The sequence below is a fragment of the Kordiimonas lipolytica genome (genome assembly GCF_001550065.1).
Window position 1 is genome coordinate 293969 of the sequence record NZ_LRUB01000002.1, and the last position, 114081, is coordinate 408049.

Here is a 114081-nt window from a genome sequence, read left to right on the forward strand (position 1 = left end):
GTCCGGGCGCACGGGGTATATGCCACCCGTGACGATACAGTACCGAAGGCCAAGTTGTGGGCTCACGACATTGATTGATTGCCCGCTTCCTGTGCTCGAAACCCTCACTGTCCCGCCGGTGTTGGTGCCCCCGGAAACGCCGGCCAGTGGGATGGTCGTATTGCCTGGGCCAGAAAACAGATTTACGTCGTCGCCAGGCTGCAGGCCGGTGTTTGGCTCGGCAAGCATGTTCTTGTCTGTCACTTTATGGGCGGTGGCGTCTTGCGCAGCGACTTCGACTTTGACTGGCTCACTTGGGTTTGGCGTAAAGAGAGCCTGATGGGTATGCGGTGGCATTTGGTCAACGGTTTGGTACACGCTTTCTGCGCCCCGCTGTTCGCCAAGAGTAATGTTTGTCAGGCCCGGGGCTTGCCCAACGCCTACGGGTGTCCTGCCGCGCAGGTCTGGCAGTCGGAAAGTGCGGACACCATCGCCGCCATAGGTATTTCCAAGCAGGGAATAGAGCGTCATATTTTCCTTGATTGGCAGTATTTGGCCGTCGGCTTCCAAAGTACCTCTGGGGCAATAGCTGGCCGCAGTCAGGCAAACCGATCCTGTGTAAGACTCCATATTGCAGCTGGCCCCGGCAGCGCTGGAGAGGGCAAGAGATGCAATCCCAAGCGTGAAGGCACTTAAGCGCATGTAGTGACGGTACTTTGGTGTGGTGTTCATCGAGTTTTCCTTGTTGCTGGACCTTGCATGATGTCGGCCATCAGAAAATGTTGCCGAAATTCGTGTCCGCCCTCTGCCGCACGCCTGCGTTCTGGGCGGCAAATGAAAATGTCTTATAGATTGTATTTTGGTGCAAATTATTTGCGCAAAAGTTGTTATGCGTGAGTTGTACAAGCATTGGCAGATGTCGGGCGTGTGCGCTCAGTTGGTCTAAACCTAAGATTAAAAAGGGTTTTACCCGGTGACGGCTTAGGCTTGCTGCGCTAGATTGCGGAGAAACTCAGGAGCAGTGAAACTTGACGGATTCCATGGTAGTAGATCCCAATTGGTGGCCGCACCGGTATGACCCGGCGCGCGGGCATGTGCATTTTATTCGCGCCTCCCGCGATGATCACCGGGAGGCTGTGTTCCTGACGGACGAGTATCTGAAGGATGCGGCAAACCCGAGGGCGACCGGTCTGGGGGTGGCAGCCCAAGCAGGCGATAGCGCTCCCCTCCATTTTATTTTTCATTCGGCCTATTGCTGTTCCACATTGCTGGCGCGCGCTTTCGACCTTCCGGGCGTTTCTATGGGGCTGAAGGAACCGCAGATACTCAATGATTTGTCGGGATGGAGGATGCGCGGGGCAAAGCCACAGGAGCTGGCGAGCGTGATGTCGGGCGTGCTGTCAGTTCTGGCGCGCCCCTTCGCTGATGGTGAAGCCGTTGTTGTGAAGCCGTCCAATTTGGTGAACGGCCTTGCCGGACTGATGCTGTACGTTAAGCCTGATTCAAACGCCGTATTCCTGTATGCGCCCCTTCGGGATTTCCTGGGCTCGATCGCTCGCAAGGGTATGTTTGGACGCCTATGGGTTCGCGAATTAATGGTCAAGCAGATGCGCGAGGGGCTGATAGACCTCGGGTTTCAGGGCGAAGACTACCTCCAGCTTACCGACCTGCAGGCTGCTGCTGTCGGGTGGCTGGCACAGCACGCCATGTTTGCCCAGATTGTGCAGAAGTTTGGTCCGTCAAGAATCCGGACACTCGACAGCACAAAGCTGATGGGCGCGCCGGGGGAGATGATGGCGGCTTTGCTTCGACACTTTGGCCTATCCATGGCGGATGACGAGCTTGAAGCGCTTGTTGATGGGCCTGTGTTCAGGCAGCACTCCAAAAACGATCAGGCCTTTGATGCCGACGCCCGCGATGCGGCCCGTCGGGAGGGCGAGAGGCTTTATGCCGATGAGATAGACAAGGTTCATGCCTGGGCTGAGGCTGTGGCGAAAAACGCCGGTGTACCCCTGGCTTTGCATGCGCCTCTTATTTGACCCCCTTTATTGATCCCCAAAGAAAAAGGCGGGCCAAAAGCCCGCCTTCCTTTTTTGCTATGTCACATCAACCTTAGAAGGTGATGCGTGCCTGGATGCTGAAGCGGCGACCCAGGGCGTCGAACGTGGACGGATATGTGTTACCGCTGTTGAAGCCTGTTGAGCCGATGAAGGAACCAGTCAGTGGTGGTTCTTTATCGAACAGGTTGGAAACCGTGCCGGTGAGGGTCACGTTTTCCAGAACGCGGTAGCGTACCGACATATCGAACAGGTTGTAGGCTGGTGTCTTGCCGAAAGTAGATTCTTTCGTCAGGCCCTCAGGAACACCTGTGAACGTTGGGTCGGTTGGGTCGTCGTAGAACTCATACTTGTTGCTGCTGATGTGGCGCCAGTTCAGGGACACATCAAACTTGTCGAACGACAACGTGTTCCGCCAGTTGAAGCTGAACTCAGGCTGGATCGAAGCACAGTTCGCGCTGTAGAGGCCTACACACTCACGGTCGAGCGATACGCCGGTTACAGCCTGGAACGTGGAGCTGTTGGTCCAGTTACCAGATACGCGGGAATCCCAGTCGATATCGTCAGTGATCGCCATACCGTAAGATACGGAGAAGTCAATACCGTCTGTCGCGATGTTACCGTTGTTCGACGTGAAGAGGTTCAGACCGGAAACAACAGCGCTGTCACCAGAAAGACCACCATCAATCGGCGAACGACCGATTTGCGAACAAGCTGGGTTGTCAGTGCTTGGGTTGTTGAAGCAAGCATCAATCACGTCGTTTGGTGCTGGTGCGTTGATCGCGCCGTCAACCTTGATGTTGTAGTAATCCGCAGTAACCGTAAGGCCTGGAATGGCTGCAGGCTGCAGAATAATACCGATCGTCCAGCTGTCAGATTTCTCTGGCTGCAGGTTGAGGTTACCACCAAAGGTACCGTTAGCTTGACCAGCTGCTGGCTGTGGAATGAAGCCAATCGCACCTGCTGGAGCACCCTGAGCGATACAAACATCGCGCAGTGCGCCAGTTGGAACATTGCCGCTGTTTACGCCCTGGTCGTTCACGCTTGCACATGGATCACTTTGCAGGTTGGTCAGACCAGTGTTCTGCGGAGCAAACAGCTCAGTGATGTTTGGTGCACGAACAGCGCGTGAGAACGTACCGCGGACGGTTACGTCATCAATCGGCGTCCAGCTCAGACCCAGTTTCCAGGTCGTCGTGTCATACTTTGGGCTGGTCTCGTCATCCACAGTATAGTTGGAATAACGAATGCCGGCTTCAAAAGTAAGTTCCTTGGCAAAATCGGCGTCCTGCACGATTGGCATAAGAACCTCAGCCACGGCTTCATAAACGCTGTAACCGCCGTAGGTGTTTGGCTGGGCACCGCCTGCACCACCAAGGTCGCCCGACTGCGACAGCAGATCGGATTCGATGGATGCGGAGTAAGTACGCCACTCGCCACCAACAGCGAAGTTCAGGCCATCGGAAGCCCATGGCGTTGTGAAGTCGAGCTCACCAGACAGGGAGCCGACAACCTGACCCATGTCGAACTTGGTAGTGATGTTACTTTCACCGCCAGCCAGGAAGGCATTCATTTCTTCAGTGATCGAACCTGTTGGGCCGAAGTAGTCAGCTGGTACACAACCGTTTGATGAGTCGTTACAGCCGTTCGGGCCTGCAAGCAGCGCCTGGCGGAAGCGGGACTTCATCCAGTAGCCTTTTTGAACCTGCGTCTGGTCACCTTGGCCATAGGATGCGTAAACATCCCAGTTCATAGTGTCGCCCAGCTCACCGCGGATACCAGCCTGGTAGTCGAAGTAAGTAGAGTTGAAGTCGCTGATCCGTGGGCCACCCTCTACGTTACGACGGCGAAGCTGAGTGTTCACGGTGCGGTAGTTCGGGTCAGTCGCATCAACAGCGGCACCTGCTGCGTCACACTCTGCCTGAGTGTAAAGTGGCGTATAGACGCCTGCTGTCGGGTCAGTATCGAACGCACAGAATGCGTTACGCTGAGCGTCGGACAGATATGGATGGTTCAGGGATACAACAACCGAATCACCAAATGCGCCGGATGGTGCAATCAATGTGCTTACAGTTTGTTTCGAGAAGATTGCCCGAGTGTAAACCTCAACGCCGTCAGCGATTTCATAGTTTGCGGACGCATAGATATTGTAACGATCAAATGGCGTCTGGAACACGTTGAACGGTGCGTAGTTGAATGGAGTGAAGGCCGCAGCGAATGTGCGGTCATCCTGAACGCCGCCCAGTGGCAGGTTGGCATTGTCTGCGCCTGTTGGGTTTACGTTACCGAAGCGGGTGTTGAAGGGGCCAAGGCCGGAACCGCCTGCAGTACCATCCCAATAGAAGAGCGTGTCTTCGGAGAAGTCACGGTCGCCCTGGAATACAGCGTCAGACTTCTGGTAACCGATGCTCAGCACTGCGTTGCCGCGACCGTCATCCAGGTCAGCACCAACAGTAATTTCGTAGCGCTTCGTGTCGCCATCGCCTTTTTCAGTGGTGCCGTATGCAACATTGGCTTCCACGCCGGTGAAGTTCTTTTTGGTGATGAAGTTGGTAACACCGCCAACGGCGTCAGCACCATATGTCGTGCTTGCGCCACCAGTCAGAACGTCAACGCGGTCAACGATTGCGAGTGGGATGTTGTTCAGGTCAGTACGGCCTTGAAGTTCGGATGGTGACATCCGACGACCGTCAAGAAGTACAACGTTCCGGTTGGAGCCGATACCGCGCAGGTTCACGTATGAGAAACCGCCGTTACCGTTGTTTACCTGGGCACCAATCGAAGGAACCATGCCAGGAATTTCACGGAGAAGTTCCTCAGCAACGCCAGCCTGCTGGTAGTCCATTTCGTCTGTAGAAACCACCGATACCGGTGCTGAGCGTGTCAGGTTTGGGTTTTTAATAAGGGAACCCGTTACCACGATTTCTTCAAGGTTGATGTCGTCCGTGTCGGCGTCAGCGTCCTGCGCATAGGCAGTGCTTGCACCCATTGCCATCAGCGCTAGCGCTGTGGCGGTGCCGCCGAGAAATTTGGATCGCGCCCCCTTAAGGCGATCCGGGCCAAATGTGTTTGCCATGAGTTTTCCTCCTCTGTGAAATGGCAGAACTATGTTCTGTGTCCGCCGCTCTTGCGGGCGGCGCGACATACAGGAGAAAAGACCCTCTTGTTCGATTGGTTTCAAATGAAATGAAGCTTTTTTACTTAATAAAAAGTTCTTAAATTTCAAATACGTAGTAAAAAAATCACATCAATATTTAGATTATATTTAGCGTTTATTTAATTGGTTTAGTTTAGTGTCGACATTAGCACCAAAGTATATTTTATTATACGTTAGTTGCTATTGTTGGTTAGGTAGCAAAAATAGGTTTATGCGGATAAGACAATTCGCTGGTCGCCATCCCTCCCGAAAAAAGAACTTTTGTGGAAAAAAGTTGGAGTCGTGGGTGTGAGAGGCCCGCATTCTGGTTTGTTTCATCGGGCGGTCGGGGTCGTCTGGTGCAAAGGAGGTTGGCGCATCCACCCTGGATGGGGGGCGCAGGGCAGATGCGCCGGAGAATGTGTTGCCTCGGCATGCCATTACAATTTCGGACACGACAGGGTAAAGGCAACCTTGGCAAACAGGCGGTCGAGTGGACATGGTGTTGGCCTCCGGCCGCCTGCCATGACTGTTACGTGTGTCTGACGGGGTGTCCTTCGTGCAAAAGTCGCCGGAAGTGCTATTTTCTGAGCAAGAACAAAATCCGTTGCTGGCCCTGGCTGCGGTCATCTATGACCTCAAGCTTGTCCGGAATATCAAGTGGCTCGTCGGAAGCCTGTTCGCACACAATCACGCCGTCTGCTGCCAGCCAGCCTTGCGCCAGGATAGCGTCGAGTGTTGGGCGGACGAGCCCTTTCCTGTATGGTGGGTCCATAAAAATGAAATCGCAGGGCTCTGTCGCAGTGGGCAACCTCGTTGCATCTTTGGACAGGACGGTGGTTTTTGGGGCCACGCCAAGCGTTGCGATGTTGGCGTTGATGCAGGCGATTGAAGGGCGGGCTTGTTCGACGAAAGTGACCTTGTCGGCACCTCTCGATAGCGCCTCAAGCCCAAGCGCGCCGGTTCCCGCGAAAATGTCCGCCACCACAGCGCCGGTCATATCCGGATACCGGGCATGCATCAGCATGGAAAACAGGCGCTCGCGCATACGGTCCGTGGTGGGGCGCACGTCGCGCCCTTTTGGCACTTCAAGCCGCCGTCCGCGAAACTGCCCGGCGACGATGCGTGTCATTTCTTAGGCTCTCGGTTCGGACGTCCCTTCGGTGCAGGGCCTTTGCCGCGTGCTTCAGGCTTGCCGGTTGGCCGTCCAGTTGGCATTCCTTTGTCTTTCCCCTGAGGCTTGCCGTCTGCTTTGGTGCGCGGTTTGCGCATGCCAGGCTTGGGAGCATCGGCATCTGCAATGCGGCTCTTGCGGCGGCGCTTGGCGCCGGGCTTCGGCTTGTCGTCTTTCTTTGCCTTGGCCCATTTGCTGGGGTCATGTTTCTTGATGGGCGCCGCTACGCTACCTGTCGCTTCGGCGAAGAAGCCTGACAAGGCATCGCGTAGCTGTTTGTCGGGAACCGCTGCGACCCCTTCAAGTGGTAGGTTGCCAAGGGCAAAGGGACCATAATGGGTGCGGATCAGGCGGTTAACCTCGAGCCCCAGATGTTCCATCACGCGCCGGACCTCGCGGTTCTTACCTTCACGAATGGCTACAGTGATCCAGGCGTTGGCGCCAGCCTGACGCTCCAGCTTGGCCTCAACCGCGCCATAATGGACGCCGTCTATGGTGACACCGTCCTTGAGGCTCGCTAATGCCTTTTCGTCTACGCGGCCATAGGCGCGCACCCGGTAGCGGCGCACCAGTGCCGTGGACGGCAGCTCCATCCAGCGGGCAAGTTCGCCATCGTTGGTGAGCAACAACAGGCCCTCTGTGTTCATGTCCAGTCGGCCGATGGCGATCACCCGGCCAACGTGGTTCGGCAGGTTGTCGAACACTGTCTGTCGGCCTTGCGGGTCCTTGTGGGTGGTCAGCGTGCCGCGGCGCTTGTGCATGCGCCAAAGCTTGGTTTCGCGCACGTCGCCGATAGGTTCGCCGTCAACCGTGATGCCTTTGAGGCTGGAGACCAATACGGCCGGGGTTTCCAGCTTCTTGCCGTCCAGCCAGACGCGGCCTTCACCGATCATGCGTTCCACGTCGCGGCGCGAGCCAACGCCAGCGCGCGCCAGTACTTTGGCGATGCGTTCAGCAGGCATGTCTGGGGCAGTCTCTTCTGTTTTATTTTCGTCGCTCATTATCAACCGCTTTCTGTTGCGCGGACCATAGGCGCAGCCAAGGCTGCTTGCAAGATATTCGTCTTCATGCGCTCAGGCAATCGACTTGACTTCTACGACTAATGTAGTAGAAAGCCACTGCTACATAGATAGCGAGAGAGCCCATAAGGGCCGAAATAAAAACGATAGCGAGTGAAAAATGAAAATATCCCAAAAGCTGGGCTGCTGCATTGCGGCCCTCAGTCTTTCCATTTCTGCGTCCGCCGATCAGGATGCTGCCCCGTACAATAGCAAGCTTGACGCCTTTCTGGCGGAGGCTGAGGCAAGCCCGCTGGCGCCGCCCAGCTACAGCTTGGCAATCGCAAATGGTGATAAACTGCTATACAGCCGACTGAAGGGGCCACGTATTCTTGGCCAGGATTCCCCGCTTGAGCTGGATTCCCCGCTTTATATTGCCTCTGTCACCAAAAGCTTTGTCGGTCTCCTGGCCGCCAGGCTGGACGCGGAAGGCGTGCTATCCCTTGATGCCACGCTTGCTGATGAATGGCCGAGCCTTGAGCTGCCCGCGCCCATCGATGCAGCGGGCATCACGATGCGCGACCTGCTGACCCACAATTTTGGATTTGAGAACGACCCGCTTGTGGTGCGCACTGCCTATGTGGGCGGCACGAGCCTTGCGGATTATGAGGCCATCCTTGAAGGCAGCAGCGTTTCCATAGAGCCGGGGTTTTCCTACGACAATCTTGGGTATCTGATCTATGCGGCGGTTCTGGAGCAAAAAACCGGTCGCAGTTGGCATGACTGGCTGGCAAGCGATATTTTCCAGCCGCTTGGTTTGGCAAGCGCCTCCACAAAGCCAAGTGAAATTTCATCAGATAAGATCGCGCTCGGGAACCACTATGATCCCAATGCCAAGGAGGGCTGGACACCGGCAAAAGCCAAAGCTGACGACCTGATGCATCCGGCAGGCGGCCTGTTTGTTTCCACCGGGGACGCAGTGCGCTGGCTTCAGGCCAATGTGACGCGCAAGGTGTTTGCGGACGCCATATATGAAGTCGCACAAACGCCGTATGTAAAACGTGAGAAGCCCAAGAAGTATGCCGACATGACGTGCACGGGATATGCGCTGGGCTGGCAAACCTGTGATTATGCTGGTCACCGTGTGCTCTACCACGGCGGGACCTATGACGGCATGATGATCTTTATGTTGTATCTGCCGGATGACGACCTTGTCGTCTCTTCCATCAACGGGGCACGTGCCTTCGGCTGGACATTTGGCTGGAACGCCGTGCAGCAGGGGCTTGATTATGCCCTTGGGCTTGAAGGCGCGGACGACAAGGCAATAGAACGCCTCGCGGGCCGGGTCGAAAGCCAGTTGGGGTATGCCAATTTTCGTGGCCGTATTCGCGAGCAGGCCCTCCGGGGCGCCACAATGGCAGGCGCTGCAAAGCTTCGGCAGGATCTGATCGGCCTCTATTCGTCTGATGCCTATGGTGAGGCCAGCTTGTGTGAGGCTGACGGTAAACTGACCTTCAAAATTGGCCGTTTCAGCGCGGAAGTCATCTCTGGGCCTGACGGTGTTGCCCGCATTATGGAGCGCGCGTACGGCGAACCAAGCAAGCTCAAGGTCGAGTATAGCGAAGCTGGCATGCCATCTTTTGAATGGGAAGGTGGTCAATTTGAGAAGCAGGCGGGCAAAGCTTGTGTTGGCGAGGTCGATCAATCGCGCTAAAGAATGGGCATGATTGATACATTCCCGCATATGCACCGGGCGCTTGACGAAGCCCGGAAGGCTGCCGACCGTGGTGAGGTTCCCATCGGTGCTGTCGTGGTGGGGCCGAACGGCCTCGTCCTCGCAGCCGCGGGCAATGATGTGGTGGGGGCCAAGGACCCCACCGGCCATGCGGAACTGATCGCGATCCGGCAGGCAGCGAAGCTTCTTGGGTCGGAACGGCTGGAGGGCTGCGATCTTTATGTCACGCTCGAGCCCTGCGCCATGTGCGCCCAGGCCATCGCCTTCGCGCGCATCCGCAGGCTTTATTATGGTGCTGACGATGAGAAGGGCGGCGGCATAACGGTGGGGGCGCGGATTTTCAGCCAGAAGACAACTCACCATAGGCCCGAGATTTATGGTGGAATTCTTGAGCGGGAAAGCGCTCAATTGCTTAGAGACTTTTTTAAAACAAGGCGTTAAACTCCTGTCATGGGAGAAGAACTCAAGGCACAGATTATCGCATTGTTGAGCGAAAGCTGGGTGTGGGCAAAGGCCAATGTGCTCGAGCCTGTCCGCCTCCTTGAGCTTGCCATCATAATTTTTTCGGTCCTGCTGTCGCGCTTTGCCTCGAGCCGCATCCATGGCGGATTGATGAAGGCCTTCGGCGAGCACAAATGGATGCTGAAGATCGAAGCCCGGCTACAGCCGATCCTGTCGACAGCGCTGGCGATCATGCTCTTGTGGACGGCGATCCTGGTCATGAGCCCTTGGGTGGCATCGCCCTATCTCCTGTCTATAGCGACAAGCCTGTTTTCTGCGTGGCTGGTGATCCGCCTGGCAGTCAGCCTGATTCAGAACCGGGAATTGGCGCGCCTGGTTGCTGGCATTGCCTGGTCTGTTGCGGCACTAAACATAGTTGGGCTTCTCAGCCCGATTGTGATTGTGCTGGACGATGCCCATCTGCCGCTCGGGGAAGCATCTATCAGCGTTCTCGATATCATCCAGGGCGTCTTCACCTTTGCGGTTGTCTTGTGGGTAGCTCTTGCACTGTCAGCACTGCTCGAGAAGCAGGTCAGGGGGCTATCCAGCGTGCCGCCCAGCGCACGCGTGCTGATGACCAAGTCAGGCAAGATCATCCTGGTATCTCTTGCTTTCCTGGTTTCCCTGAATGCCACGGGTATTGATCTGACGGCTCTAGCAGTCTTCGGTGGTGCGCTTGGTGTGGGTATCGGTTTCGGTCTGCAGAAGGTTGTAGGTAACTTTATCTCCGGCATCATCCTGTTGATGGATCGCTCCATCAAGCCTGGCGATGTGATTGAGACGCAAGGCACCTACGGCACCATCAACCGCCTTGCTGCGCGCTACACCAGTGTCATCACGCGTGACGGTACAGAATTCCTGATTCCGAATGAGGACATGATTACCCAGCCGGTGATCAACTGGTCGCATAGCCACCGTCTCGTGCGCCGCCGTGTGCCTGTGCAGGTATCCTATGACAGCGATATCAGGAAGGCGATGGACCTGATGGTGGAGGCCGCCGGCAGGGAACAGCGCGTTCTGAATAACCCGGCGCCCAGGACCTTGATCAAGGGGTTTGGCGCTGATGGCGTGGATCTTGAGCTACGGATGTGGATAGAGGACCCGCAGCATGGCGTTTCCAACATCGCCAGCGATGTGATGCTGCACATTTGGGACCTGTTCCACGAGAATGACATTGAATTTCCGTTCCCGCAACGTGTGGTACACTTGCGGCACGATGAAGGCCATACCGTTCACAAGGATGGCCTGGAGACTTTTGGGGATAAGCAAAAAAAGGGTGCTGAGTAACGACAGAAGGGGATAGATCATCCAACAGTTAGGGGAGGGACCGATGAATGTTGGAAAATTTATCCTGAATATAGTTGTTGCGTTTATTGCCTTTGGCATTCTCTACACAGTAGGGCCGATGATGTTTGCGGATGCCTTTGAAGCCAGCATGATGGCTTTGAAGCCACAAGAAGAAACAGTGGTACCAATAATGGGCTATCACCTTGTGCAGACAATCGCCTTCGTGTGGCTGTTCGGCAAGGCTGTCGGCAGTGCAGACCTGAAGGCTGGTGCCATGTTCGGGTTCATGGTGGGGCTTTACCTGCTGGCAACTGACAACATTTGGTACACCATGCTGAAGGATTTCCCGCAGGAGACACGCTTGCCGCTTGATATCATGCATCTGGTGTTTGGTGCCATTGTCGGCGCGCTGATGTCCTTCATGTGGGGCAAGGGCATGGGCTTTGGCGCAGGCGAGGCCGCTGCTGATTAGGTGCCCATGAAGGCCTTGTAGGCTTCAACCAACCGTTTGGCGACGGGGCCCGGGGTGCCGTCGCCAATCTTTTGCCCGTCAAGCGTGATGATCGGCATGGCGCAGCTGGTGCTGGATGTGAGGAACATCTCAGCGGCGCCCAGTGCTTCCTCCAGCGTGAAGGCGCGCTCTTCCACTTTCATCTGCAGGTCTTTGGCCACCTTCATCACGCTTGCCCGTGTAACGCCGGGCAGGATGTTGTCAGCCGTTGACCGTGTTACCAGCGTGCCGTCTTTCGTTACCATCCAGATATTGGTGCTGCTGCCCTCAGTCACATGGCCAGCCTGGTCATACATGACAGCCTCAAACGCGCCTGCCTCGCGCGCGGCCTGCTTGGCCAGGATATTCGGCAGAAGTGATGTGGATTTCACATCGCACCGGCCCCAGCGGATGTCCGGCTGACTTGATGCCGCGACGCCCTCTTTCAGCGCGCGCTCGGTAATCGCGTCGAAGTTCAGCCGTTTGGCTGTAACCACCATTGCGGGCCAGGGCGTCTGCGCTGGGAACGGATGGTCCCTTGGGGCAACGCCGCGTGTGATCTGGAGATAGAGGAATCCATCCTTGATGCGGTTCCGGCGCACTACTTCCTTAAGTACAAACCGCATGGGCCCACGGTCCATCGGGGCCATCATCTGAAGTTCTCCCAGCGATCGCCATAGCCGGTCGAGGTGAGGCTCGAGGTCGATCAATTTACCATGCCTGATGGATACGCCCTCATAAACACCGTCGGCAAACTGGTAGCCGCGGTCGTCAATATGAACATAGGCTTCCGACATGGGCACATAGGCACCATTTACATAGGCAATGCGGGACATGGGGGTTACTCCTGACCGGGCTCTAGGATCTCTTGTTCGCCTTCATCTTCAAGCGGCTTGATGGCGAGAATGAGAATAACCGCAGGGAAAATTATGGCAACCACGGTGATGGTCAGTGCCATCAGTCCCTTGAGGATAAAGGGGGCGACTATGGCTGTGCCAAGTGCCGCGATCCCGGTGGTCGCCAGGATGATGATGGCAGAGGCGCGCTCATCATCGCCGTGGCTGGCCGAAAGCGCCCGCACGAACCCTGCGCCGCCGCGGATGCCAAGGCCTGTATTCAATACCCAGAAGAGCGTGGCCAGGTCTGTCGGATCGTTTTTGCCTGTAACGGCATAGACAGCCAGAAGCAGTGTCCCCAGAAGGGACAGCCAGGTTCCGGCTGTGATGATGGCTTCAACGCCCCAGCGTTTGACAAAATTACCTGCAAGGTTTGCCGACAGGATGAAGCAGCTGACGCCGATGAACTGCATCAGGATAAAGTCGTCGATCGTGCCGTCCATTGTCTGGATGATTACTGCGGGCGCGGAGAAGACGAACGTCAGCAGGCCGCCTAGGATCAGCGCATGGCTCAGGCCATAGCGCAGGAATGTAGGGTTCGAGATTACTTTCATATAGCTTGAGGGGGCGTCGCCTATCTTGCGGCCGATATGCGGCAATAGGGAGGGGATGACAAAGACGATCAGGCAGATAATCAGGCACAAGACGCCTGTCAGATTGAACGACATCTGCCAGCCGTAAGCCTTGTGCATCCAGGCGCCGGCGATGGGGGCGAGGCCGGGCACCAGGGCTTCGATACTGCCCATAGCGCTGATGGCGCGCACAGCACCCAGTTCGGAAAACAGGCCCCGGATCAGGCCGGGAGCCAATACGGCTGAACCACTGGCCGCCGCCCCCTGCAGCAGCCTGAGCGCGTTAAGTGTCCAGATATCGGTAGCGAAACTTGCGGCCAATGAGACAAGAGCAAAAGCCGCAAGGGATGCGATAAACAGGCGTCTGCGCCCAAAATAGCTGGCAAGGGTGCCAAACAACAGAAGCCCAACCGTCGAACCTGCAACATAGGCTGCCAACACAAGCTGCGCATTTGCCTGGGTAGTGCCGAATATTTCCGGCATGAAAGGCACCGACGGCAGCACCAGATCAATCCCCGCGAGCCCCATCACTGTGCCTGCGACAATTGTCAGGAAGGCAAGGATTGCCCTTGTAGGCGGGTGCTTTTTATCTTTGGTGTGGCTTGTCATGCCCTTCTCCATCGCGCAATTTTCAGCGTCGTTGAATCGGGCTTATATCAGCATTTAAAATATAAAGAAATCTTTATATTATGATGTCCGAGCTGAGTGTTTGAGTGGCGTTGGCTGCACATAGCCGTTCCGTACAATGCAGTCCTGGAACTGATGCACCAGTTCCACGATGGTCTCTGGTGCTTCAATCTGCGGGAAATGACCAATGCCCGGTAGGCGCACAACTTTCATGCCGATCTCGCGCTCGATACCGTCCGCGGCGTGCGCACCGGACACAGGGTCAGCCAAGCCGTTGATCAGCATCATCGGCGCGATGGTTTGTTTGAGAGCGCCAACCCAGCGGTCAGCGTGCTCCTGCCGTTCATGCATGTAGCGGATGCGGCGGGCAAAAGCGCCGCGACCATTCACGCCGAGCATGGCGGGCCAGAATTCTTCCAGCATCTTGCCGCTTGGCCGGGTGTTGGGGCCAAAGACATCTGCAAAACCAGTAAGGAATTTCTTCTTGGATGCAGAGCGCGCGATCAGCGGCCCGGCCTTGCCGGCAAGCAGCGTCTGGACGGTGCGGGGACGGTGCAGGTGCGGCAGCATGCCACCATTCAGGAACAGTACGCTCTTGATCCGGAAGGAGAGCTTGCCCTCGTTTTGGCGCGCCAGCAGTTCCTGCGTTACGGTGTCGCCCACGTCGTGCGCTAGGATATGTGCTTCATTCACTTCCCTGTGCGCCATCAAGGCTTCAAGCATATCTGCCTGGTCCATGATGGTGCAGGTCTTCTTGCGGCTGTTGAGCGACCGGCCATAATCCATCAGGTCCGGTACGATCATATGGAAATCCTTGATCAGGTCTTTGGAAACCCAGGCCCAATCCCAACTGCAGGTGGGGAAACCATGCAGGGTCAACAGCACCTCGCCGCTACCGCCACGCTGGTAGTAGATATGGTGATCCTGCCACTCGAAATATTTGCCGCACTTGCCCCATTTTTCGAGCGTCATTGGCGCTTGTTGCATGTTTCCATCCAGCTTAGTTTCTTTTTCGCTGGCGGGGACATACCCTCTAACGGCGCCTTTTTCCACCCTTGGGCTTGGTCTTGCGGTAAAAATCGGCGGGTTTTCCCTTCAGCCACTCTATGAACAGGCTGATTTCCTCCGATTGCCGCAGAGCCTCAATGGTTGAGAAGCGTTTTGCCAGCTCTTTCTCGTTAAATAGGGCGTGAATCTTGCGGTGGCAAATCGGATGTAGCGGAATGGTTTCCCGGCCGCCCTGACTTTTCGGGATTAGGTGATGCATTTCAACGGCTTGGCCGAGCGGGCGATCACATAACGGACATGTGTTTTTCTCTTCCATCGCTCTATATGTATACCGTGTGAGAGAATTATAAAGTCCGGACGGGGGTCTCCCGGTTGCGCACTGGGAAGTCTGGATGTCAGTTGCCGCGTCGACTATGATGCGCGCAAGCAAATCAATTACAGGGGACAGGGATGATCAAAAATATCGTCAATCGTTTGGTTAGTCGGAGTGTCGGGGCCAGTGTCGCGGTAGTGCTCATGGCGACAGGCGCTTTCGCCGAACCGCTGGACTATTTCCTCATTGAAGGCACCGACTATGACCAGACTGTGGCCAAGCCAGCAGAAGTGTTTGGTCATGACATCGGTGACCAGCCAATCCGGCATGACCTGATGGTGGCCTATATTCGCGAGCTCGCGTCCGCCAGTCCGCGCATGGTGGTGGAAACCATTGGCTATAGCCATGAGCGTCGGCCGATCCTTTTCATCACCGTCTCCAGCCCGGAAAACCTCGCGCGTCTCGAAGAAATTCGCCAGAATCATCTGTTGCGCAGCAACCCTGAAACCGCATCGCAGGCCTCTGATGACCTGCCGGTCGTTACCTGGCTGAACTACGGTGTGCATGGCGCTGAATCCAGCGGTATGGATGCGGCGGTCCCGGCGCTTTATCATCTTGCGTCGGCTCGCGGCGACAAAATCAACGATACGCTTGAGAACAGCGTGATCCTGATTACCGCGATTTTCAACCCGGACGGTCACGCCCGCCGTGGTGCCTGGGTAACGCAGTATGGCTCTGACGTAAGAGCCACCGACCCGGAACACGAGGTGCATAAACAGATCTGGCCGGGTGGGCGCACCAACCACTATTGGTTTGACCTCAACCGCCAGTGGCTGTTGCAGACCCAGCCTGAAAGCCGCGCGTGGCTGACCCAGTGGCACAAGTGGAAGCCGCAGGTGTCGGCTGACTTCCACGAGATGGGCCCCAACAGTACCTATTATTTCCACCCAGGTGTGCCGACGCGGAAATACCCGCTGATCCCTACCAGGGGGCGGGAACTTCTTGTTGAGCTCGCGGACTATCACCAGCAAACGCTTGACCGCGAAAAGTCGCTCTATTTTTCCGAAGAGGGCTTCGACAACTATTATATCGGCAAGGGGTCGACCTACCCGCAGGTCAACGGCTCTCTCGGTGTTCTCTTTGAAGCCGGTGCCCAGATGGGTATTGCGCGCGAAAGCGACCAGGGCATCAAGACCTACGCCAACAACATCCGCAACCATCTTCTGACCAGTCTGTCGACTATTGAGGGTGCGGCTGCTATGCGGGCCAGCCTGCATGCATATCAGCGCGAGTTCTATGAGACCGCGATGGAAGCGGCCAAGCATGATGATGTAAGTGGTTATGTGTTTCAGGCGCCGGAAGACCCTGTTCGCCTGCACAAATTTATCGAGCTTTTGGGTCGCCATGACGTGAAAGCCTACGCGCTGAATGGTAGCTTGAGGGCAGATGGCCGTATTTTTGGCGAAGGAGCTTTTGTTGTGCCGATGAACCAGCGGCAATACCGCATGGCAAAAGCGCTCTTTAACCGCATCACGGAGTTTCCAGACAAGGTCTTCTATGACGTGTCGGGCTGGACGCTCCCGCTCGCCTACGGCCTTGATTATGCCGAATTGAAAGGCAGCCTGCGTGGCAAAATCGGCGATGAGGCACCTGATGCATACAAGGTGGCGGCCGAGCCGCAGGAAGCGCCTTACGCCTATGTGTTCCGTTGGTCTGACTATTACGCGCCGCGCGCTGTGTCGCGGCTTCTTGAAGCGGGCGTTATGGCGCGTGTTTCCAAGGAACCTATCCGCGTTCAGACAACCAGTGGCGTTATTTCGTTCGATCGGGGCGCCATCATTGTGCAGCGTGACTTGCAAACCGTTCCTGCCAACGACATTCATGCGCTGATGAAAGAGATCGCGGCTGATAACGATCTGATCATTCACGCCGCGACATCGGGCCATACGCTGGATGCCGGCGCAGACCTTGGCGGCCGCAATTCTGTGACTGACCTCAAGCCCATCAAGCCGCTTCTGGTAGTGGGCGGCAAGATGTCCCCCTATGACGCGGGCGAGGTATGGCACCTTCTGGATCACCGGATGAATATGCCGGTCACGCTTGTGCGCCAGGACCGCCTCAAAAGTATCGACATGCGCCGTTATACGCACCTCATTCTTGTTGGCGGTCGCGGCGACGTGTTGCCCAAAGATATGGCGGATGACCTCAAGGCGTGGGTGAAGGGCGGAGGCACAATTATAGCCTCCCGCCAGGGGGCTGACTGGGCCGCCAAATATATCACCGGAAACGGCAAGAAGGACGAGAAGGATGAGAACAAGGATGATGCAGTGCCTGCGCGCCTCGCCTACGCTGACAAAGGCCAGAAGGATGCAGAGCATGTCATTGGTGGCGCTCTTTTTGAGAGTGACCTGGACATAACGCACCCGATGGGCTTTGGTCTTGTGCGCCGCATGATGGCGTCCAACAAGAACACCGCCACTAAGCTTCCCGTGCCGAAAGACCCATACGCTCAGGTCGCCGTTTATACGGAGAGCCCGCTGTTGTCTGGCTATGCGTCTGAGCGGCGGATTTCAGAACTGAAGGGCACGCCGATGATGACGGCTGAGCGCATGGGGGAAGGGGCGATTATTCTGTTTGCAGACAACCCCAATTTCCGGGCCACCTATCTGGGTACGGAAAAGCTGTTCCTGAATGCGCTCTTCTTCTCGACAGCCTTTGACCGGTCATACGCTGACGAGGCAGATGAACAGGCCGTTGAAGAATAGTCACCAGCTATCAGTCTGGACCTTTCAAAAGCCGCGGTTCGCCGCGGCTTTTTTTGTGTGATCCATGCGGGCATTTCGCGACGTATGACGGGTAAGAAGGTTGAAAAATATCGCGGCCGAACGGCTGCCAACAAGACAGCGCGAGGTAGTTATGCTGAAATGCTTTCAGGCCGCATTGGTGGGGATTGTGGCGATCTTTTTGTCTGCCCCAGGTCAGGCTCAGGGCGGGCCTCCGAAATGGTCGGTGGGTGCAATAGGCATCTATGGAACTTCACCGTTCGCGGCGGAGGACGGCGAGTTTAACGCGTTCCCCTATATCTCTTATAACGGGGACCGGTTCTTCATTCAGGGGCTGCAAATGGGATATCATCTGCTGAAGCCCGCAGACGACGTGCCTCTTGCGTTCTCAATCGACCTCGTCGGTGCGGCACGGATGTTGCCCGGTTCCAGCCGTAACAAGGTGACAGCAGACGCCGGTGTTCGTTTCGGCCTTGAGGGTACTTTCGGTAAGCTGACAGTCTCGGGGCTTCATGACGCTACAGGGACGTCAGGCGGCATGGAGCTGCAGGCTGCCTATAGCTATACCTTCCGCTCCGACAAGCTCGATGTCACGCCTAGGGTTGGCGTCAGTTGGCAGGACCAGGACCTGACGAATTACCTTTGGGGCACGACGCCGGAGCAGCAGGCCAGAATGATTGAAAAAGAAAAGGCGGTTATCCTGCCGGTTTTCCAGCCGAACACCAAGGCTCTCAACCTGGAGGCTGGCGTTATGGCCATTTATAAGCTCAGTGGCAGCGTAAGCCTGATCAGCCTTGTCAATGCCATCTATCTGGACAAAGACATCCGCGTCAGCCCAGCCATTGACAAAGACTATCAGCTTTCTGTGGCGCTCGGGCTGTCCTACAGTTTTTAGGTGTCAGGCGTTGGATTCTTCCGGCAGCTTGCCAAATGGTAGTTTGCTGGGCAGGGAAGGTCGTTCGATGGGATTGTTTGAAACGCCGTAAACATCCAATGGTTCGATCTGCATGCTTGCGGCACTCTCATCAAAGAGGCGAGCCTCTTCCTCTGTATCAAACTCGAAAACAATACCAAGGCAAGTATGTGATTTGGCTCCGGGGTCAAGCCAAACATCAATGGTATTACTAGCCCTGTCGGCTAGGTTGGATGGATTGACAGTCTGCAGCCGGACGCGAGCAACATAGACCCCAGTGTCTTTGTTTCGGAACGTGGCCGAAACGAACCGCCGGTATGGCGTGTATTCGCTTGTGCCAAAGGCGCAGGCACTGAATTCGTCATGGACACGGATGTCGGAAAATTCGACCTGGGCAGCTTGTGAAACTGCATAGCCATTGGTGCAGTGGCCCTTGATCTGGCGGTCGCTGCGCCCTTGTGCGAGTTGCAAGCCCGCCTTGCGGCATGCCTGCCATCCGGTCAGTGTGCCTTCCATGCCGTCAGGGGTATAGAATCGGTTTGGGGTTTGCGCTTCGGGGAGCGCAAGCGGCATCAAGGCTTCGGCAATGCTGACGCCAATAATCAGCGTCAAAATGAAAAGTCCCTGAAGAATGGCTTTGGTCATGGCTCGACTCCCCTTTTTGTCGGGCTTCAGAGTGATGCCAAAATGTAAAAAAAGGTTGAATGTTGGCTCGATATTTCAACTTTTACGATGAAGGGCTTTACGCAGTGAAAACGCGGTCACGTCCCAGGCGCTTGGCTTCATACATGGCGGCGTCGGCGCGCTCGGCGAAGGATTTTGCGCCTTCGTCTGTCGCCAGTGTGACCACGCCCAGAGACATAGTGACGGACAGCTCTGTGGTCCCGTCAACCGTCACGGTCAATTCATGCATGACTTCCCGGAGTCGTTCGGCCAGTTGGGTGGCCTGCTCGAGCGATGTGTGCGGCAGGAGGACGGCAAACTCTTCCCCGCCGACCCTGGCCAAAAGCTCGTTCCGGCGCAGCACGCCTGAAACGCATTCTGCAACGGCCAAAAGCACCATATCGCCCGCGCCGTGGCCATAGGTATCATTGACCCGTTTAAAATGATCCAGGTCGAAAAACACCAGCGAAAGCGGCGTGCCCTGGCGGCGGGCATCAATGATTTCTGCATCAAGGCGATCGCGGAAGTGCCTCAGGTTATAGAGGCCCGTAAGCGTATCCCGGAGCGACCTTTGTTGCATCAGGCTTTCCTGTTTGCCGACATAGGACCCAAAAACAGCGAAGACAAGCATGGTGCCGAAGAGCATATAAAGATAGAGAGGCAGGTTTTCGGAAATGTCGGTTCGCAGGTTGATGCCGCGCAGCAGCTGAATGCAGGCCCAACCAAGGGGTGCGCCGCTGCCCATGATCATGCCTTGAAGCGTGCGCCATATGATCAGGCGGCGTGCTGTGCGGTTGGATAGTACCTGCCTGTAATGCATGGGCCCCTCATTTCCCCTTGCCCCCGTTGATGTTTTTTAGCGCGGTCCGGTTGTGATACCAACCTTTAGTTTCCTGTTCGAAGCGGCACAGCGATTACCCCAGGCATGGTCAGGTGGCTCTGCATGTCACCGTCCCTTATCATATCCTTGATAGCCTTTGTCAGGGCGGGGATCTTGTCTGCGTGGCGGGGCTGTAGCAGGTGATAGAAGGGTTCTGTGGCCCAACGGGTGCTGGTCAGTTTGTCTGCGTCTTCGCCAAAGGCAGCTATGACGTTGGGTTCATGGGCACTGCTGGTGGCGTAAACCTGGATGCGGCCATGCTCCAGAAGGGCTTTCACCTGGCTGCCACCAGTGATGGCGAAGGGCTTGCCACCCATGAGCGGAATATGGGTTTCAATCCAGCGGAATCCCGCCCGGTAGCCCACGGTAAGCCCCTTGAGGTCTGCGGGATTACCAGAAAAGCCACTTTTCTTCAGCCAGATCAGGCGCGCCTCAAGGCCAAAAATGGCCTGCTGTACAATCTGCTGCTCAAGCCCGCGTGTGGTTATATATTCCGATGGCCGAAACCAGTCGCCGTCCAGCTCACCGTTTGCCATCAGTTGCTCGATCCGCTTTGGCGACATGGCGATGGAGTTGGCGCACAGGCCGGCGCGGCTATAAAGGTCGGTCATGAGCTTTTCGAAAGCTGCATAATGGGCGCCGAGTGTCTCATCGGCACCCAATTTCAGGCAGAGTGGGCTGCTTGGAGAAGGCGTGGATTTTTCAGGTTGGGCAAATGCTGCACCCCCAAACACCAAACCGGCAAGCAGGCAATGCAGCATCTGTTTCATGGGCTTACTCCTCGATTGGCGCAGCCTGGTTCCCTGTCTCTGAACGGATCCAGTCGATAAAGTCCTGAACGCGTTCATTCTTCAGCTTATCTTCCGGGCAGACGATATAGTGCGCGAAATTGATCGGCACTGCCTCGCCAAACGGCTTAACCAGCCTTCCGGCCTTCAGGTCTTCCTCGGCAATGGCTGACCGTGCGAGCAGAACGCCGCGACCGGCAACAGCAGCCTCAATCGCTAAGGCGTGGTTGTTGAAGTGCAGCGCAGGCATGCCCTCTGGCACTTCAACGCCTGCAGCCTTCATCCACATGGCCCAGGTGGGGACGCTGTCGTCTTCGGCTGTGCTGTCATCATGGATCAGTGTGTGCTTTAAAATGGCGCATGGGCTTGATGCATCGGGTTGGCCCTCAAGCAGTTCCGGTGCGCAAACAGGGAAGACCGTTTCCCGAAGGATTTCCTCCTGGTAAAGGCCAGTATAGTTTCCAAGCCCATAGCGGATCGCGATATCAACATCCTCGGCCTTGAAGTCCGTGATTTGCATGGTGGCTGAGATTTTCACAATCGCATCCGGGCGACGCTCATAATAGCTTGCAAGCCTTGGCACCAGCCATTTGCTGGCGAAGGAGGGCGACACGCTGACCTTCAGTACATTAGAGGTTTTCGATTCCGTCAGGATATCGACGGCTTCTTCCATACGCTCGAAGCCTTCCTTGAGGGGCGCGAGCGACAGTTGCGCGGCCTCTGTAAGGACAAGCGAGCGGTTGGTGCGGCGGAATAGTTCCACACCCAGGAAGTCCTCCAGCGAGCGAATCTGCTGGCTGATCGCCGCTGGCGTTACCGAAAGGTCATCGGCGGCGAGCTTAAAGCTCATATGACGGGCAGCAGCATCGAAGGCACGTAAAGCATTCAGGGGTAACAGGGAGCGTTTCATAAACAAACCTGCGTTAGAAAAACTAATTCACTACATCATAGGCACTTGATGCGCGAGCGCAAAGATTTTCTTGATGAACTGGCGATTTTTTTGACCGAAAAATGGACTTTTCGGTCAGGTTAGCCCTTTGAAAGAATACGGCTATTCTCAGCCAAGCTTAAGTGAATGCCGCATTCGGTCTTGGTCTGACCGCGCCAGCGACCAGCCCGTTCGTCCTCGCCGTCCGATACTCGGTCGGTGCAGGGCATGCAGCCGATCGATGCGAAGCCTTCGGCTACCAGGGGGTGGTCTGGCAGGCTCACACGCTCTTTATAATCAAGCACGTCATCCTTGGTCCAGAAGGCCAGCGGGTTCACCTTTACCCGGCCATCGGATGCCTCAAAATGCGGCAGCAGGCTGCGGACGCCGCCCTGATAGCGCTTGCGGCCAGAGCCCCAACCCTCAAAACCCTCAAGAACACGGGCCATTGGTGCCACCTTACGGATATAGCAGCATTTGTTCGGGTTCTGGTTCCAGAGTGCGCCCTTTGGGTCGTCGCGTTGCACGTCATTGACGTCAGGCGAGATGGAGCGCACGTCCGTCAGGCCTAAAAGGTCGATCAACTGGTCGCGGTAGCGCTTGGTTTCGCCAAACAGCTTGCCGGTATCCAAGAACAGCACGGGGATGTCCTTTGATACTTGCGACGCGATGTGCAGGAGCACGGCCGATTCCGCCCCAAAGGAAGACACCAGAGCGAACCGGCGGCCGAAGTATTTGAGCGCCCCGTCGATTACTTCTTCCGGCTCTACGTTGGCGTAGCGCGCGTCGAGGTAATCCACAGCGGTGAGCGGATCAAAAAAGTCAGCTGTCTTCAGGGCGGGGGCGGCGGTCACGATGCTTTCCTCTCCTGATCTTTGCCGTGGCGGGCATGCGCCAGCGACACCTGACCGGTATAGTCGGTCTGGTAGAAGGCATCGAAACGCTTGAGCGCTGCCTTGAACGAGGCTTCGCGGGTGTCAGCCACTTCGACAGTGTCGAAGCCTGCGCGCAGAAGGAACAGCGCTTGATCGGGGATCACGGGGCCTGTGGCGCGGATTTCGCCCTTGAAGCCCAGGTCTTTCCGAAGCCGTACGGCCAGTGAAAAGCCGCGGCCATCACCAAATGCCGGGAAGTCGATCACGACAAAGGCGAGCTTGTTCATCAGTGGTGCAAGGTCTGTGTAATTGGTGTCCGTTGCCAGCACGGCACCCACGGGGCCCGCGACCTTGAAGAAGTCGTCACCTTCATCCTTGAGGCGCGAAAGCGGCACGGCAACAGCCGCTGCTTCGTATGGCGTCTGGTCTTCAGCGAGGACCGCAAAGTCCCCTGCTTGAATACCTGTCAGATTAACGAGTGCCATAAACAGCCTCCTTGAATACGTCTGGGCCCACTCGGCGGTATGTCGCCAGGAATTCTTCGCCCTCATTGCGTTCGCCAAGGTAAACGGCGACTACTTTTTCAACGGCATCGATGATGCCAATCTCGTCAAAGCCGGGGCCGAGGATCGCGGCTTTGGATGCGTCTTCCGCGCCCGAGCCACCGAGCAGAAGTTGGTAGTTTTCCTCGCCCTTGCGGTCGACACCCAGGATGCCGATGTGGCCGGCGTGGTGGTGCCCGCAAGAATTGATGCAGCCGGAAATCTTGATCTTCAGCGGGCCGATGTCCTGCAGGCGCTTGAAGTCGTCAAAGCGCTTGCCCAGTTCCTGCGCCAGCGGGATCGACCGGGCATTCGCAAGCGAGCAATAGTCCAGCCCCGGGCAGGCGATCATGTCGGTCAGCAGCCCGGCGTTTGGAATGCCCAGGCCAGCTTCGTCTAGGTCCGTCCAGATGGCGGGCAGGTCCTTTTTCGCCACATGGGGCAGGATCAGGTTCTGCTCGTGGCTGATCCGAAGCTCGCCTTGGCTATATTCGTCAGCCAGTGCTGCAACCAGGTCCATCTGCTCGGCTGTAGCGTCACCCGGGATGCCACCGTGCGGTTTCAGGCTGATCGTCACATTCACATGGCCGGGCACTTTGTGCTGATTGGTGTTGTTCTTGAGCCAGGCGTCAAAAAGGAAGTTCTTGCTTGCTAACTCGTCCACGGCAGGAACATTATCTGACAGCACCTGCAGCGGTGGAGGCGCGAAGAAGGCCTTGATGCGCGCGGCTTCCTCAGCCGGGAAGTCGATCGGCAGGTCTTTGATCTTCTGCCATTCTTCTTCCGTCTGACGGGCATACTCGTCTGCGCCTAGCGCATCCACGAGAATTTTGATCCGCGCCTTGTATTTATTGTCGCGGCGGCCCTGTTCGTTATAAACGCGCAGGATGGCTTCAAGGTAACTCAGCAGGTCGGCTTCCGGGAGGAAGTCGCGGATGGTTTTCGCAATCACCGGCGTCCGGCCCATGCCGCCGCCGACAAGCACTTCAAAGCCGATCTCGCCCGCGTCATTCTTTTTCACCACAAGGCCAATGTCATGCCATTTCACCGCTGCGCGGTCGATGTCCGCACCCGTGATGGCGATCTTGAACTTGCGCGGCAGGAACGAAAATTCCGGGTGGAAGCTGGACCACTGGCGGATCAGTTCGGCATAGGGGCGTGGGTCGGCGACCTCATCGGCGGTCGCGCCTGCGAACTGGTCGGTCGTCACGTTCCGGATACAGTTGCCGGACGTCTGGATAGCGTGCATTTCCACGTCTGCCAGTTCCTGCAGGATATCCGGCGTGTCCGACAGTTTCGGCCAGTTATATTGGATATTCTGGCGCGTGGTGAAATGGCCATAGCCTTTGTCATACTTGCGCGCGATGTGTGCCAGTGTGCGCATCTGGTCGGCGGAAAGCGTGCCGTATGGCACGGCCACACGCAGCATGTAGGCATGCAGTTGAAGGTAAAGGCCGTTCATTAGGCGGAGTGGCCGAAACTCTTCTTCCGTCAGTTCGCCGCGCACGCGGCGCTCAACCTGGTCGCGGAATTCCGCGACGCGGGAGTTCACAAGGGCATGATCATATTTATCGTAAGCATACATGTCTGATCGTCCTTAAAGGTCGGTTTGTTCCCATGTCGGCGAAACCTGGTATCCCAGATCCGGGCGCACACTTGGGCCCTGTGCCTGCATGGCGAATTTGATATGCGCGGGGTAGGGTTTGCCGCCCTTTTCCGTGGCGTCGATCACCTCAATCGACAGCACGTAGTTCTCGTCTGCGGATTTTTGCGCCAGGGCCTCAAGTGCCTCAACACCCGCTTCATCTGCGGCGACAGCAGCTTCGCCCGCAATGGCAGACCATGTGCCGTCGGCTTTCATGAACACCACGCGGCCGTCCAGAAGGCGGTTCGCGACAATCATTTGTGGCCCTTTGATTTTTCTAGCCATCTCAATACTCCATATCCTCAAGCTGTCGCGACCAGGCGATCAGTTTCTTTTGCGGCCCAGGCAAGGTCGGCAGCGGTCGAGACCACATCACCGATCAGTAGAAGCGCAGGGCTCTTCACATTGTTCTTGGCAACCACTTCAGGCAGCGTCGCGAGCGTGCCGTAGAAGCGGCGTTCGTTGGCGCGGGTGCCGTTTTCAACCACGGCCACTGGCGTTGACGCCTTCACGCCTTCACCGATTAGGCCGGCGGAAATCTTTGGAGCGCCTTTGACACCCATATAAACCGCAAGCGTCTGGCCGTCGCCCGCCAGGCGCGCCCAATCCTTGTAGGCGCCATCCTTCAGGTGGCCTGTGACAAGCGTGATGGAGCTTGCGTGCGCGCGGTCCGTTAACGGGATTTGCGTGGTGGCGGCAATGCCCTGAAAGGCGCTGATGCCGGGCACGACTTCCACATGAATGTCGTGGGCGCGGAGAGCGTCGAGTTCTTCACCTGCGCGGGCGAACAACAGGGGATCGCCACCCTTCAGGCGTACAACACGGCGGCCCTTGAGGGCTTCTTCCACGATTACGCGGTTGATGCCGTCCTGGCCGATACCGTGGTCGCCTTCGCGCTTGCCAACAAAGATCAGGTCTGCGTCGCGGCGGGCGAGGGCCAGCACGTCGCGGCTCACTAGCCGGTCGTAGACAATCACGTCTGCTTGTTGGAGTGCACGGTGCGCCTTGATGGTCAGAAGGTCCGGGTCACCTGGGCCTGCGCCCACAAGCTGTACCTGGCCGGTGGTGGCACCCACACGGTGGCTTTTAGCGGCCTCTAGAACCAGGCGCTCCACCTCATGCTGGTCAAGGTCGGCATAGGTGCCGGCGTTGTCATAGAGGCGATCATAAAATAGTCTGCGGCGGGTTCCGTCAGGGATGATGGTCTTGACGCGAGCCCGGACAGCGCCCGCCGCAGCAGCAAGCACGCCAAGAGAAGGGGGCAGGAGTTTCTCAAGGCTGCTACGAAGGCGGCGCACAAACACTGGTGCGTCACCCCCGGAAGAGAAGGCCACCTGCAGCGGCCCGCGGGCAAATTGAGCAGGTGTCGTGAAATTCGATTTGGCTGGCTTGTCGATCACATTGACCGGCAGGTTGCGGGTGTTGGCGAGCCGAAGGATGCGTTCCTCGGTGATCTCGTCATCGGCGCCGATATAGACAAGCGTCTTGCCCTTCAGGTCATCTTCTGCAAACGGGCGGTCGTGGACCAGAAGGTCCCGGCCTGTGTCTTCAGGCAGCAGCCCGGCTTCCCGAAGCGCGTCTGTGGCGCCTGGCGCAATCACGCTGATGCGGGCTTGTGTTGGCGTGAACAGGCCCACCTTCGCCATGGCAGCCGATGTGGCGCCAACGATCAGGATGTGATGCTTTTCAGCGGTCAAAAAAACAGGGATGCTCGACATAGCCCTATACTCCTCGCGTCAATCCTGCACGCTTCAGCTTCAATTCCTGCCAGGGGCCGAAGGGTGCTTCTTCAGTGGTTCCATACATAGGCGTGGCTGCCCAGCGAAACAAACGAGAAGAATTTAGGGGTATCAGTAGAAAATTTATACTCAATAAATAGTGATATCACCTATTAATAAAAATAATATTCTAAAATAACTGATTTTTTAAAATGGTGAATTTGAGAAAAGCTGCTCGCTAGAATGGATGGCGACGGAATGGCGCTGGAATGAAATGCCAGTGTGAACATAATTTTAGCGTGAATAATCCAAAGTCATGCTTGTGAAGGGTTCTGAGTAGAAATATTTTCTTCGTCGATTCTTGCGAAAAGATAAAAAGCACGCCGAAGGCAGGATTCAAACAACGAAGTTCCCGATTGGCAGGGGAGCGGAAATCTGGCAGCTTTCCCTATGGGGAAAAGGGGAGAATAATTATGGGGACCACGCAAACCGGTCGCAGTTTCTATGTGGGTATGGGTGTCGCCCTGATCCTGCTGTCCTTTCTGGGCTTTGGCCCTTTCATGTATGAACGGTTCGCCACTGGCGGCGAGATGAGCCCGATGCTGGCGATGCACGGTGTCTTGTTCTTCGGTTGGCTTGTTCTTTACACCTATCAGGCCTCGCTGGTCCGTGCGCGAAACCTCAGGAAACATATGGTGCTTGGCAAGGCCAGTATTGCTCTCGCTATTGCTATGGCGGTGGTTTCGGTTGTTGTGACGGGGGAGGTGTTCGCCCGCGGCGAAAGCAGCGCAACGCCGTTTTCGCCCGAGCAGTTCGTCATGCTGCCGCTGATGGATATTACGCTCTTTGTCGTCTATTACAGCTTGGCTGTTTTAAACCGGAAAGTGCCTGAGACCCACAAGCGCCTGATGCTGCTTGTCGGCATCATGATGATGGACCCGGCGACAGGCAGGCTTGGCCTGACGCTTGGGTTTGCGCCAATCGGTCTTTTGTTCCACTTCGGGCTTATCGCTGCCTTGTGCGTCTATGACCAGAGGACACTTGGGCGCGTGCATAAGGTGTCATTGATCGCTGGGCTCGTGCTTGCGGCGCGGTATGTGGCCTTTTTCGCCATTGGCCCGACCGAGGCCTGGGCCAGCTTTGCGCGAATGCTTCTGGGCTAGGCAATCTAGCTGTTTCCTCCGCCGCCCTCTCTCGTGTAAGAAGGGCTTTAGGCAGGGGAGTATTGTATGCAGATCAACGAAGCCGGTTGGCAAAAGGCGCTCGGCGACGAATTCGGCAAAGACTATATGCAGGCGCTGGAGGCGTTCCTCGCGTCCGAAAAGGCTGCGGGCAAAACCATTTATCCTTTGGAAGAAAACATCTTTCATGCGCTTGAGGTCACGCCGCTTGACGATGTCAAAGTGGTGATCATCGGGCAGGACCCTTACCACGGCCCGGGGCAGGCACACGGGCTTTCCTTTTCGGTCCAGCCTGGTGTGGATGTGCCGCCGAGCCTCAGGAATATGTATAAGGAACTTGAGGAAGACCTGGGTGTCACGCACCCGGGCCACGGCTATTTGGAAGGTTGGGCCAAACAGGGTGTGCTTCTTTTGAATGCCGTCCTGACGGTGGAGGCCGCGAAGGCTGGCGCACATCAAAACAAGGGCTGGGAAAAGTTCACGGACCGGGTGATTGATGAGCTCAACAGTCATCACGACGGACTCGTGTTCATCCTGTGGGGTGGATATGCACAGAAAAAGGGTGGCGGGATCGACAAGGATCGGCACATGGTGCTTGAGGGCCCGCACCCGTCACCGCTCAGCGCCTATCGCGGTTTCTTCGGCTGCGGGCATTTCTCCAAGGCCAACGACTATCTGAAGGCGAAGGGCAAAACACCGATCAACTGGCAGCTTGACCCGATCACCACGCCTGGAGAGCAGCTGGGCTTGCTATAAGGAACTACGAGGGACCGCGGCATTGTGTCGGCTTGCCGGATGGCTGTTTGGCTGCGAGCGTGGCAAATGAGAGGGGATACCAGATGGGACTAGCCGGGTATTTTGTTATTCTCATTGTTTTTGTGGTGGTTTTCACCTTCGAGGTGATTGCGCCCGCGTCGGGTAATGACTGTGACAAGCGCTGGCAGATATATGCGGGGGCGATCAGCGCGGTGCAGATGGCCGTGACGCTTGCAGCAGGCTATCTGTTCAATGATTGGTTCGCGGCTCATGCGGTTTTCCAGTTGAATCCCGGCATCCCGGTATTTGCGGCTGCGCTTCTTGTGTTCCTAGTTGTCAGTTTCATTGCCTACTGGTGGCACCGGGCGACCCACCGGTTCGATTTGCTGTGGCGGGTGTTTCATCAATTGCACCATAGCCCGGCACGGATTGAAGCGCTGACAGCTTTTTATGTGCATCCCTTCGACGGCCTGGCCGCGAATATCCTTAATGTCGGCGTGGCGTTCTGGCTATTGGGGGTGTGCGTGGATGTTGCAGCTATCGCGCTTGTTTATGCGGCTGTCTATAACATCTATATCCACTCTGATACCCGCTCTCCCCATTGGCTGAGATACATTGTCCAGAGGCCAGAAATGCACCGCATACACCATAAGGCGGGGCATCATGCAAACAACTATGGCTTGCCGATATGGGACCTCTTGTTTGGCACTTTCACAAACGTGTCTGGTGCAGATTTTCCATGCGGCTTTGAAAAGGCAAAAGAACAGCAGATCAAGGACATGCTGCTTCTGCGGGATATCAAAGGCTAGGATGCTTCAGTTTCGCCGTCCTCATCTTCCTCATAAGGCATGTCCTTGAGGATTGCTTCGCCCTTGACGTACCACGACAGACCAAAAGCCCAGACGGAGATTGTCTCCAGCCAGAAGGTGGGGCTCCTGGCCTCAATCGCTGTGACCTGGTCTGCGCTCAGCACATATTTCCCCAAAATCAGATAGGCCGCGCCCAGGCCGATCATAGACAGCATGGTCCAACCGCAAAGCCGGTAGATTTTGTTGCGGCGGCGTTTTTGCAGGGTGGGCTCCGTCTCTCCGGATTTGGTGAACAGGCACAGGCAGAAATAGGCCAGGACCAGGAAGAAGGCGAGCGAGAAAAACCAGTGCAGATAGCTTGAGACGCCAAAGGGAACGCCTGCCAGCACGTCTTTGGTCTCAAGCGTTGGGAAAAGCGCGGTGCCCACTGCCGCCACAGCTGCGATGTTGCCCGCCGCATTGTCTGAGATATGATACCACGGGCGCCTGGCGGCCTGTTCGGGCGTGTCTTGATAACCCTGATAGGCATAGAGGAAGATCGCTTCTGCGCACAGCACGCCCACGAACACGTCTCCCATGGGGGAATGGTAATATTGGCTGATTGACAGGCGCATCAGGTCGCCGTTCAGATTGACCATATCGCCAAACAGGATGCTGCCGATGACCAGGATAATGGGAAACAGTAATCCGAGTCGGCCAATGGCCCGCCGCATACTCATATAGTGAATGATAAGCCCATTGGAGCCTGCCATGGAAACCTCCCCGTTTCGCTGAAAGCATCACTCCGAACAGGTGCATGATACACGGTATGGGCGCAGCCGCCAATGGGGGCTGCGCCAGACTGTGCTTACTTTCCTGCAATCTCTGTCAGCAGGATATGCCAGTGTTCAAGAGACTCATAAAAGGCCTTTACCGGCACCCGTTCATTGAGGCCGTGGGCATACATATCACTGCCCTTCATATAGATGCCGGACACACCATAGCTATCCATGCCCGCAGCGCGGAAATGCATGCCGTCTGTGCCGCCTGATTCCATATAAGGGACAATTTCCACGCCGGGGTGTAGGGTGTGGACGGCTTTTGTCAGTGGGCCAAGCACATCTTCGCGCAGTGGCGATGCAGGGCTTTCTGTTGGCTCATAAATGACCTCCCACTCGATGGCAGGGTTCGCAACGACCTCCTTGAGCATGCTCAGCGTGTTGTCAACGCCCGTCCCCGGGAACACCCGGCAGTTTACCGTTGCTGTGGCGCTTTGTGGCAGGGCGTTTTCCGCATGCCCGCCGCGCAGCATGGTGGCCACACAAGTTGTGCCTGTGGTGCCGACATATTCAGGATAGGACCGCAGTGTCTTCAACGCCCATTCGTCGTTCGGGTTTTCTGCGAAGGCGGCCATTGCCTTGCCCAGATCACCTTCCGACCGCTTTGATGAAGCCTTGAAGAAAGCACGGGTCAGATCGCTATAGGATACCGGGAATTTGTAGGCCTGGATTTTCTTCAGCGCGTCGGCCAGATCATAAATCGCGTTGTCTTCACGCGGACGGCTGCTGTGGCCGCCTGGGTTGGTGGCTGTCAGTTCAAAGGTGACATAGGTTTTCTCGGCGGCCTGCATGTTGAAGCTGATCACGCTGCCGTCGTCTGCCAGGGCCCCGCCGCCCGCGTCGGCGATCAGCACGAACTCGGCGTCCGTCAGGTCACGGAAATCATTGGCCAGGGCTTCTGTTGTCACCATGCCGGACTCTTCGTCGCCCGAAAACGCGATGATCAAGTCGCGCGTTGGCACAAAACCTTCAGCCTTCAGACGCAGGAACGCAGATGTAAGCGACGTGGTGCCCATTTTGTTGTCAACAGTGCCGCGGCCAAAGAAATAGCCGTCTTCCTCGATCAGCGTGAAAGGGTCGCGCTCCCAGTCTTCGGGGCGCGCGTCCACCACATCCATATGGGCGGACAGAAGGATCGGTTTTTTGCCCGATGACCCATCACCCCGGTAGCGCACGATCAATGCGGCAGTTTCGCCCATTTCCTTGATATGGATATCGGCGTCGTCAAAGCCGCCCGCCCGGAATTGATCAGCCAAGTAATTGGCCAGCTTGGGCACATTGCCGAATCCTTCGGCGGTGCGCATGGCAATGGAAGTGCGGTATATCTCCAGCGCTTTCTGTTCATGCGCTGTTGGGTTGTCCTGGCTGGCGTGCCCCTGTGGCGTCAAAATCGTTGCCGCAAGGGCAAATGCGGTGAGTGTCTTTTTCATGGGTATTCCCTCTGTTTCCCCTGTTTGAAAAGACGGTAGCTCAACAAAGGCAAGGGAACACCATAGAAATTCTGCGGCTGAGTATAAGAAATCCCAAAGTGGGTGATCCAGTGCGACTTTCGTCTAATTGAACGACTCCTTCTAGCATGCTAGGCCTTGCCCATCACACACACTGGAGAGCCCCATGTTTCATATTATTGATCCGCTTCTGCTGCCTGAAGAGGTTGCGCGCCTGAGAGAGTTGGCGCAGACGATCAAGTTTGAGGATGGACGGCAAAGCAACCCGGGCTTTTCCAAGAAGAATAACCTTCAGCCTAACCATGGTGACGAAGGCTATAAGGAAGCGGCAAGCATTGTTCAGGCGGGACTTTCCCGAAACGAATATTTCCGCGACTATTGCATCCCCAAGTCCATGGCTATTCCGATGCTGACCAAATACCAGCCGGGCATGAACTATGGCGAACATATCGACAATGCCATGTTGCCATACCGGCCGGCCATCCGGTCGGACATCAGCTGCACGGTTTTTGTGTCTGACCCCGAAAGCTATGAGGGCGGCGAGCTGAATGTACGCATGGGGGACAAGAACCTGCAGATCAAGGGCAAAGCCGGGACGGCAGTTGTGTATCCCAGCACCACTTATCATCAGGTGTTGCCGGTCACAAAGGGTGAGCGCATTGTTTCCATCACCTTTATCGAAAGCATGGTGCGTGACCTTCAGCAGCGCGAGATTTTGGTTGAACTGACGGAATTCCTGCATGCCAACGCTGCCAAGGTGGGGGCGGACGAGCAGATGCGGCTTGAATATGTGCGCCAGAACCTGACGAGGATGTGGAGCGGTACCTAGGCGCTAGTTCGCGTACCCGAATGCCCTGAGCTCGCTTGCGGTCAATTCGTGGGTGCGGGCGAAATCAACCAGCCAATTCATTCCCTTGGTGATTTCCTCGCTGTTTTCAGCGCGGGATGCGGCCAGCCGGTCGCGCCTATCCTGCGCGGAAAAGCTATAGTCCGTGGCTTTCGAATACCGCCCCAGGACAGGGTTGCTGAGCGCATTGGCTATGTTTTGTTCATCGGCTGGGTGGTCAAAATGCCGGGCCAGCGCCGCAAGGGACGCTGCCGGGTCTTTCAGATAGCGGTCAAAATCCAACCGATGTACCCGGTCGCCTGCTACCTCTGATGCAAGCTGCATGTTGGTCATTTCCGCCAAGTAGGTCATGGCCGCCAACTCTCCGGCTGACATCGAATGCAGAGGCGGCAAGCTTGCGCCTGTCGCTTCCATCAGGGAAGCCATGCGAGGCTTGGCGCCGCCCGCGAGGTCGGTGATATAGGCCGGTGCCCCCAGAACCGTGCTGATATAGATTTCAGGCGCCATGGAAAGGCACATGGCCCGGTCCTTTGGGAACTGCGTCAGCCACGGCGCCGCCAGCAGGCTGCAGAAGCTGGTGGCCTTGAGGACGCTTGTTTCGCCCTTCTTTGGTGTGCGGGACCAGAGCGCGCGCATAAGCGCCATGTCTTCCATGATAGATGCACTGTTTTTCCGGCTCCAGACGGTATCGCGGTCGGTCCAGAAATGGGCAAGGTCGCGAAGCGGCAGTGGTTCGCGCAGGCTGAACATGCCGTCCAGAAGTCCAAGGGCGCGTGAAATCAGCGTCGAGCCGCAATGGCCGACATGGAAGATCAGCCCCATTGGCTGTGCAGGCGCTGCGCCGGTTTGCGCGCGAACCTCTTCAAGGCTGGCCCAGTTGCCCTGCATGCCGGGGCGGATGGCACGCTGGTCCAGAAAGGCTGCATCACTATAGAAGGCTGTGTCAGCGTCAATCAGATAGACCTGATCGCTTTCCCAATTCACCTGGAAGGGATAAAGCGCGGGGTCGTCCATCAGGTTTGGCGTGGCCTGCATCGACTTTATGCATCCGTTTCATGTTAGGGATTGGGCTGTGGGCGAGAGGATAGGCGGCGATTTCGCAGATAACAATATGCTGATGGTTTATCTGCCATCGTGGATATGGGGACCGGGAGGCGGCGGGTACCACCTCCCGGCATGTTGTTTTTAGTCCATCAGTTTTTTCAGAACATAAACCGTCTGCAGGGCATCAGTGAAGGCTCTCTGCTTTAGGTTCGCGGCGGCTGAATGCCCGCCTTCGGTGTTTTCATAATAGATCACCGGCTTGTCCATGGAGAGCATCCGTGCCGCCATCTTGCGGGCGTGGCCCGGGTGCACGCGGTCGTCCTTCGTGGACGTATAGAAGAAGACCTCCGGATAGTCCTTGTCAGCACTGAGGTTCTGGTACGGTGAATATTTAAGGATATAGTCCCGCTCTTCCGGGATATCCGGGTTGCCGTATTCGCCCATCCAGCTTGCGCCGGCCAGAAGCGTATGGAACCGCATCATGTCCAGAAGTGGTACAGCACAGATCACAGCGTTCCATAGGTCCGGGCGCTGGGTGGTCATCACACCCATCAGAAGGCCACCGTTTGACCCGCCGCGGATACCCAGGTGCTCAGGGCTGGTGAGGCCGCTGCTGATCAGGTCTTCGCCCACGGCGATAAAATCGTCATAGGCGCGCTGGCGGTTTTCCTTTAGGGCCGCCTGGTGCCATTTCGGGCCAAACTCGCCGCCGCCACGGATGTTGGCAACAGCATATGCGCCGCCTTCTTCAACCCAAAGCTTGCTGAAGCCGGACAGGTAACCAGGCGACAAGGAAATCTCAAACCCGCCATAGCCATAAAGAACGGTCGGTGTCTTGCCGTCCATCTTGGTGTCTTTGTGGCGGATCAGGAAATAGGGTACGCTGGTGCCGTCAGCCGACGTGGCGAACTTCTGTTCGGTCACCAGGTTCGAGGCATCAAAGCGCGTTGGCAGGCTTGTCACTTCTTCTGGCACCTTACCGCGTTCCACGACATAAAGCGTGTCGGGCTGCAGGAAGCTCTCAAAATTCACGAAAGCTGCGTCGGTCCATTCATCGGCGCTTACTACATTCAGGCTGCCGTTTTCCGGCATGCCCAGGTCCGCCACCTGCCAGCCTTCGGCGTCGGGGCGGGCGGACTTCAGGTTGCCGGTTACTTCGTCAAGCACGGTCAGGAAAACGCGGTCCTTCCCGATGGTCACGTCGTCGATTGAGTTACGCTCGCCCGGCTCGAAGATCACCTTGAGGCTCAGGCCTGGGCGGCCAGCGATTGCGTCGGCCACCTTGATGGATACCAGCGAGCCAGCCTTCACTTCTTTGGCGCCCACGGTCCAGTCCTTGCGCATTTGCAGGAGGAGCATGTCGGCGAAGAAGCCCTGGAAGGAGATGGTCTTTGGCAGGTCCAGCGTGCGCATTTCCGCCTCAAGGCCTTCGCCTTCCATGATGTGGATCACTTCGGTGAAAAAGTCAGGCGCCTGCACAACGCCCACATACGTGCCGTCAGGGCGGTGGCTCGCGAACGGGAAGCTACCTACGTCCTTGCGGTCGCCTTCATGCATCAGCTTGGCCATCGACAGCGGTTCGTTCCGCTTCCAAAGCTTGATCTGGTTGGCATAGCCAGAATCCGTCATGGTGCCGTCACCAAAATCTGTGCCGATCAGCACGGTGTCAGCGTCCACCCACACAACTTCCTGTTTGGCTTCTTCGGTGATGAAACCGCCATCCACGAAGCGTTTGGTGAAGGCGTCAAATTCGCGCACCACAACGGCGTCACCGCCGCCGCGGCTCAGTTCAATCAGGCAGCGGCCAAAATCGGGTGCCAGGCACTTACGCGCCTTATAGACCCAGTTCTCGCCTTCTTCTTCGGCCAGCTTGTCAAAGTCCAGAACGTCCACCCACTTGGGTTCGCCGGATTTGTATGACTTCAGGCTGGTACGGCGCCACAGGCCACGGACATTCTTTTCATCCTGCCAGAAGTTGTGCACGGCACCGCCCGTGAGGCGGCCATAGGCGATTTTGTCCTTGGCGTTATAGTCCTTCAGTGCGCGTTCCTTCAGGGCCTCAAAACGCGGGTCTTTTTCCAGCATGCCAAGCGAATGGGCATTGCGTTCATGCACCCATTCAAGCGCCTTGTCGCCTTCAACCTCTTCAAGCCACAGGAACGGATCATCGTCCGCACCCACGGCAACCGTAATGGCTGCAGCCATAACTACTCCTACTGTCACTGATTTCATTTTGTCCCCCCTTGGACTGTTTTTGTTGCGTTTAGAAATTGTCTTTCCGCGCCCGCACTTCGGCGAACACTTTGGGTAGCGGCGCGCCAATCATGCCCACCGTTTCCTGGATGTTGTCGCTCATGGGCCTGAGGAACGGGTTGGTTGCCTTCTCCAGCCCGATGGTGGTCGGGATGGTGGGTGTGCCTGCTGCGCGCAGTTTTTCCACTTCCGCCATGCGGGCCTGAAGGTATGCATTGCCGGGCTCCACCGTCAGGGCGAAATTGCCGTTGGCCATGGTATATTCGTGGGCGCAGTAGACCTTCGTTTCGTCCGGCAGCTTCAGGAATTTCGACAGCGATTGCCACATCTGGTCTGCCGTGCCTTCAAACAGACGGCCGCAGCCCATGGCGAACAGCGTGTCACCGCAAAAAAGCGCGGCGTCGCCAGCAAAATGATAGGCAATATGCCCGGCTGTGTGGCCCGGCACGTCATAAACGTCTGCCGCCACATCGCCCAGATAGGCTTGGTCCCCGTCGCCAACCGCTATATCAAGGCCCGGGATGCGCTCGCGTTCCGCCGCCGGCCCGACAATGGTCACACCAAAGCGTTCCTTCAGCGCCAGGTTGGCGCCCGTATGGTCCCAGTGGTGGTGGGTGTTCAGGATATGGGTCAGCGTCCAGCCGCGCTTCTCAAGCTCCGCGACCACTTCATCCTCAACGGCAGGGTCAACGACCGCCGTGTCGCCCGACCTGGGTTCATGGATCAGATAAACATAATTGTCCGACAGGACCGGTATTTGAACGATCTCAAGCATAGATAACTCCCACTCCGGGCGACACTATAGCCGCGCTCGACAGTCGGGCCAACTCAGAAACGGCAGTGTGTGCTTGCACCCATGTGCCATGCCCCCTTACGGTGTTGGCTGATTGCATCACAAGAAAGGGACGGCCATGGGCATCACGCGTCTGAATTTCCTAAAACTGATGGTGGCGGTGGCCTTCCTGGCGCTCAGCGGGTGTGGCGACAGCGGACAGACGCCGGAACGCTATGATGTTCTGATCATGAACGGCACCGTGTATGACGGCACAGGTGCGCCGGGGCGCGAGGTTGATGTGGGGGTGCGGGATGACCGAATCGTCGCCATCGGAGACCTTTCGGGTGCGGAGGCCGACACGGTTATTGATGCTGCGGGTAAGGCGGTCTCCCCCGGCTTTATCAATATGCTGTCCTGGGCAACAGACAGCCTGATCATCGATGGCCGCGGCCTGTCGGACACCGTTCAGGGAGTAACGCTTGAAGTGTTTGGCGAAGGCTGGTCCATGGGGCCACTGGCGGATCATACGAAAGCAGATTACCAGAAGAAAATCAGCGCCACGCCCCAGCCCTATGACGTCAACTGGACCGGCTTTGGCGAATATCTTGAGATGCTGGAAGCAAAGGGCATTTCGCCAAATGTGGCGTCCTATGTGGGTGCCACCACCGTGCGGATCAATCATGTCGGATACGCCAACCGTGCGCCGACAGCGGATGAGCTTGAAGCCATGAAGGCCGAGGTGGCGACCGCGATGGAGGAAGGTGCCATGGGCCTAGGCACGTCGCTTATTTATGCGCCGGCCTTCTATGCTGATACAGATGAGCTGATCGCGCTGGCGAGCGTCGCGGGCCAGTATGGAGGTCGCTATATTTCGCACATGCGCAATGAAGGCAGCCAGATCATGACCTCGCTGGAGGAGCTGATCACCATCGCCCGGGAAGCCGGGCTTCCGGCGGAAATTTATCACCTGAAGGCAGCGGGCAAGGAAAATTGGGGCAAGCTGGATGAGGTGATCGCCCGGGTTGAAAAGGCGCGGGCTGAGGGCTTGGATATCAGCGCGGATATGTATAGCTACACGGCTGGGGCCACCGGGCTTGATGCGGCCATGCCGCCCTGGGTGCAGGAAGGCACACACGATGATTGGGCGGCCCGCCTGAAGGACCCGGAAATCCGCAAGCGGCTGCAGGTGGAAATGACCACGCCGTCTGACGATTGGGAAAACCTGATGCTGGCGGCAGGCCCGGAGGGGGTGTTGCTCCCATACTTCCAGAACCCGGAGCTGAAGAAATATACAGGCATGCGCCTTTCGGAAGTGGCAGCGGCCATGGGCAAAACGCCCGAAGAGGCCGCGATGGATCTGGTGATCGCGGACGGCACGCGCGTGAGCGCCATCTATTTCCTGATGTCTGAGGAGAATGTGAAAAAGAAAATCCGACAGCCCTGGGTGGCTTTCGGGTCTGACGCCGAAGCGGTGGACCCTATGGTCGCGAAAGAATTTGGCGGCAAGCACCCGCGCACCTACGGTAACGTCGCGCGGTTGCTTGGGCACTATGTTCGGGACGAAAAGGTCATCCCTCTTGAGGAGGCAATTTTCCGGTTGACCGGACTGCCAGCGGCACGGCTGAAGCTAAGGGATCGTGGCCATATTCTTGAAGGGGCTTTCGCCGACATTGTTGTTTTCGACCCGGCGACGGTTGCTGATCATTCAACCTTCAACGATCCACACCAACTTTCCACGGGCGTCAGTAATGTATTCATCAACGGTGTACAAGTGATCAAGGATGGTGAGCATACGGGCGCGACCCCAGGACGTGTGGTGCGTGGCCCCGGCTGGACCGGGCGGATGGGAAGCCAGTAAGCGAGCGTATCAGACGTTCAGAAGCCAGGCGCCGACCTTCAGACGCACGTCAAGATCGGGGGCCACCTCACCCTGTGGGGCAATGGGCCAGTCCCATTCTTCAATCGGGTCGCCCGGCAACAGGGTGCGATCAACGGTCTGGATAATATGCGGTGCAGTGCCAGTGACTTCCACGCGTTCATAATCCGTGATCAAAAGCACCGGGCAATCCATGGCCAGAAGCGCCCGCACATGGGCCTTTTGCACAGCTGAGGTGATTTTTTGTTCCTGTTCGTCCGCGGGTGGGCTGGAGGCAAAAGCAAGAGGCAGTTGGCTCAGCACATTGCAACTGATGGCCATCCCGAAGCCCACAAGCGGCAGCGGTGCCATATCCGGTGGGCTGAAGGCCGTGTTCTTGTCGCCCAACCAGAATTCCTCAAGCATGCCTGTGAGATCAGCGCGCTCGAACTCTATGTTCCCAAATGATCGGATAGCCCGGCGGGTACGGCGGGTTTCAACGGCGTCCATCAGAAGCGCTCCTGCCGGGTGATCATTAAGCGCTGCCAGTGGCACGTCAAGGCATAGCCCAGCGCCCATCAAGAGGATCGGTTCATTTGGGTCTGCCTGATGAAGGTGGGCAGTGATACATTCCTTGGTGTGCTGCAGATGCTCTGCCCAGAAGGCTTTTTGCCTACGGTGGCGACCAAGGATGCCCGCAATTTCGCGCACCAGCCCTCCTTCACGGGCACCGGGCACCGCGCGAACGGTCAGGACGGTCAGGAATTCTTCAATCATGGTTCACTATCCATCCCAGGCAGAAGCTTGCCTGGGTTCATAATGCCGATGGGGTCAAGAGCCGCCTTGATCTGGCGCATCAGGTGAAGGGCAGGGCCCTTTTCCTGCTCCAGATACTTCATTTTGCCAAGGCCAATGCCGTGTTCGCCCGTGCAGGTGCCACCCATCTCAATCGCGCGGGTTACCATGCGGTCGTGCAGATCGTCGAGCGCGCGCATTTCCCCCAGATTGTTCGGGTCCGCCAGCAGGATTGTGTGGAAATTGCCGTCGCCCACATGGCCTACCATGGTGCCAACGATGGGGCTTTCATCCATGTCAAAGCGGGTTTCGCGCATACAGTCCCCAAGCCTTGAGATAGGCACGCATACGTCTGTTGTCATGATGTGTTTGCCTGGAGCCATGGCGCGGGTGGCATAATAAAGCTGGTGGCGCGCGTGCCACAGCTTGTTTATGTCTTCCTGCCTCTCGGCGAATTCAATGTCCGATCCGCCCATCTCGGACGCTAGTTCAGAAAAAGCGCTGACCTCTGCGTCGACTGCGGCGGCACTGCCGTGAAATTCCAGGAACAGGGTGGGCGCTTCCTTGTGCTCGAGGCCTGAGTATGTATTCACAGCCTTGACGGACAATTCGTCCAAAAGCTCAATCCGCGCGACCGGCAGCCCCATCTGGATGGTGGCAATCACCGCACTTGTAGCCGCATCAAGGTTTGGGAAGTGGCACACCCCCGCCATCAGCTTTTCTGGCCTACCATAAACCCGCAGACTCATTTCCGTCACCACGCCAAGCGTGCCCTCAGACCCAGCAAAAAGGTGCGTCAGATCATACCCTGCAGCCGATTTGCGTGCGCGGTTCCCGGTCTCAATGATTTCGCCTGTGGCGGTGACGACCTGCAGGGACAGCAGTTGTTCACGCATGGTGCCGTACCGGACTGCATTGGTGCCAGATGCGCGGGTGCCCACCATGCCGCCCAGCGTGCAATCGGCCCCCGGGTCGACCGGGAAGAATAGGCCCTTGTCGCGCAGATGCGTATTGAGTGCCTGTCTGGTAACGCCCGCCTGGACACGGACATCAAGGTCGGCTTCGTTAACGGCAAGGACACGGTTCATCAGGCTTAGATCTATGGTCAGGCCGCCATGAGGGGCGGTGACATGCCCTTCGAGCGACGTACCGGCCCCAAAGGGGATCACCGGCATGCGGTGGCGGGCGCAGATGCGCACAGCGTCGGCGACCTCTTCCGTGGTGCCTGCATGAAGGACGGCATCCGGCATCATCACGGCATGCGAGCTTTCATCCGCGCCATGTTGCTCCCGGTCAGCGGATGCCAGGCTCAGCTTTGCGCCGAAGCGTGCTGTCAGGTCAGAAATGGCCAAGTCTTTGTTCATAGGGTCATTTTACAGAAGCTGAATTATTTGGCGAGAGTAGAATGAATTATGCAGGCCAACCCAAGTCTGTTAACAGAACATCAAGCCTTGGGACTTAGGGTGTTAGTGCAAATGTGGGGGCAGGGGCGGTTTTATATGCTGACGCAAGTCATAACAAATATCCTCAACGAGCATGATTTTCGCGTCCTCGGCCTTGCCGGTCTTATTTCGCTGATGTGCGCCTTTACCGCGGTTCTGATGGCTCAGCGCGCAAGAGAGTCCGCCGAAAAGGACCGCTGGCGCTGGCTTTTGAAATCTGCCGTTGTGGTGGGTGGCGGTTTCTGGGCAGCTCATTTCATAGCGATACTGGGGTGGGATCAGGGCATGGCCATTGCCCATGGCTTCTGGCTGAACGTGATGTCAGGCGCCGTGATGATCGGGTCTGTTGGCATAGGCCTTTATATCGCCACCTATAACCGGACCAAACGCGCGCGCCTTCTGGCTGGGCTGATTGTAGGCGCTGGGCTGGCGCTGATGCATTTCGTAGAACAGCAGTCCCTGATGCTTCAGGGCACGATCTTTACCGATGTCTGGTTCAATGCCGTTGCCGTTTTGGCCACGCTTCCGTTTACCGGTATCGGTTTTGTGGTCATGAACAAGACCTACGACCGGGTCAGGCTGCTTCTTGCCACAGCGCTTCTTGCAGGCGCTCCTCTTGTGCTTCATGTGATTGCCATGGCGGGGACAACCATTGTGCCTGATGCCATGCAGCCGGTCCCCGACCGGATATTCACAGATGTGGTACTGGGTTTTGGCGTGTCCCTTGGGGCGTTTGCGGTTCTGGGTATAAGCTTGGCCATGGTGATTATGGATATTCACCTGACCGAGCATCAGTCGGTTGAGGTTTCGCGCCTTCAGGGGCTTGCGGACGCTGCCATTGAAGGCATCGTGGTGGTGGATTATGGCGGGCATATCGTTGATGCCAACCCAAGCTTCCTATCGCTTGTCTGCCATAGCGCGCGCCAACTGAGGGGGCAGGATTTCGCCCGATATTTTCATGATTTCCCGCGCGGGGAAACAGTCACCAACCTGTCGGAACGGGCGGAGCATGTTGAAGAGACCACGCTTGTCAGCTCTGTTGGTGAAGAGATCCCGACGGAGCTGTTTTTCAAGTGCGCGATTGTTCGCGGCGAACCCCACAATGTGGTGATTGTCAGGGACCTGCGTGAACGCCGCGCCGCCGAACAGCGGATCAATTATCTGGCCAACTATGACATGCTGACCGGCCTTGCCAACCGCCAATTGATGATGGACCGGTTGGGGCAAAGCATCCCGACGGCATTGGCGCACGACCAGAAAGTCATCCTTCACTTCATCGACCTGGATTCCTTCAAAGAAATGAACACAACCATCGGCCAGCATAACGCGGATCAGCTTCTGAAGTTTATCGCTGGGCGCATTTCAACTGTGATGCGCGGTATGGTGACGGTATCGCGCCTGGGCGCCGACCAGTTCTGTGTTGTTCAGGAAGGGGTCGCTAGTACGGAGAGTGCTGTACTTCTGCTTGAGCGCCTGCGCCGGAAGCTCAGTCAGCCGTTTTCTGTGGCCGGGCGCGAGGTAAAGGTTACAGCCTGTGTTGGCACAGCCGTCGTCCCAGATGACGCGGATGACCCGAGCACACTTCTGGCGCGCGCAGAGATCGCCATGAAGAAGGCGAAATCCATTGGGCGAGGCACCTATTGCTTCTATGAAGAAAGTGTCGACAAGGCGCAGGAGGATCGCCGCAAGCTGAAGCTGGAACTCTCTGGGGCGCTTGAACGAGGAGAGCTGTTCCTTTTGTATCAGCCACAATTTGACTGCGACACTGGCGTTGCTACCGGCTTTGAGGTGCTGGTGCGCTGGCGACATGCGGAACGCGGCATCATCTCACCCGCTGAGTTCATCCCACTAGCCGAAGAAACGGGGGCAATTGTTGAAATTGGCAACTGGATCATCGATGAAGCCTGCAAGGAGGCGGCAAGTTGGGAAAACCCTCTAAGGGTTGCCGTGAACCTGTCACCGGTTCAGTTCCTTGAAGATCATCTGGCCGGCTATATTGCAGACACGCTTCAGCGACATGGCCTTGCGCCACGCCGCCTCGAGCTTGAAATCACGGAAGGCGTGCTGATAGAGGACGAAGAACGCGCGCTTGATATGCTCAGAACGCTGAAGGAGAAAGGTGTTCTGTTGGCGATGGATGACTTTGGAACGGGCTACAGCTCGCTCAGTTATCTCAGGCAATTTCCTTTTGATAAGCTGAAGATCGACCGCAGTTTCATTATCAACCTGCAAAGCGACCCGCAGGCGCTGGGTATCGTCAAGGGCATGATCGGGCTCGGGCACGGCCTGGATATCCCGGTGTTGGCAGAGGGTGTGGAGACCGAAAGCCAGCTTGCGATGCTCCGACTGGAACATGGTGACGAGGTGCAGGGCTTTTTCACCGGCAAGCCAAAGTCAATTGCAGACTATGCCAGCCTGACCAAAGCATCTGAAAAACAGGATGAGGCCGGTCAGCCGGCGATATCGGGGCGTACAGCCTAACGCCCTTCGGCGAGCAGTGCCCCGAGCTTTTCACTGAACGCCAGTGCGGAAACCCCGATGCTATTATGCTTTGTGCCACTGCGGTGCGATACCGTGGTGATGCCAATAACCCGATACCCTCCCGTCAGCTGTTGTAGGATCGGGCCACCGCTATCGCCATTCAGCGACAGACAAGTGGTTACCAGCACATGCCCTTTATAAGGGGCGGCAACGATCTGGCAGTTTTCTTCCAGCGACAGGATGTGCGCCCGGTCGCCGGCATACCCGGCAGTGGTCACCTGGGGCATTATCGAAACTAGCTCAGGTTCCGTATGTTTCCCGGGCAAAAGGTCGGGGTGAAGCTCAAGAAAGCCAATGTCGGCGCCGATGGGGTCAGTCAGGATAAGCAAGGCCCAGTCTTGGGACCAGTTTGCCGGATTTATCGCCGCATTTTCGAGGTTGAAGTCCTTACCGAGGATATAGCCTTTGACCCTTGAGTGGGCGATATAGTCGCCTTTTGCGTAGCCTGCCAGAAAATGAAGATTGTTGGGAACCGATCGTTTTTTCGTGCGCGGGGAATAGACACAATGGGCCGCTGTCAGCACCAGTTTTTCGCCCACAAGCGTGCCGCTGCAGTGGGTCAGGCCGTTGTTGTTTACACGCCCAATGGCACGCCAGGGCGCTTCGCTGCTGTCCACCGTGCGGCGCTTGAAGCTGGTGACCACATTTTCAGGCACACGGCCTTCAGCTGCCCGCATGCGCTTCAGGCGTTCTTCCGGCGTCATGGTCGCGTCCTGGTCCTGTGCCCATACAGGCACAGCCAAAAGCACGAAGGCGATTATGGCTAAGGTCCTAATCATCCGTATTCAGCTTGGGCGGTTCTGTGTCGCTTACAGGGATGTTTACTGTGATGCTGCGGTAGAAGCAGCTGGGGTGTCCCACGTGACAGCATTTTCCCCCTTTTTGCTCCACAACAAGCCACAGCGCATCCTGGTCGCAGTCTGTGCGGAATTCCTTCACCAGTTGAAATTCGCCAGAGGTAGCGCCCTTGTGCCAAAGCTCCTGGCGGGAGCGGCTGAAATAATGCGCCTCGCCTGTCTCGATGGTGCGCTCAATGGCCTCAGCGTTCATCCAGGCCTGCATCAATACCCGGCCCGTTGTTGCGCAGGTGGTGACAACAGGGATCAGGCCCTGGTCATCGAACTTGGGGGCGAAGGCATCGCCTGTTTCCACAGTCTTTCTGTCAGCCCGGTCTGCAAACTGGATTTTGGTCATTGGTACGCTCTTAAAAATAACAAAGCGGCATGATCGCCCGATCACACCGCTTCATCAAGTCTCTTGCTTCGATTTTATCAGAAGATGAAATTATCCGTGGCCAGTTCGCCCATTGTAACACCGGTCAGCAGCACGCTGTCACCGCCACCAAGATCAATCAACAGGCCTTCCGTCGTGTCGGTGGCTGCGGCCTGAACGCTGGCGAGGTCTGTGAAGTCTGTGCTGGTGCCAGAGAGGTTCAAGGTGTCTTCCTCAAGACTGAAGCCTTCAACAATGTCACTACCGCTGCCGCTTTCAAAGATCAGAACATCGGCTTCGCTGCCGGGCCGAAGGATATCGTCACCACTGCCGCCATTGAGTGTGTCGGCACCTGTGCCTCCATACAGCGTGTCGTTGCCCGCGCCGCCGCTGATGATGTCTGCATCGGCACCGCCGTATAGTTCATCGTTGCCGTCGCCGCCATTTATGACATCATCTTCTGAGCCGCCGAAAATGATGTCGTCGCCATCATCGCCAGACAATGTATCTGCCCCCAATCCACCGCCGAGTGTGTCTTGGTCTTTACCTCCATAGCCGAGATCGTCTCCGGCACCAGTCCATATTTGGTCCCCACCGGTACGACCGGTTATTTCATCATTACCATCGCCGCCAAACAGGAAATCGCCATCCGCGCCGCCGTCGATGGCGTCGTTACCATCGTTTCCGTGAATATTATCCCGGCCACGTTGGCCATATTGGTGATCGTCATTGCTGCTACCTGTCAAACGGTCACCGTCATCGCCACCATAAGTGTAAACACGCTCGAATTCACCACTTACCAAAGTGTCTCGGCCCGTACCGCCAAATAAGCTTGCGGCTGAAGCGTTGGCTACAAGGCGATCATGCCCGCCGTCTCCGTAGAGGAATGTGTGTTGCCCGTTTGCCTGAAGCAAATCGTTCCCCTCGCCTCCTCGCAATTTATTATATTCGCCACTGCCCACGATTGTGTCGTCTCCGCTAGCGCCGGAGACTTCCAACTGGTTGCCAACGCCTTCGATAAGGTCGCCGTCTTCGGTGACTGTGTACACGTTAAGGGCGACATTCAAATCTGACGGGGTTTCGTAGCCGGTGAGGTCGATTGTATCATTGCCAAGAACAAGATTCTCGATTTGCATGGCAGGGTTCGAGCCGAAAAATCCGATTACATCGATGCTGGCGATTACTTCATGGTTATTGTTCAAGATGTTGATTTTGAGGTTGTGATAGAAGCTTGAGCCGGAAAAGGCGATGTTGTCGGCACTATGAGCGATATTGGAGATATCGAGGATATCTACTTCGCCTTCTACTGAGGTGCTGCCTAGTTCAGAAATGCTGACTTCAAATTCTTCGGTGGACGCTTCTATATCCCAGTCCAGAATATAGCGATCGCTGCCATTGCCGCCAAAAAGGAAGGCCGGGCCTGCCAGTGAGTGATACAGGATGTCATCGTCACTACCACCATAAAGGCTCTGCCTAATGGCACCAGTATGCAATACGTCTTGCCCACCTTCTCCCAGGGCGACCGCATCCGGTGCGCTTCCAAGCGTGATGGTGTCATTTCCCTCTAGGCCACTGATGTCCAGAGTTAAGCTGTCTGTTGTAATGATGTCATCACCGTCGGTGGCGCCAAAGAAAAAGATACCGTTCATCGCCGCGCCGCTGATTCCCATTGGGATATTCAGGCTATCTGTTCCGATTTTCAGGGTTTCGATCTGGGTATGGGAAAGATTTCTGTGCGAGACATCAACTTGTCCGACGAATTCGCCATCCTCATAAACCCGGATGCCAAATATGTTGGAATAGGTGCCGCTGAAGCGAATATCCGTCAGGTTGCCCGCAACTGCGGACAGGTCCAATGTGTCGTTGCCCCAGCCACTTTCAGGGTATGCGGCGGATTCGGTTTCCGATATCCAGGTAAAGTATGGCTCGTCCGCTGAATGGGTTTCCCAATTAACCACATAAAGATCGTCGCCATCGCCGCCATGCAAGGAGGTATGATTGCCGTCACCTGTGGATAATGTGTCGTTTCCGTCCCTGCCAGCCAGAATATCATTATCCCCTGCCGTCAGAACGTCGTCAGTGTCAGTGCCTTCGATATATGACATTCGATGTCCCCCAATCTCTGTCATCGATAGTCTCAATATGTGTATTTTTTCACATAAATGTGGTATGTGGGAGTGTCAATGCGTTCTCCCTCCCCCCTTCCCAAATTTGAGAGAAAGAAAAGGCTTACTCCCGGAAGAAGTAAGCCTATTTGTGATCGGCTGCAAACACCTGTTCTATCCGCGCACCATGTCCCAGAAACGGCGCTCCTGGTCGGCTTCGCGGAAACAACCACGGAACTGGCGGGTGATGGTATAGACATCACTGTGCTTCACGCCGCGGCAGGACATGCAGCTGTGCGTGGCGTCCACCACCACGGCCACGCCTTTGGGCTTCAGATATTTTTCAATCGCGTCGGCGATCTGCGCGGTCATGGTTTCCTGCGTCTGCAGCCGCTTTGCATAAGCCTCGACGATGCGTGCAAGCTTGGAGATGCCGACTACTGATCCATTCGGCATATAGGCCACATGCGCTGTGCCCAAAACGGGCACCATATGGTGCTCGCAGTGGCTCTCGACTTTGATACCGCGCAGCACCACCATGTCGTCGTAGCCCGCGACTTCTTCAAATGTGCGCGACAGGATGTCGGCCGGGTCGTCTCCGTAGCCCTTGAAGAATTCCTGATAGGCTTTGGTGACACGCTTAGGTGTGTCCAAGAGGCCTTCTCGGGTCGGATCGTCGCCCGCCCAGCGGATCAGCGTGCGCACGGCCTCTTCGGCTTCGGCACGGCTTGGCTTGAGCACACGTGGGGTATTTCCTGCGCCTGCGTCCCCACGGGCGTCATCAGGGATTACCTTCAGTTCAGAGCCATTGGCCCTTTCAAGTACGGCATCCATCTAAAATTCCTTTCTGTGGATGATGGCCAACCTCATGTCGTCGGGTCGGCTATGGAATCGGTTTCCGGCGCGGGGCGCTTCGGAAACACCGATAGATATGGTCAGGATTAGCTGGAAATCAAGGCAAAGGCAAGATTTCTGAACCATGGGCCAAATCCTTCTTGGCATTCACTTACAGTCGGCTTACGTAAGGGGTGAACCTCTGGATCACTGGTTTGGGGCCTTTTATGACCGAACTGTACAATACCGATATCCTGCGCTGGACCACACGCATTCCGCACACCGACCGGCTTCAGGTGGCGGACGCGACAGTGACCAAGACCAGCCGCATCTGCGGTAGCCGGATCAGCGCGGATGCCTGTGTCCGGAACGGGGTGATCACCGAATTCGGTCAGGAGGTGAAAGCCTGTGCACTTGGCCAGACTACAGCCGCCATCGTTGGCCAGCATGTGATCGGGCTCAGTGAAGACGAGCTTTCTGACATCGCCGCGCGTTTCCGCCATATGGTTAAGACCGGTGAGGCTGACTTCCCTGATAAGTGGGCAGCTTTGGCGCTTCTTGCCCCTGTGTGGGAGCATCCGGGTCGCCATGGCAGTGTGCTACTGCCCTTCGAGGTGCTTGAAAGCCTGTTCGCCGAAGCGGATCATGCAGGCAACTGATTTCAATTCGATCTAACTATCGACAAAGTTCTGTTGTTCACTATGGTTGGCGCAAACCGAGTGGAGAGCGAAGATGGTGCGACGTTTCATATCAGGCCTGTTGTTGCTGGCAGTAGGCATTGTCAGCCCGGCCCTTGCCAACGGCACGATGGATGAGATGACAGCCGCCATCAGCCGCGGGGATTTCAAGGACATCACCAGTGTTCTTGTCATGAAAAACGGTGACATCGTCTACGAGCGCTATTTCGGCAATGGCAAGCCCGACTATCTCAATAACACGCGCTCCGCGACCAAAAGCATCACCAGCATGGCGGTGGGCGCGGCGATCGAGCAAGGCGCCTTCACCGGTGTTGATGACCCGGTCATGCCGCTGTTCCATGTCTATGACCCGATCAAGAACCTGAACGATGACAAGAAGGATATCCGCCTTAAGGACCTTCTGACCATGTCGTCTGCGCTTGATTGTAATGACAATGACCAGACAACGCCGGGCTATGAAGACAAGATGCATGAAAAACAGGACTGGACGCGCTTCGCCCTGGACTTGCCAACCATGCCAGGCTGGTCGCGCGATGGTATGGGGCTTGGGCCTTTCCGCTACTGCACAGTAGGGACATTCCTTACCGGTCAGGCGATCGAAATGGCGGTTGGGCAAAGCCTTGACGATTTCGTTGACGCCGCCCTTTTCACGCCGCTTGGGATCAGCAAATACGAATGGTACCGCTCCCCCATCGGGGAAGAGCAGGCCGGTGGCGGGCTGGAACTCACGAGCCGCGACCTGATGAAGTTCGGCCAACTGGCGCTAGAGGACGGTGTCTGGCATGGCCGCAGGTTGCTGCCCGAAGGCTGGATCGCTGCAAGCACCAAGCCGCACCGCAAGGTCAGTGAAACGCAAAGTTACGGATACCAGTGGTGGATCGGGGAGTTCTTCTCAGCCACTACGGGGCTGGTTCACAAGTCCTATTATATGGCCGGTAACGGCGGCAGCAAAGTTGCTGTCTTTGAGGACATGGGCCTTGTGGTGGTGATTACGGCTGAGCGATACAATACGCCCGGCATGCACCAGCAATCGAACGACCTGCTGCAACGCTATATCCTGCCAGCCTATGAGGTTGGCGCCGTTCACTAGAGGTCTGTTGTCGCTTTACTGATCCGCCCGCCTGTGCGAGCCTTCTGGCAAGAACGGTCTGGCAAGGAAAAGGGGCATCGGATGGACGCGCTTCTGGCGAATCTTCCCATCATCTTGAAATATATGGCGCTTGTTTTTGTGCTCGCCATTGGACTGGGCGTGCTGTGGGTCATTGGGGCCTACTGGCGTGACAAGACCCAGCATGAAAGTGCGCTCAGGCGCAACTACCCGGTGATTGCCCGCTTCCGATATCTGTTTGAGCATCTGGGCGAGTTTTTCCGCCAGTATTTCTTCGCGCTGGACCGCGAGGAAATGCCCTTCAATAGGGCGGAGCGGTCATGGGTTTACCGTGCCGCGAAAGATGTGGATTCGACCGTCGCTTTCGGCAGCACGCGGGACCTTCGTCCAGCAGGGACCGTGTTTTTTGCCAACTGCGCCTTCCCCGCGATGGATGAGGAGGAAGCCGAGCCCACGCCTGTCACCATCGGCCCGGGTGCCAGGCACCCTTATACTACCAGCAGCATTTTCAATATCTCGGCCATGAGCTTTGGGGCCCTTTCAGTGCCGGCTGTGCGGGCGCTTTCCATGGGTGCAAAGAAGGCGGGTATCTGGATGAATACCGGTGAAGGCGGCCTGTCCCCTTATCACCTTGAAGGCGGCTGCGACATCGTCTTCCAGATAGGCACAGCCAAGTTTGGGGTGCGGAAACCGGAAGGCGGTTTTGACGAAGAAAAGCTGAAGGCGGTTGCTGCGCGCGAACAGGTTAAGATGTTCGAAATCAAGATGAGCCAGGGAGCCAAACCCGGCAAGGGCGGCATCCTGCCAGGCATCAAGGTGACGGAAGAGATCGCCGAAATCCGCGGCATTCCTGTTGGCGAAAGCGCCATCAGCCCAAACCGCCACCCGGAAATGAAAGGTGTGGGCGATATCCTCGATATGGTCACTTACGTGCGTGAGACCACGGGCAAGCCCACGGGCCTCAAGATGGTGGTGGGTGACGAAGAATTTTTCGGTGAACTATTCGCAGAAGTTGCCAAGCGCGGTGCGGAGAGTGCGCCCGACTTTATCACCCTTGATGGCGGCGACGGCGGCACGGGTGCCGCGCCCATGAGCCTGATTGACAATATGGGTATGCCTCTGCGCGAAAGCTTGCCGCTTCTGGTGGATAGCCTGAAGAAAAACGGCCTGAGGGAGCGTGTCAAAGTGATTGCATCAGGCAAGCTGATAAACCCGTCCGAGGTAGCGTGGGCCTTCTGCGCGGGGGCGGATTTCGTCAATAGCGCGCGGGGCTTCATGTTCTCGCTCGGCTGTATTCAGGCGCTTCAGTGCAACAAGAACACCTGCCCCACGGGCATCACCACCCATGACAAGCGCCTTCAGCGCGGCTTGGTGCCAGAGACAAAGGCCGACCGTGTGGCGCACTATGCTGAAAACATGAAGAAGGAAATCTGTATCATCGCCCACAGCTGCGGTGTGGCAGAACCCCGAGCGCTCAGACGCAAGCATGCCCGCATTGTCATGCGACCGGGCCTGAGCAAATCCATGGCAGAGCTGTGGCCCGATGTGGCGGAAGGGTAGCGGTAATCGATCTACAGATTTTCGCGCGTTCGCTTGTGATGGCGTTTCAATCTAGCTCTATTCCGGGCCGCCGAATCCAGATTGTAGGTCGGAGGTTTTACAGCTGTGCCTGTTCGTATGCCATGTATAGTCGGTTGATCATCTCTTGGTCTTCGATTTCGTCCAATGTCACGTTAAAAACCGCTTGCTGGTTGGTAGTTGCGTCAATAGGGAACAGAATGCCAGACCCATACGGATAGCCTTCTTCCTTCACAAAGAGCCGTGCCATGTCGGACTCAAAGACCGAAAAATTGAAGGCCTTCCGAAGGGTAGGCGTGTTGCTGCCTTGTGACCAGGCAAGCACAAGTAATTGATATTCGCCGATATCAAACTTGCCCAGATTTCCTCGCGTGAAGTCGCGAATGTGCGACATCAGGTCTGTTCCGATCGTGACAGCCGGGCCGTTGGGAACATACTTGGAATTTATTTCGATCTGGGTTTTCTTGGTGATCTCACTGATCGTTGCTGATTGCGTCCTGCTCCAGCTGCTGAAAGATGCGATGAAGCCTGACCAGATCGTATCGCTTGGTACCGTGATGTTGCTGAACGGGATTTGAGCAACGATTTCGTTCCGGCTGATGGCTTCGGGTTGCAGATAGTAAGTTTGAGCCGGCATCACATGGGCATAACCCGTGTCTTTGGACTTGATGAATATGTCCATTCGCTCGACCACTCCGCCCGCGCCCCCTTTGTTGACAAGCTGAACAAACAAGTTTGCGGTCAGGTTTCCCCAGGTTTCAAACAGGGTCATGTTGCGCCCAACAACAAGGTCGAGGTTGGGCTTTTCGAAATAGGTATAAAGCGGCTTCATCTGCGACAGAACGACCGCGACAATGGAAATCACGATTGGGGCTAACGCCCAGCGTCCAGCTTTTGTGTCTTCAGCCATAAGTTCCCCCAATGCTGGAAAGAATTATCACTCAAAACGTATGCGTGCTTAGTAAAGGTGGTTTATGCTAACCCCTGGGTTGAAGGCGGGCAAGCTGCTTTTCAGAGGCTGAGCGCCTCGCCCATCTCGCGGATAGTGTCGATTTTCTGGTTTAGCGGCGACCAGTCGTCGCGCTCGGCGATGTGGGACCAGATGTCTTCCACTTCATCAATCAGCATGGTGCAGGGCGCGTCGCCGTGGAAATAGGGGTGCTTCAGCGCGCCGGGTTTTGCAGGACTATAGCCCTTGAGCGCGTCGCAGAGCTCGCCAAATTCTTTGTAACGCTCTGCCTTGGGGCTGGCCATGGCGCGGTTTTCGCTGATGCCGCCGCCGAACCAGTCGAAGAAGAAGCGCTCATAAGGGAACTGTTCCCTCAGCATGAAATTGTTGATGAGTGTGAGGAGCGCATCATCAACCTTGTCGCCCTTCGGCTTGATGCCCAGCCGCGCCAGCAGCTTTTCACGTAGCGCGGCAAGATAGATGCTGGGGAAGGGCGCCAGCACATCCTTCAGTGCCTGTTCCTCGCAGATATCCGCCAGCGCGCCGCCAAGTTGGTAGATGTTCCAGTGCAGCGCATCGGGCTGGCGGCCGAAGGCATAAAGCCCGGTCTCATCGAAATAGGCAGCGGTGAACTGCAGGTCCATTTTCGGCAGGAAGCGCCAGGGGCCGAAATCGAACACCTCGCCCGAAATATTGATATTGTCTGTGTTCAGTACGCCATGTACGAACCCGGCGGCCATCAGTTCGGCGGCCTGCACAGCCACTCGTTCCATCACAAGGCCAAGGAAATGAAGAGCCTTTTCAGCGGCGCTGCCTTTCATTTCGGTATCGAAATAATATTTCAGGCAGTAGTCCACGAGCTTCGTCAGCTTTTCCTTATCGGTGAAATAGGCGTGGCGCTGGAAGGTGCCGATGCGGATGTTGCCGTGGGTCAGGCGCACCATCACGGCGGAGCGGGTGGGTGAGGGTTCATCCCCGCGCATCAGGCTTTCGCCCGTTTCGATAATGGAGAAGGTTTTTGAAGTGTTCACCCCAAGCGCTTCCAGCATCTCGGTCGCCATGATCTCGCGCACGCCGCCCTTCAGGGTCAGCCGCCCGTCACCGGACCGGCTGTAGGGCGTGGTGCCGCTGCCTTTGGTGCCAAGGTCCATCAATCGGCCCTGATCGTCCCGCATCTGGGCGAACAGGAAACCGCGGCCGTCGCCGATATCCGGGTTATAAACCTGGAACTGGTGGCCGTGATAGCGCTGGGCCAGGGGCGAGGGCAGATTGTCGTCCAGTGGTTCGAAGCGGGCGAAATGTTTGACCCAGTCGTCATCCGACAGGTGATCAAGCCCGACCGACCTCGCAGCCCGGTCATTCCTGTAGCGTTGGATCGCCTGCGGAAAATCAGCCGCCTGAACCGGATCGGCGAAACCTTCACCGAGGTTCAAGAAGGCGGTTTCGGGGCGATAAGTCATCGGCCCTCATTGCTTTCCGGGAAGCCCCAAGTGATATGATCGCTTATATTGGGGCGGGGGCGTTCGGTTGGCTCGTCTGCCTGGTTGCCAAAGAACAGGAAGCCTGCGATCTGCTCGTTTGCCGAAAGGCCCAAACCGTTCGCGACCGTTTTGCTATAGGCCGCCCAGCCGGTCAGCCACTGGCTGGCAAAGCCAAGCGCTGTTGCGGCCACCAGCATGTTTTGGCAGGCCGCGCCGATGGATAGTTCCTGCTCAAGCACTGGGATTTTGTGATCAGGGTTGAGGCACATGATGGCCACCACAAGTACAGGCCCCTGACTAGCGTAGCCCTTCATTTTTTCGGCGACCCTCGGGTCGCGCTCATCTTCAACCACCAGGCCTTCGGCAATCAGGTCACCCAGCTTCTCACGCTCAGCGCCCGTGAGTACCAGGAACCGCCAGGGCGCCAGTTTGCCGTGGTCTGGCACGCGCATACCGGCGGCTAGAATCTTCTCCATCTCGGCCCGGTCGGGGCCCGGTCCAACCATGTCCTTCGCCTTGACGCTGCGGCGGTTCATTAGAAGATCATAGGTGGCTTCGTTGGGCGTGTTGAAGGACATTGATTGACTTTCAGTTTATCGTCGGTTGCTGGCAGGGATATTGGGGTTTGCCCTGCGCCTGTCAATGGGATTAGCCGCCGGTAGGGTCCAGATGTTTGTAGAATATGGTCGTGTCGCCGAAACTGTCATCGGCTTCAATGGTGTAATGGGGCACTGTACCAACGCACGTATAACCCATGCGGGAATAGAGGCCTTCTGCAATATCGCCGGTGGCTGTATCCAGCATCAAAAGGGTGCGGCCTTTCTCCAGGGCGAGCCGCTCCAGCGCGATCATAAGGTTGCGCCCCACGCCGATGCCGCGGGCATCCGGATGGACCATCAGTTTCTGAACTTCCGCCCTGTGGCGGCCGTTGGCTTTCATGCAGGGCGCCAGCTGAACGGATCCGATCACCTTGTCACCGACATGGGCAATCAGCATCCAGACCTGGCCGGATTTCAGTGCGGCATTGACATCATGCCAATAGGCTTCAGCTTCTTCCGGCTCAAGCGGCGCGTGAAACCCGATGGAGGCCCCTTCGCCCACAGTGCGGACCAGCATGTCGACAAAGGCGGGCAGGTAATCTGTCAGGTTGGCTATCTGTTCGATCTTCATCCGAGCTTCCTGAAAAGACGTAAGAAGGCATGATCACCTTCTTGTTTGTTTTCAACATCATACCCATGCGCTATAGCTACTGGCAATCAAGCCCGGAGGAAAAAGATGAAAAAGATTATCGCTGTTGCTGCCATGACCGCAGCGCTTGCAATGCCCGCCGCAGCCGAGGTGGTAGGCGTGAACCCGTCTGCGAAGGTGGATGAGGCAACTGGCATTCGCGTTCCTGCGGGCTTCAAAAGCACTGTATTTGCAGACGGCGTGGGCTTTGCCCGCCATATGGCCGTGTCCGAAAGTGGTTGGCTGTATGTGGCCTTGATGCGACCGCAGGACGGGTTTGGCGCGGTGGCGCTGAAGGACACGGACGGTGACGGCAAGGCGGACGAGCGCAAATATTTTGCACAGGGTTTAACTGGCACCGGCATGGGTATTGAGGGCGGCAAGCTTTACTATGGCACCAACACCTCGATCCTGCGCTGGGATGTGCCGACTGATGGCGCACCCGTGGGTGAAGCAGAAGTGGTTGTGAGCGGCATGGAAGACCGCAGCCAGCACGCAGCCAAGCCTTTCACCTTCGATGGTGCCGGGCACATTTATGTGAACATCGGTGCGCCATCGAACGCCTGCATGGAAAAGATGCGCACCAAGGGCTCGCCCGGCATGGACCCATGCCCGATCCTTGAGGAATTTGGCGGTATCTGGCGTTTTGATCTTTCGAAGGCGGGGCAGAGCCAGGCAGACGGTATGCGCTATGCCACCGGGGTCCGGAACGCCATGGCGCTGGATTGGAACAGCGCGGCTGACAGCCTTTATCTGGCGCAGCATGGCCGCGACCAGCTGCAGAGCTTCTTCCCCGATCTTTATGACGCCGAAGCCAGTGCCAACCTGCCGGCGGAGGAGTTCCACCGTGTGGGTGAAGGCGCGGATATGGGCTGGCCATACGGTTATGTGGACCCCAGCAACGATGGCCGGGTGTTGATGCCGGAATATGGTGGCGACGGCAAAATGACGACTGACCGCGGCCAGATGCCGATGATCGCCTTCCCGGGGCACTGGGCGCCGAATGACATGATTTTTGTCAAGGGTGACAAGTTGCCGATGGGCTATAAGAATGGGGCGTTGATCGCTTTCCACGGTAGTTGGAACCGGGCGCCTTTGCCGCAGGCTGGCTACCGCGTTGTATTCGTGCCGATGGACGGGCAAGGCGAATTGGCAGGTGACTGGGTTACCTTCGCGGACGGCTTCCCCGGCATGGAAGTGGTAAAAAGCCCCCGCGATGCCAAGCACCGGCCTACGGGCCTTGCGGAAGGGCCGGACGGCGCTATTTATATTTCCAGCCTGATGTCGGGCGGACGCATTTATCGGGTGACGTATGAAAGCAATTAATCTTGGAATGGTCGCGGCAGTGCTGGTTTCCAGCACCGCCATGGCGGAAGACGCGCCGGTTGATGTGCGCGAAGTGAAGGGCAAGGCGCTCTATGAAGAGCACTGTGCTTCCTGTCACCAGTTCGACGGTGGCGGCGTGCCTATGCTGCAGCCCGAACTTATCGACAAGCCGCGCGCCAATGGCCCGGTTGGCGGCGTGATTGACATGATCCTGTTCGGCAGCGCCGCCATGAAGCCGACGGACGAAGATTATTCGAACGAGATGCCGGCTTTCGCGCATCTTTCAGACAAAGATATTGCCCTGATTGCCACTTATGTACGCACGCACTTTGACAATAATGGCGGCCTCGTCACTTCTGACGATGTCCGCGACCGCCGACCAGCAAACTGACCCGGAAGCCGAGAACGAGTATTGTGTTCAAAACCCGGAACAATGCGAAGAGATATGGCTCTTCCATGAGATATTGGTGTCGCAAAGGCGCTTGGAGGGTGCCGCTTCCGGTAGCTCCGAAACTATACTGGAGGTCAGGAAGTCTTCGGTAGACAGGCTGGACAAGGTCTTGGGAACCGTCCCGGGTGTTGGCCTGTTCCGACGGGCTGACAGCCGCACGGCGCATCCGACAACACAGGGGCTTTCCATGCGCGGCGTTGGTGCGAATGGGGCGGGGCGTGTTTTGGTCACGCTGGATGGTGTGCCGCTGAATGATCCGTTCGGTGGCTGGATCTATTGGTCGTCTCTCAATTCCCTGGATGTTGGTGATGCCGTTGTACGCAAGGGCGGTTCGCCCGGCGCTTTCGGCGCGCAGGCCCTGGCGGGGCAGGTTGATTTGCGTAGCACAACGCTTAGGGATGCCTATGACGGTGCTCGCGGATGGCTTGGCAGTGACGATAGCAAGAATATCGGTGTTCGCTATGTGAAGGAATTTAAAGGAGGCTCGCTGGCGCTTTCCGGCGGCTATTTCGATACGAATGGCGATTATCTTCTAGCCGAAAATCAGCGCGGGTCTGTGGACGTGCGTGCCGCCTCAGAAACCGCCTATATCGGTATCAATGGCGGCTATGAGTTTGAAGATGCCTATGTTGTAGGGCATGTTCGGTATTTCAAGGAAGACCGGGTGAATGGCCTTAGTCTTGCTGTCAATGAAACGGAGGCGTTGGACGCTTCGTTGACCGTGACGGGCTATGCGGATGCTTTTGATTGGGAGCTGATCACCTATTACCGAACACGCGATTTTGCCAATGTTTTCGCTTCGGCCCGCGATGACCGGACGACCGAACGCGCGGTGCTGGACCAGTTCGACGTGCCTGCGTGGGGGGCGGGGGTGCTGGCGCGCGTGCAGTTTGATGGGGTTGAGTTCGGTATGGATGGCCGCCGCATGAGCGGGGAAACCAACGAACGCTTCCGCAACCTGGGTGCGGGCTTCACCCGCCAGCGCCGGGCGGGCGGTGACCAGTGGACGCTCGGGTTTTACGGTGAATACAGTCATGAGGCGGATTGGGGGGCTCTCTCCGCCACGCTCAGGTATGACCGCTGGCGCACCTACAGTGGCGTGCGGGACGAATATAACATCGAGGACGGCTTCCCCGGCTTCGCTTCGCCAGACCGGTCAGACCTTGTGCCCAACCGCAAGGGCGGCGGATGGACGGGCCGTGTGGGGTATGAACGCGCACTCACCGGTGCGATCGATATGCGCGCGGCGGCCTACAAGACCTGGCGGCTTCCGACGCTGAATGAATATTACCGCCCGTTCCGGGTGGTGAATGACATTACCGAAGCCAACCCGAACTTGACGCCTGAAACGCTCTATGGCGCGGAAATCGGCTTTGACTATGAACCGCTGAATACAGTGAAGCTGTCTGCCACCTATTACCGCAACTGGCTGAAGGATGGCGTGGGCAATGTCACCATCGGCTTCGGCCCGGGCTTTTTTCCGCTGGGCGGCTTTGTGCCGGATGGCGGTGTCCTGAGGCAGCGGGCAAACGTGGATGAAAGCATCACCGACGGCATTGAGCTGGATGCAATGTTGGAGCTTGAAACCCACTGGACGCTCTCCGCCAGCTATCTGTATGCCCGCGCGCGCATCACCAAATTTGACGCCATGCCGGAACTTATTGGTAAGCACCCTGTGCAGACACCACGCCATACCGCCACAGTGCGGGCGGCATATTCTGGCGATGGTTGGGATATGAATATTGAGGGCCGCTATGCCGGTGGACAGTATGATGATGACCTCAATACCCGCCGCCTGGATGCCATCTTCACAGTGAATGCCGGAGCCCGATATGACATTTCAGGCAGTTTCACCCTGACGGCCCAGATGGAAAATCTGTTTGACGCCAAGGTGGTGTCGGCGGTAACTGCTGATGGGCTTGAGACTCTGGCTCAGCGCCGCTTCTGGCGTATCGGTCTTGAAGCCAGCTTTTAGGGGGACATTGTGGCAGTGCCGGTTTTTCATCTTCTCTTGTGCCGCAAAGGCGACAAGCTGCCGCCCTATGTGATCCAGCTGGCGAAAGGCTATAACGCCCAGCTTTATATCGCCAACAATGAAAAGCATGTGCGCACGATGCTGCGTGAGCATCCCATCGACATGGTGCTGATTGGCAGCGGCCTGTCAGCTGAGGTGCGCGGTGCCATGGTGCAGGCCATTGCATCAATCCGCTCAGACCTTTCCATCCACCTTAATGGTGACGTGGAAGGCGGACTATCCTTCCCGCAGTTTATGGAAAAGACACTGTCGGCCTACCTACCCAAGCACTGACTGCTTGCTTTCCGGTATTTTTCTGCTACTACAAAAATCATAAAGAAAAGCTGGCCAACGAGCCCGCAAATATACGACAACGACAGCTTGAGGAATAAACCCATGAAAGCAATCAACGCTATTATTATGTCCGCCGCCTGCCTGACGCTGGGGGCTTGTGCCATCACTATCGACGGCGATGACCATCCACGCAGCTATGACCGCGGCCACGACAGCGTGACAGTAACCCTGCCAAACGGCGACCGTGACCGCTTCTCCTGCCCTGAAGGCACCAGCACGTTTGTTATCAACATGAAGGACGAAGGCAAAGGCATGGTCTATGGCTGCCGCACAAATGGTGCACCGATGCCGGTTGTTGAAGAATAATTGGCGCTATGGCGAAGCGTTTGAAAGCCGGGCATTGCCCGGCTTTTTTGTTGGCTACAGCCAGCGGCGCACCCGCGCCTTGTAGGCTTCAAAGGCGTCACCAAACTTGTCAGAGAGAAATGCTTCTTCCTGCCTGATAATCAGGCTTACGAAAACCCAGGTCAACGCAAGGCAGGTCATGGTAAACAGCCCTGGCGCGACAACAACAGCACCGATTAGGAACAGCATGATGCCAACATAAATCGGGTTGCGGGAAAACTGGTACAGCCCACCGGTGACAAGGTCCATGCCTTCTTCCGCGTCTGGCGGCAGGCCGATGCGCCAGCTGTGCCCCATGTCCATCTGGCTGATCACGGCGATCAGGATGCCTATGGCCATCACCGCCACGCCCCAATGGGCATAGGCGAAGGGCTGCACCATCAGTATGTCATCCAGTGCCGGCCAGAAGGGGCGGGCGAACAGATAGAGGTTCAGCACAATGCCTATGATGCCGGCACTGGCCTCAACCGGGTTACGCTTGCGCCCCAGAAACGCCAGTACACTGACCCCCTCACGCTGGCGCAGGTGCAGGATGCGCGCGAAGCCCCATAAAAGGGCCAGTCCGATCAGGGCCGGTGGGCCATATAAGTTGATGGTGGTTATGCTTGGCATGATATGTCTCCGCTATGGGAAATCCCTTATTCATGCCAAGCATAAAGGTTGAAGCAACTATAAGCTCAAGCCCTTATTTGCCAAATATGCCAGGTTGTTCAAGTTACACTTTTGCTTTAATGTTGCGACACCACGGAGCCAGGGGGGATCATGAAACAGTTCGCTGCATTTTTGCTGGTGGTTTGCGCGGCCATTGCGCCCGTGTGCGCCGAAGATATAACCATCGGGAAAAGCTACACGTTTCATTCAGAAATTCTGGATGAAGACCAGTCCTATGGCGTTGCGCTTCCGGTTGGATATACGCCTGATCAATCTTATCCGGTGATCTATGTACTTGACGGCTGGGAGCTGCAGTTCCAGGCCGTTACAGCTGTTGCGCGCGCCCAGAACATGATGGGGTCCTTGATGCCTGGCGCCATCGTTGTGAGTCTGCCAAGCAACGATCGGTACAGGGATTATTTTGCATCGTCGGATGACACGGATGATGAGGGTCATCACCAGCCATGGATGGCGGCAGCTGGCGGTGGAGAACGCTATCTGCAGGTGCTGCGGCAAGAGGTGTTCCCCCTTATTGAGAAGGCCTACAATGTGAAGCCTTACCGGGTTCTGGTTGGCCACTCAGCAGGCGCGGCTTTGGGGCTTCATGACTTGATGAGCGGAGCCAACAGCTTCAACGCCTATCTGATGATCGATCCGCCGGTTACCATGCAGAGCGGATATCTGCTGAAACTGTCCCAAACCATGGAAGAGGTCGGGGCGCCTAAATTGGCCTTGTATCTGTCATATGTGCCGCATGACGACGGCAAACATATTGCCGCGTTGCGGGAGATGCTGGCCAATATTGAAGCGCGGGCTCCAAGCGGCTTTCGGGCGACCAGCCAGCTGTTTGAAAAGGAAACTCACCAGTCCGTTCAGCTTGAAAGCTATGTTTATGGCCTGCGCGCCATATTTGACGGCTACACTCCACCACCCATTGAGGACGCAGCAAAGGACCCGATGCTTCTGGCGAAGCATTACGCTGGCTATTCAGGCAAATTGGGCGTGGAGTTCCTGCCAGACCAGGCCTTCACTAATACTGTCGCCTACAATGCGTTGAATTATTACCAGTGGCCGGAAAAAGCGCGTCAGCTCTTCCAGATGAATGTGGAAAACTTCCCTAAGTCCAGCTGGGTATGGAGCGGTATGGGAGATTATTACGCAGGCATCGGGGAGACTGAGCAAGCGGCCAAAGCCTTTGAAAAGGCCTTGGCGCTGGAAGCGGACAATTCCTATGCGGCGCAGCGCCTGAAGGACGTGCAAGCCAAACTACAGTAAGCTCACTCTGACTGCATGCCAGCAGCCGTTTCCCGCGCGGCGAGGTCTGCAGAGATGGCCTGGAACGCAGTGACGATCATATCTTTCTGCGCTTTGTTCGCCGGGTCGTTGAAGCCTTTGTTGGCGCTGGTTTTCGCAATCACGATGCCTGTCGTCGGGTCCACATAGATGAACTGGTGATAGATGCCCGCTGCGAAAAAGTCGCCGTGTGGGTTTGTTGGTATCCACCACTGATATCCATAGCCAAACGGCGTTTCCGAGCCCGGGTTGTCGGCGCCGGGCATAAGATGCGGTGCTTCCGGTGTTACGGACGCCTTGACCCATTCGACTGGCACGATCTGTTCATCACCCCAACGGCCTTCATTGAGGTACAGCCGCCCCATCCGCGCCATGTCACGCAGGCTCGCCTGCAGGCCGCCCATGGCCACTTCCATGCCGTGCCCGTCGATCAGGAAATAGGCGTCCTGCTCCATGCCAAGGGGCTGCCAGATTTTTTCCTCAAGAAGCTGGGTGATGGTTTGCCCCGTCACGCGCTTCAGGATCATGCCAAGCACATGGGTGTTGACGCTGACATAGTCGTTATAGGTGCCGGGTTCACGGTCGCGCGGCAGGCTGGTTGCGAATTCGTCGAGGCTGCCACCGGTGCCGATGGTCATGGACATCCGGTTAACGTCTGATGTCAGGTCGCCGTAATCCTCGGTGAAGCGAATGCCGGTGGACATGGTGAGCACATGCCTGAGCGTCACGCCGTCATACCCCGTGCCCTTGAACTCAGGCAGATACTTGGTGACCGGATCGTCCAGATCGTCGATCAGGCCGTCGTGCATCGCAATGCCGAAAAGCGCGGAGATGAAGCTTTTGGTCACGGAAAACTGGATGTGCCGGTCATCCGCCTTTTGCCCCTGGTAATATTCTTCAAACAGGATCGTGCCGTCCTTCGCCACCAGAAGGCCTGTGGTGCCGGTCTCGACCATCAGGTCCTTGATCGACCGTTCTTCGCCGTCATAAATATAGCTGTCGGTGATAGGCTTCAGGTCATAGTCAAAGGCTGAAGGCGTGCCGCTCGCATGCACGGTGGTGGTGTTGAAAAATTCCTTGGTGTTACGGTAATTTTCCGTCAGGTGCTCCACGTCATAGAAACTGGCCATGCGGTAGAAGGCCTGGCCCATATTGACCGCATAATAGCCAAGCGGCACAAGAATGATGATAACCACGGCCCAGAAACCGCGTTTTTTGAATACGGACATAATCCCTCCCCAGGACCCCAAATACACCAATACTGATATTTTTATCAGTTATAGCGGAAGTGGGGAGAAAGCCCCACTCAAAAAAATTTAGGCGCTTCAGGACTGTTCCGGTCAGGCAGAGGCATTCAGCTTGATGATGTCCCAGTAGCCGGTGCGGATTTCCATCTCATCCCCGAAGCCACGCTTGAGCATCAGGTCATGCACCTCCCGAAGCCGCCAGCATGGCACAAACGGCAGCATGTGGTGCTCGATATGGTAATTGACGAAATAGGGCGCGAATGTTAGCCGCTCCAGGGGATTTGCAAGGGTGGTGCGGCTGTTCTTCAACGGGTTTTCAAGGTCTTCCATGGTGGCGTGTTCTGCAATATTGCGCACCCGCAGGAAAAGCTGCTGTGTGGTCATGAGCGGCAACAGCCAGCACAGGAGGAACAGGTCCATCCTGCCCGCCAGCGCAAAGCCGGTGATCGTGAGCGCATAGAAGGCGATCGGCCCTGTATAGAAGGCGCGCAGGCGTTCCCAGCGGCCTTTTTTCTCACCCCATACATAGCGGAAGATGCCCACTTGTGTTCGCAGGAAAACGATACCTGTGAGGTCGCGCAAGATCTTGCGCGCCATGCTGCTTTTTGACACTGGGAAGGGGGTATAGAGATAGTTTTCCGGGTCGGCGTCCGTACGGGTGAAGCGGTGGTGCGCCATGTGCCGCTTCCGGTAGGTGTTCATGCTCAGGATCATAGGCCAGGCGGCCAGCGCCTGCGAAAGCTGTTCATTCAGCCAGCGCGTCTTGAACAGCATGCCGTGGCTGCCTTCATGCATCAGGATCGCCAGCCCAAGCTGGCGGCTGCCGACAATGATCAGGCACAACACCAGGGTGGCGGGGTTCGGGAACAGGGCATAGAGCGCAGTGCTGCCGACAATCAGCCCCCAGCAGTGAAAGAGCAGCCAGAAGCCCATAAGATCCGACCGCTGCCGAAGCCGGTGCGATTCCTCTTTCGTCAGAATATCCGACGGTTTGATGCTGTTCCACTGTGTCGACATGCGTGTCCCCCGACCGGTCTTGTCGTCTTTCATTAATGATAATCATTATGCATGATGAAGGCTGGGTTCGCGAGTCTTAAAAACAATAGCCACGGTGATGGGGCTCAGCTTGCGCAGTAGCCCTGAAGTTTGAACCGATGGCCTATTTGAGAGTGCCTCATTGCGTGCTAGCCTACATCCATGCGTCACCATGTTAGTCGTTTGATATCATTGCTCGTTCTGATTCTGGCCTCGCCCCTAAGTGCGGCGCACGGCGTGGGGGATGCCGCTCTCCTGGAACATCTGTCGCGTCCGCCCATGCTGGCGGCGGTATCCATGTCGCGGGACGGACATTTCCTGTCTGCGCTGCGCCGCAATGGAGATCAGTCGGAACTGGTGGTCTGGTATGCGGACGCGGGGGTTGAGGAAGCCGAAGTGCTGCCCTATGCCTTCGAGGACCTCGACTGGTTGGCCTGGGTTGGCGGCGGGCGGCTTTTGCTGTCGCTGAATGAATATGGCCTGGTTCTATATGACGCCCATGTTCGTCGCCTGAGGCCGTTGATCGACGGTGAGGGGCCCCGCCCGGGCGATTTACCACCTGTGCTCCTGAGCTCGCTGCCGGAAGACCCGCGCCGAATTCTGCTGCAGTGGGAAGATCCCGGCGTGCCTGGCTATCCGGCGGTGTACCGGGTTGATGCAGTGTCGGGCGAAAGCGAAAAGATCGTCGGCGGATGGAAGCCGGTGATCCGCTGGTGGGCGGCGCCGCAAGGGGAGGCGATCCTGGGCGAGGGGTTTGTCAGTCGCCGTCACCGCTTGTTCGCACCGCGCGCTGACGGCAGCTGGAAGATGATCCGCGACCGGGACTATTTTGACGACGATGCGCTTGCGGTTCTCGCGGTGGAAACCGGTGGCGCAACGGCGCTTGTGCTGTCGTCGCACCAAAGCGATACCCGCGCCCTGTGGCGGATGGATGCCCGCAGCGGTGATTTTATCAAGAAGCTGGCCGGCCATGACCGGTTTGACATTATAGCTGCCATACTGGACCCGGAAACCAACATGGCCGTGGGCGCTACGTTTGAGGAAGACGGGATTGAAGACATTGTGTGGGCCAGCCTGCACCGCGACAGGCTGCAGGAAATGGCAAAGCGGGCCAAGGTTCCGAACCTCTCCCTGGTTACAGCAAGCGTGGATGGCAGGCGCCAGCTTTACCGGGGCCGCCTTAAGCACGCGCCGCCACGCTATTTCCTTTATGACGCTGAGATCGATCTCCTGAGCCTGCTGCCTTATGACCCAGCAGATGACACGCTGCCCTCGCCCGATACCGAAGGGGTTTGGATTGATCTTCCGAAAGGAAAGGGGCAGATGCATGCCCTTCTTAGCCGCGCGCACACCCGCCGCGCAATTGTGCTTGTACATGGCGGGCCCGTGAAGCGGGTGACGGCAGGCTACAACCCTTTTGTCAGCTGGTTGACCGCCAATGGATACAGCGTGCTGCAGCCCAATTTCCGCGGCTCCAGCGGGTTTGGCGAAAAGTGGCGCCGGGCAGGCTATGCCGAATGGGGTCACGACATGCAGGATGATGTGCGAACGGCGACGGAGTGGCTGATTGACCAGGACATTGCGGAAAGGGGCCATATCTGTGTGGTTGGCGGTTCCTATGGCGGTTATGCTGCGCTCATGTCGGCGATCAAGGACGATGATTTGATCGGTTGCGCGGTCAGCCTCAATGGCGTGACGTCGATTGAGCTTCTGATCCGCCACCTGAAGGAGGGGCGCTTTCACATGCTGACCATCCCGCGTATTCAGGGACGGCTGTCGAAATGGGCGCTTCGGCGCCGGTCGCCGCTTAACCGGGCCGACCTGGTGCGAGTGCCTGTTCTGCTGTTGCATGCAACGCATGACACCAACGTGCGTTTCGAACATGGCCAGTTGATGCACACTGTCCTGACCCGACTGGAAAAAGACCATAATTTCATTGTACTGCAAGGGGCAGAGCATCAATTGAAGCGACCCGCCGACAAGCGCATCTATTACAGGAACACGCTGAATTTCCTGGATGCTCACATCGGGTCAAGGGCGCCCTGACGGGAATCAATAGTGATGCTTGCTGTTTGTGCTACTTGATGGCTAGAATGAGTTCAGTTGTCTTGTATGGCGTGGGGCCGAGTTTCAAGTGTGGTTGATGGTTACGTGGTAAGTCTGAAAAAGAGGGCAGATGGAATGATACGGGTGGCAGCAGTGTTGCTGTCGCTTGGCTTCCTGTCTTCCCTGCCTATCCATGCCGAAGACGCGAGGCCAATGAAAGTGATCATGCCGCTTTGGGGGCCCAGCATCCAGGCTGATGGCACAGGCATGTTTGTTGATATGTTCCGCTTTGTGCTGAAGGGCCATGAAGACCGCTATGACATTGAATTTGTCAGTTACGACAAGGCGTTGCGTCTGCTTCTCTATAGCGATGTCGATTGTGCCTATCCGATCAGCAAAAAGACGATCATGGTCTCCATGAAGCACACAGACCCGGACCAGATGGTCCAGTCTCTGCCGGTTCTTGTGTCCAAGACTTATCTATTCTCACGTCCCGGCGAGCCGGTCTTCAGCGGCATGGACCAGTTGAAAGACAAGCTTCTCATTCAGATCAGGGGTGAAAATTATAACCATAACTTCAGGATGTCCCAGGCCCGCTTCTGGAACGTGGATACGGAAATCGAAAAGGTACGCGTGCTTCTGGAAGGTCGGGGGGATGCCATGCTTGGCAGCATGCCGGAAATATTGATTTCCTTTGCGGAACTTGGTGTGGAAATACCGCCTTATGATCCTGGTTTTACAGTGCTGGATTATAATAACGCCATGACCTGCCGTTCATCGCCTAAAGCCAGTGCGCTCGTTAACCTGTTCAATCAGCGAATCCGCGAAACGGTTGAGGACGGTAGTTTGCGAGCCCGAGCAGTGGGCCATGGCGTGCCCGAGAGTGTAGTGGATGCATTCCTGCCAAAGCTACCACACTGATAAACCAATCACTCTCTGATGCACCACCATAGAAAATTGGCTTATTTGAGCCGATTTTGCTTCCCGCTTTTCCCGATTTGTGGTTTGTAAAGGCGATGCTTTCCAGCAAGAGAAAGCCAAAGACCTAAAAATGGGGAGTGGCCGCGCCGTCATGATGCAGCGGTCCAAGAGAATATAAAAGGGGTAGAAATGTCCGACACTGTTGTCTCGACCGAAGGGTCACAGGAAAAGGAATTCCTGGGCCACCCGATTGGCCTAACTATCTGTTTCCTAACCGAAATGTGGGAGCGTTTTTCATACTATGGTATGCGTGCGCTTCTGATCCTGTTTCTGACGAAGCACTTTCTGTTTCCTGCCGGTGAGGCAAGCCTGATTTATGGCGCGTACACTGGTCTGGTTTACATGCTTCCTGTGGTCGGTGGCTATCTGGCCGACCGCTATCTGGGTAGCCGTAAAGCGGTGACCTTTGGCGCTATTCTACTGGTGGCAGGGCATATATCGCTGGCCTTTGAAGGGCCACAGGCAGTTATTGACGCTGCGGGCGATGTGACGCGCTCTGATGTGCATGTGTCCGTCTTCTTCCTGTCGCTGGCGCTGATCATCACGGGTGTTGGCTTCCTGAAGGCAAACATTTCCACCATCGTGGGTGCGCTTTATGGCCCCAACGATCCTCGCCGCGACGGCGGTTTCACCATCTTCTATATGGGCATCAACCTTGGTTCGCTTCTGGCAACCATGATTGTTGCAGGCATTGGTGAAACGTACGGCTGGGGTTACGGCTTTGGTCTTGCCGGTATCGGCATGCTGTTGGGCCTTGTCGTTTTCTGGAAGGGCCAGCACCTTCTGGAAGGCCGCGCAGACCCACCAAACCCGGAAGAGCTGAAAAAGCCGATTTTCGCAGGCCTCAGCACCGAATGGTTGATCTATATTGGCGGTCTTGTGGCTGTTGGTGTCATGTGGTGGCTGGTGCAAAACCAGGCGCTTGTGGGCTCCCTTCTGGGCGGCACCGGTGCGCTTATGGTTGCGATCGTACTGGCTTACGGCTTCACAAAATGTACGAAAGAAGAGCGCGAGCGCCTCTGGGTAGCCACGATCCTGATCGTGTTCCAGGTGGTGTTTTGGGCGCTTTTCGAGCAGCAGGGCTCCAGCCTGACGCTGCTTGCAGATCAGCAGTTCAACCGTGATCTTGGCCTTTTCTCACTGACGGCTGCGCAGGTTCAAACCATGAACCCGCTCTTCATTGTGATCTTCGCGCCAATCTTCGCCTGGATGTGGGTGAAGCTGTCGAACCGCGGACTTGAGCCCTCCACCCCTGCTAAATTTGGCATTGCCATGCTTCTTGTGGGTGTCGGCTACCTGCTGTTCTCCTATGGTCTCGGCCTCACAGATGGCCCAAACAAAAGCTTCTTCTGGCTGTTTGTCATCTATCTGTTCATGACCTTGGCAGAGCTTTGCCTCAGCCCGGTTGGCCTGTCGATGATCACCAAGCTTTCGGTGGCGCGTCTCGTCGGCATGATGATGGGCATGTGGTTCCTGTTCACCGCCTTTGCAAACTTCGTGGCGGGCTTCCTTTCCAGCCTGACAGGTGCGGAAGGCCACGGGACAAGCTCGGGCGAACTCAGTGTTGACGCAACAATCGAGCTCTTCCATTCCGTTGGCCTGCTGGCCGTTGGTATTGGTGTGGTTCTGTTTGTGCTGACGCCACTGATGCGCAAGTGGATGCACGGCGTTCACTAAGCGCTGCGACTATGAATATTGGACGGGGCCTGCGGGCCCCGTTTGCGTTTTCGTTGCTTGCGGTGGATTTCTTGGCCCCACTGAGCTGCGGAACGGCTTAGGCAGGTTTTGGGTCTATTAGCGCCTTCACTGCAACGGCATGTAGGTCAACTGTTCCGGCGGCACATATTTGTGCAGGATGGTGGTATAGTCCTCGGTGCTCTGGAAATCCTCGATCGCCTTGTCTATGGCCTCCACCGTGGTGCGGGGCACCGTCAGTTTCGACAGGATAAAGTGGATATAATCGTCATTCAGCAGCGCCGGGTGCACGCCCACCCGGTCGAGGGCGTTCATCTTCTTCAGGATATGGATGCCGTTGAACAGGTCATTGAACACCACGTCCACCCGGTCTTTCACCAGCCAGGTGAACAGAACCTCATATTCGGGTGTCTGCAGGATATATTTCCTGAGTTTCGGGTCCGCCTTGTAGAGCGCCGCGAATTCGTCGCCGTACCAGCTGCCCAACAGTATGCCGATCCGGTTCTTGCCTGAAACCACATCGGCGATGGACATGACATTCTTTTTCTCAAGGTCTTTCAGGCGCATGAACATCACCATGGTTTCACGCCGGTAAGGCCGGGTGAACCAGGCATATTGTTCACGTTCTACCATGCGCGACGCTCCCAGTGACCCGTCTATGGTGCCGAACTTGATGGCCAGAAGGGTTCGCTTCCAGGGCATGACCTTGAGCTCGAACGCGCATCCTGCGGCGCCGAAAGTTTCACGCAAGAGCTCTATGTCCAGGCCAGTGGGGGTGCCATTCTCATCGCGGTAGTGATAGGGCTGCCAGTCAAAGAAGGCGATGGTCAGCTTCTTGGAGCAGGCCGCGTTTTGCGCGCTCGCTGGCAAGGAGAGAGAGGTCAGGATACTCACAACAAGGAACAGTGCAGCATGTCTGGTCATGGCTTTTCCCCGAAGTAATGGGAAACTATAGCATATTTTGCGCGGTTTTGGCCAAGAAGATGCGCCTTTTGGGGCGCTATGGTTGCTGGCCTGCAAACTTCTCGAGCAGGGCGACAGGCAGGTAGCGTTCCGTAATACGGTCTATTGTCCCGTCCTCTTTTAGCCCGGTGATGGCATTGTTGATTGTGGCGACATCTGCTTCGGTCTGTGTCTTACGGCTGAGAAGGATATGAACGCTGTTTACATGCACAGCGAAGGGCAGCAACTGAATGGCGCCGCTGCCAACCGTTCGTTCGGCAACATACCTGCCACCGGCGACGTCATTGACAGCAACGTCAACAAGCCCTGCTTCAAGGGCCCGGAAAAGATTTTCGAAATCCTCGAATGTCTGGATACGTGAGCGGAACACCGGATTGTCTGTGCGGGCCTTCTCGAAAGCCGGGCCGTACCAGCCACCCAGCACAACCCCGACCCGCAGCGGTGTGCTTGTCAGGGCGTCAAAGGATGGCGGCCTTGCTTCATCGACCATGTCGGCGCGCACGAATGCACCGATCACTTCATCTCGCACCGGGACAGTATAATGGCCAAATATGGCCCTGTCTTCGGTGAAGGAAACGGTTGGCATGCCGTCCAGTTCCCCCAGCTCGATATTCCTAAGCGCCCGCTTGAAGGGGATGCGGATAATATGGAGGCTGCAGCCCGCCCTGCCAAAGATCGCGGCCATCAGCTCAATATCCAGGCCGGATGCGAACTGGTCGCCTTCCCAGATGGTGTAGGGCGGCCATTCGATCGCCCCCAGCGTGATCGTTCTGTCGCAACCTTCCGCACTCGCTGGCCGGTCAAGCGCGGCCAGCCAGAAAAGGGTCAGGGCACAGATAACAGCACGAAAAAGCAATTGCGGGTCCTTTCAGGATGCATAGTGCCCCTGAGGAAATTAAATATTTGTGAATACTGGTATGTTGGCCAGTCAGTCGTATTCGTGGTGTTCGCCTGTGCTTGACGGTGCTGTCTAGCCGTTTTGTCGCCGGGCATTTTCTGCTATGGCGGCCCACTTCTTCTGGGTTTTTCGGTAATGACCGGTAGCCCGCCGCAAGCGCGCGGCAACTTCGTCAAATATATGCATTGCAGCATCGGGCTGACCCGAATACTGCAGCAGCAGGCCGTATCGTACGCGCGCTTCTTCCCCTGTCGCATACCCGATGAGGTTTTCGTATGACCCAAGCGCGGCTTCAAGCTGACCTGCTTCTGCAAGGCCGCGGGAATATAGCAAATGCCCTTCCTGGCTATTGAAGCCCGGGTTCTTTTCCTGCAACAGGTCCAGTATCTCCACTGTCTGGTCCGGGCGGCCTTGTTCCAGACTCAACCGCGCCTGTCTCATCAGAATGTGTGGATCGTGCTTGTGGGCGCCTTGCAGGCAGGTCTCGATATGAGGGGCCGCTTCATCCCACTTTTCCAGCGCCATCAGGGCATCGGCAAGGCGCAACCGGTTTTCGGTGCTTTCGACCATATCGAAGGCATGATGTGCTTCCCTCAGCTCCCGTTGTGGGTCCAGGATTTTGACGGCCCCTTTTTTCAGGTTGCCAGCGGCGCGGGTGTTGCCAGCATCAGGCAATACCTGAGTAATGAGATAAATAGCACAGCCAATTCCGGGGGCCATAATGACCAGCCAGATCCAATATTTGTCCCGCCCGGTTTTCACCACATGATAGGCACACCCCAGCTGCAGCAGCACTAGCATAACGAAAATTGGCACGTGAACCCCCTGCATGCTTCCCAGAATGCCCGAACGGTACTGGGTGTCAGGGTCGGAGGCAAGAATTTAGTGTGAAGGGTACTTTAATGGCTTAGGGCAGCAGCAGGATGCGGTTGAAACGGTAGACGTATATCTTGCCACGGTCATTGATATCAATGCGCCAGAAAAGCGTCTCTCCGCCGGATGTCCGCCAGTCCTTGAGGATGAAATCCATCGGGTGCGGGCCAGCTTCTTCTTCGACCACAAGGTGGAAGCCGATCATGCGTTTGCTGCGCTGGCTGAAGAAATATTTCAGTCTTGCGCCTGCGGGCGTGGTGCCGCTGACGGTGAAGGCCAGTTCGTCGGCGAATTCCTCGATCGTCACTTCGCGGTCAATGGTCTGAAGTTCAGAGGCAGGGAACAGGGCGCGGCGATGGAACTGATGCCCGTGAACAAAAGCCGCCATGGCGGGTGTGAGCGTCCTGCGCTCGCCGTCCTCGCCTTCAAACCAGATCGTGCCGTCCGTATCGCCGTAGGTTACGGTGCCGTCCTCGCTGATCATGGTGAAGCGGGCGTCGCCACCAGCCGGTGTGCTTATGCCGCTCGTGACCACTGTGTCATAGGTGCGGCCTTCCACGGTGACATTGGCGCTGGCTTCAATGCGGCCCACATCCTTTGCCTCGCTGTTCCATCCGATTGCCTTGGCGGCTTGCTCGAACAGCATCTCGGGCGTGGGCAGGTCTACGGGCTGCGCCCATGTCCGCGTGGGCGCAAGAACAAGAAAGAAACAGATCAGATACAGGCGTACGGGCATGCCAAAATTCCTCAGTTCGGAAGAATCGCAACCTACCACAGGCAGAGCGCCTAAAACAGCGCCGGGATTTCAAAACGGTTCGTCCTGCGGAGGGAACGGTTCGTCGATCTGAACGAAAGTAGCAATGCTTTTTGATGACTCGGATTAACACGCTTGATACGCTCCGGCGACACGCTGCCAAGGGACAGGGCAGTAACATGGAGAGATTAGTATGAAAAAAGCAATGACGCGGCCCTCATGGCTGCGATCAGGGCTCGCCATCACCGCTATGGGGCTTGCGCTTGCCGCATGCCAGCCAGGCGAGGAGCAGGGCGAGTTTGTCGAGATCAACAAGGATCCGTATCCATCCAGCTACACGCCGCTTCCAAGCAAGCCGACGCTGATCACCAATGTCACCATCCTTGATGGCAAGGGCGGCCGTATTGACGGTGGCTCGATCCTGATGGAAGGCGGCGATATCAAGGCCGTGGGCCAAAGCATTGAAGCCCCCGCGGGCGCTGAGGTGATTGACGGCGCTGGCCGCTGGGTGACACCAGGCATCATCGACACGCACAGCCACCTTGGTGTGTATCCAAGCCCGGGCGTGCGGTCGCATTCAGACGGCAACGAAGTGGGTGAGCCGGTAACGGCAGACGCATGGGTAGAGCATTCCAACTGGCCACAGGACCCGGGTTATATCCGTGCGGCCGCTGGCGGCATTACGGCGCTGCAGCTGCTGCCGGGTTCCGCGAACCTTGTGGGTGGCCGGGCGGTCACGCTTAAGAACGTACCGGGCCGCGTGGCGCAGGACATGAAGTTCCCTGGTGCCCCATACGGCATGAAGATGGCGTGCGGTGAAAACCCGAAACGCGTTTACGGCGAAGGCAAGAATAGCCCGGAATTCCGTCCGCATACCCGTATGGGTAACGTGGCGGGTTACCGCGCAGCCTGGGCAGAAGCGCAGGATTACCAGCGCGCCTGGGACAAGTATGAGCGCGACTATAAGGCCGGCAAAGACGTTCTGCCGCCGAAGCGCGACCTGAACCTTGAGACGCTTGCGGGCGTTCTGAACGGTGAAATTCTTGTTCACATGCACTGCTACCGCGCTGATGACATGGGCACCATGCTCGATGTGATGAAGGAATTCGACTATAAGATCTCTAGCTTCCACCACGCTGTGGAAAGCTACAAGATCGCTGATCGCCTTGCTGAAGACGGTGTCTGCTCCAGCATGTGGGCAGATTGGTGGGGCTTCAAGATGGAAGCTTATGACGGCATCCGCGAGAACATCCCGTTCGTTCACAAGGCCGGCGCCTGCGCGATTGTCCATTCCGATAGTGACAGCGGCATCCAGCGCCTGAACCAGGAAGCAGCCAAGGCCCTTGCCGACGGTCGCAAAGCCGGCGTTGATATCTCCAAGGAAGAAGCATGGCAGTGGCTGTCGCTCAATCCGGCGAAAGCACTGGGCATCGCTGACGAGACCGGCACGATCGAAGTGGGCAAGGACGCCGATATCGTTCTGTGGTCTGGTGATCCGTTCAGCGTTTACACCAAAGCCGACAAGACATTTGTTGACGGTGCCGTGGTGTTCGACCGCCATGATCCTTCCCGACAACCGGTGATGGATTTCGAGCTTGGCCAACCAGGTGAAGGAGACGTGAAATGAGGAATTTGAAATCTCTCATGGGCGCCTCCCTGGTAGCCCTGATGACAGCGGGTGTTAGTGCGGAAGATATCGCCATCACAGGCGGTACGGCCTTCACCGATGGCGGCAGCGGCAAGGTGGAAAACGCCACCGTGCTGATCCATGACGGCAAGATCCAGTCTGTAACGGCTGGCGGTGATGTGCCTGCGGGCTACCGTACGGTGGATGCGTCAGGCAAATGGGTAACCGTTGGCTTCATGGTGTCCGGCAGCAACCTGGGCCTGATGGATGTGCCGCTTTCCGGTAACCTGAATGATGCCCGGGCAACTGGTTCATCGAACGGCATGGGCCTTCAGGTGAAATATGCCTTCAACCCGGCATCCACGCTGATCCCGGTTACCCGCATTGAAGGTGTGACCCGCGCGGTAACGGGCTTCTCGGGCTCGAAAGACATGTGGCGTGGCCAAAGTGCTGTTGTGGCGCTTGCCGGCGATGACATGATCGTTGCCGACTATGTGGCCCTGTCCATCGATATGGACGAAGGCGCGGCCAGCTCGAACGGTGGCAGTCGTGCAGCCCTTTGGGACACGGTCATCACCACCCTTGAAGGCGCGCGCCCAAGCGGCGACGACGACAAGAAGGATGACGAGAAGAAGGACAAGAAACCCAAGTATGACAGCGGCAAGATGGCTCTTGAGCGCGTCATGAAAGGGGAGGTTCCGCTTCTGGTCGAAGTTGAGCGCAAGGCCGACATCCTGAATGTCATCGAACTGAAGAAGCGTTTCGGCATCAATGTGGTGATCACAGCAGGCGCAGAGGCCTGGATGGTGGCGGATGAGCTTGCGGCAGCCGGTATTCCGGTGGTGCTGGACCCATCCCGCAACCTGCCGGAAGACTTCGACACGCTTGGCAACACCAGTGCCGCCGCTGGCCGTCTGCATGCGGCTGGCGTAAAGGTGGCCTTTATGGCGCCTGACACGCACAACAGCCGCTTGGTTGTCCAGAACGCAGGCATCGCGGTTGCCATGGGCATGCCGTGGGAAGCCGCGGTTGACGCCATCAGCAAGAACCCGGCCGAAATCTTCGGTGTGGCGGATAGCTACGGCACTATGGAAGCTGGCAAGGACGCTGATGTTGTGGTTTGGGACGGCGACCCGCTTGAAGTGATGACCAGCGCGGATGCGGTGTTCATTCGCGGCGAGGAAGTGCCGCTTGTGTCACGCCAGACCAAGCTGCGCGATCGCTACAAGGAGCTTTCGCGGTCTCCGGCTTTCAATAAGTAAGCCGACATTGCGAAACACAGAAAGCCGGGGTCATGCCCCGGCTTTTTCATGACAAGAACAGGAGGCTGGAATGCGAGGAATAATCATCGGGATGCTTTTGGGCTTGGTTGCCTTCAGCCCTGCCAGCGCAGGGGAGTTGGCGGAGCGTTTCTCTGCCGCTGCAGGTGACGGCGTGAATGTATCCTATTTCATTCTGGATGATGCGGGTGGCACCGCCGACCAGGCAGGCGACAAGCTTTACCAATCCACGCCTGTGCGTATCGCGAGTGTGACAAAAACCTTCGTGGCGGCGACGGCGCTTCGGCTGGTGGAAGAAGGCAAGCTGGATATCAGCAAGCCGATCAACCACTATATTGACGCGCAGTATGATGACCTGTTGACGTCCGACGGCTATGACACGTCTACTATCACCGTTAGGCACTTGCTGAGCCACACCGGCGGCTTGGTGGACCACACCCACGGCAAGCCTTTCTTCGAGACGTTGCTTTCTGACCCCAGCCACCACTGGACGCGCGAAGAGCAGATAAAGGGGGCTGTCGATTGGCTTGACCCGCTTGGTGCACCGGGCGAGAAATTCAGCTATTCCGATACGGGCTATGTGCTCTTGGGCCATATCATTGAGAAGCAAACAGGCCTGACGCTCGCGGCGGCTGTCAGGCGCTATCTGGCGCTCGACAGCCTTGGCCTCAAGAACACCTATTGGGAACTGGTGGAAGAAAATCCGGATGCCGAAGCACGCCGCGCACACCAGTATTTCCAGGGCATGGACACACACGACTGGAGCGCAACGCTGGACCATTATGGTGGTGGGGGCTTGGTTTCCACCACACAGGATATGGCCACCTTCTTTGCCGCCCTGTTCGGCGGCAAAGTGTTCAAGGACAAAGGCACGCTTGACCTGATGCTGTCACATGACGGCCTGCCGACAGACAGCCCCTACAGGCTGGGCATCTTTGAATATGAAGTGGACGGTGTGACCTTTTATGAGCATTCCGGCTTCTGGGGCACGCTTGTGATGTATGTACCGGCTGAAAAGCGGGCCATCGCGGGCGCGGTGCTGCACCAGAAGCACTTCAAAGCCATGCGCGAGGCGATGGTTGGAGTGATTACTGCAGGCAAGTGATGCCAGTCCGAAGGACCAGAAAAAGGCCGGGTTTCCCCGGCCTTTTTTGTTATTTATATTTCTCGAACCAGGCGAGGATGTTTTCCACCTTGGCCACCAGGCGTGACGGGCGCCCCGCAATGCCGTGCGGGCTGTCGGGCACGCGCACCATCAGCGTGTCGACGCGCCGAAGCTTCAGCGCCTGATAGAACTGCTCGGTTTCCGAAATCGGCGTGCGGCGGTCCGCCTCGCCCGTGATCAGAAGCGTCGGGGTTGTCACATTGCCCACCAGCGAAAGCGGCGAGCGCTTCCAGTAATGTTCCACATGCTCCCACGGCATACCGGGGAACTGGTAAGGGATCTGCCCCAGATAGCTGTCAGCTGTCAGCACCTTCGATATCCAGTTGATCACAGGCTTGGCAACCGCCGCCGCGCGGAAACGGTCCGTCAGGCCAATGGCATAGGCGCTGGCGATGCCGCCTGCTGACCCCCCGGTGATGTAAAGTTGGTCCGGGTCAATGAAGCCAAGGCCGATCATGGCATCGACGCCTGAGTTATGGTCGGCGAAATCAAACTCGCTTGAGTATTTGTTCTGCAGAAGAAGCGCAAAGCGCTCGCCGTAACTGGTGCTGCCCCGGTGGTTATCATAGAAAACCACATAGCCTTCCGCCGCAAAGCGCTGCATCTCTGCCGAGAAATTCGGGCCGTACGAAAGGTGAGGGCCACCGTGGATTTCCAGGATCAGTGGGTATTTCTTGGCTGTGGGGTCAAAGCCCGGCGGCGTGATGTACCAGCCGTGGATTTCCTCCCCATCGATGGACGACTTGTAGGTAATTTCGTGCGTCTGCCCGAGCGTCTTGTGCCCAAGCGCGTCTTCATTCAGGGCTGTGAGCTGCCTGGTCTTGCCGTCACGCACGGTAAAGATATCTGCAGGCCGCGTGCCGCTGCCGCGTGTGAAGGCCACGGTGCCGGCCTTCATGTCAAAGTCGCCGCTGGTGTAGGGGCGGCCAAGCGTGGTGCCGCCTAAGGCGTCCGCCACCATCCGGCGTTTGCCGCGGGTGTCCGTATAGTGCACTTCCGCCAGTCCCCGGTTTTCCATCATGAAATAAAGGCCACGCCCGCGCGCGTCCCAAATTGCCTTGTCAACTGACCGGTCCAGATCTGCTGTCAGGCTTGTTGCTTCACCGCCCGTCAGCGGCATCAGTTTCAGTTCGCGGTTGCGGTATGCGAGTTTTTCACCGTCGCGGGCGAGGAAGGCAATGGTCTTGCCGTCAGGCGATACCGTCGGCGCTTCCTCTGAGCCGGGCGTGTTGGTGACCTGGCGGATCGTGCCGCCCATGCTCACAGCGAACAGGTCGCTGTCACGCTGCTGATATTCCCAGTCCTCATTCCTGTTGGCAGACAGGATAATCTCGCTGCCGTCTGGCGTGAAAGCAAGCGGGCCGTGGTGGTTAAATTCGCCGCTTGTCAGCTGGCGGGCGCTGCCGCCGTCAGCCGGGATGATGAACACATGTCGGAAGGCCGGTTTAAGAATGCCCTGGCCGTCGCGCTGGTACCGCGCCTTCGAGACATATTTCACCTGATCAGACCATGTGGCGCCCTCCGGCTTCTTCGGCATTTTGACCTTCAGCGGTTTATGGTCAGCGGGAACCCGCATGGTGAAGGCGATCTGTTTACCGTCAGGCGACCAGCTGATGTCGCGCGGGCTTTCCTGCAGGTTGGACAGAAGCGCCGTGCGGCCGCTCGCGAGCCACAGCACATAAAGCTGGGTGCTGCCTTCTTCGTTCGAGAGATAGGCGATGCGGTCACCGCTTGGCGACCACACAGGGTTTGAAAAATTCTTGCGCCCCGACATCAGCGGCATATGGCTTGTGCCGTCAGCATTCGCGATCCACAGGTTGGTGCGCGTGCGGTCGGTCATGATGTCGTTGCTGCGGCGTTCATAGACTACCTGCTTCCCGTCAGGGGACACCGCAGGGCCTGTAGCATATTCCAGATTGAAGATGTCTTCTGCGTTGAACAGCGTGGAATTTGCCTCTTCGGCCCATGCAGGTCCGAAGGCTGTCAATGCTGCCACTAAGAAGAGTGCGGGTTTAAACATGTCTTTGTCTCCCTGACAGCTGGCGAATGCCAGCCTGAATTATTCTTGTGTCGCCTGTTTGCGTTTTCCCTGCCTGTAGGCGGCGATCCGAAGGCCAAGGGCAACAAGGCCCAGGATGGGAATCCAGCCCTTCGGGCTTGGTTCCATTATCAGTTTGGGCGTCGACGTGATCATGAAGATAGCCCATATATAGTAGCTGCCTTGCTTATGCAGGCGTTTCCAATGCTTTGCCCCGAATGCCCTGACCCCAGCGTTGTTTGAGGTGAGCGTCATCGCAAGCAGAAACAGATAGGCGAGGCCACCTGCAAATAGCACAGGAGCGGGGCGGCTGGCGTCCGTCAGCGCCAGGTTCGACAGTACCAGCACACCGTGCGTGCCGTGAATCAGCGCGAATGACAGGCCGATGTAGCGGCGGTTTCGCATCAGGAAGCGGGGCCCTGTGCCCGGTGCTAATCGCGCCAGGCTGGAGGCCGTGAACGCGAAAAAGAAGAAGATGAAGCCCATATGGGCCGTTGGGATCATCATGTCCGGCAACGCGGCAACATAGCCGCCAGCCGCAGAAATTTGGCTTGTGATAAACGCCGCCAGAAGAAGTATGACCGGGACAAATATCCTTTTGCCTTCAAAGAGTGCCAACATTCCTGAATTCCCCTTCCTTTCATTGTCGCCTGTTCGGTGCCGGTGTCCAAAGAGTTGACAGGAGCGTCCAGCCTAATGAAAGTCTGACCCAGATACCAAGAAAACAAACACGACAATTAGCGAGTAGCAGCATGCTTGAGATGAAACCGCTAACGGAAGCGGATCTGGAAGCCTACTTCGATCTTTTCAATGACCAGGGCCTAGCGCGAAATGCGGGGACGGTGCCGCATCCGGTTGACCTTGACTGGGCGCGTGAACGCATGATCTCGCGCCGAGAGGCTGAAGCCAATGGCGAGCTCAAGGACCGAGGCTTTTTTGAGGATGGTCGCTTTGTCGGCAGCGGCGGCTATTTTTTCAGGAATGGCGAGCTGGAGATCGGCTATTCCGTGCATAGGAACGAGCGCGGCCGCGGCCTGGCGACACGGATGGCGCGGATGGTGGTTGCCATGGCGCGGGAGGATCGGCTCAAGGGGCCGATCATTGCCAACTATTTTACTGACAACCCAGCTTCTGGGCGGGTTCTTGAAAAAGTTGGTTTTGCAAGAGCCGGGCTTGGCACAGGAACATCCATGGCGCGCGAGGGTGAGATTGAGAGCCAGCGCATGGAGCTGCGGGGAGATGTGCGTGTTGTTGATCCCGTTGTCAGCGATTACCCCGTGCTGTTTGAGCAGCAACTGGACGAAGACGCACGGTGGCAGGCTGGTGCCAGCCGGGTTTATGCCAGTGCCGGGGAATATCAAGCTCACATGGAGGCGGCGATGGCGGCCGGTGCCGTTCGGCGTACGATACTTCATGAAGGGCATGTTGCGGGGTATCTGGCATCGTCTGACCGCCAGGGTATGCGCGAGGTCAGCTATTGGCTTGGAAGGGCACATTGGGGGCAGGGTATTGCGACCAAAGCGTTGGCGGAATTCCTTGACCAAATGGGCACACGAAAGAGTGCCCTGTGTGCCCGTGTGGCCAAGGATCATCCGGCGTCGCTGCGCGTATTGGAAAAATGCGGCTTCGTGCGTATTGGGGAAGACAGCTTCTACTCCGACACCCGCGGGGAGCAGGTCGAAGAATATATCTACCGACTTAATAATCGTTAAATACGATTATTATATTCGTTAATATTCGTTGGAATAGATAAATAGTTTCCACCATATTCAAGGGGAAGCGGCGCCCCGGCTATACCCCTTCCTCACCCTAGTGGCCGGGTCGCTGTCTTCCCAGTTCCTCGCATGCTTCGGTTGATAGCCCCCATACATCGACTGAAGCTGTCGTCCTGCCGCTCCCGGAGATTTCGGGAGCGGCTTTTTTTATTCATAAATCCGGAGGGTTAGGGGGGCGAGCGTTGTCCCATAGGCAAAACAAGACGTGCCACAGGGAGCAAATATGTCAGAAGGCTGGGCAGAACCGGCACTGCGCCAACAGATTGAAGGTCTGGTTGCGATGCTTAATCGCGGTCAGGTTCTGGAAGCCCTTGAGCAGTTTTATGCCCCGGAGGCCCGGGTTTTCGAAAATGACTATCTGTTTGCGGAAGATCGCCTTGAGGCGCTTGCAAGGCAGCGCCCTTTCATTGAACCCTGCCTGTCTATCGATGGTGATGTGAGGCTTGTCTATCAGGATTTGGGGCGCGGCATTTCGGTTTTGAACAACCAGACACGATTTGATCACCCTGAATATGGCCGGGGTCAGATTGACGGCATACATGTGCTCTATTGGCAGGGCGAGCGGGTGGTTCGGGAAAATTATTTTTCCGGATCCAAGGCCGGTGAGGCGCTGACCTTTTGGGAAACTCTGGCTGGCTCTGACCCTGCATAGCGGGCGGTGTGCGTACCGAAGATGCTAAGGGTGTTCAGCGCCAACTTCCTTGATGACTTTTCCCAGGGCTTCAAAGGTAGAGGCGCGTGGGTTGGTTTTCCGCCAGATCAGGCCAATGGTCCGCGTGGGAACGATATCCGCGAAAGGCAGAACCTCCACTCCTGTACCTTCGGTCAGGCCAGCCTCAACGGCCATGCCAGGCAAAAGGGTAATGCCGTGACCTGCTGCAACCATTTGCAGAATGGTGTTGAGGCTGGTGCCGGCCATTTCACGTCTGGCTCCACGGCCAAGAAGCTGGCAGGCCTCCAAGGCATGGTCGCGCAGGCAATGGCCTTCCTCAAGAAGCATCAGCCGCTTTTCATCCAACTCTGTTGATTTGATGCCGCCTTTCGGCGCTTCGCCTGCGGGGAAGGCAACCAGGAACGGATCGTGGAATAGCGGCAGTTCTACTACGTCGCCGCAGGCATAGGGCAGGGCATATAGCACCAGATCCAGCTCACCTGTGCGCACCAGTTCACAAAGCTCCGCCGATTTGTCTTCCCTCAGATGCAGTTCAAGGTCAGGCAGCTTCTTGCTGATAGCAGGCATGATCTTGGGCAGCAGGAATGGCGCTATTGTGGGGATCACGCCCATGCGGACAATACCCTTCAGTGGGTCTTTGGCAGAGGTTGCCAGATCTGTGAGGTCATCCACATCATTCAGGATGCTTTGCGCCCGGCGGACGATTTCTTCCCCAAGTGCGGTGAACATTACGGAGCGTTTGGTGCGCTCTACCAATTGGGTACCCAGAAGGTTTTCCAGTTCTTGCAATCCGGCTGACAGGGTCGACTGTGTCACGTGGCAGGCATCAGCTGCTTTGCCGAAGTGATTGGTCCGGTGCAGGGCCACAAGATATCTAAGCTGCTTCAGGGTGGGAGGAAAGCTCATCGATCAATCCGATTAAATTGCCTGATATAAATTTACCTTGTCACTATAGGTGCCGGCCATGTTTTAGCCAAGCTGAAATCGCGGATATGGCAGGGTGCCTGAATATGGTCACATTTCGCCTCTTTACTACCCGCGCCTGTTAATTGGGGGCAGTGTTTCCAGTTCTATTTTCCTGTGATTGTTTAGCGAAGCCTGGCTTTGGCCAAAAAAATGGCCGGGTAAAAACCCGGCCCGAGTCACGACAGCGAGGATAGTACGGCTGCAGTCACGCAACCGTAATAGGAGTGGGCGCAGTCGAGTCGCGCCCTCTCGCACCTCCTAAGAAACCAAATATCGGCCCTCGGGTCAATGCCTGTCTGCTTCAAATCGTTCAAATCCTTGGTTTTCAGTCATTTTTTCGGGGTGCAGCGCAGCATTTTCTACACTTTGGTGCACTCGGTACAGTCATAGTGGAGTGTCGCAAAATGCTTCGCGTGATCAGGCTTAAGTGATTCGCGCCCAGACCTTAGCCGCGGTTAATGAAACCGTCCGTTACCTTGCATGCCGCAGGGCCTAGAAGCACGACGAAAAGGGTCGGCAGGATGAAGAGAATGAGCGGCACTGTAAGAGTTGCAGGTAGGCGTGCCGCCTTTTCTTCCGCCAGCATCAGGCGCTCGTTTCGGAACTCCGCTGACAGAACCCGTAGGCTGCTGGCAAGCGGTGTGCCATAGCGTTCACTTTGCACAAGCGTCGTGACCACGCCCCTGAGCGCAGGCAGGTCTACACGTTCTGAGAGGTTCAATAGCGCCTGACGCCTTTCCGGCAGGAAGCCAAGCTCAATGGCTGTGAGGGAGAATTCGTCCGAAAGTTCGGGGGCCGCACGACCAAGTTCTTTTGCGACCCTGTTGAGGGCGCTGTCGAGCGTCAGCCCTGCTTCGGCACACACCACGAGAAGGTCAAGGGCATCCGGTAGGGATTTCCTTAGCGCGTCTGTACGTTTGGCTTTGATGTTAGAGACATACATGTCGGGCAGCTTGAAGCCCAAGAGGACAGCAGCGATCGAGAAGACTGGATACATGCCCGCCTTGCTGGACCAGACACCCATGCCGTAAAACATGGTTACGGCCAAAAGCCCCATAATCAACGGCATCGTCAGGCGGGCCACCTGAAAAATCACCAGCGCATCTTTTGATCTGAAGCCAGCCTGTGTCAGTTGGGCTGAGACTTTCTGCGTCTGTTCCTTCTGCAACAGCTGTAGCTTGTCGGCAAGCTTCCGCATGGCACCGACACCGTCTACCTTCTTGACTGGCGAGCGGCGCTTGGAGGTGGTCATCAAACCAGCCTTGAGGGAATCGCGCCTGTCCTGCAGGGACTTCACGCGGCCTTTCATGGGGTCGCGGACCAGGGCGGTCTGATAGATGGTGTACATCACCAGAAGCGCCACAAGCCCTGCAACCACCGAGAGGATATCAATGAACTGAATACCAAGAATGTTTTCGATTTCCTGCATCGGCTTTTAGACCTCGAACTTGATCATTCTGGACATGATGAAGATACCAAAGCTCATCCATAAAAGCCCGCCAATGCCGGCCATGATAGCTTTTGGATGGGTGAATAGAATGATGCCATAGTCATAATTGATGGCGAGGATCGCACCTAGCATGATGAAGGGCAGCAACCCGACGATCCAGGCACTGGCCTTGGCTTCTGACGACAGGGCCCTTACCTTGAGCTTCATGGCTTGCCGGCTACGCAGAATATTCGACAGGTTGCCCAGGGTTTCAGCCAAGTTGCCTCCTGTTTCCCGCTGTACCACAAGTGAAATCACGAAAAATTTGAAGTCTGGTGTGTCCAGCCTATCAGCGGTTTCCCAGAGTGCTTCTTCAAGCTGTTTGCCGAGCCGCATGGCGTCGGTGATTTTCTGGAATTCCACACCGGTTGGTGCGCTCATTTCCTTGGCCACGTTCGAGATACATTCGTTCACTGGCAGGCCGGACTTGAGGCCCCGTACCATAAGGTCCATGGCCTCAGGGAACTGTTTGGTGAAGCGTTCCTTGCGCTTGTTGATGCGGCCTGAAACCCACATATGTGGCAGGCCAAATCCGAGGATAACACCAAGCGCAACGGCAAGCACGCCACCAAAGCCCATGAAGAAAAAGAGGCCACTAGCAGCAACGGCAACGCCGAAGGAAACGGTGGCATATTTAGATAGTTCTATTTCAAGCCCTGCCTGGGCCAGGCGTTTCTGGATCTGATCCTGCCGGGGCAGCATTTCTGCTATCATGCCAGCCAGGCCTGCTTCTGCCTGGCGCAGGCGAATGGACCGTGCCTGTTCGCCCTTCAGTGTGGTCTTGGCGTCAAAGCGGGCCTTGAACTGTTCAAGCCGCGCGCGCGTTTCCTTGCGGCCCTTGCTGAGCATGCCGGTAATGAAGACGCCGAGCACAATCAGGATGATTGTGATCAGCCCGCCGGCCAGAAGGATGATATTCAGATTGGCGCCCTGCATGATCTATCCGTTCATTGCCTCCATCAACGCGCGGTCCAGGCCGAAATATTCGGCCTTCGTCAGGAAATGCGGCCGCACGCCGGTTGAATGGAAATGGCCCACCAGGCGACCGCTTTCGTCCTCACCTGTGAACTCGAATTTGAAAAGATCTTGGGTCGTGATTACGTCCCCTTCCATGCCGACCACTTCGGTCACGTGGGTTGTCCGGCGGCCACCGTCGCGCATCCGCTGCACCTGCACGATCATGTCCAGCGACCCGGCGATCTGTTCGCGGATGGCTTTTGCCGGCAGGTGTAGGCCAGCCATATTCACCATGTTTTCAAGGCGCGTCAGAGCTTCCCTCGGGCGGTTGGCGTGAATGGTGCCCATCGAGCCGTCGTGACCGGTGTTCATGGCCTGCAGCATGTCGATGGCCTCGCCGCCCCGGATCTCACCAAGAATGATACGGTCCGGACGCATCCGGAGGGCGTTTTTTACCAGGTCACGCATTGTAACTTCGCCCTGGCCTTCAAGGTTGGGTGGCCGGGTCTCCAGGCGCACCACATGTGGCTGCTGGAGCTGAAGCTCGGCCGCATCCTCGATGGTGACCACACGTTCGCCCTTGTCAATCATGCGGCTGAGGGCGTTCAGCATCGTGGTTTTACCCGAGCCCGTGCCGCCCGATATGAGGATGTTCAACCGACACGCTCCAGCGATCTTGAGCAGCTTGGCAAGGGGGGCTGTGATTGAGCCGAAATCCAGCATCTTGTCGAGTGTGATCTTGTCTTTGGTGAATTTCCGGATCGAAATCGAAGCCCCATCGATGGCAAGCGGTGGGGCAATCACGTTCACCCGGCTGCCGTCAGCCAGGCGAGCGTCACAGATAGGGGATGTTTCGTCTACGCGCCGACCAACCGCTGTCACGATCCGCTGGGCAATGTTCATCAGGTGCTGGTTGTCGCGGAAATGAATATCCGTGAGAGTCAGCTTACCTTTTTGTTCCACATAGACCTGATTGGGGCCGTTGACCATAATGTCTGAGATAGTGTCGTCTGCCAGCAGGGGTTCAAGCGGGCCAAGACCCAGCATGTCATCAAGAAGCAGTGTAACCAGATCCCGCTGCTCTGAGAGGTTCAGGTTGATCTTTTCCTGAACCAGCAGTTCGCCCACCACTTCTCCGACCTGCTCGGCAAGTTCGTGGCGTGGCAGTTCTGCCGCCGCTGCCGGGTCGATATGCTCCATCAGCAGTGTTTGAACGCGGGTTTTAGCTTCAAACAGAGTCTGTTTGTTGGCATCTTTTGTTTTCGGAGTTTCCGGTGCGGCATCGCCAATGGGGCCGATGTTGGCTTCAGCTTCGTTCAGAAGATAGGTTACCAGGTCTTTTTGTTCCTGCTCTGAAAGCTGGGCCTCTTCGCTTCTCATGATGCGTTCGACCAGCCCTTGCAGCTTTTTGGTTACCTCAGCCTTCTGGGACATCCGAAGTTCGTCGGCTGTGAAATTGTCCTTGAGCTGGGATTCCGCGAGGGAGGCAAGCATTTCGACGGCGCTGACAGTTCCTGCATCTGTGATGGGCGGTGTCGCGGTAGCCGATGGTGTCTGTTGAATTTCCTGCATCGTAGCGACGGAAGGCGAAGCAGCAGTGCTGCTTCTTCCGAAGCCGCTGCCGCGCTTCAGTCCTTGCCGTTTTTTTCCAAATGCCTGCGACTTCATACCGCTTAACCAGTCCTGACTTGCCTAGGTGTACCCGTTGAATTCACTCTCTATAAAAGCGCTATTTCTTTAACAATTTGTCTAGCCACGACCCAGATTTCTGGTTTTCCTCTTCGTCCGCGTCGATTAGCTGCATCAGTTCTTTGTAGGCGGCTGCCGTCTTGCTGTTTGGCACAGCATCGACAACCACTTTCCCTTGCTGTGAAGCTGCCATGGCGGTTTTCGGGTCGAACGGGATTTTGACTTCGACAGAACGCTCAATCGAATTTTCGAAATCTTTTTCTTCGACTTCGTTCGGCACCATGCCGACCTTGTCTGCAACCACATGGATGTCTGCGCTTGGTGCTGCCTGCTTGATGTGTGCCAGAAGGCGGATACAGTCGCGCGCAGCAGGAAGGGAGAAATCTGTCACCAGAATGATGTCCGTTGCTGCCTTCAAAATGTCGGTATGATCGCCCAGCATTTGCCGGGGGATATCAACGATCACATCGGAGTAATTTTCTCCAAGCGCAGTTACCAGCTGTTCAAGCGCCCCCTCAGCGGGTTCACGGAACGCCCCTACAGGTGCTTCAGCCGCAAGGATGGCCAGCTTGTCATGGGGTTTGACCACGGCGCGTTCCAGGAACAGGCCATCAACCCGGTGTGGGTTGTCAAGGGCGTCCGGCAGGCCGCGACCCGGTTCCAGATCAAATTGCATTGCCGACGTGCCGAAATACAGGTCAAGGTCAAGGATTGCGGTGTTCTTGCCCTTTTCTGCCATCAGCCATGCCAGGTTGGTCACGATTGAGCTGGTCCCCAGGCCGCCACGCACGCCAACACATACAATCTGGCGGTTTTCGGTTTTCACTTGTTGTTCCGGTGTTTCCTCCACAGCGACCAGCGCTTCCTGTCCAGCAAGAAGGGCATTCTGCAGAAGCTCAGCCGTTACCGGTTTTACCAGATAATCGAATACGCCAGCATGGATAAGGTCCCGGTACAGGGTAACGTCATTGACGTCGCCGATTGCCAGCACGAGGGTGCCTTCCTCGGCCACGTCAGCGAGCGCCTGCATATCAGCGCGCGGGTCTGCGCTGCCGGAGATGTCGACCACTAGGAATTCAGGGCACGGCATGGCGCCCAGCGCCCGCACCGCCTGGCCGATACCGCCAGAATAAACCATTTCCGGGTTCCAGCCGATTTTGGCGGCCACGCCAGACAAGGTCTGAAGCGTGTCATCATCTACCATGAATGCTGCGAAGGGCTCGCGGGCGGAAGTTTCAACTTTTGCCGTCATGTTCATTTCGCCCTCTTACTTCTTCTGATCGCCAGGCAAGCCAGTACCGGTACCGGAGCCAGATTTTGCCTTGGAATCAGCATTGATAAGCAACGGTGCTACGGCCCTTGCAGTGGATCCTCGGCCTTCTTGTCCAGCTACCAAATCGCGTGGATTGGCAACCATCAGACCAAGGTTGGAGGTGTTCGAACAGCCGAAAAAGCTGCTTGGGTTGTTGCGGCTGTTGTTGCTGCTTTCCGGTGCCCATTCGCCGCAATTGGGCGTAGTTACCACATAGCGCTCCAGATAAAGTACAACGCTTCCGTCTGACGGTAGCCCGCCAAGCGTGGCTGAGCCGCCATAGCTGTAGCCCTGGCTTTTGAGATAATCTTCAAGGGCGCTCAGGCGGGCGTCAGATGCGTTGCCACGATCCAACATCAAAACATCGCCATAGGTGATGTTTGCCGCTTTAAGGAAGCTCTGGATACCGGCATAGGTGGCGCTTGATGGGGTGCTTGTGCCGTCATCTTCCGCCCTGATTTCATAGGGCAGGCGGATCATCTGCACGCTATTGCGCATTGTGGCTTCATAAGGCGAAGCTGTCGCCACATCCGTATGTTGGCATGCCGATAGGCCAAGCAGCCCAAGGCCAAGGAATGCCGATTTCAGAATTTTTGCCTGATAGGTCATGGTCCTGTTCCTTTTCTGCTTTTTTGCCTAGTCCAGCTGGAAGCCGGCTCGCTTCTTCAGCGAGGCACCGCTTTGCTTGTCTTTATTTGCTGCATCGTTTGCAGGTTGCGGCACCCAGGACCGGCCATTCAGATAGCGGTCCATATCGTTGGGGGCAACGAAGCGATCGGTTGGCAGCACCAGCTGACGGTCAGAGACCGGGCGAACAACATAAGGTGTAACGACAATCAGAAGCTCAGTTTCATCACGGCGGAAGGATTCCGAGCGGAACAAGGCGCCCAGGATCGGGATATCGCCAAGGCCAGGAATCTTGTTCGCGTCCTGCACAACATCGTTTTGCAACAGGCCAGCAATCGCGAACGATTGCCCGCTGCCTAGCTCTACCGTCGTTTCTGCCCGACGCGTACTGATAGACGGGATGCTGATGCCTTCAACCCTGATCGCGCCAGCACTTGAAAGGTCGCTCACTTCTGGGCGAACCCGCATGGATATGCGACCGGAGTTGAGGACGGTCGGGGTGAAATCGAGTTTCACGCCAAATTCGCGATACTCAATTGCGATGCCATCACGGCTTGGTACAGGGATCGGAAATTCGCCGCCCGCTAGGAAATTTGCGGCTTGGCCGGTCAGGGCCGTCAGGTTTGGTTCAGCCAGAACCGTCAGGAAGCCCTGTTGGTCCAGCGCGTCGATCGCATAGTTCAAATCCAGCGCATTGCTGACGACGTCGCCATAAATGGATTTCACACCCTGCTCAGGGAATTGGAACAACTTCAGCGGACCTTCGGTGATCGGATCGACGATAATATCTGCCACGTTGCGGCCCGTAATCATGCCAATGCCGAAGTTGGAGCCGAAATAGCCGCCCTCCCAGTTGAAGCCCAGTTGCTTGACCACGCTACGGGAAACCTCGGCGATGCGGACACGCAGGTTCACCTGGGTCGGCTGCATGATTTCCAGCTCGTTAATCACACGGTCTGTCGCCAGAACGTCTTTGGCCAGATATTCAGCTGTGGCCGCCTGGTCCGGGCTGTTAACGCGGCCATGCAGCACGATGATGCTACCGTAGGTGCTGACCGAAATGGCGGTGCCCGGAAGCATATCTTCATAGGCGCGGAAGAGCGCGTCCAGGTTTCTGGTCACCGCCACATTGGCGGCATAGATGGTCTGGTCCTTGTCGTCCAGCGCGTAGAAGCTGGTCTCGCCTTGGGCTTTGCCATAAATATAGATCACGCGCGGTGACTTGACCTGTACGTCAGCCACATTCGGGTCCACAATGAAGACTTCCGCGGCCGGACGGTCAAGCCTTACCAGCGTACCCTTGCCGACCTGTACAGGCAGGGACACTTCGCCAGCATCTACAATGCTGGCACCCGACATGGATTTAAGGGATTCTGCCTGTGCCGGCATAACCGGTGTCAGGGACGTGAGCGCGAGACCGAGCAAGGTCGTTCGCACGATGTTATTCATCTGCCTGATCATTTGCCTCGCTCCTTGCTTTCGCCTGTGCCGTCAACTTCCTGCGCGGTTGAACCACGACGGACAATCACCACATCGCGCTTTTCATCTTCAGCGGCATCGGGGCGGAACTTGCTCACTTCCGGACTGTCCGTGAAGGTAAGCGTGGTACCCACTGGCGGGCTGTCAGGGTCGGAAGGCAGGCTATCATTGCCGCCCACGAGACTACGGAGGCTGAGCGACAGGCTACCAAGGCGCTCCAGCATGGCGACCTTTTCAGCCATCTTCGGAGTGACCTCAAGGGTTGCCGTCTTGGCAATCTTCACTTCTTCCGCATCAGCAGGGCTGCGTTGGTCGACACCAAGTACCCGCACATTCTGGAATACGGTCTCGGACGTTACGTAAGGGATTTTTGTACCTTGCATATCGAAAGATTGGGTCAGGATAACGTCCACCCGGTCACCCGGGAAGACAAAGCCCCCGACGCTGCTGGTGGGTGACAGCTTTACAGTCACAGCGCGCATGCCAGGAGACAGAACCGCCGCCATGAAGCCTTTTTCGCCCTGCGAAACCATCGCAGATTTGGTGACCGGTTCGCCGCCCGAGATCGGCGCACGAACAACCTTGCCTACAATATCTTCGATCTTGCTTTTTGGCTGGCTGTAATAGTCTGCCGCCAGGCCATCTTCAGGCCACGACCGCCAGGACACATGATCCTTTGTCAGGATAGTGCCAACAGGCAGGGGCTTGGATGCAACGAGAATCTTCGCGGCAGGTGCTTGCACCGCCGTTGCTTGCACTTGTCGGCTCTGCTGTTCAAGGCCGCTAAGGAAGCTTCGGGTCAATAGGACCACCAGCAACACGCCGACGCCTGCGACGGCAATTAGAATTAGGCTTCTGGGGTTCATAGTCCCCTCCTGGCTTTTGTCACACACTTCCCAGGCCATGGTCAGGCCAAAGGGTTAATAATTCTTCACGAATTAGGTCGAAAGTGCAGATATCTGGTGGAAGCAGATCCACAGCCCCCCGGCTGAAATCGCGACGCCATAGGGTACTTTGACACTATGTTCCGATTTGTCTTTGCTCCAACGGCTCCAGGCAAGGAGGGCAAGGGCAACAATTCCGCCGATTACTGCAACATAGAGCACAAAAGAGAGCCCCAGGTCCGGGCCGGCGAAAAGGGCCACTGCGGACATTAGCTTTACGTCTCCACCACCCATCGCGCCCGTTGCAAACAGGGCCAGACCGACAAGGAAGACCGAGCCTCCGACAACAATTGGCCATACAAGGGCGGCCATGACATTTGTGCCGGATAGAAGGTCAGCTGCAACTGTTACTCCGAAAAGTCCGACTAGGATCAGGCTAAGGCGGTTAGCGATGCGCCTGGTCTTCAAGTCTTCAATTGCAGCGAGGATAAGCACCACAGCAACGGCCACAAATATGCCTGTATATATGGCTGTCGTTGCTTGCATATCTTGCCTGAGAACTGCTTTCCCGAAATCTGTATTCAGATCCCAATTTCACTAAAAAAGCCGCCGGCAAAAGTTTTCCCCCAGCGGCCTTTTGAGTTTCTTGCTTTCCAACTGTCCGTTGGTAGCCAGCTTAACCTGCAGCAGGCGCTGCTGGTGTAGCAGTTTCAACTTCTGTTGCAACACCTTCAAACATTGCGCTGAGGTCACCGCCAAGGGTGTTCAGTGCAGTGATCAGTGCAACAGCGATGAGGGCTGCGATCAGGCCATACTCGATGGCGGTAGCGCCTTCCTCGTTAGTACGTAGTTTGTTCAAAAACTTAATCATTGGTTTTCTCCAGCTGCCAAGATTGGATGTCACCTTTATAGCGGCGAACAACTAAATAAAAAGTTAACAGCAAGTCTAAAATGCTTTTTATTACAAAGACTTATTGTAAAAACTGAAGTAAAATTAGCTAAAATTTTATCATGCTTAACAAGCTATTGATTATGTTCATGAATCTAGGCATGGGCGACATGAATATCGGGGCGAATTAGGGAGAGTTTTGGGCTTTCATTAGGCTGAAAAAGGCAGCTGGCTGGAAGGCTGTCGTGAAAACTTTAAAAAAAATCGGTGATTTTTAGAACCCGAAAGGTGCTTCCGGGTGCAAAACGAATCGAAAATCAGCGTTATTACAGGACAGCGAAAGACTCGGGGCTAAGCCTTTCATGCTTGCGTGTCCGAGCGAGAATGTTGTTTGCTGTCACTTGCGGCCAATGACTGCTTGGTCAGGGTTGGATTTCCTGCAGGGCGCCAATGCGGGGCCGAAAATAGGATGTCTTGCGGATCGTGTAGCTGTCGAGGAATGAAAATATGAGAGGCTCGTAGCTATAGAATATTTCTGTTGCCAGGATGGTTTCATCGTCCCTTAGCGTTAGTCCTGCGGGAACGTCGATGGCATCACCCTCATCTCCGATGTCACTGCCGTGGACAAGGTTGCCACCACCAGAACGCTGCCAATAGATCGTCGAGGGTACGTCTTCTGCTTGGCTGATAGCGGATACATAGGCGATAGTCCGGGTTTCCGTGTCAAACGGTCTCATGATCTGAGGTACAACCTCGAAAATATCTGCGACAACAGCTTCGGTGATTTCCTCATCCCGGGTGGCCAAGTCAGATACTGCAACCACGGTATGCTGCAGCTTCAAGTGCAATAGAAGATAGTTCCCCACCTCTACGGTTCCCATCAGAAGCACTATATAGAGCGGCATCGACAGTGCGAGCTCAGTCAGAACTGCCCCGCGCTGATCCGAGCAGATGCTTTTGATGATGCGTCTAAAACGGTTCATTGCGGACTGCTACTGTTGCCTGGATGGTGATTGAACGCTCTGCCCATTCGGCGAAGCCGGTGATGCTGTTTGCAGGGTAAGAGAGACGGTAAAGTACTATGTCGCCCGCGTCTCCAAGGCCTGCAGAAGCCATGTCAGAGTCCCATTTTCCGTTGCCATTGACGTCCGAATAGGCTTCGCCTTCGTCGTAGGTGCCACTGTCATTTGCGTCGGTGTATGGCTCGGCGTTGCCGATGTCCGAGAATTGTTCATATACCAGTGTCTCTACTGTCACCTGGTTCATGTCGATCCAGCCAAAAGTTTCCTCTTCGACGATCTGCAGCAACTGCTCTTCGCGCGTCGCTGTTGGGTCGCTACCTCCCGTAACACCAAACCGTGATGCACGAAGGACGGCATTCTCAAGCGCCGCATTGATGAAAAAATAATTTCCTACTTCGAGGACACCGACGATCACGGAAAGCAGGATAGGAAGCCCGATCGCAGCTTCGACTACAACTGAGCCTTCTGTCTGCTTCCGAAATTTCTTTAGCCATTTCCGAATTGCCATAGCCACCTCCTACTTTGAAAGCCTGAGGTTGGATAGTTGCCTGCCAATGGAATCGAAAGCCTCTTCAAGTGACGCGGCGGTGGGCGCATGGAAATAAAAGGATGGGTTGGTGGCGCAGGCGGAGTAGGCAGCCTGCGTACTGCTATCGGGCGTGTCGCCGAAGGTGATGGTGTAGATAATGATACCATCGGCCTTGATGTTTGCGCATGTGGTGTCGAACCGGTCATCCAATTCGTTGCGTGCGTCATAGATATTGTTGAACCCAAAGTCCTCGACTCGGCCGTAGGCGGTATAGTCTGATCCGCCGAGCTCATCATCAGCGCTGATGAACTGGTTTACGCCGTCGGTCAACATCACGATCACTTTGTCCATAAAGGGCTCGTCATGATCCAGCGGCAGCTCTGCGGGGCTGCCAGACCACTGTCCGCGCCAGTTGGGGCTTACGACGCGCCAACCCCAGGTCAGCCCAAGGTTGGCCGCAGTGCCACCGAAGCTCCAGGGCTCCATGGCATCGATGGCATTAAGGATTTTCGTCTTCTCGGCAACCAGTGGTGTGATTTGGGGGCCGCATCCCCTGTTGGGGCCGAGTGCGGTTGAAGAGTTGTTGACTTCTTCAATGGTGCGCACGCCTGTGTCGTCATCGATCCAGGGGTTGTCCTCTTCCGCTTCATACCAGCCCCGTCGCCAGCTGTATTTCCATGTTACATAGTCTGTGTCTTCCCAGAAATAAGGCTCAAACGGTGCGAGGCTGGGGGGCGTATCTGTCTGGTCTTCACCGTCCGGGCGCGCCTCAAGGCATCCCATCCATTCAGTGGGTGAATATTCATTATCCACCTTTGTTTTCCCCGCAGCCGACAGCCAGTCATAATGCGCGTTTCCGACATTGACGTGGGTAATATAGGGAACAACGCCAACCCATAAATTTGTGTTGGTCTCATCATCGCCATACACCACATCAATCAGATTAGCGGCGGCGGTTTTCATAGTGGTAATCTTGTTGTCGCTTCGCATGGAGCCGGTATTGTCCATTACCAGTACAAGTTCCATGCCGCGGGTTTCCCGCGTAATTTCGGTATCTACCGTTACGGTCAGGGAATCGTAACCAAACAATGTCATAAAGGTGGCTTCGACGGTGGCGGTCGCGGTCAGTGTGATCAGTTCATTGTCATCGCTGATGACAATATTCATGTCGCTTGCGGATGCCATGCCGCCCGTAGCTGCTATGTTCGCATTGAAAAATTCAATCGCGTCGGCCTGCATGGTATCTACGTCCATTGCATGGCCAGCGGCCAGCCCGGCAGAGTCCAGTGACTTTTGCAGCACATCCTTGACATAAAAGACGCGCGCACCGTCGATTGTGAGCCCGGCCGCGGCCGTCAGTGTCAACATGCTGCCAGCCACCATGGGCAGAAGGCTGCCGCGCTCATCCTGACCAAGACGCGCCAATAAGCGGTTGGCAGCATCAAGTGCCTTACCTGTCTTTTTTATCCACTGTTTCATTGCCTGAACCTTGGAAACTACCTGTTTGGTTGAAAGGCTGAGCCTCTGGTTGTGGCATGTAAAGAAATGCAGAAAGTTTTAGGTAAATTGCGCCCATGAAATAGTTGGGTTGTGTGAATACGATCTATGATTTTATGTAATGTTTTTAGGAAGTTAAGGTGTGTATTTGGGCAAGTTCAATCGCCAATTTTGCTAAAAAACGGGTTATTTATGCACCGAATGTAAACGAATCTGCAGTAGCGTTTTAGGTCCAGGCAACGTGACCGGAACGACAGGCAAACGATTCGGATGATAAAGCTTTCGGAAATAAAACGCTTCTGGCGTGACGAGACTGCTGGCATGATCACTTTAAGTGCATTCATGTTGCCAGCAATATTGGGTTTCGCCGGGTTGGGCATGGATGTATCAGGCTGGTACATGGAGCGGCGTGATGTCCAGAACCTGACAGATATGGCCGCAATCGACACCGTGCACTCCGGCAATAACTTTACCGACGCTGATCTGCAAGCGCAGGTTTCTACTTTCCTGAATGACCGGGGATTCGACCCCGCCCGGGACACTCTTACGCTGAATACTCCCCCAAGTCAGGGCGATTATGCAGGGCAGACCGGCTTTTATGAAATTATTGTCTCCCGGAATGTAGAGCTGACGTTCCTTAGCGCTTTCTATGCCATTACAGGCAACTCGCTCACCGTCAATGTCTCGGGGCGGGCCGTGGCAGGTACACTCATTATCGGCACTCAGTGCGTCGTGGCACTGGACGACACAGAAGATCGGGCATTGAATTTTTCGGGCAGCACGATTGTGGGGACCGACTGTGGTGTGGCATCTAATAGCGTTAGCGAGCAGGCCATCTATATCGGGGGTAATGCCGAGCTTGATACGGTATCTGTGCAAACTGTAGGTGATATTGAAGTCTCTGGCGGCGGGGTTCTCACGAGTGATTCTCCGCCACAGTCGCTGTCCACTCCCGCTGATGATCCATATACCAGCCTGCCGATCCCAACCGATATGGGGTGTGATGTTTCTGGCAACACAAATGTTGGTGACAATGATGTAATGACGCCGGGTCGTTACTGCGGCAATTTGCGCATCCAGGGTGAGAATATTGTATTTGAGCCGGGCGTATATGTGATCGAAGGTGGCGACCTGATCGCCAATGCGAACTCCGAGTTCTCGGGGGAAGGCGTGACCTTTATTTTCACAGGTGATACCGCCGGTGATGTGGGTAGCATTTCGATGAACGGTAGTGCTACGGCAACGCTTTCCGCACCGACCACAGATGGCGATACATATGAAGGTATCCTCGTTTATCAGGACCCTATTGCCGATTACCGCAGTGCAGGGGTGTCTGCCATCTTCAATGGTGGGGTTAACCTCATGCTTGATGGTGTGATTTATATGCCGCGTGCAGACATCACTTTCACCGGCGGCGCCCAGGCAGAACCATCCTGCCTGCAGGTATGGGGTGCGACGGTTACATTTTCTGGCGATAGCGTAATCGGCAATGATGATACAATATGCGAATCCATGAACCTGGAGACATCTCCACAGTTCCGGATCATGTTGGTGGAGTAGGGAGAAATGGCGTTCCTGCAAAAACTGCGAAAAGACGAAGACGGCTCCATCGTTATTGAGACAGCAGCCATCATGACGGTGTTGGCACTGATTTCTGTTGGCGTTGTAGATTTTGGCCTGGCCTACGCTCGCAATATGCAGCTTTCAAACGCGGTCAGGGCTGGGCTTCAGTATGCGCTCGTGCGCAAGCCCGTGAATGACGATTATTCGGCCATAATCGCCGCAGTTGAAGCCTCCGCGCCGGCGGCGGACCCCAGCGCTGCCCGTGAAGTAACGGCAACGCTATATTGTGAGTGTCCAGACGGATCCGCAAGCGATTGTACCACCACTGGCGGGGTTGATATCACATGTGACGATGGCACGCTCAGGAAGGCCTATCTGGATATAACACTCACTGAAGAATATGATCTTCTGCTGACTTATCCGGCAATAGCAAGCAGCCTTACGCTGAGCCAAACCGTAACAGCGCGGTTGAACTGATATGACAAAGACGTCTCCATATCAGCGACTGAAAGCTTTATTGGGGCGTTTGCGCTGCCGAGATGACGGTGTTGCGGCGGTTGAGTTCGCCATGACAATTCCCATTTATCTGGGCACCATCATCATGCTGATTGAGTTGTCGCGCATCGTCTACACGCAGGCGGTGGTTCTTTATGCGGCAGAGGAAGCGACGCGCTATGCGCTCGTGCATTATGACGCTACATCTAATGACGTACAGGCGATCGCCGAGGCGAACCTGCTGGGGCTGGACCCAGACAACATTACGGCCATAATTATCACATCCCCTGTTGACCCGACGGATCAGACCAAACTGGTGACGGTGGAAGTGCAATATCAATATTTGCCGATCCTGTCGCTAGAGGCATTCCTCAACTTGGGCGATGATGCCGGACTTGCCATAACCGGTGAGTCCAGAGGCTTTTTGACAGAAGAAATACCCTACTAAACTTTCGTGTAACCGCCAGTTTCTCCCAATTACCGCTTGTCTCAAACGGCTATAAGTGGCAACGATTGGGGAAAATGGGTGTGTTATGACGACAGAAAACGAACAGGAAGCCAGCGCAGCCATGAGCGTGGCTGGCGAAGAATATCCAAGTGCCGAGATTTTGGCAGCTGCCAAAGAAAAACGGCGCACTGTGCCAGAAGATGCGGTCTTCAGTTATTTTGTGGCTCCGGATGACCGCCGCATTCGGTATGCCCGGTTTCCAGCAAGCAAGGTTTTGGAGCCCAAAGGCACTGTGATCTTCCTGCCTGGTCGCACCGAGTTCATCGAAAAATTCCTTGAAGATGTGCATATATTTAATGCGCTTGGGTTCGCCTGTGCAGCCATGGACCTACGTGGTCAGGGCATGTCCTGGCGCCCGCACCCGAACCGCGACAAGCACTATGTACGTACGTTCGACACACACCTGACCGATGTGAAAACCCTGTTTGAAGAAAAGCTGATTGGCAAAATGCCAAAGCCTTTCATTCTGATGGGCCATTCGGCCGGCAGTCATGTGATCCTGCGCTTCCTTCGGGAACACCCCGGTTATGCTGATGCAGCCATTACAGTTGCCCCGATGGTGAGAATTGCGACGGGCGGGTTGCCAGATTTTGTCGCCAAGGGGCTGCCGCTAATCATGCGTTATATGGGGCTTGGGGCGGCTTATATTCCTGGCCATACGGCCTTCAAGGAAGGACGCTGGGGCTGGCGCAAGAAACTGACACACGATGATGACCGTTTTGAAGATGAAGACTTCTTCATCAAAACCAAGGACAAGCGGCTGGCCGTCGGCGGGGCAACATACAAGTGGCTATGGGAAGCTTTGAAATCATGTGACAAGCTGAACGCAGAGGGTTGCCCGGAAGGGATCGAAACGCCGGTACTGATGCTTCAGGCAGAGAAAGACAGCATCGTCGACAATGCCGCCCAAACCAAACTTGCCGAACGGATGCCGAATGCCAAACTGGTGGTCATCAAGGGAGCGATGCACGAAATCCTGAAAGAAACCGACGGGATGCGGGCAGATCTGTGGCATGCCATCGCCGCATGGATGGATTTGGAAAATGGCCCTGATTTTGGCGACGATGTGCTGCAGACCAACACACCGGCCCCATTGGAGGACAGTTGAGTTCTTTCCGGTCCCCCCGGCAGTGTGTTCGCTAGAATAGCCCAAAGGTCGTCCTTCGGGCTATTTCGAAGATAGCCTTCGCTGCAGCATGCTTGATATTGCAAAGTCGCTAGGACTGGAGGATATCCATCACCTGCTCAAGAAGTGTCGGGTCCCCCAAGGCCAGGAGCCGCCCACAGTCGCCTGGCGCCTCCCCTTCCCAATTGGTGGCGGATCCGCCAGCACCCCGGATCACCGGGATCAGCGCCATCATATCGTATGGCTTGAGGCCGCTTTCTACCACCATATCCATGTGGCCTGCCGCCATCACGGCATAGGCGTAACAGTCAAGTCCATAGCGAACCAGCCGGATTTCCCTTAGAAGCGTATCGAAACGGTCGCGCTCAACACCCTTGAACAGGCCTGGGTCGGTACTTGAAAGAGTAGCCTTGTCAAGGCTTGGGCAGGCACGGGTTTTGATGGGCATATCATTCAACGTAGCGCCGCCGGGCCAACCCAGATAGCGTTCCTTGATGTAAGGCTGGTCGATCACGCCGATCACCGGCTCGCCATTGTGCCGGAGCGCAATCAGCGTTCCCCAGGTTGGCAGGCCGGAAATGAAAGCGCGTGTGCCGTCGACCGGATCAAGCACCCATTCGAACGGGCCTGCGGCTTCCTTGATGCCAAATTCTTCGCCGAAGATGCCGTGGTCGGGGTAGTGTTCTTCAATCAAGGCGCGGATCGCTTTTTCCGCTCCCTGGTCTGCCTTGGTCACTGGGTCGAAGCCGTCGCCCTTGTCTTTGTCGTCCACACCAATCGGTTGCCGGAAATAGCTGAGCGTGATCTCCGCGGCAGCGTCAGCCAACTTGCAGGCGAAGGCGCAGAGTTCATCAACCTGATCCTTTGAAAGCACATCGGAATGTGGTGTGGCGGTCATGATAAGTTCCCGTGACGTGAGTGAACAAAGATTTTCATCAATGGCGCCTTGCCATTGCGGCCACTTTAGACCACAAATTGCCCGGAAGAAGCAACGGATGTATGGCAATGGAAGCTGATTTTCTGATCGTCGGAGCCGGTATCGCGGGGGCAGGGCTTGCGTACCGCCTGACGCCACATGGCAGGACGGTCATGCTGGATATGGAAGAGCAGGCTGGCTACCACACGACCGGACGGTCCGCAGCCTTTTATGCTGAAACATATGGCGGCCCGAAGCTTCAGCCGCTCACCACTGCTTCCAAAGATTTCCTGACCAATCCGCCAGAGGGTTTCAGTGCGGCCCCACTGATGAACAAATTGGGTGCTATCCATGTGTTCAGGGAGAACCAGCGCACGCAAGCTGAGGCCGTCTTCAATGAAATGCACGGCGCCTTGCCGGGCGTTCGCATGCTGGATGCTGACGAGGTTCTGGAGCAGGCCCCGCACCTCAAAGAGGGCATCTTCGCCGGCGGCATTGACGACCCCGATTGCGGTGACCTGGATGTCGCTGCGCTCCACCAGGGGTATTTGCGTGCGGCTAAGAAAACGGGCGTGGAAGTGCTTCTGGGAGCAGGGCTTGAGGCAGCGGCGCACGATGGTACCATGTGGCATGTAAAAACCCGGTTGGGGCAGGTGAAAGCGCGTGTGCTCATCAACTGTGCAGGCGCGTGGGCAGACGACATTGCCCGCCGCGCTGGCGTTGAGCCGCTTGGGCTGAAGCCGCTCAGGCGAACCATCATTACGGTGCCGAAACATGAGGGCGTGCCGTTTGACCGCCACGGCCCGGTGATTATTGATGTGGACGAAGAGTTTTACTTCAAGCCCGAGGGTAATGGCTATCTCGTCTCCCCCGCCGACGAGACGGAAAGCCAGCCATGCGATGCCCAGCCAGAGCTGGAGGACGTTGCGGTCGCGGCCATGCGGTTTGAGGAAGCGACAGGGATGCCGGTTGAAAAGATTGAGGCCAAATGGGCAGGTCTCAGGACCTTTGCACCTGACAAGGCGCCGGTCATTGGGTTTGATGCTGATCACCCGGCCTTTTTCTGGAATGTGGGGCAGGGCGGCTACGGCATTCAGACATCACCTGCATGGTCTGAATTGGCAGCAAGCCTGGTTCTCAAAGAAGGTGTGCCGGACATGCTTGCCCGGCACGGTGTGATGGCTGAGGCGTATCGGCCTTGTCGCCTGCGTTAATGGCGCCTGCGTCGGCGCCTGCGGTGCCGGGTTTCGCCGAAGGCAAACACCAGGATCAGGGCTCCTGCAACGCCTGCAATGACATCGCCGATCCAGCCTGTGGGCCCAAGGCCAATCACGCCGAACAGGAAATTGCCTATCATACCGCCGAAGATGCCCAGTATGATGTTGCCAAGGGCGCCATAACCCTCGCCCCGGATGATGTGGCCGGCCAGGAAGCCGACGATAGCGCCTGTAATGATGGTTCCGATCATAAAGCCTGCTCCTCCTGGTTGGCGGGGTGTGTGCTGAAGCGGAACAGCATTGCGCCCGAAAAGCCTGTTATAACAGAGCCGAACATGTTGATCGGGCTGAAGCCCAGCAGACCGACAATGAACCAGGCCGCGATTGCCCCTATCGCACCCAGCGCGATGTCGCGGGTGCCGCCAAGGCTTTTTCCTTCAAGAAGTTTTCCTGCAAGCAGCCCGGTAAGGGCGCCAGCCAATAATGCACTGATCATGCTGCCCTCCTAATAGCGGTAGCGCCTGCCGTAACCGCGGTCATAGTCGAACTCGCGGCGGAGCTCGTCATTGCGGTATTGGCTGAGCGCATAAATGGCCCACATGGCAGCCACAGGCCAGCCAATGAAGGTCATCCACAAAAGGGCATTCATCAAACCCTGAAAAGGGCGCCAAATGGTGAAAAACACCATGGGTGGGAAAAGTATCGCCAATATCAGGCGCATCTGATCCTCCTCTATCCTCGCTATGTGTCGACATTTTTTTGTCTTATTTAAAAGATGTGGGAACAGACCGGTGTGTTTTCAAGTTTCGCCGCCTGCAAGCCCTGCTGAAAGCCGCCCCCGGGACGACGATATGTCGCTGCTGTTTTTGATACGCAACCGCCAGCTACTGTGCTATTGAGCCAATCAGGCACATGTTTATGTGGGTTAGGGAAGCCTCTCGAGGCTAGGGGTTGTGTATCGAGATGATCAATTTTCTGCGTAATTTCAAAGTGAATGTCCGTATCTGGACGCTGACTATTCTGGCGTTTCTGGGCATGATTTTCATCGTTTGGGAATTTTCGACGCTGGTCGCGGAACTACAGGCCGGACGCGTGTCGCAGGCTGAGTTCGAAAACCACCAGAACCTGGTGTATATTGTGACAGCCATTCTGATAGCGGCGATCTTTGCCCTGTCTTGGGCCATTACTGCCAGCATCATGGGGCCGCTCAGGCGCCTGCAGGCTGAGCTAAGCTATCTTTCTGAAGGCAAATATGACAAGCCGGTGACCGATACGGACCATGGCGACGGCATCGCCGCCATGGCGCGCGCGGCTGAGTTCCTGCGCAACAACGCGCTTGAGACCGAGCGGCTTCGGCAGGAAGCGGATGACGCGAAGGCGCAGCAAGCCGCGGCAGAGCGTGAAGAGGAAGAACGGCGCCACGCTGAGGAAACGCGCCGCCTGCAGGAAGAGCAGGACAAGGAACGCCAAATGAAGGCCGAGCGGGACGCGATGCGTTCTGACCTTGCGGACAGCTTTGAAAACGAAGTCTCCGGCGTTATCCAGTCGCTCTCCGGCGCGGTGGCCGAGTTGCAGATGGCAGCCGACACCATGACCGATGCGATTGAGCAAACCACGATGGAAGTGAGTGCGGCTGCGAGCGCAACCGACGCCACAAGCCAGGATATGATTTCCGTCGCCGAGGCCACAGAGGGACTGACGGGGGCGATCGGCGAGATCCGCACGCAAGTGGAGCAGGCGAATTCCATCAGCATCAACGCCATGACGGTTACCAAAGATGCCGCAGAGCGCGTAGGTTCGCTGTCGAGCGCGTCCGAACGGATCGCGGAAGTCGTACACCTGATCAACGATATCGCAGAGCAAACCAACCTGCTGGCGTTGAACGCCACCATTGAGGCAGCCCGGGCAGGCGAGGCAGGCAAGGGCTTCGCGGTGGTTGCCAATGAAGTGAAAAGCCTAGCGAACCAGACGGCACGTGCGACGCAGGAAATTGAAGAGCAGGTGGCTGCCATGCAGTCTGCCACCAAGGAAACCGTGGACGGCGTGAATGAAATTCACCGCACCATCAATCAGGTGAGCGAGATTTCCGGCATGATTGCCGCCGCAGTGGTGGAACAGGAAGCCTCAACGGGCGAGATTGGCCGAAGCGTTCAGAACGCCAGCCAGGGCACAGCCAACCTGGGCCAGAACGTCGGCCGGGTGCAGGAAATGGCGCAGAAGAGTGCCGGTGCCGCCAATGTTGTGAATGAAAGCACCGGTGGCCTGACCGACCAGGCCAGCATTCTGGAAGATTCCGTCAACCGCTTCCTGGCGCGCCTGCGCGGATAAGCTAGCGGCTTGTAGGATCAATAAAGGCTCGCCTTTCGGCGGGCCTTTTTCATGAACTGCAGCGAAGAGGCCGGCGCAGATGCCTTTGCCCTAGTTACGCTTTTTCGGGTCGCCGATCGGCCGGTGGCTTTCGATATGGTCAATGTACCAGCCAGGGAAGCCATAGCTTTTGGCTGCCTTCAGGACCTTTTCGATATATTCGGTTGTTGCCTGCTCGGGCTTCATATTATCGCACACATAAACAAGCGCAGGCACGATCTTGCCGCCGCGGGTCATCACCAGCATGGCCTCAGGCCGATACTTATAGTCCGTGAAGGATGACAGGTGCGTGGTGTAAAGCGTTTCAAGTTCATCGTGGGTCAGGTTCGCCAGAATCCCGTATACAACGCCGTCGCCGTTTTCGTGCAGATTGGCAACGGGTTGCATCAGCATTTCATAGCCATGAATGCAGGCTGGCGCAAACGCGCGCTTCTTGATGCCGGCTTCTTCCAAAACGCTCAAGCTGATAAAAGAACCGTAGAAAAAAACCTGTACCTTGCGGTCGGTCATATAACCCTCTCCCAATTTCCCCAGCAGTTTCTTATGAACACGCGCAGGCGTGTTGCGTCAAATATTATCTTATGTGGTGGCTATAGCTTTACTGGGGTCGCTTCATAGCGTTTCACATTGATCGACAAAACCTGCATGCCAGCAAGGGCCTGGCGGAACTTTGCCGTATTTTCCGATTTCAAGTGCCTGGCGAGGGCTTCCTTGGCTTCCCATTCCTCATAGAAACGGAAATTCCCCGGCATATCGATGTCTTCCGACATCTGGTAGGTGATGTTGCCTAGCTCCTTGCGCGCGGCGCGAACGAACTGTTCGAACGCTTCTGTCGCCTCGCGCCGGTATTCCGGCGATATCTCAATCAGGCCTGTTACAATCAACAAGTCGGGCCCTCCCGCAGTGCATTTGGGCCAGTATAGTCACAAGACCTTTCGCAGCTGTTAATGCCACGAGCGCCTTTTGGTTGCATGGGTGCGACCCTTGCGGTCATAGTTGGTGTGAACCAAGGATGGGGAGCGCCATGGTTGATGACAAAAGAACCGACGAGCAAGGGTACACAGATCCGGAAACGGGCAAGCCGATCATCTATGCCGACAATGTGCCTGAGTTGTTGCGGGGTGATTTGATGCTGTCACCAATGCGGCAGCGATATGCAAAACGGCTGGATGAAATGACGCACTTGGAGCGAGCCAAACGCGGTAAGTTAGCTTGGAATTCTTGGGTGATAGCTACAGCAGACAAATGGCTTACTCGTCACGACAGAGCAAACCAGATTGAGGTGGTTATCTCTGCTATAAATTGGATATGCTTCGAGGATGAACTTCCATCAAATGTAAAGTATATTTCACATACTAGCTTCGCTGGGTATTGCTTTCCATGCAATGTCTCTTTTCAGGGCATTACATTTAATGGCAAAGCTGCCCCCCCCTAGCATTCAGCTTGTCGAGGATGTTTCTTTTCCGATTTGCGTTTCATTTGTTGGGGCGTTTTTCTGCCAACAAGCTGATTTTCGTAATGCCTTATTTTCGGGGACTGTGGAGTTTGACAAGAGCAGATTTGTAGCGGACGCAAATTTTAGTGGGGCTGAGTTTCTGGGAAAAGCGCATTTTAGGCAGGTGCTGTTTGAGTGGTTTGCAGATTTCTCGGGCCACGCCCTAGGTTCGATAGGGCCCAATGAAAAGGGGGCTGCACGTTTTGTAGCACACGCGGACTTTCAACAAACGGTATTTGTTGGCGGAGCAAGATTTGCGGGAAGGCAGTTTGTAAGGGGCGTCGAGTTTATTAGCGCCGTGTTCCTTTCTCATTCAGATTTCTCAGGTTTCATTGTACGCCGAGGAGCTTCGTTTCAAGATGTATATTTCGTGGGAAATGCAAGATTTGCATATGCCACAATTGTTGGGGCTGCAAACTTTGATAAGTCGGTGTTTCTTAATGGGGCTAGCTTTGTTGCAGCTAACGTAGGAGCAGGAACATCTCTTGAAAATGTTGAATTTGGAAAAGTAGGCAGGGGACTGCCTAATGTCACTTTCGGGTGGTGGCCTGAACGATTGCGCATAATGTTCTTGGAATTAGTCGAAAAATCGAAGACAGAAAATTGTGTCCCAGATTTCCGAAGTGCGCAATTCGCCATTGCCCCCAACCTGGGACAAACTCATGTGGTGATACCGGATACACCTCCTCTCAGCCTACGCGCATGTGAAAGAATGTTTCTACCCTCTGAAGCATGGCGTGTCGCGGACTCTATGGCGGCGGCAAAGCTCCGGCGCATGCAAGAACTGGCAGCAGATGGACATCATCATTTAGTGGAAAAGCGCTTCTTTAGGGCGGAACTCCTGTGCCGCCGTGGGCATGAAGCTACGGTGCGGGAAACGCTGATGATCAACTTGTTTGAGCTGTTCAGCATGTGCGGCCTGAGTTTCCGGCGGCCTGTCATGTGGTGGCTAGGGTTGTTTGCTGTGTTCTTTGCCGTTTATGGCGGGTTTGCGGGGTTGTTTGAGGCTGGCTGGTCAGTGGAAGACAGCTTTCATCTTATCAATTATACCTTCTCGAACGCGACACCTGTGCTGGGTGTGATCAAGGCCAATGATAGCGCGGCTGTGCAGGCGCTGTTCACTGGCGGGCAGCCGCCCTGGGTGACGCTACTGGCGGGCGTGCATAACCTGATTTCCACAATCTTCCTGTTCTTCGCGCTTCTGGCCATCCGCAACTATTTCAAGCTGGGCTAGTGGCCTTTGCCCAGTGGACCCTGTTTGCAGCGCTGGCGGTACGCCAAACGGGTTCAGGGTGACAGTTGAGAAATAGTGATCACTGTCATGCTGAACTTGGATCAGCATCCATTAGTTTCGTGGATCAAGATAGATTCCGTTCCCTCGCGGCTTTCGCCGCTCGCCCGGAATGACGGAGTGCTGGCATGCGGGAACGCGCAGCAGGCTGGCCTGCTGCGGCGTAAAAATTCTTCATATGGCCGGGTGGCTGTTAGCCGCGCTTTTTCTTGAAGCGGGCAAAGAAGCCTTCGCCTGGCGTATAGGACTGGGCAGCTTCCCATTCCTGCAGCTGGCGGGCATATTGTGCTTTGGTGATACCGTATGTGGGCACAGGCTTCTGCTGTTGCATTGTCTCTTCCTTCGCTTGTCGTATCGAGCCTTTATGTTGGCCCTTTTGTCGTGTTTTTTATGGTGCCTCTTTGGGCGCCTCTTATTCACCTTATCTGGTGATGTTTTTCATAAATACAAGATACGGATTAATGCGGCATTAAAAAGGCGGCGAGCGGTGCAATAAAAAAGGCGATCCGTTTGGATCGCCTTTAGAATTCTCTTTTCCCCTGTACAGGCATGAAGCCTCAGGGAATGACAGCGGCCTTATTCAGCAGCCTTCGCGGCTTTCTTGCGCTCATGCGGCAGCAGGAAGCGCTTGCGCAGACGAATGCTCTCTGGCGTTACTTCAACAAGCTCGTCGTCGTTGATGTAGGCCAGTGCTTCTTCCAGCGGCAGCTTGCGCGGTGTGGTCAGCTTCACGGCTTCGTCCTTGCCAGCGGCGCGGATGTTCGTCAGCTGCTTGGCTTTTTGGACATTCACGTCAAGGTCATTGTCGCGGCTGTGCTCGCCAATGATCATGCCTTCATAGCACTCATCGCCACCTTCGATCATGATCACGCCGCGTTCCTGCAGGTTAAAGAGCGCATAAGTCACGGCCTTGCCGCTTGCGTTCGCAACCAGAACGCCACGCTGACGGCCCTGGATCGGGCCTTTGTAGGCGTCGTAGCGGTCGTAGGAGCGGTTCATGATGCCGGTACCGCGCGTGTCGGTGAGGAACTCGCCGTGATAACCGATAAGGCCACGGGCAGGGGCGTCAAAGGTCAGGCGGACCTTGCCGCCGCCTGATGGCACCATGCCGGTCAGTTCCGCTTTGCGGAGCGACATCTTCTCAACCACCGTGCCCTGATAGGCTTCGTCCACATCCACCTGAACCGTCTCGTATGGCTCCAGCTTCTTGCAGTTTTCGTCCATCTTCATCAGGACGCGTGGGCGGCTGATCGCCAGCTCAAATCCTTCGCGGCGCATGGTCTCGATCAGAACGCCAAGCTGCAGCTCGCCGCGGCCTGCCACCTCAAAAGCGTCCTTGCTTTCGGTTTCGGTGATCTTGATGGCCACGTTGCCTTCAGCTTCCTTCATCAGGCGGTCGCGGATTACGCGACTGGTCACCAGCTTGCCTTCGCGGCCCGCCAGCGGGCTGTCGTTTACGGCGAAGGTCATGGCAAGGGTTGGTGGGTCAACCGGGATGGAGTGAAGCGCTTCCTTGACTTCAGGAACGGCAATTGTGTCGGCTACCGTGGCGGTCTGCAGGCCGGCGATGGCAACAATGTCGCCCGCTTCGGCTTCTTCAACCGGCGTCCGCTCAAGCCCGCGGAAGGACAGTAGCTTCGAGATGCGGCCAACTTCGATCACTTTGCTGTCACGGCTGAGCGCGTGGATTGCGTCACCCACTTTCGCACGGCCCGTTTCAATCCGGCCCGTCAGGATACGGCCAAGGAAGTTGTCACGGTCCAGCATGGAAACCAGCATGGAGAACGGCTTGTCGGCGTTACCATCGGTCACCACTTTCGGCGCCGGAACATGTTCCAATACTTTCTCAAAAAGCGGGTGCAGGTTTTCGCGCGGGCCGTCCAGTGTGTCATCGCACCAGCCGTCGCGGCCGGAAGCATAGAGGATCGGGAAGTCCAGCTGGTATTCGTTGGCATCCAGGTTCACGAACAGGTCGAATACTGCGTCGGTTGCAGCGTCTGGGTCTCCGTCCGGCTTGTCTACCTTGTTTACAACCACGATTGGCTTCAGGCCAAGTGCCAGTGCCTTCATGGTTACGAACTTGGTTTGCGGCATCGGGCCTTCGGCTGCGTCCACCAGCAGAACAACGCCGTCAACCATCGACAGGATGCGCTCAACTTCGCCGCCGAAGTCGGCGTGACCTGGGGTGTCCACAATGTTGATGCGGGTGTCGCCCCACATCACGCTGGTGCATTTCGCCAGGATGGTGATGCCACGCTCGCGCTCCAGGTCGCCCGAATCCATCGCGCGTTCTTCAACGCGCTGGTTTTCGCGCACGGTGCCCGACTGTTTGAACAGGTTGTCCACCAGCGTGGTCTTGCCGTGGTCAACGTGGGCGATGATCGCGATGTTGCGAATATTCTTACTCATGTCTGCTTCCTGGGGGCTGTCGTTGCCCCAACTTAAAAAAGGCTTCCGCTGTTATCGGAAGCCCCCAAATAAAAGATTTGCGCGGCTTATACGCGGGAATGACCGTTGCGGCAAGTGGAAAGGGCAGTGGTGCTAGGGTTTCGCTGTCTTCAAACAGTCATAAAGCTTGCTGCCCTCGGCAAAGGCTGCTGATCGTTTCTTGGACAGTGCCAGATACTGGCCGCTGGCACCAAGGGGCGGTTCCAGAATTCGGATGCGTTGCGGGATTTTCGATTCCGTCATGTGGTAGATGATCATGGCCGAGCTGTCGGCAATGAAATCTATGCGCCCGGACAAGAGGTCGTCTATCAGCGATATGCTGTCGCTGCGTTCCACAAGGGTTGCGTTGCCGTCCCTGACAAAAGCATCGAAATTGTCTTCAAGGAGGGCTTTGGTTCGCACGCCCACTTTTTTGCCCCTCAGGACTTCCAGGCTGCTGAAATGGTCTATGGGGCTGTCTTTGCGAACAATCAGGCTTGGGATCAGGTCAACAAGGGGGCTGACTGGAAAATCGAAATACGCCAGTCGGCTTTCTGCGAAATTGGTGGGAATCACCGCATCTACAATGCCGACCTGGGCCATCATGTAGGCGCGGTTCCATGACGGCGAGATGATAAATTCAACGCTAGCACCACACTTGGCGGTAAGGCTTCTGACGGCATTCACAGCTGTACCGGTTAAGGTGCCCTCTTCGGTTTCACGCACAATAAGGGGCGGTGCCACAATCGCAGAAACGCGAAGTGTAGGTGTTTCAGTGGTCGGGCCGGCGTCGAGCACTGTTCCGGAAAAGATGAATGCGCCAGCCATAAGAAGCGTCGCAATATGCAATCGGGCCCTCCTTGATGAGAGGAGTGCTGCTACTCTCGTGTGAACAGTATACCGCAATCCACTATAGGAAAGGTTAATGATTGTCATTGATTGGTGCGCGCGGCGCCCTGTCGCTCCACCGCCACCGCTTACCGATTAAAGCCTGATTTTGTCGGAGCGAGGTGCGAAGGCTAGGCAGAACAAGATCAAGGTATCGGGAACAGTAAACATGGGCCGTAACGTAGATGAAACGATAGATATCTCCTACAAACTGCTTGGAGTTCTTTGGGTTATTGCTTTGATTTGTCTTTGCGTGAGTTTTGCGGTGGATGAGCATGCGGCAGACTGTCAGTTGGCGACCTACCACATTGATAAATGTTGATCTTTTGGTCAAATCCACCAAAAAGTGTATTTTGCGTCAAGGTGATCATCCGGCAGTATTTCTCGGACCAAGCCGATGCGGGTTGAAAGCCTATCCTTGGGGAGGAGCCGTTTTTTGGATGGGGGCATCTTGCAGACAATTGGCATATCCTGCGGTTTTTAAACGAAAAAAATAGCTATTGCGCCGCTGGTTTGGTGGGGCAGGGCCAAGGCGCAAAGATTGACCTTGCGCCGTATTCAAATTGGCAAAGAAATTGAAAAGCTGTGAGTCGTTGCTGGATTTCTACGTGTCTGAACAAGTGGGCCAACTATTGGGCCAAGTTTTGTGAAAAAAAATTTCAAAAAGAGCACTAGTTAAAATCCATACATTTCATAAACTTATCTAAAATTAACAGATTTTCAAGGATTCGTGACCTACCCTGTACTTGGAATTTGAGTACGAAGCATTTATCTTAATGCTTAGCGGGTAGCCCCCGCGAATGCCCTCCGTGGGCGTTTCCTCCCTGAGCCTGGGCCACGCGAAAGCGTGGCCTCTTTTTATCCGGCAAATATTTTTCGGCACCTGTGGCATTTTTGCTAGGGGGTTCCTCTGCCAACCTCGGCAAGCGTTTCCTGCTGATTTGCGACACTTGGGTTTAGCGATGCGAGCGGGGCGGTCAGCCTGACACATGTGCATTATATTGGCGATGAATGGCGGAGCGAGCGCTCTAGGGCCATTTTCGGTGCATTTCGCATTTTTCACTTATGGGTAGAGTATTGCGAACGCTAGAAAATACGACTCGCTTGTGGCGAGAAGGTCTGCATTTCCCTGCGGTCGTATGCATGAGCCAAAAGAAAAGGGGCGCCGAAGCGCCCCTGATAAACCGTTTTGGGTCAATCCTTAGAAGGTGTAACGAGCCCGTACATAGTACATGCCACCGTTGAAGCCCATTGGGGCCGTTACCGGATACGCGGCACCAGCCACGCCAGCCCATGGGTTGGCGTCTGGGTAGTTGTCGAACAGGTTGTTCGCGCCAACGACAACTTCCAGGTTCTCCATCACATTGTAGCCAATCTCGGCATCAAGGGTGATTTCGGACCCTGCGAACACTGGCAGGCCGAAGGAGTCAAGGTGACGCTCGGTGTATTTGCCAAAGTAGTTCACCCGCGCCAGCATGCGCCAATTGTCTTCATTATGCGTGAAGGTGGCGTTGAACCGGGTTTTAGGCAGGTTGTTTTCCAGCTGGTCCTGACGAAGCTCATCAATGCCACCGCCGAGGACTTCTGTCTTGGTGTAGTTACCAGCAACTGCGATGTTGCTTGAACCGCTATCGAACAGATCCAGAGGGATCGTTGCTACAACGTCAATGCCCTGCGTGCGGGTGTCAAAGTCGTTGATGTAGTAGCGGAAAGCAGCAAGGTCAGCTGCGAAGCTCACGCCGCTATCCAGCAGTGCCTGACGTTCGGCTGCAGTCAGGATTTGCGTAGCAGACTGCGAAATACGGTCGGACACTTTAATGTTGAAATAGTCAACAGTGATGCTTGCTGCACCAACATCCCAAGCCATGCCAAGGGTGAAGGCATCGGATTTTTCAGGGCCAAGAGGCTGAGCGCCTTTGGAGACCGAAACAGGGTTGGTTGGTGGAATGGTACCACGCTGTGCAAGTTGCAGGCGGCCATCAACTTCCTCGAACACTGTCGAGATGTTCACAACCTGTTGCTGACCAACAGTTGGTGCCCGGAAACCGGAGCTGATGGAACCGCGGATGCGGAAGCTGTCGGTTACTTTGTAAAGACCGCTGATCTTGAAATTGGTCGTGGAACCAAAGTCAGAGAAGTCTTCCCAACGGAGAGCCGCGCCGAGGATCAGGTTCTCGGTTACGTCCGCTTCCATATCAACGTAGAACGCGATGTTGGAGCGGTCCCAAGTGCCTGCAACCTGTGGGCTGAAGCCAGAGAAACCGTTGGCGCCAATACCGAAGCCTTGAGTGCCTTCGATGATGTCTCCAACGTCATTCTCGAGCGCGAATGGCTCAGCCAGCACGCCTGTCTCCCAGGATTCGACCTGGCCAATACGAGCTTCAAACTGCTCCTCGCGCCATTCGAAACCGGCGGCTACGTTCAGGTCAGAATAGAAGCCAACGTCGATTGGGTAGGAAAGATCGGCGTTGAAGTTCTTTTCAAGCTGAATGTAGGAACCAAGCTCGAAGTTGTTGGGTGTTGCAGAGCCAAGGCTTGGGTTCACCGTGTTGTTGATGAAGAAGTCAGCCTGGTTGCGGCCCACATGCATGGAAATGTCGTAAGCAAGACCGCTTTCCATTTCACCGCGGTAGCCGAGAGCGATCGCTGCGTCGTTCAGTTTACCGCCGAACTGTGGCGTAAAGCCGCCTGGGAACATTTCGTTAAACACGAAACAGTTTGGATCAGCGAATACTTGAGCGAGCAGCGCGTCCTCGTTATCTGCGCCAACGATGATCGGATCAACCACAGTACCAGTGGTTGCTTCGCCTTCGTTGAAGTTGATGCCGCCCGGGCAGGTGATGCCGTCATCTGGCGTCATGTCACCTACAAGGCGCTGGGTGCCAGATACGTTCACACCGGAACGGGTGTCCGGGTTACGGAAGAAGAAGCCGCCTTCAACTTCACGCTCGGCGTAGTTACCGAACATATAGGCTTCACCGGAACCAGTGTTCAGGCCGGCATTCAGGAAGACTTTCCAGTCGTCACGAACTTCAGGTTGACCCCAGATCTGGGCATATGGCTGGCGAACATTGGTGTTGCCGTCAGCAATCAGGCCCAGGGCATCGTCACGCTGGACGCTGCGGCTGGTTGGGTCTTGCTCGCGCCACTCGGCGGAGAAGTTTGCAAAGCCGTCAGGGCCCAAAGGCAGGCCGATGTTGGCCGCGAACATACGCTGGTCGCCGTCGCCTTCAAAAGTCTGGCCCCATTTGGCTTCAACAGTGCCGCCTTCGGCATCGTCGCGCAGTACGAAGTTCATCACGCCCGCGATGGCGTCAGAACCATACTGTGCGGCCGCGCCGTCACGCAGCACGTCAACTTGCTTGAGTGCGATCGCAGGAATAACTGAGATATCAGGGCCCTGCGCGCCATCGGAAATACCGCCACCAAGGAAGGCGATTACAGCTGCGCGGTGACGACGCTTACCGTTCAGGAGGACCAGCGTCTGGTCTGGTGCGAGGCCGCGAAGGTTCGCTGGGCGAACAAGTGTCGCGGCATCCGAAATTGGCTGCGCATTTACGTTATAGGACGGCACAACAGTTCGCAGCAGGTTCGACATGTCGCCGTCGCCCTGGTTTGCAAACTGATCACCGCTGATGACGTCAACAGGTGCTGGCGTATCTGCCGCAGAACGTGCTGCCCGACGTGAACCGGTTACAACAACTTCTTCAATTGCCAGTCCGCCGTCGTCGGCAGAAGCATTGTCTTGCGCGCTTGCCGCAACAGTTGGCAATACTGCCGCCATCGCTACGCAAGACGTACCTAATAGGAATTTTTTCATGGTGTCCACAGAACCCCTCCGTGTTTTTTAAGGTGTGGTTTCAGTTCTTCGCTGCCAACCTCCCAGAAGCACAGCGAATGCACTCGATACCTACAAAGACGGATAGTAAGCCTGCTTTAGGAATAAAAAGATCAGAAAAAGGGTGCTTTTCTTCGTTGTGGCCAAGAAAAGTTAAAAAGTGTTGTTTTTGAAACACTTGTGTACTGTTTGGTCTAGAAAAGGAAATTTTGTTACCAATATTCGCCTTGCGCGCAATTTTTGGGAACACATATCTGCCCTGTGTCAGCTTGGTTACAATGGCTTTCGTGACTTGTGGACGGGTGATTAATTGGGGGTGGTTGGCTATTCTGCGGCCTTGGGTAGGTCAGTGCACTGCCGGCGGGCGTGGAGTTCTGTGAAGCGAGCAATTAGGTTTTCGCTAAACCACTGAAGTTTATCGTGAATTTCCCCAAACTCGGGCAGCGGCTCCAGTTTGTTTTCGTTCATATAGATGGCGCGGTTAATTTCAATCTGCAGCGCGTGCCGCCCCTGGTTGGGGTTGCCATAATACTGCGTGGTGAAGCCGCCGGAATAGGGAACATTCCGGCGCACGCGGAAGCCGGCGCGGATCAGAAGCTCCTCTGCGATGGATGTCATGTCACGGCTGCAAGCTGACCCCCAGTTATCTCCCAGCACTATATCCGGGCCGTATCGCTTCCCATCCCTGTTTTCTGACGGCATGGAGTGGCAGTCGATCACGACCGCATAGCCAAACTGTTTCCGTCGGGTGCTTATCAGAGCGGCTAGCTTTTCATGATAGGGCTTATAGACTTGATCAATCCGGAAAAAGGCTTCTCGGGCTGGCAGCTGCTTCGTATAGATGGGAACATTTTCCGCCACCAATCTTGGGATAATTCCCAGCCCGGCTTTCACCCTGTGGGTTTCCTGGACCATTGTTGGGTCAAGGGCAGGGGTGAACATGGTGGGGTCCAGTTCCATCTCGTCCCGGTTCAGGTCCAGGTAGGCGCGAGCGTGGGTTGCGACCAATAGTGTGGCACCAGATTCTGGGGCGCTCTTGAATAGGCGGTCCACAAAGGCATCTTCCGATAGCCGCAGTGTATGGTCTGAGAGGTGTGTGGCTGCCCGCATGGCTTTTGGATAGAAGCGTCCGCTGTGCGGCAGGGCAAAAACGAACGGCCCCGGTTTGGGGGCAGGCCGGCACAGGTAGGGGGCTGGCGCCTTCTCGATATTCCCGCTCGTATCGTCGCAGCTTTCTTGTGTCATGGTTTTACCCTATCGCGATTTCGGGGCGAAGTCATCGCAGATCTTGCATGTGGACGGGCTATAAAATTTGGCTTGCGCGGGCGTGGGCAGCGGTGTAAACACTGGCCCGTTCCCACCCGCTTGCGGGTCGGGCCTCCACATATGAATGGGACGGTCGGTTAGCTCAGTTGGTAGAGCGCATCGTTGACATCGATGAGGTCGTTGGTTCGAACCCAATACCGACCACCATTTAAAATCAAGCACATGCAAAACATATAGACTTTCGGCGCGGTACTCAGTGTATCATTAGCGCATCGCACGGAAGTGGCCTCAAGTGCCGAAGGGAGAAAAGTGTTATGGACAGTGAAAACAAGCCATCCCTGCTGGCTCAAATTCGCCGCAACATGCTTGTGGGGCTGTTTACGCTGATCCCCATCTGGCTGACCTTGTTGCTGATTTCGGTAATCCTGGAATTTATCAATGATCTGGCGGCGCCGATTATTAAGTGGATGACGGCGGGCGTCCGGCCAGATAATGCGCTTTATGAAATTATAAAGTCGCCCTTCTTCAATACGTCGCTTTCGGTGATTGTTCTGTTGCTTCTTTTTTATGTGGTCGGCTGGTTGGCGTCGCGTTATGTGGGGCAAAAGGTTCTCACGCTTTTCGAGCAGACGGTCGACCGCATCCCGGTGGCGAAATCCATTTACCGCACCATCAAGCGGCTCGCGGATGCAGTGCAGACCAGCTCGAACGATGTGGAGCGGGTTGTGTTGATTGAATTTCCGTCGCGCGACATGAAGACTGTCGGGCTTGTAACCCGTACGTTCAAGGACACAACAACCGGGCGGGAATTGGCGGCCGTTTATGTGCCGACAACGCCCAATCCCACGTCAGGGTATCTTGAGATTGTGCCGGTGGAATATGTCACGCCTACCAACTGGAAGATGGATGAAGCCATGTCCTTCATTATTTCCGGTGGTGCGGATGTGCCGAAAACCTTTAACTATGACAAAGCAGCCCCGCGCCAGGAATAGCGCGAGGCTGGTGAATGGTTTATTGGGTGTCCATGCCTGCCTGGCTAGGACGCCACTTGTTGCAGGTCTTCTGTTGGCACATCCCAAGACAGGTGATTGTCGTTGAGGATCACCAGATTTTTCGTGGTTATCACATCCGGTACGGCGGAATAGCCCAGAAGCTCCCCTGTTGTGGCTTCCGGGTGCCGCGCCAGCAAAAGCACTTCGTCTGAGCTGAAGTTCGTCAAGCCGCGGGCAATTTCCTGCCCCTTTTCATCATAGATATGCAGGATGTCACCCTTCTGGAATGTATCCGCCACGGAAACGATATCCGTGTGTTTGACTGCTTGCGGGCTTGAAACCAATTCATCGGCGGCGCTCTGTTTCAGGATCAGGCTGCCGGCTACCTGCAGCCTGTTGGTCAGCCATACTTTCCAGGCGGAAGCCGGTGTGCCGATTGCGGTGCAAGTTGTGTGGCGGCGCTCACCCTCAAGAACGGATAGAAGTGGGCGTTCAATCACGCCTTCAGCGATGATCGTGCTGCAACCGGCATGCTGTGCCATGTTGGCTGCCTGCAGTTTGGTGTACATGCCGCCGCTGCCCAGCGCGTTGGTGCCGGTGGTTG

At 56.2% G+C, this 114081-nt stretch carries 107 protein-coding genes and 1 tRNA gene (2 of these 108 only partly in view); 41 read left to right on the plus strand and 67 right to left on the minus strand.

What is annotated here, in order from left to right; translation table 11 throughout:
• Positions 1–711: the 5' portion of a phage tail protein gene (locus KORM41_RS01530; protein ID WP_068143662.1), read on the minus strand. The gene continues 3 nt to the left of window position 1, outside the view; only the first 711 of its 714 coding nucleotides appear in the window; it begins with the start codon at positions 709–711; its stop codon lies off the left edge, out of view.
• A gap of 308 nt (positions 712–1019) precedes the next feature.
• On the opposite strand from KORM41_RS01530, the gene KORM41_RS01535 reads away from it, so the two are divergent.
• Positions 1020–2018: a hypothetical protein gene (locus KORM41_RS01535; protein WP_068143664.1), complete on the plus strand. Its 999-nt coding sequence runs from the start codon at positions 1020–1022 to the stop codon at positions 2016–2018.
• Positions 2019–2091: 73 nt separating this feature from the next.
• Here KORM41_RS01535 and KORM41_RS01540 read toward each other — a convergent pair whose 3' ends face one another.
• The 3 genes from KORM41_RS01540 to KORM41_RS01550 all read right to left on the minus strand — a co-directional run bounded on the left by KORM41_RS01540 (position 2092) and on the right by KORM41_RS01550 (position 7347).
• Entirely contained in the window at positions 2092–5112 is a 3021-nt protein-coding gene (locus KORM41_RS01540; RefSeq protein ID WP_082719654.1) for a TonB-dependent receptor, read from the minus strand.
• A gap of 640 nt (positions 5113–5752) precedes the next feature.
• Positions 5753–6304, minus strand: coding sequence for a 16S rRNA (guanine(966)-N(2))-methyltransferase RsmD (gene rsmD, locus KORM41_RS01545; RefSeq protein ID WP_068143666.1), 552 nt, complete (start codon positions 6302–6304; stop codon positions 5753–5755).
• Positions 6301–7347, minus strand: coding sequence for a pseudouridine synthase (locus tag KORM41_RS01550; protein WP_082719655.1), 1047 nt, complete (start codon positions 7345–7347; stop codon positions 6301–6303). Before KORM41_RS01550 ends, rsmD begins: the two co-directional genes overlap by 4 nt.
• A 178-nt stretch (positions 7348–7525) precedes the next feature.
• On the opposite strand from KORM41_RS01550, the gene KORM41_RS01555 reads away from it, so the two are divergent.
• Genes KORM41_RS01555 through KORM41_RS01570 form a run of 4 tightly spaced genes read left to right on the plus strand, consistent with a single transcriptional unit; the run spans position 7526 to position 11339 of the window.
• Positions 7526–9058, plus strand: a complete 1533-nt coding sequence (locus tag KORM41_RS01555) for a serine hydrolase domain-containing protein (RefSeq protein ID WP_068143668.1) — start codon at positions 7526–7528, stop codon at positions 9056–9058.
• Between the two features lie 9 nt (positions 9059–9067).
• Positions 9068–9520 (plus strand): nucleoside deaminase, encoded by a 453-nt coding sequence (locus tag KORM41_RS01560; protein ID WP_082719693.1) that lies wholly within the window; start codon positions 9068–9070, stop codon positions 9518–9520.
• 9 nt (positions 9521–9529) lie between these two features.
• The gene (locus KORM41_RS01565) at positions 9530–10867 is read left to right on the plus strand and encodes a mechanosensitive ion channel family protein (RefSeq protein ID WP_068143670.1); all 1338 of its coding nucleotides are present in this window, start codon (positions 9530–9532) and stop codon (positions 10865–10867) included.
• 43 nt (positions 10868–10910) lie between these two features.
• Positions 10911–11339: a hypothetical protein gene (locus tag KORM41_RS01570; protein ID WP_068143672.1), complete on the plus strand. Its 429-nt coding sequence runs from the start codon at positions 10911–10913 to the stop codon at positions 11337–11339.
• Here the strand turns inward: KORM41_RS01570 and KORM41_RS01575 are convergent.
• The 4 genes from KORM41_RS01575 to KORM41_RS01590 all read right to left on the minus strand — a co-directional run bounded on the left by KORM41_RS01575 (position 11336) and on the right by KORM41_RS01590 (position 14776).
• On the minus strand, positions 11336–12193 hold the full coding sequence (locus tag KORM41_RS01575) for a D-amino-acid transaminase (RefSeq protein ID WP_068143675.1): 858 nt from the start codon (positions 12191–12193) through the stop codon (positions 11336–11338). The genes KORM41_RS01570 and KORM41_RS01575 overlap by 4 nt on opposite strands.
• A gap of 5 nt (positions 12194–12198) precedes the next feature.
• Positions 12199–13434 (minus strand): MFS transporter, encoded by a 1236-nt coding sequence (locus KORM41_RS01580; protein ID WP_197420917.1) that lies wholly within the window; start codon positions 13432–13434, stop codon positions 12199–12201.
• Between the two features lie 78 nt (positions 13435–13512).
• The gene (locus KORM41_RS01585) at positions 13513–14424 is read right to left on the minus strand and encodes an alpha/beta fold hydrolase (RefSeq protein WP_068143678.1); all 912 of its coding nucleotides are present in this window, start codon (positions 14422–14424) and stop codon (positions 13513–13515) included.
• Between the two features lie 61 nt (positions 14425–14485).
• Positions 14486–14776 carry an HNH endonuclease gene (locus tag KORM41_RS01590; protein WP_068143684.1) on the minus strand — a complete coding sequence of 97 codons (291 nt, stop codon included), beginning with the start codon at positions 14774–14776 and terminating at the stop codon, positions 14486–14488.
• 134 nt (positions 14777–14910) lie between these two features.
• Here KORM41_RS01590 and KORM41_RS01595 point away from each other — a divergent pair, with 134 nt between their 5' ends.
• Together KORM41_RS01595 and KORM41_RS01600 are read left to right on the plus strand one after the other, a co-directional pair.
• A complete protein-coding gene (locus KORM41_RS01595; RefSeq protein ID WP_231727059.1) occupies positions 14911–17538 on the plus strand; it encodes a M14 family zinc carboxypeptidase in 2628 nt (875 codons plus the stop codon).
• A gap of 151 nt (positions 17539–17689) precedes the next feature.
• Positions 17690–18451, plus strand: a complete 762-nt coding sequence (locus KORM41_RS01600) for a MipA/OmpV family protein (RefSeq protein WP_156431852.1) — start codon at positions 17690–17692, stop codon at positions 18449–18451.
• A 3-nt stretch (positions 18452–18454) separates the two neighbouring features.
• On the opposite strand, the gene KORM41_RS01605 is transcribed toward KORM41_RS01600, so the two are convergent.
• From KORM41_RS01605 to cysG, 9 genes are all read right to left on the minus strand, one after another.
• Positions 18455–19114 (minus strand): hypothetical protein, encoded by a 660-nt coding sequence (locus KORM41_RS01605; protein WP_068143689.1) that lies wholly within the window; start codon positions 19112–19114, stop codon positions 18455–18457.
• 97 nt (positions 19115–19211) lie between these two features.
• Positions 19212–19952 carry a GGDEF domain-containing protein gene (locus KORM41_RS01610; RefSeq protein WP_068143690.1) on the minus strand — a complete coding sequence of 247 codons (741 nt, stop codon included), beginning with the start codon at positions 19950–19952 and terminating at the stop codon, positions 19212–19214.
• A gap of 65 nt (positions 19953–20017) precedes the next feature.
• Positions 20018–20782: a substrate-binding domain-containing protein gene (locus KORM41_RS01615; protein WP_068143691.1), complete on the minus strand. Its 765-nt coding sequence runs from the start codon at positions 20780–20782 to the stop codon at positions 20018–20020.
• Between the two features lie 4 nt (positions 20783–20786).
• Positions 20787–21710, minus strand: a complete 924-nt coding sequence (gcvA, locus tag KORM41_RS01620) for a transcriptional regulator GcvA (protein WP_068143693.1) — start codon at positions 21708–21710, stop codon at positions 20787–20789.
• 119 nt (positions 21711–21829) lie between these two features.
• Positions 21830–22582, minus strand: coding sequence for a phosphoadenylyl-sulfate reductase (locus tag KORM41_RS01625; RefSeq protein WP_068143695.1), 753 nt, complete (start codon positions 22580–22582; stop codon positions 21830–21832).
• Positions 22579–23088, minus strand: coding sequence for a DUF934 domain-containing protein (locus KORM41_RS01630; protein WP_068143697.1), 510 nt, complete (start codon positions 23086–23088; stop codon positions 22579–22581). The genes KORM41_RS01625 and KORM41_RS01630 overlap by 4 nt, the downstream gene beginning before the upstream one ends.
• Positions 23075–24730, minus strand: coding sequence for a nitrite/sulfite reductase (locus KORM41_RS01635; RefSeq protein WP_068143699.1), 1656 nt, complete (start codon positions 24728–24730; stop codon positions 23075–23077). Before KORM41_RS01635 ends, KORM41_RS01630 begins: the two co-directional genes overlap by 14 nt.
• Positions 24731–24742: 12 nt before the next feature.
• Complete coding sequence (locus tag KORM41_RS01640) at positions 24743–25075, minus strand: DUF2849 domain-containing protein (protein WP_082719658.1); 333 nt, start codon at positions 25073–25075, stop codon at positions 24743–24745.
• A gap of 17 nt (positions 25076–25092) precedes the next feature.
• The gene (cysG, locus tag KORM41_RS01645; protein WP_231727064.1) at positions 25093–26487 is read right to left on the minus strand and encodes a siroheme synthase CysG; all 1395 of its coding nucleotides are present in this window, start codon (positions 26485–26487) and stop codon (positions 25093–25095) included.
• A gap of 494 nt (positions 26488–26981) precedes the next feature.
• On the opposite strand from cysG, the gene KORM41_RS01650 reads away from it, so the two are divergent.
• The 3 genes from KORM41_RS01650 (at position 26982) to KORM41_RS01660 (ending at position 29254) form a co-directional block, all read left to right on the plus strand.
• Positions 26982–27671, plus strand: coding sequence for a hypothetical protein (locus KORM41_RS01650; protein ID WP_068143706.1), 690 nt, complete (start codon positions 26982–26984; stop codon positions 27669–27671).
• 66 nt (positions 27672–27737) lie between these two features.
• Positions 27738–28445 carry a uracil-DNA glycosylase gene (ung, locus tag KORM41_RS01655; RefSeq protein WP_068143708.1) on the plus strand — a complete coding sequence of 236 codons (708 nt, stop codon included), beginning with the start codon at positions 27738–27740 and terminating at the stop codon, positions 28443–28445.
• A gap of 83 nt (positions 28446–28528) precedes the next feature.
• Positions 28529–29254: a sterol desaturase family protein gene (locus KORM41_RS01660; protein WP_068143710.1), complete on the plus strand. Its 726-nt coding sequence runs from the start codon at positions 28529–28531 to the stop codon at positions 29252–29254.
• On the opposite strand, the gene KORM41_RS01665 is transcribed toward KORM41_RS01660, so the two are convergent.
• Together KORM41_RS01665 and KORM41_RS01670 are read right to left on the minus strand one after the other, a co-directional pair.
• Entirely contained in the window at positions 29251–30006 is a 756-nt protein-coding gene (locus KORM41_RS01665) for a hypothetical protein (protein WP_068143711.1), read from the minus strand. The two genes, KORM41_RS01660 and KORM41_RS01665, sit on opposite strands and share 4 nt — an antisense overlap.
• 95 nt (positions 30007–30101) lie before the next feature.
• On the minus strand, positions 30102–31502 hold the full coding sequence (locus tag KORM41_RS01670) for a M20/M25/M40 family metallo-hydrolase (protein WP_068143713.1): 1401 nt from the start codon (positions 31500–31502) through the stop codon (positions 30102–30104).
• A gap of 184 nt (positions 31503–31686) precedes the next feature.
• Here KORM41_RS01670 and KORM41_RS01675 point away from each other — a divergent pair, with 184 nt between their 5' ends.
• The gene (locus KORM41_RS01675) at positions 31687–32349 is read left to right on the plus strand and encodes a Fe2+-dependent dioxygenase (RefSeq protein WP_068143716.1); all 663 of its coding nucleotides are present in this window, start codon (positions 31687–31689) and stop codon (positions 32347–32349) included.
• Between the two features lie 3 nt (positions 32350–32352).
• On the opposite strand, the gene KORM41_RS01680 is transcribed toward KORM41_RS01675, so the two are convergent.
• From KORM41_RS01680 to gloB, 3 genes are all read right to left on the minus strand, one after another.
• Complete coding sequence (locus tag KORM41_RS01680) at positions 32353–33402, minus strand: hypothetical protein (protein WP_068143718.1); 1050 nt, start codon at positions 33400–33402, stop codon at positions 32353–32355.
• 150 nt (positions 33403–33552) lie between these two features.
• A complete protein-coding gene (locus tag KORM41_RS01685) occupies positions 33553–35616 on the minus strand; it encodes a prolyl oligopeptidase family serine peptidase (protein WP_068143720.1) in 2064 nt (687 codons plus the stop codon).
• 58 nt (positions 35617–35674) lie between these two features.
• On the minus strand, positions 35675–36439 hold the full coding sequence (gene gloB / locus KORM41_RS01690) for a hydroxyacylglutathione hydrolase (protein WP_068143722.1): 765 nt from the start codon (positions 36437–36439) through the stop codon (positions 35675–35677).
• A gap of 136 nt (positions 36440–36575) precedes the next feature.
• Here gloB and KORM41_RS01695 point away from each other — a divergent pair, with 136 nt between their 5' ends.
• Positions 36576–38297, plus strand: a complete 1722-nt coding sequence (locus KORM41_RS01695; protein ID WP_068143724.1) for an N-acyl-D-amino-acid deacylase family protein — start codon at positions 36576–36578, stop codon at positions 38295–38297.
• 9 nt (positions 38298–38306) lie between these two features.
• Here the strand turns inward: KORM41_RS01695 and KORM41_RS01700 are convergent, their stop codons facing one another.
• Both KORM41_RS01700 and KORM41_RS01705 read right to left on the minus strand, forming a co-directional pair.
• Complete coding sequence (locus KORM41_RS01700) at positions 38307–39071, minus strand: hypothetical protein (protein ID WP_068143727.1); 765 nt, start codon at positions 39069–39071, stop codon at positions 38307–38309.
• Positions 39068–40453, minus strand: a complete 1386-nt coding sequence (locus tag KORM41_RS01705; protein WP_068143728.1) for an FAD-binding oxidoreductase — start codon at positions 40451–40453, stop codon at positions 39068–39070. The genes KORM41_RS01700 and KORM41_RS01705 overlap by 4 nt, the downstream gene beginning before the upstream one ends.
• 135 nt (positions 40454–40588) lie before the next feature.
• Here KORM41_RS01705 and KORM41_RS01710 point away from each other — a divergent pair, with 135 nt between their 5' ends.
• The gene (locus tag KORM41_RS01710) at positions 40589–43012 is read left to right on the plus strand and encodes a putative bifunctional diguanylate cyclase/phosphodiesterase (RefSeq protein WP_068143730.1); all 2424 of its coding nucleotides are present in this window, start codon (positions 40589–40591) and stop codon (positions 43010–43012) included.
• On the opposite strand, the gene KORM41_RS01715 is transcribed toward KORM41_RS01710, so the two are convergent.
• The 4 genes from KORM41_RS01715 to folE all read right to left on the minus strand — a co-directional run bounded on the left by KORM41_RS01715 (position 43009) and on the right by folE (position 47223).
• Complete coding sequence (locus KORM41_RS01715; protein WP_068143733.1) at positions 43009–43851, minus strand: trypsin-like serine peptidase; 843 nt, start codon at positions 43849–43851, stop codon at positions 43009–43011. The genes KORM41_RS01710 and KORM41_RS01715 overlap by 4 nt on opposite strands.
• Positions 43844–44266: a phosphoribosyl-AMP cyclohydrolase gene (gene hisI, locus KORM41_RS01720; RefSeq protein WP_068143735.1), complete on the minus strand. Its 423-nt coding sequence runs from the start codon at positions 44264–44266 to the stop codon at positions 43844–43846. The genes KORM41_RS01715 and hisI overlap by 8 nt, the downstream gene beginning before the upstream one ends.
• 77 nt (positions 44267–44343) lie before the next feature.
• The gene (locus KORM41_RS01725) at positions 44344–46389 is read right to left on the minus strand and encodes a calcium-binding protein (protein WP_068143738.1); all 2046 of its coding nucleotides are present in this window, start codon (positions 46387–46389) and stop codon (positions 44344–44346) included.
• 174 nt (positions 46390–46563) lie between these two features.
• The gene (gene folE, locus KORM41_RS01730; protein WP_082719661.1) at positions 46564–47223 is read right to left on the minus strand and encodes a GTP cyclohydrolase I FolE; all 660 of its coding nucleotides are present in this window, start codon (positions 47221–47223) and stop codon (positions 46564–46566) included.
• Positions 47224–47450: 227 nt separating this feature from the next.
• Here folE and KORM41_RS01735 point away from each other — a divergent pair, with 227 nt between their 5' ends.
• From KORM41_RS01735 to KORM41_RS01745, 3 genes are all read left to right on the plus strand, one after another.
• Positions 47451–47882, plus strand: a complete 432-nt coding sequence (locus KORM41_RS01735; protein ID WP_068143740.1) for an iron-sulfur cluster assembly scaffold protein — start codon at positions 47451–47453, stop codon at positions 47880–47882.
• A 73-nt stretch (positions 47883–47955) separates the two neighbouring features.
• On the plus strand, positions 47956–49011 hold the full coding sequence (locus tag KORM41_RS01740; protein WP_068143742.1) for a serine hydrolase domain-containing protein: 1056 nt from the start codon (positions 47956–47958) through the stop codon (positions 49009–49011).
• An 81-nt stretch (positions 49012–49092) separates the two neighbouring features.
• Positions 49093–50589 (plus strand): FMN-binding glutamate synthase family protein, encoded by a 1497-nt coding sequence (locus tag KORM41_RS01745; RefSeq protein WP_068143744.1) that lies wholly within the window; start codon positions 49093–49095, stop codon positions 50587–50589.
• A 97-nt stretch (positions 50590–50686) separates the two neighbouring features.
• On the opposite strand, the gene KORM41_RS01750 is transcribed toward KORM41_RS01745, so the two are convergent.
• The 4 genes from KORM41_RS01750 to KORM41_RS01765 all read right to left on the minus strand — a co-directional run bounded on the left by KORM41_RS01750 (position 50687) and on the right by KORM41_RS01765 (position 54207).
• The gene (locus tag KORM41_RS01750; protein WP_068143746.1) at positions 50687–51517 is read right to left on the minus strand and encodes a hypothetical protein; all 831 of its coding nucleotides are present in this window, start codon (positions 51515–51517) and stop codon (positions 50687–50689) included.
• 101 nt (positions 51518–51618) lie between these two features.
• Positions 51619–53016, minus strand: a complete 1398-nt coding sequence (locus KORM41_RS01755) for a protein adenylyltransferase SelO family protein (protein WP_068143748.1) — start codon at positions 53014–53016, stop codon at positions 51619–51621.
• On the minus strand, positions 53013–53615 hold the full coding sequence (locus KORM41_RS01760) for a nitroreductase family protein (protein ID WP_068143750.1): 603 nt from the start codon (positions 53613–53615) through the stop codon (positions 53013–53015). Before KORM41_RS01760 ends, KORM41_RS01755 begins: the two co-directional genes overlap by 4 nt.
• A gap of 70 nt (positions 53616–53685) precedes the next feature.
• Positions 53686–54207 (minus strand): GNAT family N-acetyltransferase, encoded by a 522-nt coding sequence (locus KORM41_RS01765; RefSeq protein ID WP_156431853.1) that lies wholly within the window; start codon positions 54205–54207, stop codon positions 53686–53688.
• Positions 54208–54312: 105 nt separating this feature from the next.
• Here KORM41_RS01765 and KORM41_RS01770 point away from each other — a divergent pair, with 105 nt between their 5' ends.
• From KORM41_RS01770 to KORM41_RS01790, 5 genes are all read left to right on the plus strand, one after another.
• Entirely contained in the window at positions 54313–55590 is a 1278-nt protein-coding gene (locus tag KORM41_RS01770; protein ID WP_068143751.1) for a PQQ-dependent sugar dehydrogenase, read from the plus strand.
• Positions 55577–55981 carry a c-type cytochrome gene (locus KORM41_RS01775; protein ID WP_082719662.1) on the plus strand — a complete coding sequence of 135 codons (405 nt, stop codon included), beginning with the start codon at positions 55577–55579 and terminating at the stop codon, positions 55979–55981. Before KORM41_RS01770 ends, KORM41_RS01775 begins: the two co-directional genes overlap by 14 nt.
• Complete coding sequence (locus tag KORM41_RS01780; RefSeq protein WP_231727066.1) at positions 55953–58016, plus strand: TonB-dependent receptor; 2064 nt, start codon at positions 55953–55955, stop codon at positions 58014–58016. The genes KORM41_RS01775 and KORM41_RS01780 overlap by 29 nt, the downstream gene beginning before the upstream one ends.
• Positions 58017–58025: 9 nt before the next feature.
• Entirely contained in the window at positions 58026–58349 is a 324-nt protein-coding gene (locus KORM41_RS01785; RefSeq protein ID WP_068143757.1) for a hypothetical protein, read from the plus strand.
• Positions 58350–58451: 102 nt separating this feature from the next.
• On the plus strand, positions 58452–58715 hold the full coding sequence (locus tag KORM41_RS01790) for a hypothetical protein (protein ID WP_068143759.1): 264 nt from the start codon (positions 58452–58454) through the stop codon (positions 58713–58715).
• A 54-nt stretch (positions 58716–58769) separates the two neighbouring features.
• Here KORM41_RS01790 and KORM41_RS01795 read toward each other — a convergent pair whose 3' ends face one another.
• On the minus strand, positions 58770–59366 hold the full coding sequence (locus tag KORM41_RS01795) for a methyltransferase family protein (RefSeq protein WP_068143761.1): 597 nt from the start codon (positions 59364–59366) through the stop codon (positions 58770–58772).
• A gap of 150 nt (positions 59367–59516) precedes the next feature.
• Between KORM41_RS01795 and KORM41_RS01800 the strand changes: the two genes are divergently transcribed.
• Positions 59517–60680 carry an alpha/beta hydrolase-fold protein gene (locus tag KORM41_RS01800; RefSeq protein WP_068143762.1) on the plus strand — a complete coding sequence of 388 codons (1164 nt, stop codon included), beginning with the start codon at positions 59517–59519 and terminating at the stop codon, positions 60678–60680.
• Between the two features lie 2 nt (positions 60681–60682).
• Here the strand turns inward: KORM41_RS01800 and KORM41_RS01805 are convergent, their stop codons facing one another.
• On the minus strand, positions 60683–61927 hold the full coding sequence (locus KORM41_RS01805; protein ID WP_068143764.1) for a serine hydrolase domain-containing protein: 1245 nt from the start codon (positions 61925–61927) through the stop codon (positions 60683–60685).
• Positions 61928–62038: 111 nt separating this feature from the next.
• Complete coding sequence (locus KORM41_RS01810; protein ID WP_068143766.1) at positions 62039–62962, minus strand: fatty acid desaturase family protein; 924 nt, start codon at positions 62960–62962, stop codon at positions 62039–62041.
• Positions 62963–63172: 210 nt separating this feature from the next.
• Here KORM41_RS01810 and KORM41_RS01815 point away from each other — a divergent pair, with 210 nt between their 5' ends.
• The 3 genes from KORM41_RS01815 (at position 63173) to KORM41_RS01825 (ending at position 67684) form a co-directional block, all read left to right on the plus strand.
• Positions 63173–65026, plus strand: coding sequence for an alpha/beta hydrolase family protein (locus KORM41_RS01815; RefSeq protein WP_231727067.1), 1854 nt, complete (start codon positions 63173–63175; stop codon positions 65024–65026).
• A 135-nt stretch (positions 65027–65161) separates the two neighbouring features.
• The gene (locus KORM41_RS01820; RefSeq protein WP_068143769.1) at positions 65162–65947 is read left to right on the plus strand and encodes a type 2 periplasmic-binding domain-containing protein; all 786 of its coding nucleotides are present in this window, start codon (positions 65162–65164) and stop codon (positions 65945–65947) included.
• A gap of 189 nt (positions 65948–66136) precedes the next feature.
• Entirely contained in the window at positions 66137–67684 is a 1548-nt protein-coding gene (locus KORM41_RS01825; RefSeq protein WP_068143772.1) for a peptide MFS transporter, read from the plus strand.
• 126 nt (positions 67685–67810) lie between these two features.
• On the opposite strand, the gene KORM41_RS01830 is transcribed toward KORM41_RS01825, so the two are convergent.
• The 4 genes from KORM41_RS01830 to KORM41_RS01845 form a co-directional block, all read right to left on the minus strand.
• On the minus strand, positions 67811–68626 hold the full coding sequence (locus KORM41_RS01830; protein ID WP_068143775.1) for a substrate-binding periplasmic protein: 816 nt from the start codon (positions 68624–68626) through the stop codon (positions 67811–67813).
• 76 nt (positions 68627–68702) lie between these two features.
• A complete protein-coding gene (locus KORM41_RS01835) occupies positions 68703–69521 on the minus strand; it encodes a substrate-binding periplasmic protein (protein ID WP_068143777.1) in 819 nt (272 codons plus the stop codon).
• 114 nt (positions 69522–69635) lie between these two features.
• Entirely contained in the window at positions 69636–70379 is a 744-nt protein-coding gene (locus KORM41_RS01840; RefSeq protein ID WP_156431854.1) for a hypothetical protein, read from the minus strand.
• Positions 70380–70470: 91 nt separating this feature from the next.
• The gene (locus tag KORM41_RS01845; RefSeq protein WP_068143781.1) at positions 70471–71172 is read right to left on the minus strand and encodes a hypothetical protein; all 702 of its coding nucleotides are present in this window, start codon (positions 71170–71172) and stop codon (positions 70471–70473) included.
• 211 nt (positions 71173–71383) lie between these two features.
• Between KORM41_RS01845 and KORM41_RS01850 the strand changes: the two genes are divergently transcribed.
• The 3 genes from KORM41_RS01850 (at position 71384) to KORM41_RS01860 (ending at position 75202) form a co-directional block, all read left to right on the plus strand.
• Positions 71384–72817, plus strand: a complete 1434-nt coding sequence (locus tag KORM41_RS01850) for an amidohydrolase (RefSeq protein WP_197420920.1) — start codon at positions 71384–71386, stop codon at positions 72815–72817.
• Complete coding sequence (locus KORM41_RS01855) at positions 72814–74079, plus strand: amidohydrolase family protein (protein ID WP_068143783.1); 1266 nt, start codon at positions 72814–72816, stop codon at positions 74077–74079. The genes KORM41_RS01850 and KORM41_RS01855 overlap by 4 nt, the downstream gene beginning before the upstream one ends.
• A 70-nt stretch (positions 74080–74149) precedes the next feature.
• A complete protein-coding gene (locus tag KORM41_RS01860; RefSeq protein WP_082719666.1) occupies positions 74150–75202 on the plus strand; it encodes a serine hydrolase domain-containing protein in 1053 nt (350 codons plus the stop codon).
• 49 nt (positions 75203–75251) lie between these two features.
• Here the strand turns inward: KORM41_RS01860 and KORM41_RS01865 are convergent, their stop codons facing one another.
• Both KORM41_RS01865 and KORM41_RS01870 read right to left on the minus strand, forming a co-directional pair.
• A complete protein-coding gene (locus KORM41_RS01865) occupies positions 75252–77282 on the minus strand; it encodes a S9 family peptidase (RefSeq protein ID WP_068143787.1) in 2031 nt (676 codons plus the stop codon).
• Positions 77283–77321: 39 nt separating this feature from the next.
• Positions 77322–77921, minus strand: coding sequence for a cytochrome b family protein (locus KORM41_RS01870; RefSeq protein WP_068143789.1), 600 nt, complete (start codon positions 77919–77921; stop codon positions 77322–77324).
• Between the two features lie 131 nt (positions 77922–78052).
• Here KORM41_RS01870 and KORM41_RS01875 point away from each other — a divergent pair, with 131 nt between their 5' ends.
• Together KORM41_RS01875 and KORM41_RS01880 are read left to right on the plus strand one after the other, a co-directional pair.
• Complete coding sequence (locus KORM41_RS01875; protein WP_068143791.1) at positions 78053–79012, plus strand: GNAT family N-acetyltransferase; 960 nt, start codon at positions 78053–78055, stop codon at positions 79010–79012.
• A 286-nt stretch (positions 79013–79298) separates the two neighbouring features.
• Positions 79299–79727 (plus strand): hypothetical protein, encoded by a 429-nt coding sequence (locus KORM41_RS01880; protein WP_068143793.1) that lies wholly within the window; start codon positions 79299–79301, stop codon positions 79725–79727.
• Between the two features lie 24 nt (positions 79728–79751).
• On the opposite strand, the gene KORM41_RS01885 is transcribed toward KORM41_RS01880, so the two are convergent.
• From KORM41_RS01885 to KORM41_RS01945, 13 genes are all read right to left on the minus strand, one after another.
• Complete coding sequence (locus KORM41_RS01885) at positions 79752–80654, minus strand: hydrogen peroxide-inducible genes activator (protein ID WP_068143795.1); 903 nt, start codon at positions 80652–80654, stop codon at positions 79752–79754.
• Between the two features lie 505 nt (positions 80655–81159).
• Positions 81160–82143 (minus strand): type II secretion system F family protein, encoded by a 984-nt coding sequence (locus KORM41_RS01890; RefSeq protein WP_068143797.1) that lies wholly within the window; start codon positions 82141–82143, stop codon positions 81160–81162.
• Between the two features lie 6 nt (positions 82144–82149).
• Positions 82150–83139 carry a type II secretion system F family protein gene (locus KORM41_RS01895; protein ID WP_068143799.1) on the minus strand — a complete coding sequence of 330 codons (990 nt, stop codon included), beginning with the start codon at positions 83137–83139 and terminating at the stop codon, positions 82150–82152.
• Positions 83140–83142: 3 nt separating this feature from the next.
• Positions 83143–84732 carry a CpaF family protein gene (locus KORM41_RS01900; RefSeq protein ID WP_231727074.1) on the minus strand — a complete coding sequence of 530 codons (1590 nt, stop codon included), beginning with the start codon at positions 84730–84732 and terminating at the stop codon, positions 83143–83145.
• A gap of 157 nt (positions 84733–84889) precedes the next feature.
• Positions 84890–86101, minus strand: coding sequence for an AAA family ATPase (locus KORM41_RS01905; protein WP_231727075.1), 1212 nt, complete (start codon positions 86099–86101; stop codon positions 84890–84892).
• A 15-nt stretch (positions 86102–86116) separates the two neighbouring features.
• On the minus strand, positions 86117–86770 hold the full coding sequence (locus tag KORM41_RS01910; RefSeq protein ID WP_068143805.1) for a CpaD family pilus assembly lipoprotein: 654 nt from the start codon (positions 86768–86770) through the stop codon (positions 86117–86119).
• Between the two features lie 27 nt (positions 86771–86797).
• Complete coding sequence (locus KORM41_RS01915; RefSeq protein WP_068143807.1) at positions 86798–88249, minus strand: type II and III secretion system protein family protein; 1452 nt, start codon at positions 88247–88249, stop codon at positions 86798–86800.
• Complete coding sequence (gene cpaB / locus KORM41_RS01920; RefSeq protein WP_068143809.1) at positions 88246–89133, minus strand: Flp pilus assembly protein CpaB; 888 nt, start codon at positions 89131–89133, stop codon at positions 88246–88248. Before cpaB ends, KORM41_RS01915 begins: the two co-directional genes overlap by 4 nt.
• A gap of 72 nt (positions 89134–89205) precedes the next feature.
• The gene (locus tag KORM41_RS01925; RefSeq protein WP_068143811.1) at positions 89206–89697 is read right to left on the minus strand and encodes an A24 family peptidase; all 492 of its coding nucleotides are present in this window, start codon (positions 89695–89697) and stop codon (positions 89206–89208) included.
• A 130-nt stretch (positions 89698–89827) separates the two neighbouring features.
• Positions 89828–90022 (minus strand): Flp family type IVb pilin, encoded by a 195-nt coding sequence (locus KORM41_RS01930; protein ID WP_068143814.1) that lies wholly within the window; start codon positions 90020–90022, stop codon positions 89828–89830.
• A gap of 440 nt (positions 90023–90462) precedes the next feature.
• Positions 90463–91023 (minus strand): TadE/TadG family type IV pilus assembly protein, encoded by a 561-nt coding sequence (locus KORM41_RS01935; protein ID WP_068143816.1) that lies wholly within the window; start codon positions 91021–91023, stop codon positions 90463–90465.
• A complete protein-coding gene (locus tag KORM41_RS01940; protein ID WP_068143818.1) occupies positions 91010–91570 on the minus strand; it encodes a TadE/TadG family type IV pilus assembly protein in 561 nt (186 codons plus the stop codon). The genes KORM41_RS01935 and KORM41_RS01940 overlap by 14 nt, the downstream gene beginning before the upstream one ends.
• A 9-nt stretch (positions 91571–91579) precedes the next feature.
• Positions 91580–93070: a TadE/TadG family type IV pilus assembly protein gene (locus tag KORM41_RS01945; RefSeq protein ID WP_068143820.1), complete on the minus strand. Its 1491-nt coding sequence runs from the start codon at positions 93068–93070 to the stop codon at positions 91580–91582.
• Between the two features lie 288 nt (positions 93071–93358).
• Between KORM41_RS01945 and KORM41_RS01950 the strand changes: the two genes are divergently transcribed.
• From KORM41_RS01950 to KORM41_RS01965, 4 genes are all read left to right on the plus strand, one after another.
• Entirely contained in the window at positions 93359–94648 is a 1290-nt protein-coding gene (locus KORM41_RS01950) for a Tad domain-containing protein (RefSeq protein WP_068143821.1), read from the plus strand.
• A 6-nt stretch (positions 94649–94654) separates the two neighbouring features.
• Entirely contained in the window at positions 94655–95128 is a 474-nt protein-coding gene (locus tag KORM41_RS01955; protein WP_068143823.1) for a TadE/TadG family type IV pilus assembly protein, read from the plus strand.
• 1 nt (position 95129) lies between these two features.
• Positions 95130–95594, plus strand: coding sequence for a TadE/TadG family type IV pilus assembly protein (locus KORM41_RS01960; protein ID WP_082719668.1), 465 nt, complete (start codon positions 95130–95132; stop codon positions 95592–95594).
• Positions 95595–95679: 85 nt separating this feature from the next.
• Positions 95680–96762: an alpha/beta fold hydrolase gene (locus KORM41_RS01965; protein ID WP_068143827.1), complete on the plus strand. Its 1083-nt coding sequence runs from the start codon at positions 95680–95682 to the stop codon at positions 96760–96762.
• Between the two features lie 109 nt (positions 96763–96871).
• Here KORM41_RS01965 and hisN read toward each other — a convergent pair whose 3' ends face one another.
• Positions 96872–97678, minus strand: coding sequence for a histidinol-phosphatase (gene hisN, locus KORM41_RS01970; RefSeq protein WP_068143829.1), 807 nt, complete (start codon positions 97676–97678; stop codon positions 96872–96874).
• Positions 97679–97779: 101 nt separating this feature from the next.
• On the opposite strand from hisN, the gene KORM41_RS01975 reads away from it, so the two are divergent.
• Positions 97780–98910, plus strand: coding sequence for an NAD(P)/FAD-dependent oxidoreductase (locus KORM41_RS01975; RefSeq protein WP_068143831.1), 1131 nt, complete (start codon positions 97780–97782; stop codon positions 98908–98910).
• Here the strand turns inward: KORM41_RS01975 and KORM41_RS01980 are convergent.
• The 3 genes from KORM41_RS01980 to KORM41_RS01990 are packed head-to-tail and all read right to left on the minus strand — an operon-like array spanning position 98907 to position 99634.
• Positions 98907–99164 (minus strand): GlsB/YeaQ/YmgE family stress response membrane protein, encoded by a 258-nt coding sequence (locus tag KORM41_RS01980; protein WP_068143832.1) that lies wholly within the window; start codon positions 99162–99164, stop codon positions 98907–98909. The two genes, KORM41_RS01975 and KORM41_RS01980, sit on opposite strands and share 4 nt — an antisense overlap.
• The gene (locus KORM41_RS01985) at positions 99161–99409 is read right to left on the minus strand and encodes a hypothetical protein (protein WP_068143834.1); all 249 of its coding nucleotides are present in this window, start codon (positions 99407–99409) and stop codon (positions 99161–99163) included. Before KORM41_RS01985 ends, KORM41_RS01980 begins: the two co-directional genes overlap by 4 nt.
• 9 nt (positions 99410–99418) lie before the next feature.
• Positions 99419–99634 carry a hypothetical protein gene (locus KORM41_RS01990; RefSeq protein WP_068143836.1) on the minus strand — a complete coding sequence of 72 codons (216 nt, stop codon included), beginning with the start codon at positions 99632–99634 and terminating at the stop codon, positions 99419–99421.
• A 242-nt stretch (positions 99635–99876) separates the two neighbouring features.
• On the opposite strand from KORM41_RS01990, the gene KORM41_RS01995 reads away from it, so the two are divergent.
• Positions 99877–101241 (plus strand): methyl-accepting chemotaxis protein, encoded by a 1365-nt coding sequence (locus KORM41_RS01995; RefSeq protein ID WP_068143838.1) that lies wholly within the window; start codon positions 99877–99879, stop codon positions 101239–101241.
• Between the two features lie 90 nt (positions 101242–101331).
• On the opposite strand, the gene KORM41_RS02000 is transcribed toward KORM41_RS01995, so the two are convergent.
• Together KORM41_RS02000 and KORM41_RS02005 are read right to left on the minus strand one after the other, a co-directional pair.
• Positions 101332–101790: a gamma-glutamylcyclotransferase family protein gene (locus KORM41_RS02000; protein WP_068143840.1), complete on the minus strand. Its 459-nt coding sequence runs from the start codon at positions 101788–101790 to the stop codon at positions 101332–101334.
• Positions 101791–101870: 80 nt separating this feature from the next.
• Positions 101871–102167 (minus strand): putative quinol monooxygenase, encoded by a 297-nt coding sequence (locus KORM41_RS02005; protein WP_068143842.1) that lies wholly within the window; start codon positions 102165–102167, stop codon positions 101871–101873.
• A gap of 137 nt (positions 102168–102304) precedes the next feature.
• Between KORM41_RS02005 and KORM41_RS02010 the strand changes: the two genes are divergently transcribed.
• Both KORM41_RS02010 and KORM41_RS21650 read left to right on the plus strand, forming a co-directional pair.
• On the plus strand, positions 102305–102715 hold the full coding sequence (locus KORM41_RS02010; RefSeq protein ID WP_068143843.1) for a hypothetical protein: 411 nt from the start codon (positions 102305–102307) through the stop codon (positions 102713–102715).
• On the plus strand, positions 102693–104009 hold the full coding sequence (locus tag KORM41_RS21650) for a pentapeptide repeat-containing protein (protein WP_156431855.1): 1317 nt from the start codon (positions 102693–102695) through the stop codon (positions 104007–104009). The genes KORM41_RS02010 and KORM41_RS21650 overlap by 23 nt, the downstream gene beginning before the upstream one ends.
• Before the next feature lie 250 nt (positions 104010–104259).
• On the opposite strand, the gene KORM41_RS21655 is transcribed toward KORM41_RS21650, so the two are convergent.
• The 3 genes from KORM41_RS21655 to KORM41_RS02025 form a co-directional block, all read right to left on the minus strand.
• Positions 104260–104397: a hypothetical protein gene (locus KORM41_RS21655; RefSeq protein ID WP_156431856.1), complete on the minus strand. Its 138-nt coding sequence runs from the start codon at positions 104395–104397 to the stop codon at positions 104260–104262.
• Between the two features lie 245 nt (positions 104398–104642).
• A complete protein-coding gene (typA, locus tag KORM41_RS02020; protein ID WP_068143846.1) occupies positions 104643–106475 on the minus strand; it encodes a translational GTPase TypA in 1833 nt (610 codons plus the stop codon).
• Positions 106476–106607: 132 nt separating this feature from the next.
• A complete protein-coding gene (locus KORM41_RS02025) occupies positions 106608–107321 on the minus strand; it encodes a substrate-binding periplasmic protein (RefSeq protein WP_231727077.1) in 714 nt (237 codons plus the stop codon).
• A 229-nt stretch (positions 107322–107550) separates the two neighbouring features.
• On the opposite strand from KORM41_RS02025, the gene KORM41_RS22110 reads away from it, so the two are divergent.
• Positions 107551–107703, plus strand: coding sequence for a hypothetical protein (locus KORM41_RS22110; RefSeq protein WP_231727078.1), 153 nt, complete (start codon positions 107551–107553; stop codon positions 107701–107703).
• 879 nt (positions 107704–108582) lie between these two features.
• On the opposite strand, the gene KORM41_RS02030 is transcribed toward KORM41_RS22110, so the two are convergent.
• The 3 genes from KORM41_RS02030 to KORM41_RS02035 form a co-directional block, all read right to left on the minus strand.
• The gene (locus tag KORM41_RS02030; RefSeq protein WP_231727080.1) at positions 108583–111165 is read right to left on the minus strand and encodes a TonB-dependent receptor plug domain-containing protein; all 2583 of its coding nucleotides are present in this window, start codon (positions 111163–111165) and stop codon (positions 108583–108585) included.
• A 76-nt stretch (positions 111166–111241) separates the two neighbouring features.
• A complete protein-coding gene (locus tag KORM41_RS21660; RefSeq protein WP_156431857.1) occupies positions 111242–111469 on the minus strand; it encodes a hypothetical protein in 228 nt (75 codons plus the stop codon).
• Between the two features lie 74 nt (positions 111470–111543).
• Complete coding sequence (locus KORM41_RS02035; protein WP_068143850.1) at positions 111544–112464, minus strand: N-formylglutamate amidohydrolase; 921 nt, start codon at positions 112462–112464, stop codon at positions 111544–111546.
• A 152-nt stretch (positions 112465–112616) separates the two neighbouring features.
• On the opposite strand from KORM41_RS02035, the gene KORM41_RS02040 reads away from it, so the two are divergent.
• Positions 112617–112692, plus strand: a tRNA-Val gene (locus KORM41_RS02040).
• Between the two features lie 107 nt (positions 112693–112799).
• A complete protein-coding gene (locus KORM41_RS02045) occupies positions 112800–113477 on the plus strand; it encodes a DUF502 domain-containing protein (protein ID WP_068143852.1) in 678 nt (225 codons plus the stop codon).
• A 44-nt stretch (positions 113478–113521) separates the two neighbouring features.
• Here KORM41_RS02045 and proB read toward each other — a convergent pair whose 3' ends face one another.
• A protein-coding gene (proB, locus tag KORM41_RS02050) for a glutamate 5-kinase (RefSeq protein ID WP_156431858.1) crosses the window boundary here: on the minus strand, positions 113522–114081 show its 3' end. Its footprint extends 598 nt past the window's final position; only the last 560 of its 1158 coding nucleotides appear in the window; the start codon falls outside the window, past its right edge; the stop codon is at positions 113522–113524.

Bases quoted from the DNA above. Each gene is read 5' to 3' on its own strand.
- KORM41_RS01535 (WP_068143664.1), top strand. From the start codon at position 1,020: ATGGTAGTAGATCCCAATTGGTGGCCGCACCGGTATGACCCGGCGCGC.
- KORM41_RS01540 (WP_082719654.1), bottom strand. From the start codon at position 5,112: ATGGCAAACACATTTGGCCCGGATCGCCTTAAGGGGGCGCGATCCAAA.
- rsmD (WP_068143666.1), bottom strand. From the start codon at position 6,304: ATGACACGCATCGTCGCCGGGCAGTTTCGCGGACGGCGGCTTGAAGTG.
- KORM41_RS01550 (WP_082719655.1), bottom strand. From the start codon at position 7,347: ATGAGCGACGAAAATAAAACAGAAGAGACTGCCCCAGACATGCCTGCT.
- KORM41_RS01555 (WP_068143668.1), top strand. From the start codon at position 7,526: ATGAAAATATCCCAAAAGCTGGGCTGCTGCATTGCGGCCCTCAGTCTT.
- KORM41_RS01560 (WP_082719693.1), top strand. From the start codon at position 9,068: ATGATTGATACATTCCCGCATATGCACCGGGCGCTTGACGAAGCCCGG.
- KORM41_RS01565 (WP_068143670.1), top strand. From the start codon at position 9,530: ATGGGAGAAGAACTCAAGGCACAGATTATCGCATTGTTGAGCGAAAGC.
- KORM41_RS01570 (WP_068143672.1), top strand. From the start codon at position 10,911: ATGAATGTTGGAAAATTTATCCTGAATATAGTTGTTGCGTTTATTGCC.
- KORM41_RS01575 (WP_068143675.1), bottom strand. From the start codon at position 12,193: ATGTCCCGCATTGCCTATGTAAATGGTGCCTATGTGCCCATGTCGGAA.
- KORM41_RS01580 (WP_197420917.1), bottom strand. From the start codon at position 13,434: ATGACAAGCCACACCAAAGATAAAAAGCACCCGCCTACAAGGGCAATC.
- KORM41_RS01585 (WP_068143678.1), bottom strand. From the start codon at position 14,424: ATGACGCTCGAAAAATGGGGCAAGTGCGGCAAATATTTCGAGTGGCAG.
- KORM41_RS01590 (WP_068143684.1), bottom strand. From the start codon at position 14,776: ATGGAAGAGAAAAACACATGTCCGTTATGTGATCGCCCGCTCGGCCAA.
- KORM41_RS01595 (WP_231727059.1), top strand. From the start codon at position 14,911: ATGATCAAAAATATCGTCAATCGTTTGGTTAGTCGGAGTGTCGGGGCC.
- KORM41_RS01600 (WP_156431852.1), top strand. From the start codon at position 17,690: ATGCTGAAATGCTTTCAGGCCGCATTGGTGGGGATTGTGGCGATCTTT.
- KORM41_RS01605 (WP_068143689.1), bottom strand. From the start codon at position 19,114: ATGACCAAAGCCATTCTTCAGGGACTTTTCATTTTGACGCTGATTATT.
- KORM41_RS01610 (WP_068143690.1), bottom strand. From the start codon at position 19,952: ATGCATTACAGGCAGGTACTATCCAACCGCACAGCACGCCGCCTGATC.
- KORM41_RS01615 (WP_068143691.1), bottom strand. From the start codon at position 20,782: ATGAAACAGATGCTGCATTGCCTGCTTGCCGGTTTGGTGTTTGGGGGT.
- gcvA (WP_068143693.1), bottom strand. From the start codon at position 21,710: ATGAAACGCTCCCTGTTACCCCTGAATGCTTTACGTGCCTTCGATGCT.
- KORM41_RS01630 (WP_068143697.1), bottom strand. From the start codon at position 23,088: ATGGCACTCGTTAATCTGACAGGTATTCAAGCAGGGGACTTTGCGGTC.
- KORM41_RS01635 (WP_068143699.1), bottom strand. From the start codon at position 24,730: ATGTATGCTTACGATAAATATGATCATGCCCTTGTGAACTCCCGCGTC.
- KORM41_RS01640 (WP_082719658.1), bottom strand. From the start codon at position 25,075: ATGGCTAGAAAAATCAAAGGGCCACAAATGATTGTCGCGAACCGCCTT.
- KORM41_RS01650 (WP_068143706.1), top strand. From the start codon at position 26,982: ATGGGGACCACGCAAACCGGTCGCAGTTTCTATGTGGGTATGGGTGTC.
- ung (WP_068143708.1), top strand. From the start codon at position 27,738: ATGCAGATCAACGAAGCCGGTTGGCAAAAGGCGCTCGGCGACGAATTC.
- KORM41_RS01660 (WP_068143710.1), top strand. From the start codon at position 28,529: ATGGGACTAGCCGGGTATTTTGTTATTCTCATTGTTTTTGTGGTGGTT.
- KORM41_RS01665 (WP_068143711.1), bottom strand. From the start codon at position 30,006: ATGGCAGGCTCCAATGGGCTTATCATTCACTATATGAGTATGCGGCGG.
- KORM41_RS01670 (WP_068143713.1), bottom strand. From the start codon at position 31,502: ATGAAAAAGACACTCACCGCATTTGCCCTTGCGGCAACGATTTTGACG.
- KORM41_RS01675 (WP_068143716.1), top strand. From the start codon at position 31,687: ATGTTTCATATTATTGATCCGCTTCTGCTGCCTGAAGAGGTTGCGCGC.
- KORM41_RS01680 (WP_068143718.1), bottom strand. From the start codon at position 33,402: ATGCAGGCCACGCCAAACCTGATGGACGACCCCGCGCTTTATCCCTTC.
- KORM41_RS01685 (WP_068143720.1), bottom strand. From the start codon at position 35,616: ATGGCTGCAGCCATTACGGTTGCCGTGGGTGCGGACGATGATCCGTTC.
- gloB (WP_068143722.1), bottom strand. From the start codon at position 36,439: ATGCTTGAGATCGTTCAAATACCGGTCCTGTCGGACAATTATGTTTAT.
- KORM41_RS01695 (WP_068143724.1), top strand. From the start codon at position 36,576: ATGGGCATCACGCGTCTGAATTTCCTAAAACTGATGGTGGCGGTGGCC.
- KORM41_RS01700 (WP_068143727.1), bottom strand. From the start codon at position 39,071: ATGATTGAAGAATTCCTGACCGTCCTGACCGTTCGCGCGGTGCCCGGT.
- KORM41_RS01705 (WP_068143728.1), bottom strand. From the start codon at position 40,453: ATGAACAAAGACTTGGCCATTTCTGACCTGACAGCACGCTTCGGCGCA.
- KORM41_RS01710 (WP_068143730.1), top strand. From the start codon at position 40,589: ATGCTGACGCAAGTCATAACAAATATCCTCAACGAGCATGATTTTCGC.
- KORM41_RS01715 (WP_068143733.1), bottom strand. From the start codon at position 43,851: ATGATTAGGACCTTAGCCATAATCGCCTTCGTGCTTTTGGCTGTGCCT.
- hisI (WP_068143735.1), bottom strand. From the start codon at position 44,266: ATGACCAAAATCCAGTTTGCAGACCGGGCTGACAGAAAGACTGTGGAA.
- KORM41_RS01725 (WP_068143738.1), bottom strand. From the start codon at position 46,389: ATGTCATATATCGAAGGCACTGACACTGACGACGTTCTGACGGCAGGG.
- folE (WP_082719661.1), bottom strand. From the start codon at position 47,223: ATGGATGCCGTACTTGAAAGGGCCAATGGCTCTGAACTGAAGGTAATC.
- KORM41_RS01735 (WP_068143740.1), top strand. From the start codon at position 47,451: ATGACCGAACTGTACAATACCGATATCCTGCGCTGGACCACACGCATT.
- KORM41_RS01740 (WP_068143742.1), top strand. From the start codon at position 47,956: ATGGTGCGACGTTTCATATCAGGCCTGTTGTTGCTGGCAGTAGGCATT.
- KORM41_RS01745 (WP_068143744.1), top strand. From the start codon at position 49,093: ATGGACGCGCTTCTGGCGAATCTTCCCATCATCTTGAAATATATGGCG.
- KORM41_RS01750 (WP_068143746.1), bottom strand. From the start codon at position 51,517: ATGGCTGAAGACACAAAAGCTGGACGCTGGGCGTTAGCCCCAATCGTG.
- KORM41_RS01755 (WP_068143748.1), bottom strand. From the start codon at position 53,016: ATGACTTATCGCCCCGAAACCGCCTTCTTGAACCTCGGTGAAGGTTTC.
- KORM41_RS01760 (WP_068143750.1), bottom strand. From the start codon at position 53,615: ATGTCCTTCAACACGCCCAACGAAGCCACCTATGATCTTCTAATGAAC.
- KORM41_RS01765 (WP_156431853.1), bottom strand. From the start codon at position 54,207: ATGAAGATCGAACAGATAGCCAACCTGACAGATTACCTGCCCGCCTTT.
- KORM41_RS01770 (WP_068143751.1), top strand. From the start codon at position 54,313: ATGAAAAAGATTATCGCTGTTGCTGCCATGACCGCAGCGCTTGCAATG.
- KORM41_RS01775 (WP_082719662.1), top strand. From the start codon at position 55,577: ATGAAAGCAATTAATCTTGGAATGGTCGCGGCAGTGCTGGTTTCCAGC.
- KORM41_RS01780 (WP_231727066.1), top strand. From the start codon at position 55,953: ATGTCCGCGACCGCCGACCAGCAAACTGACCCGGAAGCCGAGAACGAG.
- KORM41_RS01790 (WP_068143759.1), top strand. From the start codon at position 58,452: ATGAAAGCAATCAACGCTATTATTATGTCCGCCGCCTGCCTGACGCTG.
- KORM41_RS01795 (WP_068143761.1), bottom strand. From the start codon at position 59,366: ATGCCAAGCATAACCACCATCAACTTATATGGCCCACCGGCCCTGATC.
- KORM41_RS01800 (WP_068143762.1), top strand. From the start codon at position 59,517: ATGAAACAGTTCGCTGCATTTTTGCTGGTGGTTTGCGCGGCCATTGCG.
- KORM41_RS01805 (WP_068143764.1), bottom strand. From the start codon at position 61,927: ATGTCCGTATTCAAAAAACGCGGTTTCTGGGCCGTGGTTATCATCATT.
- KORM41_RS01810 (WP_068143766.1), bottom strand. From the start codon at position 62,962: ATGTCGACACAGTGGAACAGCATCAAACCGTCGGATATTCTGACGAAA.
- KORM41_RS01820 (WP_068143769.1), top strand. From the start codon at position 65,162: ATGATACGGGTGGCAGCAGTGTTGCTGTCGCTTGGCTTCCTGTCTTCC.
- KORM41_RS01825 (WP_068143772.1), top strand. From the start codon at position 66,137: ATGTCCGACACTGTTGTCTCGACCGAAGGGTCACAGGAAAAGGAATTC.
- KORM41_RS01830 (WP_068143775.1), bottom strand. From the start codon at position 68,626: ATGACCAGACATGCTGCACTGTTCCTTGTTGTGAGTATCCTGACCTCT.
- KORM41_RS01845 (WP_068143781.1), bottom strand. From the start codon at position 71,172: ATGCCCGTACGCCTGTATCTGATCTGTTTCTTTCTTGTTCTTGCGCCC.
- KORM41_RS01850 (WP_197420920.1), top strand. From the start codon at position 71,384: ATGAAAAAAGCAATGACGCGGCCCTCATGGCTGCGATCAGGGCTCGCC.
- KORM41_RS01855 (WP_068143783.1), top strand. From the start codon at position 72,814: ATGAGGAATTTGAAATCTCTCATGGGCGCCTCCCTGGTAGCCCTGATG.
- KORM41_RS01860 (WP_082719666.1), top strand. From the start codon at position 74,150: ATGCGAGGAATAATCATCGGGATGCTTTTGGGCTTGGTTGCCTTCAGC.
- KORM41_RS01865 (WP_068143787.1), bottom strand. From the start codon at position 77,282: ATGTTTAAACCCGCACTCTTCTTAGTGGCAGCATTGACAGCCTTCGGA.
- KORM41_RS01870 (WP_068143789.1), bottom strand. From the start codon at position 77,921: ATGTTGGCACTCTTTGAAGGCAAAAGGATATTTGTCCCGGTCATACTT.
- KORM41_RS01875 (WP_068143791.1), top strand. From the start codon at position 78,053: ATGCTTGAGATGAAACCGCTAACGGAAGCGGATCTGGAAGCCTACTTC.
- KORM41_RS01880 (WP_068143793.1), top strand. From the start codon at position 79,299: ATGTCAGAAGGCTGGGCAGAACCGGCACTGCGCCAACAGATTGAAGGT.
- KORM41_RS01885 (WP_068143795.1), bottom strand. From the start codon at position 80,654: ATGAGCTTTCCTCCCACCCTGAAGCAGCTTAGATATCTTGTGGCCCTG.
- KORM41_RS01890 (WP_068143797.1), bottom strand. From the start codon at position 82,143: ATGCAGGAAATCGAAAACATTCTTGGTATTCAGTTCATTGATATCCTC.
- KORM41_RS01895 (WP_068143799.1), bottom strand. From the start codon at position 83,139: ATGCAGGGCGCCAATCTGAATATCATCCTTCTGGCCGGCGGGCTGATC.
- KORM41_RS01900 (WP_231727074.1), bottom strand. From the start codon at position 84,732: ATGCAGGAAATTCAACAGACACCATCGGCTACCGCGACACCGCCCATC.
- KORM41_RS01905 (WP_231727075.1), bottom strand. From the start codon at position 86,101: ATGACGGCAAAAGTTGAAACTTCCGCCCGCGAGCCCTTCGCAGCATTC.
- KORM41_RS01910 (WP_068143805.1), bottom strand. From the start codon at position 86,770: ATGACCTATCAGGCAAAAATTCTGAAATCGGCATTCCTTGGCCTTGGG.
- KORM41_RS01915 (WP_068143807.1), bottom strand. From the start codon at position 88,249: ATGATCAGGCAGATGAATAACATCGTGCGAACGACCTTGCTCGGTCTC.
- cpaB (WP_068143809.1), bottom strand. From the start codon at position 89,133: ATGAACCCCAGAAGCCTAATTCTAATTGCCGTCGCAGGCGTCGGCGTG.
- KORM41_RS01925 (WP_068143811.1), bottom strand. From the start codon at position 89,697: ATGCAAGCAACGACAGCCATATATACAGGCATATTTGTGGCCGTTGCT.
- KORM41_RS01930 (WP_068143814.1), bottom strand. From the start codon at position 90,022: ATGATTAAGTTTTTGAACAAACTACGTACTAACGAGGAAGGCGCTACC.
- KORM41_RS01935 (WP_068143816.1), bottom strand. From the start codon at position 91,023: ATGAACCGTTTTAGACGCATCATCAAAAGCATCTGCTCGGATCAGCGC.
- KORM41_RS01940 (WP_068143818.1), bottom strand. From the start codon at position 91,570: ATGGCAATTCGGAAATGGCTAAAGAAATTTCGGAAGCAGACAGAAGGC.
- KORM41_RS01945 (WP_068143820.1), bottom strand. From the start codon at position 93,070: ATGAAACAGTGGATAAAAAAGACAGGTAAGGCACTTGATGCTGCCAAC.
- KORM41_RS01950 (WP_068143821.1), top strand. From the start codon at position 93,359: ATGATAAAGCTTTCGGAAATAAAACGCTTCTGGCGTGACGAGACTGCT.
- KORM41_RS01955 (WP_068143823.1), top strand. From the start codon at position 94,655: ATGGCGTTCCTGCAAAAACTGCGAAAAGACGAAGACGGCTCCATCGTT.
- KORM41_RS01960 (WP_082719668.1), top strand. From the start codon at position 95,130: ATGACAAAGACGTCTCCATATCAGCGACTGAAAGCTTTATTGGGGCGT.
- KORM41_RS01965 (WP_068143827.1), top strand. From the start codon at position 95,680: ATGACGACAGAAAACGAACAGGAAGCCAGCGCAGCCATGAGCGTGGCT.
- hisN (WP_068143829.1), bottom strand. From the start codon at position 97,678: ATGACCGCCACACCACATTCCGATGTGCTTTCAAAGGATCAGGTTGAT.
- KORM41_RS01975 (WP_068143831.1), top strand. From the start codon at position 97,780: ATGGCAATGGAAGCTGATTTTCTGATCGTCGGAGCCGGTATCGCGGGG.
- KORM41_RS01980 (WP_068143832.1), bottom strand. From the start codon at position 99,164: ATGATCGGAACCATCATTACAGGCGCTATCGTCGGCTTCCTGGCCGGC.
- KORM41_RS01985 (WP_068143834.1), bottom strand. From the start codon at position 99,409: ATGATCAGTGCATTATTGGCTGGCGCCCTTACCGGGCTGCTTGCAGGA.
- KORM41_RS01990 (WP_068143836.1), bottom strand. From the start codon at position 99,634: ATGCGCCTGATATTGGCGATACTTTTCCCACCCATGGTGTTTTTCACC.
- KORM41_RS01995 (WP_068143838.1), top strand. From the start codon at position 99,877: ATGATCAATTTTCTGCGTAATTTCAAAGTGAATGTCCGTATCTGGACG.
- KORM41_RS02000 (WP_068143840.1), bottom strand. From the start codon at position 101,790: ATGACCGACCGCAAGGTACAGGTTTTTTTCTACGGTTCTTTTATCAGC.
- KORM41_RS02010 (WP_068143843.1), top strand. From the start codon at position 102,305: ATGGTTGATGACAAAAGAACCGACGAGCAAGGGTACACAGATCCGGAA.
- KORM41_RS21650 (WP_156431855.1), top strand. From the start codon at position 102,693: ATGGCAAAGCTGCCCCCCCCTAGCATTCAGCTTGTCGAGGATGTTTCT.
- KORM41_RS21655 (WP_156431856.1), bottom strand. From the start codon at position 104,397: ATGCAACAGCAGAAGCCTGTGCCCACATACGGTATCACCAAAGCACAA.
- typA (WP_068143846.1), bottom strand. From the start codon at position 106,475: ATGAGTAAGAATATTCGCAACATCGCGATCATCGCCCACGTTGACCAC.
- KORM41_RS02025 (WP_231727077.1), bottom strand. From the start codon at position 107,321: ATGGCTGGCGCATTCATCTTTTCCGGAACAGTGCTCGACGCCGGCCCG.
- KORM41_RS22110 (WP_231727078.1), top strand. From the start codon at position 107,551: ATGGGCCGTAACGTAGATGAAACGATAGATATCTCCTACAAACTGCTT.
- KORM41_RS02030 (WP_231727080.1), bottom strand. From the start codon at position 111,165: ATGGCGGCAGTATTGCCAACTGTTGCGGCAAGCGCGCAAGACAATGCT.
- KORM41_RS02035 (WP_068143850.1), bottom strand. From the start codon at position 112,464: ATGACACAAGAAAGCTGCGACGATACGAGCGGGAATATCGAGAAGGCG.
- KORM41_RS02045 (WP_068143852.1), top strand. From the start codon at position 112,800: ATGGACAGTGAAAACAAGCCATCCCTGCTGGCTCAAATTCGCCGCAAC.